The following is an 85,795-nucleotide window of genomic DNA, read 5'->3' as shown; positions in this document are numbered from 1 at the left end:
CGTGGTATAGGTTTATATTTAGCTGCATGGTTGTCCTCCTGGTAGTGGTTTTGGTTTTCTGAAAATTTGAATGTTTAGTGCTCTTAATATTTTAACTACCAGGTGGGCAGCCTTTTTCCTTTGGTGTGGGTGGGGAGTATGTGTATACCTATGCAGGTTCTTGATGAATCTTTCCTTTACAGAAGGAAATTTTTTTAGTAAACTTTCCTTGCTATGAGGAAAGAACTGCTCAAAGAGATAATAATTTCTTTTCAAAGAAAGGAGCTTCCCGATATTATTCAAAGGGATTTACAGATTCCCATTAATACCGGAAAGATAGTGACTCTTATAGGTGTAAGAAGAAGCGGCAAAACTTACTTTCTCTATCAGACCATAAAAGAACTAAGAAAAACGGTAGAAATGGAAAATATAGTTTACATCAATTTTGATGATGAAAGGCTGGAGATAAAAGGAAAAGATCTGGGTATAATTGTAGAAAGTTACAGAGAACTCTATCCCGATAAAAACTTATCAGACGTTTACTTTTTCTTTGATGAAATCCAGAACGTTGAAGGCTGGGAAAAGTTTATCAAAAGACTCTACGAAACAGAAACAAAGAATATATTTATTACAGGTTCAAGTTCAAAATTACTTTCAAAAGAGATAGCTACCGCTCTCAGAGGAAGAACAATCAGTTATGAAATTTACCCCCTCAGTTTTAAAGAGTTTTTGAAGTTTAGAAAGCTAAAAATTTCCCCCGTTGACATTTACGATACAAATTTGAAAGCCAAAGTTAAAAAACTGTTTGAGGAATATCTGCAATGGGGAGGATTTCCAGAAATATCTTTTATAGAAAATGAAGAAATAAAGCTTAAAGTCCTTCAAGAATACTTTGATGTTATGTTATATAGAGATTTAGTTGAAAGGTATAATTTCACTAATATTCCGGTAGTAAAATATCTGCTAAAAAGAGCAATAGAAAACGTATCTTCTCCATTTTCAGTAAACAATATCTATAACGAACTAAAATCTGCAGGTTACAAAGTATCTAAAGACACACTGTATAACATACTTGATGCTGCGGAAAATATTTATCTGGTGAGACTGCTTGAAAAATATTCCCGCTCTGTTCTGAAAAGGAGTTTGAGTTTAAAAAAACTTTACATAATAGATAACGGTTTGATAACAGCAAATTCTTTTTTTAAAGATACGGGAAAACTTCTGGAAAACATTACATTTAAAGAGTTACTTTTAAGATATAAGCAAATCTTTTACTTTAAAATGAAAAAGGAGTGTGACTTTATTGGATTTTCTGATGAAACCCCGGATATTTACCAGGTTAGTTATACAGTAAAGAATGCGAAAACTTTTGAAAGAGAAACGGAATCAATACTGGAAGCCTGTAAATTTTTCAGAAAAAAAGAAGCTTTTATTCTCACATTTGATGATGAACTGGAAATAGAAAAAGAGAAAGTAAAAATTCACATAATCCCGTGCTGGAAGTTTTTTATTTTCCATTGAAATCCATTTCCTGTTACTTCTTCTGAATCTCTGGCACAAATCAGTTTTTAACTAATCCCCTGTCTCCCTTTGCCTTCAACTCAGGGGTGAAATAAAGGGACAAGTAGGGTGAAATAAAGGGACAGGTGGGGTGAAATAAAGGGACAGGTTAAAATCAAGGGGTGAAATAAAGGGACAGGTGAAGTGATTCAGGAAATTGAATAGCAAAGTCTCCAGAAAGCCCTTTAAAATATGTCTTTATATATAAAAAATATGTCTGTAAAAAATAAGTAATATATATGGCGTCTTTTTTTTTATTAAGGCTGAAAAATCAAAAGAATAATAAATTTTTTATAAAGAAATTCTAAAAGGTAGGCTTAAAGAAAAAAATAAAAAAACGAAAAAAAGGAAAAGAAAGGGAGCGGCCAGCTGCAAAATTTGCCCGAAATTCCGCCTGAAATCGCCTCTGCGGTGATTTTTCCCAGCCATGTGATTTAGTGTCTATTCACACCACTCAGTGATTATATAGAAGAAAAGAGAAGCCAAAAATGGGAAATTTTGAGAGCGGTTGCCTGTAAAACCTTGCACTATTCGGATCAAAACATATTTTTGTAAAAGATACTTTACAAATAAGAAGCTTTACCTCACAATGTAAAGTATAATTAACATGATATAGAAGTAAAGAGGAAGGAAATGATAAAAGTTTATGCTAACAGACAATTAAGCGGTACACTTCATTTTACAGAAGAACAGTACAGGTATATTTTTAACTACCTTGAAAATAATCCTATTTCCATAACAATGCCTTTTTCGTATGAAAGTTATGTTTCCACTTTCTATCTTCATCCAATTTTTGATATGAACATGCCGGAAGGATACCTCTTTGAGATGCTAACCAATTTACTAAGAAAAGAGTTCGGCCGGGTAAATGACTTTATCATTTTTAAAACACTATCTCCTTCCCTTGAAGGCTGGTTAACTTATGAATCCGAAGATAACTACATCCGTGAAAGACTACATATAGAGTTTTCCCTTGAAGAGGTAATAGAAGACAACAATCCGGACCTTTTTAAGAAACTTATAGATGCTTTCCTGTTTAAATCCGCAATTTCCGGAGTACAACCAAAAGTTCTTGCAACATTACGCGATAAAACTTCTTTTACAGAAAAAGATTTCATAGTTAAAACTTTTGGAGCAGAGTTTCCAGATCTTGCTGAAAATGAGTATTTCTGCATGAAAGCTGTTAGATATGCAGGAATTCCAACTCCAAAGTTCTGGCTCTCCAAAAACAGAAGATTTTTTATTACCGAAAGGTTTGACTTTGATAAAGCTACCGGAGATTTTAAAGGGTTTGAAGAGTTTTGTGTGCTTTTTAAGAAACATAGAATCTCAAAATATGACGGCTCTTATGAAAAGATAGCAAAAGCCATTGCCAAAATATCATCAAAGGTAGAAGAAGACTTAAAAATCTATTTCAAGATGATAGTAATGAATTTTTTACTTAAGAACGGTGATGCTCATTTAAAAAATTTTGGAATCTTGTATAAAGATTTCCGAAACATAACACTTGCCCCTGCCTATGACGTTATAAATACAGCTATCTATCTCCCAAAAGATAAGCCCGCTCTCTCCATAGAAGGAAGAAAGGTATGGTATTCAAAAAAAGAACTTATAAGGTTCGGGCAGGAATACTGTCTTTTAACAAACAGAGAGGCCAATGAACTTTTTGAAGAGTGTGAAAATGCCATTTTAAAAACCATCAAAAAGATAAAAGAATATATACAAGAGGCTCCTTCCTTTGCAGAGATTGGTTCTAAAATGGTAGCTGTTTTACAGTTTTCTCTTGATAAAAATCTTAAAGAAACATACAAGGAAATTCCAAAAGAGGTGTTCACATGGAATACTGGAAAATAGGAAAAAAGATAAAAGAAATCAGAAAAAGAAAAGGACTCACTCAGGAAGAAGTGGCTCGCAGAGCCGGGATTTCAAGACAGACACTTTCAGCTTTAGAGAACGGTTATATAGGAAAAACATCTATTGCAAGTTTAGTGAGAATACTAAATCAGCTGGATTGTGAACTTGAAATCAAGGAAAAAGAAAAAATTCCTTTTTTTGATCCATCCACAATAGAGTGAACTACTCCGCCCTTACGGACGGAGCTTCTGGTAGGAAAACAACCCTCTGCCGAGAGTTGCTCCACCCAGAAGACCCGCAAGGGGATTCCTGCTTCAGCGAGGGATAGCTAATCTCCCCTTTTGAGGAGACCCCGCCAGTGCCCTCTCCACAGGCGTAAGTTCGGGTCGCTCCGACCCTACCACCCGTAAGGTGGGTGAGCCCTTCTTTCTCTATTCCTCTCTTGTCTATTACTATGCTTGCGTTATAGTCTCTATCAAGCTCTATTCCGATCTCGGACATTTGTGCATCCTATCTGCTAATGTTTTGGGAACTTTTAGTCCACAGTAAGAACATTCTTGAGTTGTATATGCCGCATCTACTTTTACCACCTTTACCCCTGCCATTACGGCTTTATAGGTGGTAAAGGTAATGAGTGTTCCCCATCCTGCATCAAGTATTAGTTTTGCTAATGGGTTGTTTTCTACAAGACCGGGTATGTCAAGGTCTTCAAAGCTTATCAGATGGTATCTTCCTACTAACTTCCTTGATAGTTTATGGAGAAAGTCTCTTCTTGCGTTTTTTATTTTTTCGTGTATCTTTGCTACTTTCTTTTTTTGCTTTTCAAAGTTTCTGCTCCCTTTTTCTTTCCTTGATAGTTTCTTCTGTTCTCTCTTTAGTCTTTTCTCAAGTTTTTGTATAAATTTCGGATGCTTTATGTAGTCTTTTTTACTGGTCACTGCAAGATGTTTCACTCCTAAGTCTATTCCTACCGTTTTTATCTTTCTTTCTACCCTTTCTTCTGCCTCTTTGAGTATCTGGTCAAGGTCAACTTCTACGCTTATGCATACATACCAGTTTCCGCTTGGTTCTCTCTTTACTGTTACTGTCTTTGCTCTTGTCCAGTCAATTTCTCTATGCAGTCTTATCTTGAGTTTACCTATCTTGGGTAGGTGAAGGTATGCAAATCGGTTATTCTTCTTTTCCAGTTTGATTATCGGAACTAATTTCCCTTTCTGTTTCATCCAGACTTGCGAAAAAGTAAGAGACTTGTATTTCGCTATCGGTTTCTTTTTTGGGTAACCAACCTTTACCTTTTCTCCTTTCTTCTTCCTCTCTAAATCTTGGAAAAACTTTTGGAATGCTTTATCTACTCTCCTGAGTGTATCTTGGAGAACTTGGGAGTGAACAAGTTTTAGTATCGGTTCTTTCTTCTTGAGCTTAGGTAGGTTGTTTTGTTGTTCTGAATATTTTACAGTTCTCCTCTCTTCCTTCCAGACTCTTTTCCTTTCTTCAAGTGCATGGTTGTAGAGCCAGCATAGAGCAAAAAGCCAGTTTTCCAACTTGTATTCCTGCAGAGCAGAAGGATAAGCTCTGAATTTATAGGTAAGCAAAAATTTACTTTCTTCCTTGGCTCTGGACATATCTTTTTATGTCCTCCAGTTTCACCTGTCCAGTCGTTGCTATGAAGTAGGATGGAGACCAGAACTTTCCACCCCAAAGCTCCTTTCTCATAACTTCTGGGAACTCTCTCCTCAGTTTTCTTGATGTTACTGACTTGAGTGAATTCACAAACCTTGAAAGCATAACCGTAGGTCGTGAGGAAAACAGGATGTGAATGTGGTCTTTATCCGTTTCCTGCTCTATTATCTCAATACCAAAGTGCTCTGCTACTTCCACAACTATCTCCTTTAGTCTTTCTGCAAGCTTCCCTATCAGAACCTTTTTCCTATACTTTACCACTAATACAAGGTGGAACTGAAGGGAATATACAGAATGACACCCTTTATCCAGCTTGTACTCCATACCCTTATTCTATGTTCAGAACTGACGCTTGTCAATACAACGCCTTACGGCGTCGCTCTGTATCCCCTCCCTTACGGAAGAGGACTTAGAGCGTATTTTTAGTTAAAGTGAATGTTAGTAGAAGTCAAATTAGCTCCAAAATAAGGTTTACAAATAAAATATACCGAGATTTGCTTACTAAGTCAAACTTGGATACTTCAATCACGCAACTTGGATACTTCAATCACGCAATTTAGATACACCAATCACGCTCACCTATCATAACTTCTTGATTTCTAATTTCTTCCCGTTCCCCACCAAATAGACCACCAAATACGCACACCAAATATATATACCAGCAGGACGGCAACGAGAGAGAAAAGAACCAGAACAGCTCACGCGGATTGTATTTTTAAAATGAAATGAAAGTTGAATGAAAAAAATCGCTTTCTCTTAAAAATTTGATTTTTCAGGAAAAGTTTCAGCTTGCACGAAAAAATACCTCGTCAGACCGCGAGATTTCGCTTCTATGCGATTTTTTCCCTAAAAAGGTGTCAATAACTTGAGAAGAGAAAAAATGCGAAAATTGGGCAAATAAGACGGTATTTTGAAAATTGAAAGGAAATTTTCTTTCCTATCAGCCAACCTCTCATAGATTCAATCATGCACGAAGCGAACGGAGTCAAGGGGGGGACCAGCCGAGCATAGCGAGGCTGGGCGGAGACCTTGACGAAGTGAGCAAGGGCATATTTTTTTACTTTGAGGTTGGCTGGTGAGTCCACTCGGCTATGCGGAGACGAAAAAATCTTCTCGTCCCCTATCCTGTTTCCACAAATTGTGTAAAAAATACAATTCCACAAATACATTCTAAAAATGAAGGCTGTTGACAACTTCAACCGTTGCGTTTAAAATTCTTAAGTGTAAGCAACCCGCAAGCAACCAGACTGTAAGTCTGGTTGCTAATGCGGGCAGAAAAGAAGCAGAAGCAGAAGCGGACGGGACAGGTGAGGTTTTCAGAAGTGGAGACTTCATCTGTCCTGTCTATAAAAAAACTAAAAGCATAGTTATTTTCTTTGTCCCCCTGCCCCCCGGGGGGCAAAAAAAACTAATTGACTAAAAAAAACACAATCGTTTAATTTGTAACTTGGGTAGATAGAGGTTCTACCCAAGTCAATGAAAAGAAGGGGGGATAAGGGTCTGTCTTTAGAGATTAGACCCTTTAAAACTATTTCAAAATTTCCAGTCTCAAACTGGAAATTTTGACTTTACAGACCGAACTCTTCGGTCTGTATTATGAAGTCTCAGAGGAAGTTTTGAGACTTCATAAATCTTTTTAAGAATAACAAGTTTAAGGAGGTGAAAATTTCCTTTAACTTTAAACAAGTTTAAGTAGGTGAGAGATGAAAGAAGATGACACGGTAGGAGAAGGAAAACTTCTACTGTGAGGATTTAAAACCCGTTGCGGGTGAGGTCGTTAAACCCGTTGCGTAGGCTTGAACAACTGCAAGGGGGGTAGTATGCCCAAAATCGTCAGTTCTGACGGTTCTATTCGCATTTCTGGAAGCATTATTCATCAAGTTAAGGAGCTTTTGAATCTTGCTACAAATAACGGTCAGTTTGGGATAAAGGTTTCTCATATATACGCTGAAGGCTATACCAAGCAGGATAATCCGTATTGCAGGAGTTTTAAGACTGCTAAAGAGTATGTTGGGGTCTGGTATCAGCTGGCGGAATATGTGAGGGAAGAGTTTGGGATTAACAAGGTTACTGATATTCAGGCTCATCACATAGAAAGTTTCATTGAGCAGAAGGCGGATTTATCGGAAAAGTCTTTGAAAAACATATCGTCAGCTATTGGAAAGTTGGAAAATGTTATTGAGCAGAAACTTGGGATAGATGTTAATTTTGGAAGCAGGGAAGACGGTAGCGGTCGCTGGCTTGCTAATACTCTGGCACAGGACAGGGCGGATTCTCCCGAGAGGGGAGCATACGAAAGTCCGAAAGAGCTGATAGATAATCTTTCTTCACAATCTCATCAGCTTGTCGCACAGCTTCAGCACGAGGCAGGTTTACGCATTCACGAGGTAGCAGGTATAAGGCAGGACAGTTTAAAGTTCTGGACTGATTTAGCTGGCGTTCAGCATTACGGGATAGAAGTTCAGGGGAAGGGCGGATATGAGAGGACTGTTGAAGTTTCCAGAGAGCTGTATGAAGCCGTCAAGGAAGCTGTCACTTCTGATGGCAGAATAGAGTTCAAGTATGAGGACTATCTCAAGGATTTGAAAGAGGCTTCAGCTTTGACTTCTCAGCAGTATCAGGGCTCTCACGGTTTGAGGTATAACTTTGCTCAAGAGAGGTATGATTCTTTGATTTCTGAAGGAATTGGGCATCACGAGGCTTTAAAGACTGTAAGTGAAGAGATGGGACACCACAGGGAAGAGATTACATTGCACTATTTGGGACGGTGAGAAATGGATATTACTGAAGAGATTTCCATTGCTTTGAAGAACAAGCAGAAGCTACTCTCTGCTTTTAATAAATACCTTCCTTACGAGAAAGGTTTTGTTCTACGCAAGACGGCGGAATTATTACCTGAGATTCAGGAGATCCCAGACTTTCCGAAACAGCTGTCAAAAACTTTGAATTGTTCTTTACAACAGGCGATTTTGGTTATCTGGTATTTTGCTTTTCTTGTTGCTATAAGGCGTTATGAAATAGAGCTTAAAAAAGCTGAATATGACGGAGACTCCAGGCTTGCACAGTTGAAAGATGAGAGGTTTCTCAGGCTTGCAAGAGGTTTTTTGAACGAGGTTAAGAGTAGAGCTGGCAGAAAGCCGAAAAAGAGAGAAAAACTTGAAAAATTAAAAGCTGAAATTCTGACTTTACGGAAAGAGGGAGCTGGCTGTGTAGCAATATCTGAGTTTCTGAGGAAACACCACAAGTTAAAAGTTTCTAAAAGCTATATTCATAGGCTTTTAAAAGAGTGGGAGTAGAGAAATACTATCTTGCTTTTTCAATGCTTCGTTTAAATCCTTGCTTTCAAACTTGAGGTAAAGGGTTTTACTGTTTATTTTCTCAAACTTTCTGCGGGCAGAAAGTCCAGCTTTATCGTTGTCTAATCCGAGAATTACGGTGTCGTATTTTTCAATAACAGCAAGGGCTTTCTCTACATTGACAACGGAATTTAAAATCAAAATATCTGTTTGCTTAAACTTCAGCTGTTCCCAGCTGAGGGCGTCAAACAATCCCTCAAATATTGCTATATATCTGCTTCCCTTTTCTATCAGGCTGTAAGAGTGCTTCTGCTCTGCTTTCTCTTTCAAGTTCCACTTTCCAAACTTGTTTCTTACCGTATAACTCCCGGTCTCGGTTTTTATTCCTGCTCCAAAGTATTTCCTTCCATTTATTTCCCAGTGTATTTCTTTTAACCAGTTTGGAATTTTGGTAATTTTTCTTTCTCTCAAGTATTTCAAAAGTGCAGGACTTGAAACTTTCTTTACTTCAATGATTTTTACCGTAGAAACCCGGCAGGATTTAGGTGTAAAGTCAGGTTTAAGGTCAGGAAAATCATTTTTCTCTAAATATTTTTCTCTTAAAAGTCTTACAGCTGTAATGTAATCGCAGTTGTATAAGACCATCACAAGGTCAATCCAGCTTCCCCCTTTGCCAGTTCCAAAGTCGTGCCAGAGCCACTCGCCAAATTCGTTTTTCTGTATTGAGACAGAAGGAGTTTTTTCGTTTCTCCATACAGCTGTCGCTTCTATGTATGAGTTCCTGAAAGTGAAAGGAATTTTGAAATCTTCAAGGATTATTTCAGGTGGAATTGATTTTATACGGTGTAGTTCCTGCTGTCTGTTCATAGCTACGCTGAAACAGGCAATAGTTTACCTACGAAAGGCAGTTCAATTTTTTTTCTCTCACTCCAGCCAAAAATCTCAAGTCCAACAACTTCATCATTTTCATCGTAATCAATAACTATTCCCTGTTCTGCCAAATGTTCGCTCTCGTAAACTGGTTTATCGCTTAACTTAATGACCAGAATATCAACATCTGGAGAGTATCTTATCTGCATAGTCCTTTCCTCCTTAAAGTTCTGTCAAACATTAGCGTTATAGCAACAATTTCCTTTCCCATATCTTCAACTATAACCTTAAAGCAACGTCCTGCAACTTTCTTGATTCTCCATTCTCTTTTGGAATACTTTGGGTCTTGCATAACAAGGTCAGGATTCTTGATTGTGTCTTCAATAAGCTCTATTGTTAACGGAACGGGAGAGTTCCGTTTTCTCTCTTCAAGCTGTTCACAAAAATGCCTGGTGTAAATAATTCGCAAGCTCACCTCTAAAACGGAGTTATTCGTTTTTCCCTTTAAAGGAAATTTCTTTTAAAAATATCTCTTTTAATTCGTTCTGGAATTTTTTGCTTATAGCTGTATTTAAAAAGTCAGCGTAGTCCTTATCTTTGCATATAAAAATTATTTCTTTATTATTTTCAAGTGCTGTTAAGATTTCACTTTTTTCAAAGTATGTGTCATACAGGAAAGGTTTTTCTGAAAATTTCTTTTTTCCCCATTCCTTCAGTTTCTCTATAAGTCTTGGTTTCTCAATAAAATCTGTTTCTTTATCCGCCTTAACTTCAGAATTGAAGTATTTTTCTGCTTTTTTTAGCCAGATTTTAAGCTGTCTTGAACTCATAGAGCGTAAAAATCCCCAAATGTTATTGATTTTTTTCTTTTCTTTTACTGTTTCAATGTAAGCAACAAGCATTGCTTTTTCTTCATCGGGTAGCTTGTCAAATGGAATTTCAAGAGCCTGTGTTCCAGCTGGGCAAACTTCTTTTACAAATATGCAGTAATTTCCTTCTTCTGTTTCCTGAAGTTCCATCTGAAGATTTGTTTTTTCGTTGATTTCCTCTATTGCCCGGTTAATCCTTTTCAGGATTATTGAAGGTCTTAAATGTTTAGGGTCAGCAAGGGAATTGAGAGCATTACGATACCAGTATTTTAGGTCGCTATCTATATAGATTTTCCAATTTTTAGTTTTCTCATCAGGCTTATACTCTAAAGCAAGCAGGTAAAGGCTTTTAGCTGTTTCTTTCCGCAATTTTTTGATTTCTATCCACGATGGACGGCGATACCAAGTTGTATTTTTGCAGATTTCAATGAAATCATCATCAAAAGTAATTATTAAAGTGGCAGTTTTTCCTCTTCCACGCTTTTCTATTTTAAAGTTTTGAATTACTCCAAGCATAACTGTATCAATAATTTTTCCTTGCCAGAAAAAGCAATTTTTGAAATAAAACTTGTGGTTAGCCCATACAACTAAAAATCTTTCAATCTTTTCGTTCCAGATTTTCCCAGATTGTTTAATACCAAAAATTTCTTTAGCCAAAGCGTTAAGGCTTGTAATTTTAATTTTTTTTGGCCAATTATTCGTTTCTGCGACATGAAGGATATAAAGAAGAAAATCTACAGCTTTGGCATTTGGAAATTCCGCACCGTTGCAGATGTAAACTACTCCATTCCCTATTTTCTTTGGAAAAACATAAAGTCCTTTTAGTTGTCCCTTTTTCTCTCTTGTCAGCTTGTTTAATACAGTATCAGCATCGGTAACCAAAAGTCCTGCAACGTTTATGTTGTGGTCAATTTTAGGTTTTATTTTTTCCATATTTCTATTTCCTGTAATAATTTTCACGCTTCTACAAGTTTCTTCCGTGAACTACTCCGCCCTTACGGACGGAGCTTCTGGTAGGAAAACAACCCTCTGCCGAGAGTTGCTCCACCCAGAAGACCCGCAAGGGGATTCCTGCTTCAGCGAGGGATAGCTAATCTCCCCTTTTGAGGAGACCCCGCCAGTGCCCTCTCCACAGGCGTAAGTTCGGGTCGCTCCGACCCTACCACCCGTAAGGTGGGTGAGCCCTTCTTTCTCTATTCCTCTCTTGTCTATTACTATGCTTGCGTTATAGTCTCTATCAAGCTCTATTCCGCATCTCGGACATTTGTGCATCCTATCTGCTAATGTTTTGGGAACTTTTAGTCCACAGTAAGAACATTCTTGAGTTGTATATGCCGCATCTACTTTTACCACCTTTACCCCTGCCATTACGGCTTTATAGGTGGTAAAGGTAATGAGTGTTCCCCATCCTGCATCAAGTATTAGTTTTGCTAATGGGTTGTTTTCTACAAGACCGGGTATGTCAAGGTCTTCAAAGCTTATCAGATGGTATCTTCCTACTAACTTCCTTGATAGTTTATGGAGAAAGTCTCTTCTTGCGTTTTTTATTTTTTCGTGTATCTTTGCTACTTTCTTTTTTTGCTTTTCAAAGTTTCTGCTCCCTTTTTCTTTCCTTGATAGTTTCTTCTGTTCTCTCTTTAGTCTTTTCTCAAGTTTTTGTATAAATTTCGGATGCTTTATGTAGTCTTTTTTACTGGTCACTGCAAGATGTTTCACTCCTAAGTCTATTCCTACCGTTTTTATCTTTCTTTCTACCCTTTCTTCTGCCTCTTTGAGTATCTGGTCAAGGTCAACTTCTACGCTTATGCATACATACCAGTTTCCGCTTGGTTCTCTCTTTACTGTTACTGTCTTTGCTCTTGTCCAGTCAATTTCTCTATGCAGTCTTATCTTGAGTTTACCTATCTTGGGTAGGTGAAGGTATGCAAATCGGTTATTCTTCTTTTCCAGTTTGATTATCGGAACTAATTTCCCTTTCTGTTTCATCCAGACTTGCGAAAAAGTAAGAGACTTGTATTTCGCTATCGGTTTCTTTTTTGGGTAACCAACCTTTACCTTTTCTCCTTTCTTCTTCCTCTCTAAATCTTGGAAAAACTTTTGGAATGCTTTATCTACTCTCCTGAGTGTATCTTGGAGAACTTGGGAGTGAACAAGTTTTAGTATCGGTTCTTTCTTCTTGAGCTTAGGTAGGTTGTTTTGTTGTTCTGAATATTTTACAGTTCTCCTCTCTTCCTTCCAGACTCTTTTCCTTTCTTCAAGTGCATGGTTGTAGAGCCAGCATAGAGCAAAAAGCCAGTTTTCCAACTTGTATTCCTGCAGAGCAGAAGGATAAGCTCTGAATTTATAGGTAAGCAAAAATTTACTTTCTTCCTTGGCTCTGGACATATCTTTTTATGTCCTCCAGTTTCACCTGTCCAGTCGTTGCTATGAAGTAGGATGGAGACCAGAACTTTCCACCCCAAAGCTCCTTTCTCATAACTTCTGGGAACTCTCTCCTCAGTTTTCTTGATGTTACTGACTTGAGTGAATTCACAAACCTTGAAAGCATAACCGTAGGTCGTGAGGAAAACAGGATGTGAATGTGGTCTTTATCCGTTTCCTGCTCTATTATCTCAATACCAAAGTGCTCTGCTACTTCCACAACTATCTCCTTTAGTCTTTCTGCAAGCTTCCCTATCAGAACCTTTTTCCTATACTTTACCACTAATACAAGGTGGAACTGAAGGGAATATACAGAATGACACCCTTTATCCAGCTTGTACTCCATACCCTTATTCTATGTTCAGAACTGACGCTTGTCAATACAACGCCTTACGGCGTCGCTCTGTATCCCCTCCCTTACGGAAGAGGACTTAGAGCGTATTTTTAGTTAAATTACATTCACGAATCTTCTTCCGACCATTGATTTATTATTTTCACATCAATCTTCTCCCTCAAAAAATTGAAAGTTTGACCTGTTTTCATACTTGTGAAAACAGTGAACAGTCTTGCAGTTGCCAGTACATCTTCAGCACAATATTGAGCTATCTTTTTAAATTTTTTGTTTCTATAAAGTTCTTCCACTTCACTTCCATGAGCTTCTGTTTTAACCGGGATACCAAAAAGGGAACAAAGTACCTTAAGTGATGTTCTAACATTAAAAACTTCCATAAGATCTATATGGTATCTGGTGTATCTTGAATTATAGTTCGGCCGCTCCTTTTCCCATTTATCGGAGTCTTCAAGATAATACTTCAATGCTTTTTTAACTATCTCATCATCTTTAATCTTCATGCCCCTTAAAAGCATTACGGGAAAATCAAAATTTTTGCCATTGAAAGTTACAAATACCGGTCCGGGCTCTTTACAGGTAAAAGCTTTATTAACCTTTTCCCAGAAAATTTTAACAATGTATCTTTCTTCACCTACATAAGATTTGAATCCCAGGAGTTTTCTTTCTGAAAAAGCCATAAAAGAAAAGGCAATCGGAATGTGAAAAACAGCATTAACAAACTCCCCGTTATCTGCTTTTTCTTTATCTTTTTCACTCCCTGCTTTTTCCAGCAAATCATAATCCTTAATGGTTTCTATATCAAATAAAAAATATATCATGCTTCCCTCCCCGAACTATAACTGAATTTTCAAAAATCCTGTGATTCCCCAGATTGTCTGTGATCCTGGAAGATCGGGAAAAATATCAAAAAAGCCTTTTTCAAATTCAAACCCCACAAAGAGCGGCCTGTAGAATGTTCCTATGTTCCACTCTATACCCGCTCTAACACCTGCATCAAATTTTGAGAAATTCGTATCGGTATATGTTGAAGTATCCCTGATTTCTTCTATAGTTTCTTCTGCAGTTGCATCAAAAATCCAGCTGACATATCCACCTGCAAAAATGTTGCCCGCTCCCGTAGAAACTGTCACATACACAGGAACATTGAAAGAAGCAACATTCAAAGATTCAAGCTTCGTCACCTCTGTTGAATACAGAACGTTTCCCTGAAGATCGTAGAGAAGAGGATAGTCTATGGGATAACTATTTTCAGCTGATAGAAATCTGAAAGTGAGGCCATAAGATAGAAGATAGTTTTCTTTTTTCTTCTGTCTAACAAATCCCGTTTCAAACTTCCATCCCTGGCCGTATCCTGAGTTTGTTATTCCAGAAAATCCGGTAGCGATAATTCCGGAATATTCTCCGTATTCCTTGAAAGAAAAAGCGACCGCTCTCCCTGAAAAACAGAGAACGAAAACAAGGAGGAGCGGCAAGAAAACTTTTCTCAAAATTACTCCACGTAATCAAGGTTAATCATGGTTACATTTTCCACATCATATCCGGAAGCAGTACCCGGCTGATAGAAGAGATAGTTACCAAAATACGTTTTCTTGCTGTTGCCCTCAATACTGGTGAGATTATTGGCAATTACTTCTTTTCCGTTTACATATACATAGCCATCAGGATTTACAACATCGGAATATATATATTTATCAAACTCAGTAGTCAGATTAAGATTGGCATCATAAACATTTCCGTTTGAAAGCTTAATGAAATAGTATCCGGGAATATCAACAGTTACTCCGGGCAGATAATTAGCGTAATTCAGGTTTGAATCCAGAATGTAAACTCCGTCATCAGCCTGGATAAACACACCTGTTTCTGTCTTATTTCTGTTTGTTACAAGGTAAAACTTCTGAATTCCAGAAATAGTTGTGTTGTTTTTCTCTTCTACCCCTGAACCTGTATTCACAAAATGGTAAAGGGTTCCTGTACCTGTAACATTCATCAACAGAGTATAGATATCCTTTCCAGCTACTCCCACCCAGGTAATACTACCCGGCCGCTCATCAAATAAAGTTTCCCACCTGCCATCCGGAAACTGAAAACTTGCAGAGCTGACTGTAACACCGGTAGCATTTTCCCATGAACCGTGAGACCGAACTTTAACTTCACCTTCATAATAGTCATAGTCTTCTAATCTTTTCTGATTACAGTTTTCATCCGTTACGGCAATAAACTGGGCAATTTCCAGGATAAAATCGATACAGTATGCTTCGTTCCCGGTAATATTTTTAATCTCTTTCATGTCCCTGCCGATCTTTACCTTATCGGTTTCTCCGTTTCTAATATCATCAACATAATCTTTCATAAGTTGATATATGTTATCAGTCATTCCCCAGGTGTATGTGGTAAGAGGAATCACTATGTTTCCAAAAGCGTTCCTTAATCTCCAGTATGCCTCTTTTTTTACAGTATTAATATCCGAAAAGTAGCCGCTCTTATAAAGTGTCTCATATGCGTATGTGGTGAGCGGTGAAACCACAAGGTTATTATTTTTTATATCCGTTCCTGTCACAATTGCATATATTGTTCCGTAGTTAGGTGCAGAATCTCCATAAAATCCGTCGTCATTTGTATCAAGATCTGTTCCCCCTGATACAGTAATCAGATATACTTCGTTGTCTTCAAGGGCAACGGTATCGGGAATTTTAAATACCCCGTTTTTTGTTTCTCCTTCCCACAACGTTTCCCTGGTTGTAAGATTTTTCACATTTACAGATGCACCATCAAGATCACCCAGCTGTGCCCTGACAGTATATCCCCCTCCGGTTAATATACTGTCTGCATAATCTATACCGCTCACGGATGTTGATGTTGATAAAATATCTTCTGTTGATGTTCCTCCGCCACAGCCTGTCAATCCTGCCGCTACAAAAAGAGTAGCCAACATTAGCTTTTTCATCCCTTCCCTCATCAATTACTGTTTTCAAAAAGCTTCTCGTATTCGGGTTTAATCGGTTTTACTTTGTTAAGCCGATCAATCAACTTTTCTGGATTTTCCTCAGGATGTAATTTCAAAGCTGTCTGAGCAGCCTTTGTACTAACTGACATAGCTATTTCCTGTAAAAGCGTCTTATAATCTTTTGCAACTTCCATGTTTTCTTCTCTTAAGACTTTCCCGCTCTCAGAATCTATATATCTTAACTTTCCTCTCAACATACCCCCTATTGTTATTCTGTTAAACAGATTGGGAGAATAACCGTTTTCTAAAAACTGAACAACAAGTGTTTTCCCTTTACATGTGCAATTATCCGTATCACATACAGTGATGTTGTCAAGCTTAGCTGCTTTCAAATACTCTCTAACTATATACTTAAAATTATCAATGAAAGCATCCCTTAACTCTTTTGCTTTACCGGCTTCCGCAGGAATTATGAGAGTTTGCACTTTTACGCAATCATAGTCTTTAAAGATAGGTGGCGCATTTTTCAAAGACTTAACCATTTTGTAGGAGTGATACCCCTTATTGAGAGCACTTGCACTGTCATACAGAGCAACGGCTTCTTGAACCGCTCCAACACATGATGAAAACATTACAGCTGAAACAGCCGTCAGGACTACCAATTTCCTCATTTTCACCTCCCTACCACATTTCATCTATTTCTTTTTCAATTTCCGGAGCTGATTTTTTAAATTCTTCTCCGGAATTTCTATCAATTTTATTTAAATTTTCATTAAAATTGCAATTAAACAAGTTTATTAACCGCTCTCTTACAGCTTTTCTGTCAAAATCCTTAAAAACTTTCTCTTTTATCTCTTCTGGAGAGTGTCTGTTAAAAAATTCCTCCAGAACAACTTCTATAAAAAGAGAACGAAAATAAGGAGGAGCGGCAGAGATCAGTTTTTGATGAATTTCTTTATCCAGACTTATCATCAGTTTTTTCTTCACCTGTATCCTCCAGACAACAGTTTTCACACAAAAAAAGCAATTTTCCGTTTTTATGTAAGAGTTTCCAGCTGTCAGGCCGTATGTCAAAAGGGTGAGCGGCTATGACTTTTGTCCCGGATACTTTCACAACTTCACGCTCCCCACACCTGTCACACACTACATGAATTTCTATCATTTTTCTTCCCCGAGAGTTTTCCCAAATACGAAATATCCCCTTGCCTGCGAAAATTCCGGTTTTTCGGGAATGAAAGCATCAGGCCTTCCTATCATCTCTCCCTTTATAAATCTTGCTCCTCCTCCTGCTATAACTATCGTTTCAACGTTGGCTATAAAATCTCCAACTTCTGTCTTTAATCTTCCTATCACCATTTCAGCATACGCATTAACAGCCCTTTCTCTCTGTTTGGAAAAATCCACCGTCTCGTTAAGTATTCTTCCTTTACCGTTTATAAAAATTTCGTTTAATCTTGTAAGTGAGAGATTTTTTATATAGCTGTCTTCCAGATTGTTCCTGAACTCAAGAACCGCTCTGTTTATTCCAAAGTTGTCTATTGTGTTTGATTTTCTTTTTCTGAAGCCTATTTGCTTTCTTTCGTCTTTTACAAGCATAATGTAATCAAGTGTGTTGTAGCCTATATCTATTATCAGTATATCTTCGCTTTGTGAAACCTGTCCTTTCACGTCAAAGAATATTCCCATCCCTTGTGGTATGACTTTGCCGGCCGCTTCCGTATCTTCTATTATCTTCTCCACTTTTTCCGCATAGTTTCTATATTTCGGTGGAAGGCCTGTAATTATAATTTCCGGAGTTTCTGAAAGATTCTGTGAAACATACTTGAGAAAGAGCGGCAGATATTTCAGATAGTCTTTTATATCCGATATCTCTATAAGACTGCTCTCATATTTTGCATCCTCTCCCACTACGTATTCTTCACCGAAAAGGGAAACAGTTTCCACTTCTTCGTCAGCTGATGGGGTGTGTCTTGCTACCCAGGACGGAAATGAAAAGCATTTTTCTTCCGTACATACTTTTGTTCTTCCGAATCCTACATCAAGTCCGATTATCATCTTACCTCCTACGCAGCTTATATTCTATTTTGTCTTCTATCAGTATAATCTGTATAGTCAATACTGTCAATATTGTATAGATATTTGTATTATATAGATTGTATATCCTGTCAATACAATATAGATGTTTGTATTGTATATACAGTATAGATTGGCAATACTGTATAGATGTCTGTATTGTATAGATGTCTGTATTGTATAGATTGTATATGATGTATATACCGTATAGACACATATCCTGCATGCAAAAACACAAAAATTGAGGGGGAGCGGCTGAAAACAGAGAGAAAAAAGAGATATTTCCAGAGGGAGCGGCTTATAGTCTCGGCTGATATTCTGTACTGGATATACAGTCAATACTGTCAATACAGTATAGATGTTTGTATTGTATATACAGTATAGATTGGCAATACTGTATAGATGTCTGTATTGTATAGATTGTATATGATGTATATACCGTATAGACACATATCCTGCATGCAAAAACACAAAAATTGAGGGGGAGCGGCTGAAAACAGAGAGAAGAGTAGAAAGTTTATACGATGCCATCGTATAGAATTATTGATTTTTATACGACCATATCATATATTTATTTACAAACTTACAGTGAAAGGTAGAGAAAATGGAAGAGATTTTTTATAGATTCAATCCGTGGTGGGAAGAAGAGTATAAAATAAACTTTATTGATAGGCCTAAATATACAGTACCTTTGGTGTCATCTATTGATAATCCCTCCATTGAGATTATTACAGGACTTCGCCGTATTGGTAAAACTTCAATAATCAAACTGATTATTGATAAACTGATACACGAGAAAAACATTCAACCGAATCGTATATTTTTTATATCTCTGGATTTTTATAAGCTGGAAAATCTGAGTATTCTTGATATTGTGGAAGAATACTTAAAATTACAGAAGTTGTCTTTTTCGGAAAAAATCTATCTGTTTTTAGATGAAGTTACATATAAAAAGGATTTTGCACTTCAACTAAAAAACTTATATGACCTTTACAATGCCAAACTATTTGTTTCTTCATCTTCAGCTTCGGTTTTGAAAGATAAAAAAGCCTTTTTAACTGGAAGAGAAAAGATTACAGAAGTTTTACCCCTTGATTTTGATGAGTTTTTGAACTTTAAAGGAATAAAAATTAAAAAAGCAGATAAACATCTATTAGAAGGTTATTTTGAAGATTACATGAAAATCGGAGGAATTCCGGAATATGTTTTAACGGAAGACCTGGAGTACATAAAACATCTTATTGATGATATTCTTTATAAAGACATAATAGCCATGCACAACATAAAAGAGAAAACGGCTGTAAAAGAGTTTTTTCTTCTGCTTATGGAAAGAGCTGGAAAGCAGCTGAGCTTGAATAAAATATCAAAAGTATTAGGGATAAGTCCCGATACAGCGAAGAGATTTTTTGAGTATTTTCTGGATACGTATATTATTTATGCAATAGAAAGATGCGGAAAACTCAATGAAAGGCTGAAATCTCCTAAAAAGATATATGCTGGTGATGTTGGTATAAGAAATGTTATTACAGGATTCAGGGATCTGGGAGCGGTATTTGAAAACCTGGTTTTTTTAAAGATAAAAAATAGAAAGCCATGTTATGTTTTACGGGACGGTATAGAAATTGACTTTTTTACTGAAGATAAAACGCTCATTGAGGTTAAGTATAAAGTGGATTTAAATAAAAAACAACTTGAGCTGTTTAACGAATTTCCGGCAAATAAAAAATTGTTAATTGATGGTTTTGAAAAATATCAAAGTTTGTCGTTCCTTTTGTGACCTTCTTCTACAATTTCACATTAACCGTCAATATTGTATAGATATATATACTGGCAATACAATATAGATGTTTGTATTGTATATACAGTATAGATTGGCAATACTGTATAGATTGTATATACATTTTCACGCACGAAAATTGAGGGGAGCGGGAAATATAGTTTTCTTGTTTCTACCGCACATTTCCGCCGCTCGGAAAAATAGAGAAAAGGAAGGGAAACTGCTGAAGTTTTGTGCAGACATGTTGAAGTTTTGTTTGGAAGTGCGGCGGAAATGTGCCCGGGGGAGGAGCGGAAAAAAAGTTCCATTCTTATTGTTAAAGTTTTTTCAATTGACGTTTTAATTTTTCCATTTTAATTTGTTTTATTTATTTCCTAAATAGTTATAAAAAGTTCCTTCAAAAGGATATTTAAGTAATTACTTATAGAATGCCTAAAAGTAGTACTTAAGTATAAGGGGAATCCAAAAAATTCCCTTTCCATTGTTGTAGTTTTTTCCAGTATGGAATATACTATACGCAATAACCTGGACAGTGGAGATAGATGTGCGTAGAAAGGTAATGGCGTATAACGATGACAAGAAAAAACTCTTTTATGACTTCTTTCAGACCTTCAAGGAAAACTATTTTCCATGTTTCCCTGAACCATTCAAATCTAAAATACCCGTATCGGCAAGATACACACTTATGTGTTTATATAGTTATATGAATCATCAAGGAGAAGCTTTCCCTTCAATGAGGACTCTTTCAAAAATTACCGGATATACCCTTAAAACAGTTCATGCTTCTATAGATATTCTTGAACAAAAAGGAATTATTTCCATAAAAAAACACCACCGATATAACTGCTACCTTATAAAAGATTTTTCTCCATCTCTGCTGGCATTTATATGGATTCCTAAAGATATTTTTGATTATTACATTTCTCCTCTTGCAAAGATTACTTTATGTTCATTGGTATGGTTAAAACCCGCAGGAGATGAAATCATAATTAAAACAACTAAAGAGCTCGCAGAATTCATGAATTTATCTTCAAAAACAGTAAGAAAGGCTCTTGAAGAGCTTTACTATAAAGATTATATATCTTTTTATAGTGCAGGAAGAATTAAATTCCCGAAGCTTCTTTGGAAGTTTTGAAATCAGGATTCTCCTTTCGGGAGTATAGAAATAACTTTTGCAAGATTCTTAATATCTGATTCTTTAACAACAATCGGTTCATAATCTGTGTTGTAATTTTCAAGAATTACAATATCTCCTTTTTCACGGAACTTTTTCACCATCAATTCACCGTTAGTTAGTTCTACAACCGCAAGATCTCCCGAATAGACAGAAGAGTCAAGATCTGCCAGAACCCAATCTCCATCTTTTAATCTTGGATTCATAGAATCTCCTTCAACTTTGAAAAAAAACATCCGATGTTCTGCTCTTTTTGTTGGTACATAAAACATCTCCACTTCTTCCGGATTATTTATCTCTGGGTAAAGTCCTCTTCCCGCTCTCACTCCGGATATAACTGGAACAGGAACAAGAACAAAATCCGATTCAACATTACCAAGAAACTTTAGATTGGATTCAGGTTTCTTTTTCAAAAACATCTTTCCCTTACCGTGACGAAGCCATTCTGGGTTAACGGAAAAGACTGTTTCTATAAATTTTAAAATATTTTCTGGAGGAATTACTCTTCCACTTTCCCATTCTTGAACTGAACGATGTGAACGTCCAATTTTTTCTGCAAATTCTTTTTGAGTCATCTTTAAAGTTTCTCTTAGCCTCTTTATTCTAAAAGAAAAATCGTTTTGCTTATTACACATAAAAAACATCTCCCTACAATATTGTGCATGAATTAGCTTGACTTACACAATTTTGAATATAAATTAATATTAGTCCTTAAGTTAAAATACTCAACTGAAATGATAGCATACGAGGAGGAAAGCATGAAAAAAGAACCATTGCACTGGCTACACGAACAACTTGAAAGACTTTGCGATTCAATTTCATCAACAGAGTTTTCAGAATCCGAAAAGGAAAAAATGATAGAATGGATGCTGGAAATTATAGCTTATTTTGAAACCCTATCAGAGGATGAAAATGGGAATAGGTGATTTCTTCAAAAATCTATCCGAAAAAGAAGAAATAGGCAAGTTTACTGGACTACCTAAGCATCTTGTGGAAAAGCAGGAGGAAAACTTTTTAAAAAGAAAATTCAGTAAATATCCCGCAAGAAATAAAGATAAACTTGTATTAATAGACGGTACTGCTGGAGGTTGGCCTTCAAGTTTTACACTACCCCCTGAATTCTTTTCGGAAATGGGAAAAGCGATAAATAAAAACAGAGGGGAACAGAAAATAAAATATAAGATTAAACCTTGTATCATTGTTAAATTTCCAAAGAGTTTCTTTCTTCTTAAATTTCGGCTCCGTGCAAAAGCAAGATTCAAATCGTTAAGGTAAGCTATCCGTAAGTAAGCAATAAATTTTCACTCTAACTTCCAGTTGGGATTCAAATTTTTAACTCTTAAAGATTCAGCTTTTTCATCATTAAACTCAAGTACTGAATAACCAGTATCTTTACTATATGTTAAATAAGTTCCGGGGGTAAGTTTCGCAACCTTTAGTCCACCTTCGGTTTCAACCACCTCTCCGGACTTCATGCTTTTCATGAAATTTTCATCAATATTTTGCACTTTCTTATCCGGAGATTCCTGCATTTTCTCAAGGACAGTATGTATCATCTTGTTGTCTATGGCTTTTCTTGCAGCCGGAAAAATTCTTCTTGCATCGTTATTCCAGGCCTCTACATATATCTTGTCTTTATCGTAGGTAAGTCCCCTTCTGGCAAAAGAATTTCTCAACAGATTTTGAACCATTTCTATATTTTCTTTACCTGTTACATGCCCTTTCCAAACCTGCGGGTCAACCGCATTATGGAGCACCGAAACTCCGGTTGAAGCATTATTTCCCGGATTGCCTGAATATTTCCCATTAACACTGGTTCCCCCGCTGTTTATGCCACCTAAAACCTCATCCTTCAAGCTTTGACCTTTTCCCATCTGTTTCTTGACACTAAAATCTTCCGGCTTTTTAATATCAACCTTCATCCTTGAAATATCTTCAAGGGTTTTATAATCCCCTCCAGAAATGCGATTCAAATACTGAACACCTTTTTGTGGGTCGGTGGCAAACAGTTTATTCATTTTATCTACTATTTCTGCAGTTTTTCTGTATCTTGCATTTTTATCGGTTATCCCTTTACTATCAAGATATTCGTTTATCGCCTCCGGAAGAACGTTAATGCCTGCAGAAAGAGATTTTTCATTCATTTTTGAAGCTTCTTCTTTATATTCATGAGCTTTAGCAAGATATTTTGAAGCTTCTTCCCCATAAGATACAGCACTTGATAATCTTTCTTTGAATTCTTCATCTTTAGAACCTCTTTCGGCCTCTTTAAGAACCTTTCTACCGCTTTGAGAAGATATGTAGTTCTTAACAAAAGCTTCCTTAAATTTCTGAGCTGTTTTACCTGTCAGGGCAATTTCATAACGGTTATCTTTGGAGCGGAGAATAACACCATTAGCCCCGATACCTACTAAGTTAGCCCCTGCTTTTAACATTCCTTGAACTTCATTTTTCTTAATCTCCCCTGACTTCACCAGATCCTCAAGAGCATGTTCAACGGCTGAAGATTCCTCTCTCTTTGCCATCTGCTTTACTTCTTCGGAGTAGTCACTTCCGTTCTCCACCGTTTTACCGGCCCTTGTAATATCAGAAAAACTTCTGTCAATTCCGAACTTTTCAGTATATTTGTTAAGAAGTTGCTGGCCTTTTTTCCACATATCCGAGGCACGCTCTGAAAGCTGCTCTTTTGCCGTTAAAGCACTTTTAATGGCAGCTGATGAAAGAGACACTCCGGTTATGGTTCCATTGACACCTTCAAATCCACCACCGGCTTTCTTCCATGAAACAGCATCACCTATACGTTCGGTTACAGAACCATCCTCCCCGAAAATCTTCTCTTTTATGGGAACTCCATGGTCATATTGTAATTCTTTGTTTCCTGTTTTCATTACTCCTGTAAATTGGCCATTTTTGTTAATAAGGCCATCAATATTCCATCCACCTGCGGTTTTCCCGTGTATGGTCACTCCTTTATCACCAAAAACAGCTTCTCCATCTATAAACTTATCTTTACCTGAAACACCAGGAAGGCCAAATGCAGAAACGGACTGATTGGCTATTTGCTCTTTATATACCCCTCCTGAGTTCATTCTGTTTGCGAAAGAGGTACTGATAGATCTTCTACCGTTCATGGAATAATTTAGCAGATCCATTCTTGTCTCGGTTCCCATATTCTCTCTGTGTAACCAGTCAATATTGTTTGAGGAAACGTTTCCATAAGCGAGGTTTCCAAAACTTGCAGAACCTTTAGCAGCTTCTGCAGCTCCTGCAGCTGCAGCACCTGAAGCGGCTCCCATAATTCCGGAAGCAACAGAAGAAAAAGCATAAGCAGCACCTGAAGCAAGCCCGAAACTTATAGTCGGTATTAACCAGTAGAAAGATGAGAAGGCAATAATCTTATCCTGAGAAGCTGCAGCAACATTTGCGGCACTCATTAGAGTGGGACCGCCAGCAGCTATTGCCGAAAGCTGGCTCTGGGCAGAGTTTAGCAGAAAGGCGTTTAGAATCACTTCCCCAACATGCCACAGTAAAAACCACACATATACTGTTAGAACAACCTTAAATGCCCTCGGACCTGAAAAGAGAGAAATAACAATCATAAAAGGAAGCATCGCCACAAAAAAGGCAGTTCCCACCCCTTTTGCCATCGGCAGGTATTTTGCTCCTGTAATTGCCTTCGCAAGAGATGTCTGTTTCAGCTGCTGCGTGGCCGTAGAAAGAGAGTAAGAAATAGCATCAGGATTTACTCCGGCAGCTATCGCCCACTCTCTATATCCCGACTTCATCTGATTTATTGCTATACCCTGCAAAATGGCATCTTGAGCACTTGCTGAGTAAGACATAAAATAATCGTTAGCAAGCCCGAGAGAACTTGCAATAATTGAAGAAGAAACAAAGCCAAGACTGTTTGACAGAACATTAAGACCATCACCGGCTGCATAAATTCTCACTCGACCGTCAAGCACTCCGTAAGCGGATGGACAATCATAAACCGTACCATCGGGATCTGTAGAATCATAGACAACAGTAAACCGTGCAGGATTTGTATCTCCGAGGTCCGTCCAGAGAGTATGTGAAGATTGAAGGGTAATAAGACTTTTAGAACCATCAAGTATATCGGGAATCACACAATCTTTTACATAGTTATTGATACTCTTGTATAGATAGGGATCAACAGGTGTGGTAGCTTCTACTTCCCCGGCAACCATCGAAAGGGGTGTAATTGGACCAAGTTGATTATATCCTATGTAAGAAGTTGTAGGAAAAAACGCCTGTTCAACAACTTCTCCCATCCTTTTTTCAATCTGTGAAAAAAAGGCAAGAGGTTTCCCTATTAACCAGGGCACATTGTTTACTACCTGACTGAACCCTGAAACGTCTTCCACAGCCACAGGAATTTTTACAGTAAAAAGAAGGGTAAAAACCATTGAACCGAAAATCCACATTTTAAAAACTGAAAAATAATCAACTCTTCTACCTATAGAAAATATTAGACTGATAACAGAAGAGAATAAAGAAAGGGCAAGAAAAATTTTAAATATGGTTTCAAAGCTGCCGGAACCTACAACATCGGCCACACCGTGAAGAGCCTTTGCCAGAATATCGCCATATCCCCATGTATATATGGTGTCAGCAGGTGTTGCTGCGTAAAGAACAGAAGGAAAAAGCAATATGCAAAGAAAAATAAAAATCTTCTTTTTCAAAATCCCCTCTCCAAATTAAAGTTTATTCAGCCCTAAAGAAGCAAGATAAGCCCCAGCAATCGGAGAATGGCTCATTGAAGCCATAACCTGTTTCTGTAGATCCTCATACACTTTTTGCTGCTGAACAGTCCTGTAAAAATCCTGTTGAACCTCTGCATACTGCCTGTTCATCTCTTTCATTATTTTTGCCATATTGTTCCGTAACATTTCTATATTTCTTTCAAGAGCTCCTCCATATTTAGTTTCCCTCAGGTCAGGATCCATCGCATATTTCACAAAAGTCAACTTTTGCCCGATACCTGAAAAGGTATGCTGAAGAATCTCATAGGCGTATTCATATGCAAAATACCTGACAAGCTTTGATTTTATTGCTTCTCTGACACTTGCAGGAGCAAGAGAGAGAGTATTTAAAAGAGAATACACCGGAACGTTAAACTTTCTTATAAAGTTTGTTGTGGTTGCTGAAGGAGTGTATCTGTAATCTATTGCATTAAATATGTCAGTAATAGCATCCTCTGCCTCTTTACACGCAGGGACATAATTTGCCACATTTACAGTATTCCCGTTTTTATCAACCCCTTCCTCAGTGACACTGCTTTTGCACTCTCCGTCTTCATAACCTGTAAGTATTGCCACAAGTTCTTTTGCACCATTAACAGAATCTCTTTCAGCAGTAGCATTTTCAACAGGGAATACCTGCCTTTTCTTTTTAGAAACTATTTTGAAATCTCCTATGTAAGCCCTTAAAAGATTAACAAGATCAGGATCATACATATCCGTGTCTTTTAAAAGGTCTTCAAGGAAGCTGTCTGTATCTGTTATTTTATTTGCCACTTCACAGGCGAAACCGGCACAATCAACATTGGTGTTAAAATCACTTATGAGATCTGTCATATCATCAAGAAAGGTTTCAGCACCTGAAAGCCAGGTAGATGTTTTGCCATTCAAGTTACTTGCTATCTTTGTACCTGCAAGCCTTTCTTTTAAATTACCACTTATCGCCGTCGCTATTTTACAACTGTCAAAACTCATTGAGTTAATCTGATTGGCAAGACTTGTTAATTTTTTCAGTGTTGAAGAACACTTTTCACAAAGGGCTCCCATTGCAATGTCATAAGCCACTGCAGCTATTGTTGAAGGATTGAAAATAGACTTCGCAAATTCTTCCCAGAATTTATCATCAGCAAGATAGGAAAAAGACCCGAAAGCGATATCTATACCGTTACAGCCAGTATTTATAGACGGAGGTTCGACATAAAAGGGATTAACAACCATCTTCGGAGATTTCAAGGTAAATCGTCCACCTACGTAATACCTTCTTTGCTGACTTTCATAAACACCGGCAGTATCTGCAGGTACTTCCACAACAAATTTGTCAAGATAATCCTTAATGCCTGCTTTTGCAGAACACGTAAAGAGCAGAATAGACAAGGAAGCAGAAATTAACCTTTTCATTTTTCTTCCTCCAGAAGTATTACTTATATTCTATTGTGTCCTTGTGATATTTTCAATAGGCTTTATATTCTTTTATGAACAACTATCGGGAGAAAACTTATGACCAGGAAAAAATATCCACCCGGAATAACTACCAAAGTAGCAAAATCCATAGAACTTCTTGCAATGGTAGAAGCACCCGGAAGCTGGCTCTCAAGAGACCAGTATAAATTTTTGATGACAGGTGGCCTTGACTGGTATAAAGAACACAAACCGCATCTTGCAGAGAAAATTGAAGAAATGCTTAAAAGGAAAGGCCCCTTCCCGTTTGACTTCTATGAACTCGCAGATTATATAAATAAAAGAATAAAAAAAGAGAAACTCAACGTTAATGAAGTCCTTCCGGTGGAAACTGAAGCTGTAATAAGATTTAAAAGAGATCCTTTTCTTTCAAGTTCTCCAAAAGTTTACCTGATAGCTGATTCCATATACAAATACTGTAAAGAGCAGCTAAAAAAAGGAAATAAAGCTTATGAAATTCCTGAAAAAATAATGGGTAAATATCTTGAATGGATGAATCTTAACATAGAAAGAACGAAAGGAGATGTAAATCCGCTCGACGAGTTGAGGAACAAAAAATGAAAGCCAAAGAAGTTGTTGAGGTTTTTGAAGAATTTGACCTGAGAAGAAAAAAAATATTCCTCTTCACCGGTGAAGACGGAAGAAAGTTCAGAAGAATTTTACTTGAAAAAGACAATCTAAATAGCAACGATGTAGCATATCTCAGAGAGCTAATAAGCAGTTTACGGAAACACGGTTTTGATATTCCTGCAGATTATCTTGAAAAATGGCTGGAGAAACAACTATGCGACCATTCTGCGAACAGTTAACAATAAAGAACTTGAAAAACAAAACTTTACATAAAACTCAGGATCCTGTGGTGGCAACACCGTGCGGGTTCAAGTCCCGCCCCGGGCACCAATATTTCTTGAAAGTCATAATTTAAAAATTTGGAAGTTAATCTACTTTTAGAGGGGAAATGGTGGGGGTTCTGGAAATTGAAAGCTTTTTGTTCTCTGGTGATGGGGCAGAGTTTTTCAAATATTATATTGAGCTTCTCAGGAAAGGGGAATTCTGGTCTGCTGTAAGGTGCTGGGATATGGGAACTATACTTGATAAGATACCTTTTTCAAATATTGCAGTTGTTGCTGCGTTAATTGTTCTTGCTTTTAGTTTTTCTTTTCGTGGAATAGTTGCTACATTTGTTTTAGAAAAGGTTTTAGGTAGTTTTAAAACACTTTTGATTTTTGCTGTTTTTGTATTTTTTACAGCTTTTATTTTAAGGTTTGTTTTTGCATTTATTGCGGGGCGTTTTCTTGTAACCTTTGATGCTTCTACTCTTTCTAACAACGTTAGGGTTGTGGAAGAAAAAGTTTATGATGATAAAGTGGTAGTAAGATATCTGATAAATAATGCTTCTATGTTTGAGGCGGTTTTAAAGAGGAAAGGGGATAGTTTTAAAATAATGAAAACCGGCAAATTTGTTGGCAGGGTTAAGAATGGAGAATTTAAAGATTTTAAAGGAGAAGTTAATTCAGAGTAATAGAGTTGTATTCTTTACAGGGGCGGGGATAAGTGCTGAAAGTGGAATACCAACTTTCAGGGGAAAAGATGGATTGTGGAACAGGTATTCTCCGACAGAGCTTGCAACACTGGATGCCTTTATTGAAAATCCTGTAAGGGTGTGGCAGTGGTATCTTTTTAGAATGAGGCTTATAGCTAAGGCAGAGCCAAACAGTGGACATTTGGCTATTTCTGAGTTTGAAAGACTGTTGAGGGATGTGTGGGTTATTACTCAAAATGTTGATGGACTTCATTTTAGAGCTGGATCAAAAAGGGTTATAGAGCTTCATGGAAACATTTTCAGAGGGAAATGCAGGTTTTGTGGTAAAGAGTATTCAGAAAAGGAGTTTTCATCTATTTTTCCTTTTTCAGGGAGAGAAGTGTTAAAAGGAATGTCTGACGATGAGTTTAATGAAACTGTTTTAAAAAACTTTACTAAAGATGTCCTTCCTGTGTGTAAAGTTTGTGGTGAAATAGTTGGTCCTGGAGTGGTATGGTTTGGAGAAATTTTACCGGAAGAGGCGGTTGAAAAGGCGTTTGAAATTTCCAGCGCTTGTGAGTTTTTCTTTTCAATCGGCACATCTGCTGTTGTTCAACCGGCGGCTTTACTGCCGATTTATGCAAAGCGAGGCGGGGCGTTTCTTGTTGAGATCAATCTGGAAGAGACATCTTTGAGTAGTATTTGTGATGCTGTTTTTAGAGATTCCGCCGGTAAAGTGCTTTCTCTTATTTTAAACGAGGTTAAGAAAGGATGAGGAATGGTAAGTGTTCCTGCAGGAAAGGGAAAACTTTAAGTGCTATTACCTGTCGTGAACTGGAAGAGCTTTTTTCTTTTCTTGATTCCCGCCCGGAATTGAAAAGTTATGTTTTTGAACTTATAAATCTGTTCAGACCTACAGATCCGCAGAGAGTTATAGCAGAGAGGATCTTTCATACTGTCAGAGAATGTTATGATATAGGGGTTATCTCTTTTTCGGAGGCTGAAGAACTTTTGCAAATTTTGAAGAAATTCTTTTTAAGAAGCACGGATACAAGGAGGGGAGATTTTCTTGAAATTCTACTTTCAAAGAGAGGTCCTTTAAAAATTAAAGGAAGATACCGAAGAATAAATCAATGTAGACTTTATAAGGGGAGAAAAGAGATTTCACCTAAAGAGATAGATGTTGCTTTTTCAGGTCCTGATGGCCTTGAACTGCATGAGTGTAAAGCCAATATGGTACGTCAGTGGAGAGATCCCCTTTATAAAAGGACAAAGAAGGGAAGAAAACTTATATTTCTTAACTCTATTACGGAAGTGTGTGGGAGTGGAAAGGTTTTTGTTTTCTGTACGGGGCTTGATGGTAGATTTGCCACCATGTATGTCAAAAAGCTTTTCAAAAGGTATGGTTATAAAAATATAGATGTTGCTGGGAGAGAGGAGTTGTTATGAAGAAAAAAGTTCTGTTTGTATGCACTCATAACTCGGCACGTTCTCAGATGGCTGAGGGAATTTTAAGAGCCGTTTATGGGGATAGGTATGATGTTTATAGTGCCGGGACAAAGTCTACCGGTGTTAACAAGTATGCGGTAAAGGTTATGAGAGAGATAGGAATAGATATCTCATCTCACACTTCCAAAAAGGTGGAAGAGCTTAAAGGGATAGAGTTTGATGTTGTCGTTACGGTCTGTGATTCTGCAAAGGAATCCTGTCCCTATATTCCAGGTGCGAAAAGGTATGTTCATAAAAGTTTTAAAGATCCTTCGTCTGCAACAGGAGATGAGGAGGAGATTCTGGAAACCTTTAGAAAAGTTAGAGATGAGATAAAAAGCTGGATAGTTGAAGAGTTTTCTAACTAAATCAGACCTTCTTTTTTCATGCTGAAAAAGATGTTGTTTCCAAGGATTATGTGGTCAACAATTTCTATATCAAGGAGATTACCTGCTTTTATAAGTTCATGGGTGATTTTTATGTCTTCACTTGAAGGTTCTGGAGAACCTGAAGGGTGGTTGTGAAAGAGAATTATCGTGTTTGATAAATCCTTCACGGCCGGGTGAAATACTTCTTTGGGTGTGATGTGAGTAAAGTTAAGTCCCCCTTTTGTAATCTGGTGGATATTTATAACTTCTCCTTTTGTGTTTAATGTTATTATGCCAAAGATTTCTACTTTGTTAAAAGAGAAGTTTCTTAAAATGTTGTAAGCTTGTTCAGGGGATGAGATTTTTGGTTTCCTGGCAACTATCCCTGCTCTTTTTCCTGTTTCAATGGCTGCTTTTAGTGTTATCGCTTTAGTTTTTCCAAGTCCTTTAAACTTTGAAAGTTCGGCTATGGAAGCTTCAGAAAGGCCGTTTATACCGCTAAAGTGTTTCAGCAGTTCTCTTGCAAGGTCTAAAACATTCTTTCCTTTTGTTCCGGTTCTAAGAAGTATTGCTATAAGTTCTGTATCTGTGAGGTTTTCAGCACCTAACTTTAAAAGCTTCTCTCTTGGTCTGTCAGATTCAGGTAGCTCCTTTATCGTGTAAAAACTCACACTTTCTCCGTTATAGGGTTAAAAGGGGGGAATGTTACTCCCCCAGTTTTTTCAGAACCTCTTTACATCTTGGACATACATCCGGGTATTCTGAATCTTTACCTACGTCTTCAGAGAACATCCAGCACCTTTCGCACTTTTTACCCGGTGCTTTTTCAACTAAAACTTTAAGTTTTTCTATCTCTTCATCTGAAACAGCCTCAGCAGGAGCTTCTTTAAGTGCTAAAACTTCCGCTTTAGAAGTTATAAAGATGTATGGAAGCTGGCTTTCATACTTTTTAAGCAGGTCAAAAATTTCTCCGTCTGCGTAAACTTTTACTGCTGCTTCAAGGGAATGACCTATAAGTTTTTCTGTTCTTGCAGTTTCACATGCTTTATTTACAGCTTTTTTAACATCTATAAGTTTTTTCCACACAGGAAGGAGTTCTTTTTCTTCTGGTATTTCACTCTCAAAGTTTTCAAGGAATACAGATTCCTCCTTATCTCCTGGTATGTGAGAGTAAACTTCCTCCATGGTGAAGGAAAGTATGGGGGCAAGGAGTTTGGTTAGCTCTCTTAATATCGTATATATTGCTGTCTGGGCACTTCTTCTTTTCTTTGAATCTGGAAGTTCGCAGTATAGGGTATCTTTCAAAATATCAAGGTATGTTGCACTGAGTTCTGTGGCGCAGTAGTTGTAAATAACTCTATAAATTCTGTTGTATTTAAACTCTTCATAGAATTTTAAAATTTCCTTTTTGATCTGTGAGAGTCTTGTAAGAGCCCATCTGTCTATCTCTTCCATCTCTTTAAATGGAACAGTGTCTGTTTCAGGATTGAAGTCGTTAAGGTTTCCAAGGATAAACCTTATGGTGTTTCGTATTTTTCTGTAAACGTCAGCTATCTGCTTGAGTATATCTTTTGAAATTCTTACGTCTTCTGAGAAGTTTTCACTTGATACCCACAGCCTTAAAATATCAGCGCCGAACTGCTTTATTATATCCTGAGGTGAGATAACGTTTCCGAGAGACTTGCTCATTTTTCTTCCCTGCTGGTCAAGGGTGAAACCGTGTGTTAAGACCGATCTATACGGAGCTTTCCCTCTTGTTCCGCATGATTCAAGAAGACTTGCCTGGAACCATCCTCTGTGCTGATCTGAACCTTCAAGATACATGTCAGCAGGCCACTTTAGTTCTTTTCTCCTTTCAAGAACAGCGGCATGAGAGCTTCCAGAATCAAACCACACGTCAAGGATATCCATCTCTTTTTTAAATTCTGTTCCACCACATTCGGGACACTTAAATCCATCTGGCAGAAGCTCATTTGCAGGTTTTTCGTACCATGAATCTGCACTTTCTTTTTCAAATATATCCGCCACATGTTCAGCGATCTCTTGAGACGCTATAAGCTTTCCACATTTTTCGCAGTAGAAAGCAACAATAGGCACGCCCCAGATACGCTGTCTTGAAATACACCAGTCAGGCCTTTGTTCCACCATATTGCTGATTCTTATCTCTCCCCATTCCGGGATCCATTTTACCTTTTTGATTTCAGATAGAGCTATCTCTCTTAGTGTTGGATTTCCTTTGTCAAGTGCGATAAACCACTGGGGAGTAGCCCTGAATATTACCGGTTTTTTACATCTCCAGCAGTGTGGGTAGGAATGAGTTATCTCTTCTGTGTGAAGAAGGTATCCGGTTTCTTTCAACCTTTTAACTATAATTTCATTTGCCTGCCATATCTTTATTCCCTGAAGCCACTCTGGAGCTTCATTTGTAAATCTGCCGTAATCGTCCACAGGGGCAAGAACAGGGAGATTGTATTTTCTGCTTACTATGTAGTCCTCTTCACCGTGTCCGGGAGCTGAGTGAACAATTCCGGTTCCTGTATCATCTGAAACAAAGTCTGCCAGAATACTTACACCCTCTCTGTCTATGAAAGGATGGCTGTATCTTATACCTTCAAGTTCACTTCCTTTGAAAGTTTTAATGGATTTTAATTCTTTTCCAATTTTTTCTTTGAAGCTATCTACAAGGTTCGTTGTTATTAAATAGTTTTCAGTGCCGTCTGTTAGAAGCTGGTATTCAAGGTCAGGATGAAGAACAACTGCAACGTTTGCAGGCAGAGTCCATGGTGTTGTTGTCCATATTACAAAGTAACTGTTTTCAGGAAATTTTTCATCTTCTATTTTGAACTTTACATAGATGGATGTAGAAGTTTTATCTTTATACTCTATCTCAGCTTCTGCAAGGGCAGTGGTGCAGTTTGGACACCAGTAAACCGGCTTTTTCGCCCTGTAAACAAGGTCTTTACCATAAAATTTGGCAAGTTCTCTTAATATGTCCGCCTGATACTGTGGTGTCATTGTTATGTAAGGATTCTCCCAATCACCTAAAACTCCAAGCCTTATAAATTCCTCTCTCTGGGTATTTATCCACTGCTTAGCATACTCTCTACACCTTTTTCTTATCTCTACCGGGTCAACTTCCTCTTTTCTTTTTTTGATTTTCTGGAAAACAGCTCTTTCTATTGGAAGACCGTGACAATCCCATCCGGGGACGTAAGGTGTGTAGTAACCTGCCATTGCTCTTGATTTAACAATGAGGTCTTTGAGAATTTTGTTAAGGGCGTGACCGATGTGGATGTGTCCGTTTGCGTATGGAGGACCATCATGCAGTACATACTTTTCGTTGCCCTCTCTTTTTTTTAGCACTTTCTCGTAAATCCCTATATCTTTCCAAAATTTCAAAATTTCTGTTTCTTTTTTAGGGAGATTTCCCCTCATAGGAAACGATGTTTTCGGAAGATTTAAAGTTTCCTTGTAATCTTTCTTTTCATCAGGCATCTCTGTCCTCCAGTTCCGGGTGCTTTTGATAGCCTTTAATTATACTACTTTGTTTAGAAAAATTTTAAAGTTTTGCTTTTAGAGTTTATGGTAGCTAAGAGAAAAAGATTTTCTGTTGCTATTAATTTTAAACATTCTAAAAGTATAAATTAACAAATTAGTTTTTTTACGTTGACAATATCTATAAAATTGGATAAATTAATAATTAGAATAGGATAAACAATGACCTTTGGAGGTGATAGATGAGTTTATGCTCTGGATTTATATGAGTTCAGAAAATTTTTTTCTATCTTTTAACCTGTAAACGGGAGGGTTAGATGTTGAAACAAAAAAAAGCGTATTTATGTTTTGGGGGTCTTGTGGTAGGTTTGATTATCTCCCTTGCGGTAGCTCAGGGAGTTAAGTATTCATCTACAGAGCAGTTTTGTGCTTCCTGCCACGAGATGAAATTTGCCTACGATGCGTGGGAGGAAAATGCTCACGGTCCTTTAAGTAGTGATGCGGGAGCTTGTAAAGCTACGTGTGTTGACTGTCACCTTCCACACGATGCAAACGTTGTTACCTACCTTCTTGTGAAAACAAAGGCAGCTGTTAAAGATGTGGTGGGACATTTTACCGGTCCAGAAAATTTTGATTGGGTTGGTAATCTTGAAGAGAGGAATCGTTACACCTATGAGTCTTCATGTAAAGGTTGTCATAAGGTTCTGTCTGACAACGTGATGCATGAGAAGTATAAAAAAGGGGAAATAAAGGAAACATGTATAGATTGTCATCATGGTGTGGGACACGGTTATTATTTCAGGGAAACGGTTGAAAGACTTTTTGGCAAAAAGGAAGTAGCTAAAAAGTAACTGTTAGGGGGAGGTTAAAATGAGAAAGCTGCTTAAAACAGCAACCCTTTTCGGTGCTGGAATGGTTTTTATTATTTCTGGTTCATCCTTTGCTAAAACTGAAGATGTAAACGGTATGTTTTACACTTCAACTAAAGAAAATTTCTCTAAAGAGAGCCAAGCCTGTATAGAATGTCATATTAAAAAGACTCAGTTTGTTGTAAATGACTGGAAGCGTTCAGCTCATTACAAGTTTAAAGTTGGATGTTATGAGTGTCATAAATCTGATAAAAGCAATCCTGCAGCTTACGAACATCACGGTTTTATAATTTCTACAATTGTTACACCTAAAAGTTGCTCAAAGTGTCATCCTAAAATTGTGAAGGAATATACAGAGTCTATTCACGCTCATTCAGGTTTAATTGCACAGAAGGCTGAAGCAAAGTCAGGTGGAAACTTTGCTGTTATTGTTTTAAAAGCTCTTGGCTGGAAGGCAGACAGACCTATTCCTCACAAAAATACATACGGTGAATCAACATGGAAAGATATTGTAAATGACCCTGTATGGGAGTATGCTGGTGTTCCAAAAGAGCTTCAATCTCCTGCACCTCCTGCGGGAGCTGTTGTAAAAATTTTTGCTAACTGGGGATGTTACTCATGTCATGGAACAAAAATAAAGATAGTTAAGAAGACAAAAGACAGGGTTGTTTTTGATTTCAGAACATGGCCTATGGTTGGTGCAGGAGCAATAAATCCTGATGGTAGTATCGGTAATTGTGCGGCATGTCATCCATTCCACAGCTTCAGGCTTAAGATTGTAAGGGCTGGAATAGGAGCCTGTGGAAGGTGTCACGAGTCTGAAGACCATCCAAACTATGAGATGTTTGGAAAGTCTATGCATGGTGCTATGTTCCTTTCACAGTTTAATGAATGGAATCTTGATAAGCCTGTCCTAAAAGCTGGAGTTGACTATTTTGCTCCAACATGTGATAGCTGTCATATGGGAGCGGTATTTAAAGGTGATAAAATGATATATGCACCGACCCATAATCCTGCATCTATCTGTAAATGGAAACTTGGTATGTGGAAACTGGTTTTTGTAAGAAAGCCCGGCAAACCTCATCCTGCCCTTCCGTCTGTTAAATATCCTACAGATGGTCTTGAGAACAGAAAGCGTGCATTTGCTGTATGTACTCAGTGTCACAGTAAACAGTGGGCGGCAAACTGTTTTGTAGGTGGTGATTTATCAATAGGATTTCTTGATAGCTTGAGAAGGATAGCGTTTGATGTTGAAAAAGAACTTGAAAAACAAGGAGTTGCTACACCTCTTGATAGGAAGATTGTAAGAAATATTGGAGCGATGGCTGTTAGACCTACGGAGATTGCCATGTTCCACTATGCTCCTGGATATATCTGGTGGGATGGTGCGTTTAGAGCTGCGACAGAGCTTGTTGAATGGCTTGAGGGTAGTGTTGCTCCAAGGCTTGGTGCTGATTATGTAAGTAAGTATGTGCCTTGGATAAAAACTTATGAAGAGAAACTAAAAGCTTACAAAGAAACTCACCATATTGAATAATTTTCATTTGGGGGCTTTGCCCCCAACTTATTATGTGGAGGTATAGAGTGAAAAAATTTTTGCTGTTCTTCTTTGCTTTTTCTTCTTTTGCTTATGGAAGTAGTAACCATGCCAAAACATGTGTTGCAACTACCGAAGTTGATAACCTCTGTGTTAGTATAAAAGAGCTTAAAAGTTATTACAGAAACTATAAAATGGAAAAACTTGCAGAAGTTGGTAAAGGAAACTGGTATTTTACCCTTGCTGATCTGATTGATGCTACAAGGAGTTTAACGTTTGAGAAAATTTTGACGCATGAAGCTTTAAAAAGCGGTGTAGAAAAAGAGCCTGTTTTCAAAGAGTATGAGAAAGATATAGAAAATGAATATAAAGAGATAGACAAATATGTTGATAAGCTTGTTTCTTCTAAGAAAATAGAGAAAAAAGAGGCAGAAAAATTAAGGAAAAAGTTAAAAAGAAAAGTTTATCTGTCCTTTTTGAAAAAAGCTTATGTTGAAAAGATGCTTTCAGATTATTTAAAGGTAACAACTGAAGATATTCAGAACTTTATGAATGCTCATAAAGGAGAATATGGATTTAAGAAAGACCCTAAACATCCTGATATGAAGGTTATATCAAAGAAAGAGCTTGTTGAGGCTATAAGGGAAGAGAAAAAAACACGGGCAGCACAAGAGTTTGCTGATTGGTTGTGGGAGAAGTATAAAGTTAAAATAGATGAGCAACTTTTAAGAAAGCTTGATAAGCAACTTAACAAAGGAGAGTAGATGAGGAAGTTAATAGTGGCTTTTTTATGTTTTTTGTTTTCGTCTGTTTCTTTAGCAGCAAATTTTGACATCAACTCAAAAAATCCGCAGGACAGGATTCTTGCTATAGTTTATCTTTCAAGAATAAAAGATCCTTCCAATGTAAATAAGTTTTGTGAGATTTTGATTAAAGATAAGAACGAAAAGGTAAGAAAAACGGCTGCTGAGGCGCTTGGTTACTATCCTTTCAGTTTTAGAGCTAAAAGCTGCCTTTTAAAGGCATTTGAAAAGGATAAATCCAATACTGTTAAGGAAGCTGTTCTTTCTGCCCTGGAATCTTTTAATGAGGATGATTTAGGGAAGCTTTACTGTGAAGTTTTAAAAGGTAAGTTTTCTGATAATCTTAAAAAAGAGGCTTTAAGGGGACTTTCAAAATATACAGAGTGTAAAAAAGAGATAGATAAAATTTTAAGATCTGGGGATAAAAAGTTGTTAAAAAGTGCTCTTTTTACAGTTTCATTCAGACAAGAAGATTTCCCAGAGGTTGAAAAATATTTGCAAAGTGGAGATTCAAACATAAGAAACCTCGCTGTTAAATATTATCTTACACACAGACCATCAAAAAAGATTTTAAAGAATCTTGAAAGCAGATTACTTATTGAAACAGATCCTTCAATTAAAGCAGCTGTTCTTGAGGTTTTGATAACAAATGGTGTGCTTCTTGAGAAAGATATTGTTCTTTCTGTTCTTTCAAATGAGGAGGTGAAGAAGGCGTTTGCTTTGAGGTTGCCTTTTATAAGAAATAAGGAAATTTCAAAAGATATTATTGATAGTTTTCTTCAAAGTGATGATCCTGTTGTTGTTTCTGCTGCTTTAACTTACATGGGAAGAAGTGGAGACAAAGAATATTGTCCTATTTTAAAGAAGTTTTTGTTTAAAAAGGATGAATCTTTGAAAAAAGCCGCTATCTGGTCTATGGCGAACATAGGTTGTGAAGATGGTATTGACTATGTTCTGTCAATTATTTCGGATTTGAATAATGATGATAACTTAAGGCTTTCTGCGGCAAAAAACCTTTTAATTTTTAAACCTTCCGAACTTTCAAAGAAAAAAGATATGATAAAGGCTGTTTATAAGAACGAAGTTCTTGATGATATTAGAGATGTTCTTCGACTTGTTCTTCAAAAAGCTTCAAACAAATAAAAAAGAGGGGAAATCTTCCCCTCTTTTGCCAGTTTCCTTTTACTCGGCTGAGATACAATCTGTAGGGCAAACTTCCACGCATGCTCCACAGTCAATGCACTCTTCAGCTACAATTGTGTACTTTCCGTCATCTGTAGGATGAATAGCGTTTGTTGGGCATACAGAAGCACATGCTCCGCACCCGATGCATCCTTCCAAATCAATCACATGAGCCATCTTCTTACCTCCTTACTTAAACTGTGAGAATTTCCTCCTCTTTTTTCTTGAGGAGTTCGTCAATCTGTTTTATATATTTATCTGTAATTTTCTGAAGCTCTTCTTTAAGCCTTTTTATCTCGTCTTCAGATACACCACCTTCTTTTTTCATTTTATCAAGTTCTTTCATAATTTCGTGTCTTATGTTTCTTATAGCTATTCTTGCCTGTTCAGCCATTTTTCCCGCTTTTTTAACAAGGTCTCTTCTTCTCTCTTCTGTAAGTGGTGGCAGGTTTATCCTTATAACATTTCCATCTGTTTGAGGCTGAACTCCAAGGTCTGAGTTTCTGATGGCCTTTTCTATGTTTGGAACAACAGAGATATCCCACGGCTGGATTGCTATCTGGGTGGCTTCAGGAACTGAAATTTGCGCAAGCTGTTTTATTGGCGTCATTGTTCCGTAATAGTCCACCTTGATATCTTCCACTAAAATTGTAGAAGCTCTTCCAGTCCTTAACCCGGAAAATTCTGTTTTCAAAACATCTACACTTTTCTTCATTCTTTTATCTGCATCTTTAAGCAGGTCGTTCATAATGCCTCCCCTTCAACAAGTGAACCTACATTTTCGCCTTTTACAACCTTTTCAAGATTACCCGGCTTCCTTACATCAAACACCACTATAGGTATTCCGTTTTCCATACAGAGGGACACGGCAGCAGAATCCATAACCTTTATACCTTTAACTATAACATCTTTATACGATATTTTGTCAAGTTTTACAGCATTTTTATCTTTCATAGGGTCTGCTGTATAAACACCATCAACTTTTGTTGCTTTAAGGAGTATATCTGCGTTTATTTCAGCAGCTCTCAGCGCGGCTGCAGTATCTGTTGTGAAAAATGGATTTCCTGTTCCTGCGGCGAATATAACCACCCTTCCCTTTTCAAGATGCCTTATAGCCCTTCTTCTTATGTAAGGTTCTGCGATTTCCCTCATTTCAATAGCCGAGAGAACTCTTGTTTTAAGACCTCTTTTTTCCAAAGCATCTTGAAGGGCAAGAGCGTTCATAACCGTCGCAAGCATTCCCATATAGTCGGCAGTTGCCCTGTCCATTCCCTGTGTGGCGCCTTTCATTCCGCGGAAAATGTTACCACCGCCTATGACTATGGCCAATTCTACTCCAAGCTTTACAACTTTTTCAATCTCATCTGCAAGATTTCCCAAGAACTCTGGGTCTATTCCGTAGTTTTTCTCTCCCTGAAGAGCTTCTCCACTGAGTTTAAGTAGGATTCTCCGATATTTAAGATTTTCCATTCCCTTTTCCCTCATTTTTGGTTCAAAAAAGAGTTGGGGCTTATTCCCCAACTCCGAATCTGCAAAATCTTTTAACTTTGATGTTCTCACCTAACTTTGTAATGTATTCCTTCACAAGGTCACCAATTGTTTTGCTGTCATCTTTGATCCACGGCTGTTCAAGGAGGCAGTTTTCAGAATAGAACTTGTTTAATCTTCCTTCAACTATCTTTTCTACTATGTGTTCAGGCTTTCCTTCAGCAAGAGCCTGCTCTTTGAGAATCTCTTTTTCTTTTTCAATAATTTCGGCAGGAACTTCTTCTCTACTTACATATTTAGGATTCATTGCAGCAACCTGCATTGCTATTTCATGGCCGAGTGCTTTAAAGTCATCTGTTCTTGCAACAAAGTCTGTTTCACAGTTGATTTCTACAAGGGCACCAACTTTTCCACCTGCGTGGATGTAGGATACTACGATTCCTTCAGCAGTTGCTCTGTCAGCTTTTTTGGCAGCCTTTGCTGCTCCTTTCTTTCTTAAAATTTCAAGAGCTTTTTCTATGTCTCCGTCAGCTTCCTGGAGAGCCTTTTTACAGTCAACAATACCGGCTCCTGTTTTTGCTCTTAGTTCTTTAATTTTTTCTGTTGTAATTTCGGCCATTATTATTCCTCCTCTGGAACAAATTCAGCTTCTTCTTCAACAAACTCTTCGCCTTCAGCAAGTTTAATTGCGTCTCTTCTCATTTTTCCTTCAAGAACAGCATCGGCTATTCTTGATGTTAATAACCTTATTGCCCTGATAGCATCATCGTTTGCAGGAATTGGGTAATCTATAAGATCTGGATCAGCGTTTGTGTCAACAAGGGCAACAATTGGAACTCCAGCTTTTCTTGCTTCAGTTACCGCGTTCTCTTCTCTCACAACATCAACGATAAAGAGAGCGTCTGGAATTTTCTTCATATTTTCAATTCCACCGATATACTTTTCAAGCTTCTCTTTTTTTCTTCTCAGTTTCATAGCTTCTTTCTTTGGAAGCTTTTCAAAGATTCCCTCTTCTTCCATCTTCTTAAGCATTTTTAATTTGAAAATGCTTTTCTTTATTGTTTCAAAGTTTGTAATTATTCCACCAAGCCATCTCTTGTTGATGTAATACATTCCACATCTTTCAGCTTCTTCTTTAACAATGTCCTGTCCCTGCTTCTTTGTGCACACGAAAAGAATTGTTCCGCCGTTTGCTATAAGGTCGGCAACAAAATCGTAAGCTTCATCAAAGTATTTGAGTGTTTTTTGAAGGTCAATAATGTGGATTCCGTTTCTCTCTGTGAAGATAAATCTCTTCATTTTGGGGTTCCATCTCTCTTTCTGGTGGCCGAAATGAACCCCTGCTTCAAGAAGTTCCTTCATCGTGATTCTTGAGCCTTTCGGTCTTGGTTTGAATGTTTCTTCCTGCTTTTCAGCTTCTACTGTTTCAACCTCTTTTACTTCAGTTTCTTTCTGTTCTTCTGTCTGCTGTGTGTTTTTAATCTCTTCAGACATCTAATTTCCTCCTTTTTGTGGTTTAGCCTCCCATCCCGTCATCTTCAGAGAGAACCCTTTAAAGGGCACCCCTCTCTGAATCGGGGAAGGTGAGTTGTCGTTGGTAATATATTTGAAATCTGAATAGCCGTCAATAGAAATTTTAGAATGCCCCTATTTTTCTGAATTTCTGATATCTGTCCTCTTTAAGCTCTTGTGGTGACATCTTTAAAAGGTCATTTAGGTGTTTTGATACATATTCTTCAAATTTCTGGAATGTGAATTTGTAGTCTTTATGTGCCCCTTCAAGGGGTTCAGGAATAATATCATCTACTATTCCAAGTTCTTTAAGCTGTGTTGACGTTAATTTTAGGGCTTCTGCTGCTTCTTTTACTTTGTCTTGCGACTGCCAGAGAATAGCTGCACACCCTTCAGGGGAGATTACAGAATAGATGGCGTTTTCAAACATGAGAAGTCTGTTTGCAACGCTTATTGCAAGGGCTCCTCCGCTTCCCCCTTCACCTATAACAACGCTTACAACAGGGACTGTAAGCTTTGCCATTTCAAGAAGATTTCTTGCTATCGCTTCAGATTGTCCGTGTTCTTCTGCTTCTATACCGGGAAAAGCTCCGGGGGTGTCAACAAGGGTTATTATCGGTTTTCGGAATTTCTCTGCAAGCTTCATAACTCTTAACGCTTTTCTGTAATCTTCAGGAGTCGGCATTCCAAAATTCCGTCTGATTTTATCTTTTGTATCCCTGCCCTTTTCCTGTCCTATTACGCATACAGGAATACCTTTAAACTGTGCAAATCCTGCAACTATAGCTTTTCCGTCACCGCAGTGTCTGTCCCCGTGAAGTTCTATAAAGTCTTTGAAAACATTGTTTATGAAGTCTATTGCGTGAGGGCGGTCTGGATGTCTTGCAAGGAGCACTCTGTCCCACGGAGTTAGGTTGGAGTAAAACTCCTCTATTTTTCTTTTGAACTTTTCCTCTATCTCTCTTATCACAGCAGGGTCGTGTTTTCCTTTCTCTTTCAATTCTTCTATTTTCCTTCTCAATCTTTCTACTTTCTTTTCAAATTCTAACAAAACAGCCATTTAAAGCTCCTTTTAAACGATTTTTATCTGTTTTTCTCCTATTAACTTTTTTAAACCTCTAATTGTTGCTGCATCTATAGGAACAGAAAAATCCGGGTGTGTTTGAAGTTGTATTATATAGCCGTTGTTTTTAAGTTCTATAATTACCGGTTTTCCATCTGGTGAGCTGTTTTCAAGGAGAAAACTCTTTAATCTTTCAAGCAACTGATCGTCCAGTTTCCCACCGTCTATTTTCAGTACAATCCTGTTTACGACTTCTGCTATCTTTTTCTCAAATCTTCCTATCTCTTTTGCAATGATGGATACAGTTCCCTCTTCCTTTCTAACAGTTCCCTTTATTATTACCACATTACCTTCGGTCAGGATTTCAGATATTTCTTTATAAACATTTGGAAATACTAATACGTTAAGCACACCTTCAAGGTCTGTAATTTCCACGTTTGCCCACATCTCTCCCCGCTGGGTTCTTCTTGTTTTAACTCCTGTTATGGCACCTGCTATCGTTACTTCCTGCTCATCTTTCCACTCATCTTTATGAGAGGATGTGTCAAATTTAAACGGGACTATAGACAGGTATTCAAGAAGTGGATGTCCCGATAGGTAAAAGCCTATGGCAGACCTTTCATATTCAAGTTTTACCCTTTCTGGCCACTCTTCTGTTTCGTTGTACTCTTTCTGAATAACAGGGGTTTCATCTCCGAAAAGACTCATTAAGCCTTTGCTTTTTGTTTTCTGGATGCTCTGAGCTGCAGCCATAGCTCTATCAAGAGTGTTTAAAAGTGTGGCCCTGTTGTATCCTGTTGAGTCAAATGCTCCGGCTTTTATAAGGGCTTCAAGCACTTTTCTGTTCACCTGTCTCATATCAACTTTTTCGCAAAAGTCGTAGAGGTCTTTAAATTCTCCTTCTTTTTCCCTTGCCTGAACAATTGCTTCAGCTGCTTTTTCTCCCACTCCTTTTATTCCTGCAAGCCCGAATCTTATTTTTCCATTTTCTATTGTGAATTTTGCTGCGCTTTTGTTTATGTCAGGCGGTAGTATCTCTATACCGTTTTCTTTACAGTCTTTTGTAAGTTTAACTATTTCATCTGCGTTGTCATAATCAATGGACATCATTGTTGCAAGAAGTTCTTGAGGGAAGTGAGCTTTCAGATAAGCTGTTATATATGCAAGGTAACCATAAGCTGCTGAGTGGGATTTGTTAAAACCGTATTCTGCAAATTTTGCAATATCATCAAAAAGCTTTTCCACTTTATCTTTTGGATAGCCTCTTTCAACAGCTCTTTTAACAAAGATTTCTCGCTGTTGTTCCATTATCTCTTTTTTCTTTTTACCCATGGCACGGCGTAAAAGGTCCGCTTCCCCGAGGGAGTAACCGGCAAGGACGTTTGCTATCTGCATAATCTGTTCCTGGTAGATAAATAATCCGTAGGTTTCTTTAAGATACGGTTCAAGTTCAGGGAATATGTAGTCAACAGGCTCTTCTCCGTGTTTTCTTTTTATGTAACTTTCTGCCATACCTGAGTTTAAAGGTCCAGGTCTATAGAGAGCAACAAGGGCAACGATGTCTTCTATGGATTCAGGTTTTAATCTTTTCATTAAATTTCTCATTCCGGGAGATTCAAGCTGGAACACACCTACGGTGTTTCCTTCCTGAAGAAGTTGATATGTCTTCTCATCGTTAAGGGGAAGTTTTTTCAGATCTATTTTTATCCCTCTTGTTTTTTCTACAAGCTTAACTGTTTTATCTATTATGGTGAGTGTTTTTAACCCTAAAAAGTCCATTTTTAGAAGGCCGAGACTTTCAACCTGTCCCATCTCATACTGTGTGGTTATGTCACCTTCTTTACTTCTTGCAAGGGGAATAAAGTTTGTTAGTGTTTCCGGGGTGATAACGACACCTGCTGCGTGAACACCAGTTTGTCTTGTAAGTCCCTGAAGTTTTGATGCTATTTTTACCATTTTCTGGTAGAGTTCCTCTTTTTCAACAAGCTCTTTAAGTTCCGGGGCTTTTTCAAGCGCATCTTCTATCGTTTTTGCGTCGTTTGGTATCAGTTTTGCTATCCTGTCAACTTCACCGTAAGGAATATCAAGAACTCTTCCAACATCTCTTACTACACCTTTTGGTTTCAATGTTCCAAACGTTATTATCTGGCATACTTTATCATTTCCATACTTTTCTCTTACATATTGGATGACCCGGTCTCTTCCATCCTGACAGATATCAACATCGATGTCCGGCATTGTTACCCTTTCAGGATTCAGAAATCGTTCAAAGAGAAGATTAAATCTGATAGGGTCAATATCTGTTATTCCTATTGCATAGGCTACAAGAGAACCGGCGGCTGAACCCCTTCCGGGTCCGACAGGAATACCGTTTTTCTTTGCCCAGTTGATAAAGTCCCATACAATAAGGAAATATCCCGGAAAGCCCATATCGTTTATAATTTTTAACTCATGATAAAGCCTTTCTTTGTATTTTCTTTTTGTTTCGCCATCTTTTATGCCAAGTTCTTCAAATCTTTTTTCAAGTCCCTTTTCGGCAAGTTCTTTAAGGTATGTTTCGTAGGTATATCCTTCTGGAATCTGATATTCTGGAAGGTGATATTCTGAGTTTCCAAGGTTTATGTCAATTTTCTCTGCTACTTTGAGAGTGTTTAAAATTGCTTCAGGGACTTCTTTAAAAATTCTGAGCATCTCTTCGCCGTTTTTAAAGTAAAACTCTTTTGTGGGAAATCGCATTCGCTTTTCATCTTTTAGCTTTTTTCCTGTCTGGATGCAGAGGAGAATGTCATGGGCTTCCCAGTCTTCTTTGTTGAGATAGTGAGCGTCATTTGTGGCTACAAGGTCTATATCAAGTTTTCTTGCTATCTCTATAACTCCTTTATTGGCTATTTTCTGTTCTCTCATTCCGTGGTCTTGGATCTCAAGATAAAAGTCTTCTCCAAAAAGTTCCTTATACCACTTTGCAGCTTTTTCAGCTTCTTCTTTTTTTCCCTGCAGGTAAAGGAGAGGGATTTCACCCTGAATACATGCTGAGAGAGCTATTAATCCTTCGCTGTGCTTTTCAAGAACCTCCTTGTCTATTCTTGGTTTGTAGTAGAAGCCGTCAATAAATGCTATTGAACTTAATTTCATTAAGTTTTTAAGGCCTTTTTCATTTTTTGCAAGAAGGACGAGGTGGTAGCTTCCCTTTTCTCCTGCTTCCTTTCTGTCAAAACGGGAGCCTTTAGCTATATAAAACTCTTGGCCTATGATAGGTTTTATTTCATATTTTTTGCATGTATTGTAAAGTTCAAGGGATCCGAACATATTTCCGTGGTCTGTGACTGCAACAGCTGGCATTCCCAGCTCTTTTGTTTTTTTAGCCATCTCTTCTATTTTTATTGCACCGTCTAATATTGAGTATTGTGAGTGAAGATGTAAGTGAACAAAATCTCCTTTACCTATCTTCATGCTGTTTTCTCTCCCTAACTTATGCTTGTGATTAAAATTATAGCTTCTTGTGGTTGTGTGAAGGAAACGGTATGTTTTCTTAACAAAATTTCCATAGAATTTAGAAATACAAGTTGGTATACTAAAAAGTGTTAATTGTTAAGGATATTCGGAAAATTCGCAGTTTAGAGAGGAGTTATGGAAGGAAAGAATAGGATTTACATGGGAGATCTCATCTTTAAATATCTGGCGCTTGCTTCAACTTTAATCGTTGTTGTTTCTCTTTTTGCTATAGGATTTGCCCTTTATAAGGAAGCAGCACCTGCTATTCATAAGTTCGGCTTTTTTAATTTTATAATGTCAAAAGAGTGGAATCCTCCCCTTGAGGAGTTCGGGGGATTGCCGGCGATATATGGTACTATTGTAAGTACCATTATTTCCATTGTTTTGTCCGTTCCTGTTGCGATAGGAATTGCTATTTTTCTTACGGAGATTTCTCCAAACAGTTTGAGGACTCCTATTGGAACAGCGATAGAACTTCTTGCAGCTATTCCAAGTATTATTTACGGTATGTGGGGTCTTTTCTATTTTGCTCCTATAGTTAGAGACTATGTTCAGCCATTTCTCCATGCAACAGTTGCAAAGATCCCTGTGATAGGGGAACTGTTTGCAGGATTTACTCCGGGGATAGGCCTTTTTACAGCATCCCTTGTTCTTGCTGTTATGATTCTTCCTTTCACTGCTGCTATTTCAAGAGATTCTTTTAATATGGTTCCGCCTATACTTAAAGAGTCTGCTTATGCCCTTGGTGCAACAAGGTGGGATGTTATGAAGGATGTTGTTATTCCTTACGCAAAACTTGGAGTGATAGGTGGAATTATCCTTTCCCTCGGAAGAGCTATGGGAGAAACGATGGCTGTTACGTTTGTGATGGGTAATAATCCTGTGATACCCCGCTCAATTCTTGAACCTGCAACATCAATTACTGTTACTCTTGCAAATGAGTTTGCCGAGGCAGATACTAAAATTTACCTTTCAAGTTTATTTCTTCTTGCCCTTATTCTTTTCATAATGAGCTTTATTATTATTGCCATCGGGAAATTTGTGTTTCTTAAAAAAGTTGAGAGGGGTAGATAGTGGACGCTTTTGAAAGAAGGAAGCTTGTAAATAATATAATAATGGTTCTTTCTACTCTGGCAGCTCTTTTTGGTATCCTGTGGCTTATATGGATACTTGGTACCTTGCTTTATAAAGGTGCTTCTTCTCTTTCCTGGGAAGCTATAGTTGGACCACCTCCTTCACCAAGCGATAATACAGGTGGTTTAAGACATGCAATTATCGGACAAATTCTTATTGTTTCCGTTGCTGTGGTTATAGGAGTTCCTATAGGAATTCTTGCTGGAACCTTTCTTGCAGAATACGGTAAAGGGACAAAGCTTGCAAATATGGCAAGGGATATTTCAGATATTCTTATGAGTGTGCCTTCTATTGTTATAGGTACTTTTGTTTATGCTATCATGGTTGAACCTCTTGGACATTTTATGGGAATTTCAGGTTCTGTTGCTCTTGCCATTATGATGTTGCCAATTATAGTTAGAACAACAGATGACATGCTCAACATGGTTCCGAAAGAGCTGAGAGAAGCTGCGTATGCTCTTGGTGCTACAAAATCAAAAGTTATAACCTCTGTTGTTTTTAAAAGTGCAATGACAGGAATCGTTACGGGAGTGATTCTTGCAGTTGCAAGGATTGGCGGTGAAACAGCTCCGCTTCTTTTCACATCCTTTAATAATAACTTTCTAACTTTTGATATGACACAGCCGATGGCTTCTTTAACAGTTACAATGTACGATTATGCAATGAGTCCCTATGATTACTGGCAGAAGCTTGCCTGGGCGGCTGCTATTCTTTTAACAGCCGGAGTTTTATCCTTAAATCTTCTTGGAAGGGCTTTTGCTAAGTGGAAGTTTAAGAAATAAAAGAATGTGGAGGATACCTTGAGTTACGTTGTTGAAATATCAGAACCGGCGAAATTGCAGGTTAAAAATCTTAATTTTTACTACGGAGATCATAAAGCTCTTAAAAATATTACGTTTGATGTGCCAGAGCTCAAAGTAACCGCGCTTATAGGACCTTCCGGATGTGGGAAAACCACACTTTTAAGGTGTTTCAATCGTATGCATGATCTTTATCCAGGTAATAGGTATGAAGGAGAAATACTTTTTGAGGGAAAAAATATTCTTGATAAGGATGTTGATTTGATAAAGCTCAGAAGCCGTATAGGTATGGTTTTCCAGAAACCAACAGCTTTCCCTATGAGTATTTTTGATAATGTTGCTTACGGATTGAGACTTAAGGGAATAAAGAATAGGACAGAACTTGCTGATAGGGTAGAAAAAGCTTTAAAAGATGCTGCTTTATGGGATGAAGTAAAAGATAGGTTAAATCAGCCGGCTTCTGGATTATCCGGTGGACAGCAACAGAGACTCTGTATTGCAAGAGCCATAGCTGTAGAACCTGAAGTGCTCCTTTTTGATGAACCAACGTCAGCTCTTGACCCAATTTCAACCATGAAGATAGAGGAGCTTATAGCAGATCTTAGAGGGAAGCTTACGATAATTATAGTTACCCATAATATGCAGCAGGCGGCAAGGGTTTCTGATTATACTGCGTTTATGTATGTTGGTGAACTTATAGAGTTCAATAAAACAGACCAGCTGTTTGTTAAACCTCATGAGAAGCTTACTGAAGAGTATATTACAGGAAGGTTTGGTTAGAGTTTTTATGTGAATATACACTATGTAAGCCGGGAAAAGTCCCGGCTTTTTTTATATCAGATAGCTTGCGAGTTTATAAAACAATAAATAAATTCAACAAAAATATATTTAACTACTGGAGGCTCTTATGAGGGCTGAAAAGTTTTTCTACATTCTTCACATTTTAACGGCAGTTCTTATTCCTTTCTTTGTTGTTTCTCATCTTTTTGTAATGCATACTCCGTTTGTTTTTGTTTATGAGATTTATCCCTCTTCTCCTGTAGCAGCCTGCATTTTTGTTTCTTCAATGGTTTATCACGGACTTTACGGAATAAGAAGTTGGATTGTTGAAAAATTGGGATATGTAAGGAAAGTTGATGCCGGATTTCTTGTTGCAGGAATACTGCTTATGGTTTTGCTTAACGGTTCAATACTTGGTTACTGGTAGGGTTAAATTTTTGGAATTTTGATATTGTATTTTTTTATTCTGTAGTTTATCTGGCGTGGAGTCATACCAAGTAATCTTGCAGCTTTTGCCTGGCAGAATCCGGTTTTTCTGAGAGCATCTTCTATTAAACGTTTTTCCTCTTCCGGGGACGGTTTTTCAAAAGGTTTTCTTTTCTGAATTAAAACAGCGGATTCAACTTCTCTTCCTGTTTCTGTTTTTCTGCTTCCAAATGGAATAATAGATGATAGAGGACAGGGTTTTCCTTCATAACATGGAAAGTTTTCAGGTTTAAGTGTGTTTGAGTCTGAAAATATTACAGCTCTTTCAAGGCAGTTTTCAAGCTGTCTAACATTTCCGGGCCAGTCGCATTTCATAAGGAGAGAGAAGGTTTCAGGAGCAATGGAAAATTTCCTCTTATGTCTTTCTGAAAGTTTCTGAAGTATAAACTCTGTAAGTGCCGGTATATCATCTTTCCTGTCTCTCAGAGGCGGAATATATATGGAAACTACAGAAAGTCTGTAGTATAAGTCTTCTCTGAATTTTCCTTCAGAGACCATTTTTTCAAGATTCCTGTTTGTTGCAGCTATTATTCTGACATCAACTTTAATCGGTTTATTGCCGCCAAGACGGGTGATTTCTTTTTCCTGAAGAACCCTTAAAAGTTTTGCCTGAAGTTCAAAAGGCATATCTCCTATCTCATCAAGGAAGATTGTTCCTCCGTTTGCAAGTTCAAATTTTCCTTTTTTAAGAGATGATGCACCTGTGAAAGCTCCCTTTTCATATCCGAAAAGTTCAGCTTCTATGAGAGATTCAGGAAGAGCGGCACAGTTTATTGCTATGAAAGGTTTATTTTTCCTTCTGCTGTTAAAGTGGATTGCTTTTGCAAGAACCTCTTTCCCCGTTCCGCTTTCCCCTCTTAAAAGGACAGTTACGTCGGTCTGGGCAATTTTCTTTACATCTTTTAAAATTTTCTGCATCTGTTTATTTACTGCCACCACATTGTCTATCTGGTAGTTTGTTTCAAGTTCGGCTTTCAATCTTATGTTTTCCGTTTTAAGAAGTTCATTTTCCGCTTTTAGTTTTCCATATTTGTTAACCGCCGCTCCTATTATGTCGGAAACCATCTTCATCAGGGTGGTCAGTTCGTTTATTGTGAGTGGAATGTTCTCTTTTTTAAATTCAACACCTATAATTCCAACAATTTTTTTTCTGTGTTTAACAGGGATACAGATAAAAGATAATCCTTTGTCCTCTTCTTTTATTCCGCCTCTTAATTTTCTTAAAAATTCCGGCTCGGTTGATATGTCAGGAATGAAAGATGGTAATCCTGTTCTAAACGTTTTGCCTATTATTCCTTCACCTATGGAGTATGAGAGGCGGGAGAGCTCTTTATCTGATATGTTGAATCCGTAACGGCCTGTCAGGACATTGCTTATAGGGTCCTTTATTAGAAGGTAAATTCTTTCACAGTTTATTTCCGCTCCGAGTCTGAAAGTAATAGTTTTTAAAGCTTTATCTGTATTTTCATATCCATTTATCATTTTGGCAGTGTTGTAGATAAGGTTCATTATTAAATTTAGCCGTTCCTCTTTTTTCATTTTTAAACCTGCCCTGATTTTTTTGTTTTAATATAAAGCTTTTTAATTCATCTATTGTAAAGCTTTTTCCCGTTTCAAAGAGAAGTTCGTGCAGTTTCTCAATTTCATCTACCGTTAAATCTATGCCTGTTTTTTTTACAAGTTTCTCCAGCGTTTTTATTCCTGAGTAATATCCTATATAAAATCTATTTTCTCTGCCAATAACTTCAGGGTTAATATATACGTAATTTCCGCTTTTTTTTAAAATACCGTCTATATGGATTCCCGATTTATGGGTAAAAACATTTTTTCCAACAATCGGTTTATCTTCCGGAATGGATTTTCCTGTAAACACAGAAACGGTTGAAGAAAGTCTCTTTAGCATCTTGAGATTTATCCCTGTATTCTTTTTAAGGAGTAAGTGAAGGATGGCTACAACCTCTTCAAATGGAGCATTTCCCGCTCTCTCACCTATTCCGTTTATTGTAACACTTACCGCTTCAGCACCCGCTTCAATACCTGCTATTGCATTGGCTGTTGCAAGTCCAAAGTCGTTGTGTGTATGAACTTCAACAGGCAAAAGGGTATATACCTTTACCCTTTCTATAAGTTGCTTAAAAGAGGAAGGATGGGAACATCCTGTTGTGTCTGCTATCCTTATTCTGTCAGCTCCTTCTGATTGGGCTGTTTTAATAAACTCTGTTAGAAACAGAATATCCGCCCGTGTTGCATCTTCACATCCGATTGAGACAAACAGATTGTGTTTTTTCGCAAAACCGATACATCTTTTAAGATTGTTAACAATCCATTTTCTGTTTTTATTAAGTTTTCCTTCAATCATTATGTCAGATACAGGAAAAGAGATGTTAACCGCGGTGGTTCCACAGTCAATGGAATGTTTTATATCTTCTATTTTTCCTCTGTTCCACGTTAAAACAGTGAAGTTTTCGTCCTGCAGTGTTTCAACAAGCTCTTTAAGATATTCTCTTTCCTCTTTTCCGGCTGCCGGAATACCAGCTTCTATCTCTGTTGTTCCTGCAAGTTTAAGGAGTTTTGCTATCTCAATACGTTGTTTAAATGAGAGATATATTCCGGGAGCCTGTAATCCGTCCCTTAAAGTGGTGTCAATAATTTTTATTTTTCCTGTCATGGTTTCTCTCCACAGATGACAAAAAGAATTACAACCTGTAGTTTTTTATACATATTGTCAGTCCTTCTTGAAGATTGTGAACGATTCTGTTTTAGGTTCTATCAGAATATAAACCTTATCTCCTTTTTTAAGTCCCATTCTTTCAACTACTTTGTTTGATACCATTCCAGAAAAGAGAAGTTCCTTTCCTCGCTTTTTCATTTTTACGAGTATAGAGGAGTTGAAATGTCCTTTGTCAACCTCTAAAACGATTCCCGGGAAAAGGTGTTTTTTAATTTTTTCAAAAGTTTCAGGTTCCCAGCCGTATTTTGATACATCTTTTACCAGAACACTCATCGTTTTTGCCCTCCATTTAAAGTTTTCTAATAGAAGAAAAAAGCAAAAAGTGTGCCAGATGAAGAAGGGGATATTTCGGTTTTACCAAGGTTTAAATTGTTTCAATTTGTCATCTGTATTACAGTTTGTAATAAAAACAACAGATTCTGCGTCTGTTTTTAAGGGGATTCCTGGATTTTTCTAATGGCACGGTTATTGCTCTCACATGATTTAACTGGTGATTTTAGAGAAGGAGGACTGTTATGAAACATCCATGTTTTAGTAAATCTCACGAATCAGGGCGTATCCATCTTCCCGTTGCTAAGGAGTGTAATCTTGGTTGTAATTTCTGTAATAGAAAGTATGACTGCTTAAATGAGTCAAGGCCCGGGGTTACAAGCAGACTTCTTACTCCTAAAGAGGCTCTTTTAAGGTTTGCTTTTTACAGAGAGATTTTGGGGAATATATCTGTGGCGGGGATTGCCGGTCCTGGAGAGCCACTTGCAAATCAGAAAGAGACAAGAGCCACTTTTACGCTTATAAAACAGGTTTATCCTGATGTTAATCTGTGTCTCAGCACAAACGGGATAAATCTTTTAGAGAGTGTTAAGTGGCTTTCATCTGTTGGTGTTGGTTTTGTGACCGTTACCATAAATGGTATTTCTGAAGATATAGTTGAGAAAGTTTACTCTTTTGTGGTCAAGGATGGGAAGGTTTATAAAGGTGGAGAGATGGCAAAAGTTATTATTAAGTCGCAGATGGATGGTCTTAAAGCGCTGCTGACTTATGGTTTTAATGTTAAAGTGAATATCGTTCTTATTCCCGGGATTAATGATTTTCATATATGTGAAATGCTGGAAGAGCTTAAAAAGCTGGGTGTTTCTTATGTGAATATTATTCCTCTGATACCGGTTAAAGGAACGGTTTTCTGGGAAAGGGGAGTAAGAAAACCTCCGTTAAAGAGGCAGCTTTTAAAGGTAAGGGAAAGAGCTAAAGAGATAGGTCTTAAGATTATGACACACTGTAAAAGTTGCAGGGCGGATGCTGTTGGAGTGCCTGGAAAGGAGCATGAGTTTAAGGGAAGATTCATTGCTGTAACCTCTTCAGATGGGGTAACTGTTGATTCCCATTTTGGTTCTTTTAAAAAAGTTTTTCTTTTTGATAGTTTGACCGGGAAGTTTTGCGGTGTTAGGGAGGTTAATGGTACTTATAATCAGCTTTTTCTAAATGATTTCGGTGTTATAACAGATGTTTTCAGAGTTTTTAAAAATTGTGGGGTGGTTATAACAAAAAGAGTAGGGAAATTTCCAGAAACTCTTTTAAAAGAATGTGGAATATCTGTTGTTCAAACGGAAGGGAGTGTTAGAGAAGCTGTTATGGAGGAGGTTTTAAAGAGAAATTACTTTTCCAGATTTACAGGATTGAAATTTTCCTGGGAGGTGTGCAGAGATGTTTAAAATAGTTTTTAGAATGTTTTTCCCTTTTTTAATCGTGCTACTTTGTCTTAAAGGGGCTTTCGCTTCTGAAATAGTTGTTTCTGCCGCAGCAAGCACACAGCAGCTTGTTAATGAGATATCCCTTCTGTTTGAGCGAAAGACCGGAGTAAAAGTAGTGAAAAACTTTACTTCTTCTGGAAAACTTGCACAGCAGATAGCTGCCGGAGCTCCTGTTGATGTTTATATATCCGCTTCTTCTAAATGGATAAAGTTTCTTAACAGTAAGAATCTTTTAAAAGATGTTAAGGTGTTTGCTTCAAATGAGCTTGTTGTTATAACACCACTTGATAGCTCTCTTTTTTCTTTTAAAAATTTGAAAAAAGCGAAAGCAATTGCTATAGCGGATTACAGGTTTGCCCCCTGCGGAAGGTATGCAAAGGAGGCTCTTGAAAATCTTGGTTTGTGGAGGGATTTGAAAGATAAGTTGATTCTCGGGAAAGATGTAAATCAAGTTATTTTTTGGGTTATGACGGGAAATGCTGATGCCGGGATTGTTTACCGCACCGATTATATGAGAGCGAAAAATAAGGTTAGAAAAATTTATACTTTCCCCGAAAACTCTCATAAACCGATAGCTTACTTTATTGCAGTTGTTTCAGGTGCAGAGCATCCTTTTAAAGCTGAAAAGTTTTTCTCTTTTTTCTTGAAACAGAAAAGTATTCTGCGCAAGTATGGGTTTAAACCTGTGGAGGAGTGATGGTTCTTGATCAAGAAGCCCTTTTTTCCATAAAGCTTTCTCTTCAGGTGGCTTTCGTTTCAACAATTTTTGTTTTTATTTTAGGTTTACCGCTGGCGTATCTATTTTCCTTAAAAAATTTTGCAGGTAAAACATTTTTAGACTCTGTTGTGATGCTTCCGGTTGTTTTTCCTCCTACAGTTACAGGATATATTCTGCTTCTTATTTTCGGAAGAAACGCTTTTTTAGGTAGTGTTTTAGAGAAAGTTTTTAATCTTTCATTTATTTTTAACTGGAAAGGTGCAGTTCTTGCTTCTTTTGTTGCCTCCTTCCCCCTTTTTTTTAAAAGTGCGAAGGCAGCTTTTGACGCTGTTGATAGAACTTTTATAAAAGCTTCCTACATTTTTGGCAAGGGGCGAATTGAAACGTTTTTTAAGGTTGTTCTTCCTCTTTCAAAAAGAGGAATTTTTTCAGGTTTAATTCTTGCTTTTGCAAGGGCTATGGGAGAGTTTGGTGCAACTCTTATGATAGCAGGTAATATTCCCTTTAAAACAAATACTATTCCTCTTGAGATATATACGGCGGTCTCTTCTGCTGAGTTTAGAAAGGCCAATTTTTTAACAGTTGTGACAGCTGTAATTTCAATTTCAGTCATTTTCCTTGTTAACAGAATTTCGGAGAAGGGGAAGTGAATTTTATATCCGTTAAAAAGGAGCTGGAAGATTTTTCACTAGATGTTTCTTTTGAGCTTTCTGATGGTATAACAGCGATTTTTGCTCCTTCCGGTTCTGGAAAAAGTTTGACTTTAAGCATTATTGCAGGTCTTTTAACTCCGGATGAAGGGCAGATTGTCGTAAACGATAAAGTGTTTTTTGATTCTGAAACAGGGATTAATCTCTCTCCCCAGAAAAGAAAGGTAGGTTATCTGTTCCAGAATTATGCACTCTTTCCCCATCTTACTGTTTATGAGAATGTAGCTTTTCCGCTGCGTAACAGGGACAGGAGAAAAGTTGAGAAACTTATAAAGCTTTTTCACCTTGATGGTCTTGAAGATAGGAAACCGGATACTCTTTCAGGTGGTCAGAAACAGAGAGTTGCTCTTGCGCGGGCGCTTGTTTATGAACCTGAAATTCTGCTTCTTGATGAGCCTTTTTCAGCCCTTGATAGAAATCTTAAAGAGGCTCTCTATGAGGAGATTTTAAAGGTAAAAGAGATTTTTTCAATTCCCATTGTTCTTGTTTCCCATGATATTGATGAGGTTTTAGCACTTTCCGACCGTATAATTGTTTATCAAAATGGGAAAGTTTTACAAAAAGGACCAGTTCATAGTGTTCTGAAATTGCCGATTTCTAAGGAAGTAGCCTCTATTTTGGGAATCAAGAATATTTTTAAGGCAAAGATTATTAAAAGTTCCGATGGCAAGGCAGTTTTGGAGTTAAAAGATATAAGAATTGGTCTTGATAAACCGATATTTACCGAGGAGATTGAGATTGCCATACCGTCTTATGCTTTTTGTCCTGGAAGAATGTGTGAAGGGAATACTTTTGAGGCTTTTATAAAAAGAGTGATTGTTAAGGGGGTAAGTGTTGATTGTCTTATTGAAACGCCTGGAGGGGTTATTTTTAATGCTACATTTTCAAGAAGGGCATTTGAGAGAAATGCTTTCAAGGTGGGAGGGAAGTATAGGTTTGGCGTAATTACTAAGGAGATAATTTTTTTCACGCAAGGGAATAACGGTTTTGCATAAAAATTTCCTGAAATGTTTTTAAAGTCAATTTCTCATTTTGGAAAACCTTTAAAAAACCTGCTGATATAAAAGTTTTTTAACAGTTAGATACTGTTTCCAAAAACTTGAAATTATCTGGACTCTGCTTGTTCTGATTTTCTAAACTATGGGGAACTTTCAATTTATTGTGAAGTCAACTTTGTCTTCTGTTGCGGATATTACAGAGTTTCTTTCAAATTGTAAGAAATGTTACAAAATTTTGTCTTTTGTTAGACAAAACTTTTAATTTCCTTTGATTTTCAATCCTTCCAGATTTGGCATCCTGTTTGCTACTTAGAAAAACAGGAAAACAAATTTGAGGAGGTAAAAAAATGCCAACAAAACTTGAGAGGATGAGACAGTGTGCTACATACGGTAAGGGTGGTATTGGAAAGTCAACAACAACTCAAAATACTGTTGCAGCTCTTGGAGAGATGGGCTACCACTGTATGATAGTTGGTTGTGACCCTAAAGCCGATTCAACCCGTCTAATACTTCATGCAAAAGCTCAGGCTACAGTTATGGATCTTGCAAGGGAAGCGGGTTCTGTTGAAGACCTTGAACTTGAAGATGTGCTTCTTACAGGGGTTTTTGGGATTAAGTGTGTTGAGTCAGGTGGTCCAGAACCTGGAGTTGGTTGTGCCGGGAGGGGCGTTATTACAGCCATAAACTTCCTTGAAGAGGAAGGTGCTTATACAGAAGACCTTGATTTTGTTTTCTATGACGTTCTTGGTGATGTTGTGTGTGGTGGTTTTGCCATGCCTATCAGGGAAGGTAAAGCAGAAGAGATATACATTGTTACTTCCGGTGAGATGATGGCGATGTATGCGGCTAATAACATTTCCAAAGGTATTTTGAAATACGCCAGAACAGGTGGAGTTAGACTTGGCGGTCTTATCTGCAATTCAAGAAAGGTTGATAGAGAAGACGAGCTTATCTCTGCCCTTGCTGAAAAGCTTGGTACACAGATGATTCACTTTCTCCCAAGGGATAACATCGTTCAGCACGCAGAACTAAGAAGGATGACAGTAATTGAATATGCTCCAGATTCAAAGCAGGCCGATGAATACAGAACTCTTGCCAGGAAAATAGTTGAAAATGAAAAGCTTGTTATTCCAACGCCTTTAACTGTTGATGAGCTTGAAGAGCTTCTTATTGAGTACGGAATTATGGAAGCTGATGTTGAAGGAGCAGCCGAGCCGACAGATCCAAAACTTAAACAGTAAGCAGGGAGTAGCCCTTGGGCTACCCCCCTTGATAAAGATGAGGAGGTAAATGATGGAGAAGAGGCAGGTTCTTGACCCTACCTTTGCCGCAAAGCTTATTGAAGATACTTTAAGTGCATATCCAGAAAAAGCACGAAAAGAAAGAGCAAAGCACTTAGCTGTTAACGACCCGTCAGGTAAGAATAAAGTTATATCAAATGTAAAGTGCCGTCCAGGTGTTATCTCTTCAAGAGGATGTACTTACGCAGGTTGTAAGGGTGTTCTTGTAGGTCAGATTAAAGGGATGATACCTATTTCTCACGGACCTGTTGGATGCGGTCACTACTCCTGGTCAACCAGAAGGAACTACGCTACAGGGAAAAGAGGACTTAATAACTTTGTAACGTTTCATTTCACAACATTCTATCAGGAGAGGGATGTTGTTTACGGCGGGGATAAAAAACTTGATAAAGCTCTTGATGAGCTTTTTGAGATGTTTCCTCTTGCTCAGGGAGCAAGTGTTCTTTCAGAATGTCCTGTAGGTCTTATCGGTGATGATATAGGAAGTGTTGCAAGGAAAAAAGAGAAAGAGACCGGGAAGTGGATAGTTCCTTATAACTGTGAAGGATTCAGAGGAGTATCTCAGTCTCTCGGTCACCATATAGCAAACGATATGTGGAGGGACTGGATAGTTGAAAGATATGAACCAAAAGATTTAGACCCTGACTGGGAGCCGGGTCCTTACGATGTTGTCTATATAGGTGATTACAACATCGGTGGTGATGGCTGGGAGGTTTTAAAGATATTTAAGGCTATAGGACTCAGGGTCGTTGCCCGTTTTCCTACCGATCCAAATGTTTGGGATTGGCCTAAGGCAAAGTATGCCAAGTTGACTATTGTTCACTGTGCAAGGTCAACCCAGTATTTTGCAAAAAGTATGGAGAAGAAGTACGGAATACCCTATTACGAATCAAACTTTATAGGAGCGACAGATACTTTTGAGAGTTTAAGAGATATAGCAAATTTCTTTGATGACAAAATTAAGGAGAATGTTGAAAAGTTTATAGAAAAATGGACTCCGTTTGTTGAAAAGGTTAAAGCAGAGTATAGACCGCGTCTTGAAGGAAAAAAAGTGATGCTTTATGTGGGAGGGCTTCGTCCAAGGCACGTTGCCGAAGCTCTTGAAAAAGACCTTGGTATGGTTGTTATCGGAACAGGTTATGAGTTTGCTCACGATGATGATTATGAGAAAACCTATCCGAAACTTGGAGAGGGTGCTCTTATCTATGATGATGTGACCCAATATGAGCTTGATAGATTTGTTGAGGCTTTAAAACCTGACCTTATCGGTTCTGGTGTAAAAGAAAAGTATGTGTTCCAGAAGATGGGGATTCCGTTCCGTCAGATGCACTCTTGGGATTACTCGGGACCTTACCACGGAATTCTTGGATTTTTAAGGCTTGCGAGGGATATGGATATGGCTGTTAACGGTGCTCCCTGGAAGTATGTGAAAGCACCATGGAAGAAAGAGATGGAGGTGTAGAGATGGCTGAAAAAAAGAGAAATGGTATTGATTCATACAGTGTCCCTGAGGAGATTTCCATATACGATATGTGGTCGTATAACACTACTATGGAAGAGCTTGGAGATAAGCCGTGGTGGGAACTGCCTGAAAGATTTAGTTCACTTGAAGAGGTGTGGGAATACACAAAAAGTAAAGAGTATAAGGAGAAAAACCTTTCAAGGGAAGCGATAAAAATAGACCCTGAAATGGCGTGCCAGCCTCTTGGTGCCCTTCTTGCTGCTCTTGGTATAGAAGGAACACTTCCTTACTGTCACGGTTCGCAAGGGTGCGCTTCCTACTTCCGTTTTGAGTTTACAAGGCATTTCAGAGAACCTGTTATGGAAGCTGCTTCCTCTATGACCGAGGATGCGGCGGTATTTGGCGGGCTTTCAAACATAGTTGAGGGATTGCAGAACGCTTACACTCTTTATAAACCAAAGCATATAGCCGTTTTTACAAGCTGTATGGCGGAGGTTATCGGAGATGATCTTAAGGCTTTTATAAACAGAGCAAAACAGAAAGGTTCCATTCCTGAAGATTTTCCCATCACTTATGCAAACACTCCATCTTTTGTTGGTTCCCATGTTGAAGGTTACGACAGTATGGTAAGGGCTATCCTTGAGCAGCTTGCCGAACCGAAAGAGGAAAAAACCGAAAAGATAAATGTGATTCCAGGATTTGACCCTTACACTGCCAATATAAAGGAAGTTAAAAAGCTCCTTAACACAATGGGGGTTGATTATACGTTTGTTCCGGACTGGTCAAGGACGTTTGATTATCCCCTCGGTAAGTTTGAGATGTATCCTGGTGGAACTCCTCTTGAAGAGGTAAAAAACGCTGTTAACAATAAGGGTTCAGTGATTATCGGGAAATTTTCCCTTAAGAAAACCGCAAAGCTTATAAAGAACAAGTGGAAGCAACCTTTACAGGCTATGGAGATGCCTATAGGAGTTGAGTTTACAGATAAGTTTATTATGACTGTTTCTGAGATGACAGGGAAGGAGATTCCGCCAGAAATAGAAGAGATGAGAGGAATAGCTCTTGATGCTATGACAGATGCTTATCAGAGATTTCACGGAGTTAAAGCTGCTGTGGTTGGAGACCCTGATATAGTTTACGGTGTTTCAAAGTTCTTGCTTGAGATGGGTGCTAAACCTTACTATGTGGTTTCCACAAACGGAACCAAAAAGTGGCAGAAAGAGATGCAGGCGCTTCTTGATTCCTCCGAATTTGGAAAAGGATGTAAGGCTTATGCAGGAATGGATTTGTGGCAACTTCGTTCTCTCATGTATGAGGAGAAGCCGGATATTCTCATAGGGCCGTGTGATCTTAAGTATTATGCACGGGAGTTTGACCTTCCCCTTGTAAGAATAGGGCTTCCTATAATGGACAGATTCAATCTTCACCGCTATCCGATAATGGGGTATGAGGGGGTCATCAATCTTGTGACTTTCATAGGCAATGCCCTTCTTGACCATTTTGACAGAATCTGTCCTGAAGTGAATTTTGACAAACTTAGATAATTCGGGGGCTTTTGCCCCTTATCTCTTTAATGCTTAAGTGGGGATAAAGATGAGAGAAAAGGTAGGAATGAAAGTTCTTTCAAAAAAACCTGTTCCTGGAAAGGCCGCTGGTGGGTGTGCTTTTGACGGAGCGAAGATAACGCTTGTTCCAATAACAGATGCGGCTCACCTTTTCCATGGAGCTATAGGGTGTGCGGTAAACGGTTTTGAGGGAAGAAAATCAAAAAGTTCAGGCAGTGACCTTTATATAAATGCTTTTTCAACTGATCTTACAAATGAAGAGATAGTTTTTGGTAGCCTTGAAAAGCTTGAAAGGGGGATTGAATACATTTTTAAAAACTATAAACCGAAAGGTATTTTTGTTTATAACACCTGTATTCCCGCAATGACAGGGGAGAACATTTTTGATTTATGTAATAGAAAATCAAAAGAACTTGGAATACCGGTTATTCCCGTTGATTCTCCAGGCTTTATAGGTGCAAAAAATTTAGGCACAAGAATTGCAGCAAAAGTTCTTTTTGATTATGTGATAGGAAAGAAGGAGCCAGACTATACAACTCCCTTTGATATTAACCTGATAGGAGAATTTAACGTAGCCGGTGACCTTTTTAATATTCTTCCGCTGTTTAAAAAGTGCGGGATAAGGGTGCTTTCAACCATTACAGGTGATGGGAGAATGGATGAGATTGCAACCGCTCACAGGGCAAAATTGAATGTTGTTTTCTGTTCTCAGGCGATGATTAACCTTGCAGAATATATGGAAGAAAGATACGGAATTCCCTTCGTTCAGGTTTCATTTTACGGAAAAACACCTATAGAAAACTCACTAAGAAAAATAGCAAAAGCTTTTAAAAGTGAAAAATTATCGGAAAAGGTTGAAAAAGTTATTGAAGAGGAAAACGAAAGGATAAAACCGGAGTTTGAAAGATTAAAGACTGTTTTAAAAGGAAAAAGAGCTGTTCTTTATACAGGGGGACACAAAAGCTGGTCAGGAATAGAGCTTTTAAGGGATTTTGGTATTGAGGTTGTTTTAAGCAGCGGGAGAAAAAGCACTGCAGAAGAGAGGGAAAAGATAAAAAAGCTTATAGGAAAGGAAAGACTTGTTGGCCAGATAGGTGCGAGAAAACTGCATGAATTGTGCTTTGAGTTTGGAGCGGATGTTCTTATAGCAGGCGGTAGAAATATGTACCCCTCACTTAAATCAAAAATCCCCTACCTCCATATAAACCAGGAGCGGTTTTACGCTTACGCCGGTTATGATGGACTTATAGAGTTTGGAAGGCAGCTTGAGATAACAATAACGTCTCCTGTGTGGAGGTATCTAAAAGAGAAACCTTTCTATTTAAACGGAGGTGAAAGATGAAGGTGGCAGTTCCTTCAAAATGGGAAACCCTTAAGTCGCAGTTTTTTGATAAGTTTGGGCTTGCACCGTGTTATCTGATTTTTGATACACAGGAGAAAAGAAAAGTTACAGTCATATTTTACTCTCCCTGTGAAGTTGAAAAAGTAAAAGGAAGGGAAAGGATAGAACATCTTGCAAAAGAGGGGGTTAATGCTGTTCTTGTTGATCATGTTGCCACTGCAGGATTTAACTATATGAAGTCCCTTGGAATTACTCCTTATGAGGTTAAAGGAGTTCAAACAGTAGGGGAAGCCCTTGAAAAGTTTATGAACGGAGAACTGAAAGAGGCAGAACCGCACGATTGCGGAACTTCTGAGTGTATATCTGTCTGGGGAGAGAAGTGATGGCAGAGGTGGTTTTTAGTGATAAACCTGTTAGTGTCAATTCTCTTAAAAAGAGCCCTTCCATAGGTGCTGCTATCTGCTGTTACGGACTTAAAGGCGTTATGGTTGTTGTTCACGGAGCGCAAGGGTGCTCTGCGTATCCTAAAACCATACTGATAGAGCACTTTAAAGAGCCTGTTCCCATAACAAATACAGCCCTTCAGGAAACTGAAGTTGTGTTTGGAACAGATACTGTGAAAGCTTCTATCAAGAATCTTTTGAATAGTAATCCCGTTCCTGAAATAATTGCTGTTTTAACTTCCGGAATGGTTGAGTGCCGCGGCGATGATGTAGAAGCTTCATTAAAAGAGTTTAAACTTGAAAATCCAGAGTTTGCATCTTTCCCTGTTTTTTTCATTTCAACTCCAGATTTTGAAGGAGGCCTTCAGTTTGGATTTGAGAAAGCTCTTTACGCCATAATAGATAACTTTGTTAAACCCGTTGAAAGGAAAGATCCAAATCTTATAACACTGCTTTGTGGTGCTTCCTTAACACCGGGAGATATTGATGAGATAAAGAGATTTATCTCATCTTTTGGTTTTGATGTTATTGTGATACCGGATTTAGCAGATTCCTTGATAGGAAAGATGTATCAGGGCATTTACTATCCCTATACTATCGGTGGAGTTTCTCTAAAAGAGCTTGAAAGGGCTGGTAGTGCTTTTCTTACAATAGCTGTTGGAACTTCCACAATCACTTCAGCAAAACTTTTAAAAGAAAAATGTGGGATTCCTTTTGAGCATTTTCCCTCCCTTTCAAATTTCAGAGAGGTGGATAGACTTGCAGAGCTTCTTTATCTCATAAAAGGATTTATTCCTGAAACTATAAAACGGGACAGGGAGATTATGCAGGATGCTCTTGCAGATACCCATTTTTATCTTAACTGTAAAAGGTTCGGCGTTGCAGGTATTCCAGAAGTTGTTTATCAGATTTCCGATTTCTTACACTCTGTGGGAGGTAAAGTTGTAGCTGCAGTTTCTTCAGAGTATGGAGATGAGCTTTCAGAAGTGCCGGCTGATAAGGTCGTTGTTGGAGATATGGAAGATTTTGAAAATCTATGTATGGAGGAAAATCCTCACATAATTTTTGGTTCCAGCCATCTTCATCTTGTTGAGGAGAAGTCAGGAATTCCTCTTATAAGGGTTGATTTTCCTGTTTACGACAGAGTTGGGTATTCGCAAAAAAGAAAAGTTTGTTATCGGGGTATTACCGATTTTCTTTTTGAAATTTCAAACGAAATGCTTTCTCGCTACATAGAAAAACCTTTTGTTGTTAAAGGGGGGAGGCCATGAGGATAGCTCTTTGCACCAAAACGATGGAGTTTGTTGATGGAAATTTTAATAAATCAAAGTATTTCATGATTTACGATATAACCCTTAAAGGAGTGAAATTTGTTGAGGTTAGGGAGCCTGAACAGGTGAAAGTTGTGCTTGATTCTGACGAGATAGATGTAAGGATAGATGCGATTTCAGATTGCAAGATGGTTTTCTGTTCTCACATTCCAAGAACCTCAAAAGCGAGGCTTTTAAACAGAGGTATTTTTACCGTCTGGATGAGGCATGAAAGGGAGATAGGGGAGATGCTTGAGGAACTGATTGAACATCTCAGGACAAATCCCCCGCCGATGATAAAGAAAATTCTTGAGGAAGAAGAGCTTAACACACTTTGACAAATAAAGATGAGGAGGTAAAGAGGATGAAGATGGTGAAGGCTATTATCAGAAGGGAGAAAGAGAATGACGTAATGTTTGCCCTTGAGGCGGCAGGTTTTGCAGCAGCAACAAAGATTCCTGTTCATGGAAGGGGAAAGCAGAAAGGACTTGTGGCAGAAGGTATGGTTTACGATGAACTTCCAAAGCTTCTGATTATGATTGTTGTAAGGGATGAAGATGTGGAGAAGGTGTGTGACATCATAATGGAAAAGGCAAGAACAGGGAAGCCGGGAGATGGAAAGATTTTCATAGCACCTGTTGATACCGTTTACACTGTTAGTTCTGGTAAGAAAGAGCTTTAAGGAGGAAGGAAATGAAAGAGGTTATAGCTGTTATTCGTCCCGGTTATGCTGCTGAAACTAAAAGGGCGCTTGAAGAGGCGGGGTATCCTGCCATGACAATAATTCCCGTTGAAGGAAGAGGGAAGCAGGGCGGTTTAACCTGTGACATGATAGATGTTGACCCATACCTTGCAGACGAAAAGGATAAGATAGCAGCTACTTACTGTACTGCGGCAAAGCATCTTGTTCCGACAGACCCGAAATACGCCCTTGAATCTGATAGTACTATTACAAGGCCTGTTCCCTGGCTCCCAAAAAAGCTTATCTCTGTTGTTGTTCCAACGTATGCTGATGCTGAAAAGGTTGCAGCTGTAATTATAAAAGTAAATCACACAGGTAAAATGGGTGACGGGAAAATTTTCATCTGTCCAATAGAGGAAGCTATTCAGATAAGAACCGGAAAAAGAGGCGAAGAGGCTGTTTAAAAAGGGGGGAATATCCCCCTTCAGTTTATGAAAAAGGAGGTTTTAGATATGAGTGTTGCTGTTACAAAGTCTGGTGGAGAATGGGTGCAGAGATTTATTGTTGACCTTGATCAGGATGAGTGTATGGGTTGTGCCAGGTGCTATAAGGCATGTCCTGCTGATGTGTTTGAGCCCTACTTTATTGATGATAATGAGGATGACGACCCGAGGACTGTTATGTCTATAGCAAATGATGGAGATTGTAGAGGTTGTGAGGCGTGTGAAAAGGTGTGTCCGAGAAATTGTATAACCCTTGAAGAGGTGTAAAATGGAATTTGAAACGGTAAACGAGAAGGAAATAAAGGAGCTTTTAAAATCTGAAAAAGAGCCGGAAATTTTCGTTTTTGCAGGTAGATTTTATTCCTATAAGGGGGAGCTTGAAAAGGCGGAAGATTATCTTGAAAAGGCTTTGAACCTTTTTTTAAAGAGGTGGGGAAAGCCTTCAATTTCTGACGTTTCGTTTCTTTCCTTTAGCTATGAGGAAACCAAATTTTTTCAGGCTGTTAGAGAACTCGCTATTGTAAAAATGAAACTTGGAAAGTTTCTGGAAAGTTTAGTTTATATGAATAAGATTCTTGAGTTTGATCCTGACGATAGGGTTATAAAGAGGTTAAAAAATAGGCTTGAAAGTTTGACAGGTGTTTCGTTTTAGAGGGGGTTATCATGGAAAAAGATCCTTACGACATACTTTCTGTCCTTGTTGGATTTTCTCCGGGGGATGCAGTTAAGTTTTTGAAAGATATTAAAAATGATGGAACATATCCGTGGATGAGAAGGGGAGATATTATTGCCAGAAAGGGGGACACAGGCTACATAGTAAGATTTCTGGGATATGCTCCTGCGTTTGGCGATGATCTGTTTGAGGTAATTGTTGAAGAAAGTGGTTGTATAGTTGTTTGCCGTTCCTGTGAGCTTGGAAAGGTAGATGTGAAATAAGCCTGTTTCAGGTATAATTTATTTTTAATGGAACCTGAAACAGGAGATAAGCAGGTGAAAGATTCAATTTTAAGGGCGGCTGAGAAGATCTTTTCCCGATACGGTTATCATGAGGCAAAGGTTGCGATGATAGCGTTTGAGGCGGGAGTGGCTGTCGGGACAATTTACAAGTTTTTCAAAAGTAAAGAGGAACTTTATCGTGAAGTTGTAAGGTTAAAGCTGTTTGAGATGGAGAAAAGGATCTTTTCAGCTATTTCAAATAAATCTCCAATTGAAGCTCTTAAATCATATATTCACGAGGCGTTTTCGTTTTTTGAAGAGAATAAAGACTTTTTTAAGTTTTTCCTTCAAGATATTGGCAGTCTTTCTGTTGCTGATCTTGAGAAGTTTGGGCTTTCTTCATGGTATGACAACTTTGTTTCGGAGCTTGCGAAGATACTTGATAGAGGCAAAGAAGAGGGTGTTTTTAAAAATTTTGATAGTAAGATCGTTATGCTGATAGTTTCGGGGGCTATAAGGAATCTTGTATATTCTGAAGCAAAGGGTAGTATTGATCACGATGTCAGCTGTGTAGAGGATATTATTTTCAAGGTGATTACCGAAGGCATCGTCATCTCTTCCCCTGAAAGGGTATAATTTCAAAAACTTTCTTCAGGCGGAAGATATGATAAGTTCTTCAAATTTAAAAGTAAAAGTTCAAAAATTTTTTACTCCGTTAGCTGAAGCTTTTGATACTATCGGCATAACACCGGATATCCTTACAATTTTAGGTTTTTTTCTTTCTCTGATAACCGGTGTATTGATTTACAAAGAGATGTTTTTTGTTGCAGGTATCATTTTCCTTTTTGCCGGTGCCTGTGATATGCTTGATGGTATTCTTGCAAGGGTTAAGGGAAGGGTTACCGCTGCAGGTGCCTTTATGGATTCATTCTTTGACAGATATGCAGATTTTTTTCCCCTTGCCGGGTTTGTGCTTTTTGCGTTTGAAAAGATGGACATTGTGATGGCATTTCTTTCTCTCTTTTCAATTGTGGGTTCTTTTGCTACAAGTTATGCAAAGGCCAGGGCTGAATCTTTAGGTGTTGAGTGTAAAGTTGGTTTACTGGAGAGACCAGAAAGATTTTTTATAATCCTTTTTGCTCTATTTTTTGGATTTGTAGACTACATGCTTGTTGTTCTTGCAGTTCTTTCCAATTTTACAGCTTTCCAGAGATTCTTCTATGTTGTAAGTGTTTTGAGAAAAAGAGGTTAAAACTTGAAAAAACTTACTGTTTCTATTCTTTTTGTTTTTCTTGCATTTTTAATTGTTGATTTAAGCTCTTTTTACAAAAAAAGGAACATCAATCTTGAATTTGAAGTAAAAGAGGGAGAAACTGTTGGTTTTGTTATTAAAAAACTTAAGGAGGAAGGGGGATTTTCAGGTTCTATTTTTACCGATATAGTTGTAAGGTTTGAAGATATTAAATTTAAAGCCGGGAAATACAGAATAAATGGGGCATATTCGGATAAAGATGTTATTGATATTTTGAGAAAAGGTCAATTAACACTTGTGAAAATTACAATTCCCGAAGGATATAGCGTTTTTGATATTGCAAATGTGGTGGAGGAGAAAGGATTTTGTAGTGAAGATAGATTTTTAAAACTTGCGTTTAATAAAACTTTCGTAGAAACTTTTGGCATAAAATCGGAAAGTTTGGAGGGGTTTCTTTTTCCAGACACCTATTACTTTGCCGAAAGAGAGTCCTGTGAGGCAGTGATAAAAGTGATGTATAGGAATTTTGAAAAGAGAGTAATTCCTTTATTTAAAAACTATTCGCCGCCGAAAATTGTGAAAAAAGCGTTAGGGAACGTTACAATTGAGAAAATAGTGAATGTTGCATCTATTGTTGAGAGAGAAACCGCCTTGAAAGAGGAAAGACCAAAAATAGCAGGAATTATATACAGACGCCTTATAAAAGGTATGCCACTTCAGTGTGATCCAACTGTCATATACGGTTATAGAATGGAAGGGAAGAAACTTGATACTTTAAAAGGTAGTGATATTAGAAAAAGCAGGTCTGTTTATAATACCTATATTTATAAAGGCTTACCACCGACACCTATCTGCAATCCCGGTATTGATTCAATTGTAGCAGCTATGTTTCCAGAAAAGACAGATTATCTGTATTTTTTTGCTGTTAACGGTCGGCATATTTTTTCAAAAACTTATAGAGAACATTTAAATAAAATGAAAAAATATTACAATAAAGCTGGGAGATGAATTTGGAGGGTGTGTGAAGAAAAAAAGAAAGTATGTTATTGATGAAGCAGGGGAAAAATATCCTTTTTCAAGGGGCGTACTTGTTAAGTCTTTGATGAAAGTAGGTCTTTGTATAGATGATGCGTATCAAATTGCAGATAAAATAGCCAAAAGCTTTAAGGATGAAATAACCTTATCAGAACTTTCAGATAGAGTTTATAAAGAGCTTAAAAAAAGGTTTGGGAAGGAGATAGGGCGGAAGTATAAAAACTATATAAAGAATAAGGAGATTCTGGTTGAGGAAGATGATGGAAGAACTTCAGTTCCTTTTTCCAAAGGGATACTTGCCAACTCCATTCGTAGTGCCGGGCTTGAACCTTCAGAAGCTTTTCAGATAGCAAGAAGTGTTGAAAAAGCTTTAAGACTTGCAGGAAAACAGACTGTTAAAAGAAGTGATATAAGAAAGTTTGTTGAACGGATACTTACAGAGCGTTACGGAAAGGAGATGGCTGCCCGTTATATAGTGTGGCGGAAGATAAAAAACTTTAAAAAACCAATAATTATTTTGATATCAGGAGCTACAGGAGTTGGCAAATCAAAACTTGCTGCTGAGCTTGCAACAATCTTTGACATAAACAGAATGGTTTCAACAGATGCTGTCAGGGAAGTTATGAGAAAGATGATTTCAAGGGAGCTTGTTCCTTCCATTCACGTTTCAAGTTATGAGGCTGGAAAGGTTATTTATAAGTTTGGAAGTATGCCGAAAAAGGAGAAGATAATTTATGGCTTTCTTGACCAGTCTGAAAAAGTGCTTACAGGTGTTCAGGCAGTTGTTGGTAGAGCTATAAAAGAAAATGTTAGCCTTATAGTTGAGGGTATTCATCTTATTCCCGGAGCTTTAACCGATGGTTCAGAGGCAAAGAAAGCTCATCTTATCCCTATTCTTATTACCACTCTTGATGAGGAGATTCATAAAAGCAGGTTTAAAACCAGAGAGAAGATTTCTCAGAGAACCAGTAAGAAATATCTGAAGAATTTTAAGTCAATCCGCTTAATTCAGGATTATCTTTATTCTGTTGCTAAAGAGAACAATATACCTATAATAGACAACATAGACTTTGACCAGGCAAGGCAGAGAGCTATAGAAGTTATAACAGATAAACTGCTTGAAGAGGTTGAAATAAAATGATTCTTTTTTATATCGGAGCTGGCGGATTTATAGGTGCTATCTGTCGTTTTCTTATTGCAGGTGCTGTGCAGCGGGCGGCTGGCGGAATGTTTCCGGTTGGAACTCTTACTGTAAATGTTCTGGGTAGTTTTATTATAGGGATTTTGGCCATGCTGTTCCAGGATTTAATAGCACCTGAATGGAAGGGATTTTTTATTACCGGTTTTCTGGGGGCTTTAACAACCTTTTCTTCATTTAGTTATGAAACTGTTTCACTTTTTCAGGAAGGATTGGTTGTTCAGGCTGTTTTAAATATTCTTTTAAACGTTTTTCTCTGTCTTTGTGCTACGGTTTTTGGAATGTTTTTATATACCAGAGTGGTGAAAGTTCTATGAAAAAGGAAAGGCTTGATAAACTTCTTGTTGATAGGGGAATTGTAAAAAGTAGGGAAAGGGCAAAAGCTCTTATAATGGCTGGAAAAGTTAAGGTTGACGGTGAGATTGTGGACAAATGCGGTGTTAAGGTAAATTGTGAAGCCAGTATAGAGCTAAAAGGGGGAGATATTCCTTATGTTTCAAGGGGAGGATTAAAGCTTGAAACGGCACTTAACACATTTGATATAAACCCTGAAGGTTTTGTGTGTCTTGATGTTGGGGCTTCAACAGGCGGATTTACCGATTGCCTTCTTAAAAAGGGCGCAAAAAAGGTTTACGCTGTTGATGTTGGCAGGGGGCAGCTTGACTGGAAGTTAAGAAATGATGATAGAGTTGTGTTAATGGAGCAGTTTAATGCGAGATATTTAACAGAAAAAGAGATACCTGAAAAGGTTGACCTTGTTGTGATTGATGTTTCCTTTATTTCACTTACGAAGATTTTACCTGTTGTTAAACAATTTTTAAAAGATAATGGATTGATAATTGCCCTTATAAAGCCTCAGTTTGAGCTTTCAAAAAAGGAGGTGGATAGGGGAAAGGGTGTTATAAAAGATCCCCAACTTCATAGAAAGGCGATAAAGAAGATAGTTGATTTTTCAAAAGAGATAGGGCTTTATCCCGCTGACCTTGTTCTTTCGTCTCCAAGAGGGCCCAAGGGAAATAAAGAGTTTCTTATACTTCTTGCAACGGTTCCGTGTGAGAAGAAGATTGATGATGAAAAAATAGAGAAAGAGGTTTTGAAACCGGATTGAGGAGGAAACTACATGGAAATTAGAGAAGATATGATATTTGAAGCTTTACATAAACTTAATAAACCTCTTAAAGCGAGGGAGATTGCCAAGTTTTTAGGTATTCCCCCTGAAAGTAGAGAGCTTTTAAGAGAAAAGCTTAAGGAGATGGCTAAAGAAGGGAAAGTTGTAAAGCTGAAAGGTGCAAAGTATGCCCTTCCTGAAAAGCTCAACCTTATGGTAGGAAAGCTTTGTGTGTATAGAAATGGTTTTGGATTTGTTGATCCTTTAAACGGCGGAAAGGGAATTTTTGTTCCCGGCAGAAATATGGCCGGAGCTATGAACGGTGATATTGTTGCTGTTCAGATTGTTAAGGAAACAAAGGATGGGAAAAAAGAGGGAAAAATAGTTTCGGTAGTTGAAAGGGCTGTTAGAAAAGTGGTTGGTAGGGTTGAGAAGTTTAAAAAACATGCCTTTGTCGTTCCTGAGGATAAAAGGGTTAGGTATGATGTTGTTCTTACATCTGAAGATTTTGATAAAGTTGAGGATGGGGATTATGTTGTTGCGGAGATAGTTTCCTACCCTTCAGAAACGCGGTCTCCTGTTGGTAAAGTGGTTGAGAATTTAGGTAAGGAAGGCCCCAAGCTTGATATAGAGCTGATAATAAGAAAGTATGATCTTCCGGTAGAATTTCCACCTGAAGTTCTGGAGGAAGCGGATAGAATACCTATAGAAGTTAAAGAGGAAGACTTAAAAGGAAGGGTTGACTTAAGAGAACAGTTAACATTTACTATAGATGGTGAAACGGCAAGAGATTTTGATGATGCTGTGGCTATAGAGAAGCTTCCAGATGGAAATTATAAGCTTTTTGTTCATATAGCGGATGTTACCCACTATGTAAAACCAGGTTCTGCTCTTGACAGAGAAGCTTACAGCCGCGGAACAAGTGTTTATTTTCCAGATAGATGTATTCCGATGCTTCCAGAAAGGCTTTCAAACGGTATATGTTCTTTAAATCCTGCTGTGGACAGACTCACATTTACCTGTGAGATGATTATAAATAAGCACGGGAATGTTGTTGATTATAAGATTTATGAAAGTGTTATTCACAGCAAAGCGAGACTTACCTACATCATTGCTCAAAGGATAATTGATGGAGATGAAGAAGCCAGGAAAAAGTTCCCTCACGTTGTGGAATCTTTAAGCAGTATGTATGAACTTGCTCAAATACTTTATAAAAAGAGACATAAAAGGGGAAGTATAGATTTTGACCTTCCTGAACCGGTTGTTGTTCTTAATATGGAAGGAGAGCCTGTAGATATATATAAAGCTGACAGGTTGTGGTCCCACAGGCTTATAGAGGAGTTTATGATTGTTGCCAATGAAACGGTTGCTGAGTTTATGTTCTGGGCTGATTATCCGTCTGTGTACAGAGTTCATGAATCTCCGGACAGGGAGAAATTGTCTGAGTTTTTAAACTTTGTAAGGTCTTTAGGAGTCAGGACTCCTAACATAAAAAACGACATTCAGCCGAAAATTCTCCAGAAAATTCTTGAGCAGGTGGAAGGGAAACCTGAAGAGAAACTTGTTAATTATCTTATGCTTAGGACAATGGCAAGAGCAAAGTATTCGCCTGATAACATTGGACATTTCGGTCTTGCATCTACCTGCTACACTCACTTTACTTCTCCTATTAGAAGGTATGCAGATCTTCAGCTTCACAGACTTTTAAAGATGGCCCTTAAGGGTGAGTTTAATGCTGACAATATCCCTTTGTGGGAAGAGAAACTTGAAAAGGTTTGTAAACATATAACAGAGCGGTCTATAAACGCTGATGAAGCAGAAAGGGATGTGGTTCAGTTGAAACAGTTGCAATATGCTGCAAAGCATATAGGAGAAGTTTTTGAAGGTATAATAACAGGTGTTAATGAGCAGGGGCTTTTTGTGGAGACAGTTGAGTCTTTAATACCTGGTTTTGTTCATGTTTCCGCTTTAAAAAATGACTATTATCTGTGTATTCCAAAACAGTACTGTTTGATAGGAGAGCGAACAAGAACGATTTTCAGGATAGGAGATAGAGTTCTTGTAAAGCTTGTGGCTGTTGATATTGAAGGGAGGAAGGCGGAGTTTGAAATTGTAAAAAAACTTTAAAAGGAATATAGTGAGGTTGAAAAGTAGGTCTTTTTGCTATAAACTTTGACACTGCAACTTAAACCTTAATTGTGAGGAGGTGGTTTTAATGCCAAATATTAAGTCAGCCAAGAAACGTCTTCGTCAGAATGTGAAGAGAAGGCAAAGAAATAGATACTATATTAGAAGACTTAAAACAGAGTCAAAGAAAGTTTTAGCAGCTGTTGAAGAGAAAAACCTTGAGCTTGCAAAAGAGCAGTTGAAAGTGGCTATGAAATATATTGAAAGGGCTGCAGCAAGGGGTGTTATTCATAAAAACGAGGCTGCAAGAAGAATGTCAAGAATTGCCAAAGCTGTTGCACAGCTTGAAAAAGAGCTTTCCACGCAGGGCTAAAAGCCTTGCGTTTTCAACTTTTACCATCTTGCGTTTAGATTAACTCCTGCAGTTGTTGTTTTTGAAGAATCTTCATACTTAACATATCCGTTTGTTACAAAATAGTCACTGATCTGCCAGTAGATACTTCCTCTGTAGTTGGTGTTTCCGTTTGAAGAGCTAATCCCAAAGTTATATTTGATATCTCCACCTCTTGGAACAATGGAGATATTAGCACTTGTACTTGAAGTGTTTTCCCCATTTGTTATCAAAACAAAACCTTGAGAAACTGTAAGTCTTAGTATATCTGAGGGTGTCCATGTGGATGATAGAGATATAATATCTGTTGTTTCAGTTGCAACGTTATGTTGCACCGATGCAGATGCACTTAATGTGGGATAGAGTTTTGCATTGGCACTTACTCTTAGGCTATATGCTGTGTCTGAAGTTCCTGTTATCTCATTTGTTGCATGTGTAGCTGTTCCTGAAATTTCTGTGTTGAGGCCTGTGAAAAGCCTTGCATTTACACCGGAAGTTAAAGTTATAGCCGATGTTGTTTTTTCAGAACCGATAAAGTTTTCTGTATAACTTGCTCCAGCTCTCCATGAAAGTGTGTGAAGGGGAGTGGCTTTAAGATTTAAATTTACCGATTGAGAGGTTCTTTTTTCCTGGTCTTTCATAAAGCTGTCTGTTCTGCTGATTCCAGCGTTTATAAGATAATATCTGTATTTCCAGTTTCTTGAAAGATTGTTTGTTATTTTTGATGTAAACTCTTCTCCTTCTCTTGATGTCCTTTCGTAGTTTAAGAAGTAGGCAAGTTTATAAGGTAGCTGCAGTCTAATATTGGCTCTTGTTGTGTCTCCATAAGTGGAGCTTTCCACAGTATCAGTGTTTATAGCTGTTGTTTTTTTGTATGCCTCAATTTCTGTTACATATCCTGTGTTTGCAGCAGCAGTTATTTTCAATACAAGCTTTATATAGTTTGTGGTTATTGTTGTTGGAAGTAAAAATTGAATGATTTTTGTCTGGTTGTCATAAGTGAAAGGAGCGTTTGTTGATATGAGTGTCCATACGTTCCCGTCATTACTTGTATAAATATCCCAAACAAATGTGGAGATATCTGTATCTGTGAGATTTCCTCCAATATAGACAAGAATCATATCTACAGGGTTGTAATTTGTTTCTATTGCGATATTTTCATACGGGGTTTGGAGATTAACTCCAGCTGATGTGTTGTAATCACCGTCTGTAAGAAGGGCATTGGGGGTTAAGGAACTTGTTATAGGAGTTGAATCTACACCGCTTAAACCTGATACGTCTATTATTTTTGAGTAGTAGTTTCCTTCAACAATTTTAACTGAATAACGGTTGTTTGAAAAATAAAGGTTTTCAGATACAGAAACAAATACTTTACCGTTTAGAAAAGAGCGTTTTCCAAATATACCGATGTTGTGATTTGTGTTTTCATTAAAAGTGTCCCTTATGTAGTCGGTGTTCTTAGAATGGGAGAATGAGTAGGTGATTCCTATTCTGTTTTTGTATGTGTATCCTGTAGAAACTCTTTGACTGTTACTTTCAGAGTCTGTGGTGTTGGATAGGCTTTTGTTCTTGCTTAAATTTATTGATAAATAGGGATATTTAGGATTCCATCCTGATGAAAAGTTTACATTGTAGTTTGTTGCTTTATCGTTTCGTCCCTCTGAACTTTCGGTTTTGGTCAGTCCGACGGAAGAGGAAAGAGTAAATATATCGTTACTCAGTCTTGTGCTTAAATATGGTCTTACTGTTGACTGCCATGTGTTATCATCGGGATAAAATTTAGAGTAAGTAAGAGAAAAGGAATATTTTATTCCATCTGTTATCTCGCCTGGTAAAGATAGAGAGTAGCCTTCGTTTATAAAAGAAGAGGAGGTTCCGTCCTTTATGTTTGTTCCGTAATTCCAGTATGCAGAAAAAAGTATATTTCTGTCTATTTGTGGAAATATAGGTTTGAATTTTATTTCTCCGGTTTTAAAGGGCTCTTTTTTGGGGATAACTATTTTTACTTTTTTTTCTTTTTTAGTTAATATTTCTGTTTTCTTCTTTTCCTTTTCTTTGCGTTTAAGCTTCTGAGATTCTTCTATTATCATTTTGAGTTTCTTTTTCAGGACTTTTTCTTCCTCTTTCTGCTTTTTAATGAAAGAAATTTCTTCAGATTTTATTTCTTTTTCACTTAAAGGTTTTAGCTTCAGTGTTTTTTTTCTTCTTTCTTCAGGTGTTGCTACCATTGTAGGGAATGCTTTTATTACAACTTCTGCGGTTTTATTGCTTTTCTTTTTAATTACTACTATTTGCTTTGTTTCTTCTTTTGGAGTGGTTTTCTCTTTATACTGTTTTTGTGCTGGAGGTTTTTTTCTTACTTTTATAGGGGATGTTGGAACTATTGTGCCTTTATATCTTTTAATGAGATTTGCAAACAGCTTTATTTTTTTCTTTACTTCTTTAGGTGTTTCGCTTAAAAAGATTCTTACAGTGTAAAAGCCACTATCGGTTTTATATATGGAAGCCTGTTTTCTTAATACTTCAGGTAAACTGTTTAAAAATTTCTCTGCTCTCTTTTTATCGCTGGTAGTTATTAATTGGTATGAATAAAGAAAAATATCTGGGGTTTTAACTTCTTTGTAGTTTAATCTAAACTTTTCAAGAAGTTTCCGCTTTGCATTCAGGGCTTTCTTACTTTTAAAGAGGAAGCATCTTACTTCAAATTCTCCGCTGGTGTTTTCAAATATAAAGCAGCTCTTTCTTACTTCAAAGGGCAGCTTTTTTATAAAGTTAAAAGCATCTTCTGTTTTTTTAAAACTTTTTAATCTAAAAGAAAACAAATATCCTTTTATTTTTAATTCTTCTTTCAATAAAGTTGTCTCAGCATAACTATTAATAGCAATACTACCAATCATACTGATTGTGGTTATACTTAAAACTGCAATACTCCTTTGAAAAAATCTCATTTTAAATGTTTACCCCTATTCCATTTTGGCTTTTCTGTTGCTATTTTATCTTTTAGATAACCTTACTGTCAATTTATTGGATGATGTATAATTTCTCTTAATTTATATGTTCGTTTATAGGAGGTTATGTGAGGCGAAAGTTTTTGGTTATTTTGGTTGTTTTACTTTCTACGTTTAATGTATCTGCAACTACACTCACAGATGTTATTAAAGCTATAAAGCAGGGGGAGATAGATAAAGCTTATTACATGGAAAAAAATCTCTCTCAGGAAGATAAAAAAGTTGTTGAGATTTTGCTGCTTCTTTATCAGGATAAATTAAGTGATGCACGTGTTCTTGCAGGACAACAGATATTGGACAATGTTGTATATCTTCCAGAAAAATTTAGTGCTGTTGTTGTGGACAAAGTAAAAGAGAAGCTCTATGTGGTTGTTGAAAAAAACGGTATCCCTGTGGTGTTGAAAACATTTAACTGTATAACAGGTAAAAGATTCGGGGATAAGTTAAAAGAGGGAGACCAGAGAACGCCGGAAGGGATATATATTCCACTTTACTGGAAGAGTAATTTGCCTCCATTTTATGGGATAGGAGCTTATGTTTTAAACTATCCAAACTTGATAGATAGAAAAATATTGAAGCGGAACGGTCATGGGATATGGATTCACGGAATGGAAGGAGATTATCGCCCTTCTCACAGCACAAATGGATGTATAGTTTTGAAGAACTCAGATTTAAGAGAATTAAAGAGATTCATTGTACCTGGTCAAACACCTGTAGTTATAGTGGATAGGTTAAGTAAGGCTTCTATCGATTCCTTTATAAAAGAGAGAAACTCTCTGGTAGATTTTGTTTATAAATGGAAAACAGCGTGGGAAAATTCCCCGAAAGATATAGATTCTTATTTTAGCTTTTACTCCAAAAATTTCGTTTCTCAAAAGTATAGCAATATTAATTCGTGGAAAGAGTATAAAAAGCGTATTACAGAAAAGAAAAAGTGGATAAAAATTAAGATTTCAAAACTTTCTATAGCAAAAGATGGTAGATTGTTAAAATTTGGCAGGCTATATTTAATTACGTTTGATATGGATTACAGGTCAAATAATTACAACTGGAAGGGGAGAAAACTCTTATATATAACAAAAGAGGGGAAAGAATGGAAAATATTAGGAGAAGAGAGTTTATAAAATCAGCACTTAAAAGTATTGCAGTTTCCTCTCTTCTTCCTTTTTCAGGGAACGTAATTGCAGCGGGAAGAAAGAACAGAATTCACTATGTATTTCCGAAAAAGCCTATGGAGATATTTCATAAATTGGGAAATGAGAAGGGAGGAAGAATACTTGTTATAGGTGGTATTCACGGTAATGAGCCGGGAGCCTATAAAGCTGTGGATGTTCTTTCAGAAGTTTCTGTTTTAAAAGGAGAGCTTTTTCTCGTTCCAAGAAGCAATTTTGTTTCTATTTTGGCTTTTAAAAGAGGATACAACGGAGATATGAATAGGAAGTTTTCATACATATCTCCTAAAGATCCCGATTTTCCTTACGTTAATAAAATAAAGGAACTTGTAAAGGAGATTAAACCGGATGTTGTTTTGTCTTTGCATGATGGGTACGGTTTTCATATTCTTAACAAAAACGCCTGGGGTCAGTGTATAGTAATTGATGAAAAAGTTTATAAAACTTTCAACCTTTATGATGTTGCATATAAAGTTACCTCTTATGTTAATAAATTTGTCAAACGTAAAGACTGGAAGTTTCCCGTGTTTTCCACAAGAACTTTTCAAAAAGATACAAAACATAAGGAGCAAAGAAGATCACTTACCTATTACTGTTTGTCGCGGTGTAATGTTCCTGCTTTCTGTCTTGAAGTTTCCAAACAACTTCCTTCTCTTAAAGAGAAGGTTAAATTTCATCTTTTGATGCTGGAGAAATTTTTTGAGCTATTTTCAGTTAAAATAGCTCCTTCATTTAAGGTTATTTATGATGATTTTTTGCAGGAAGTGGAGAAAAAACCGAATGTTCAGGTTTTAATAGATATAAACGGAAGGAACATTCTTGTTTCAAATAGAAAAAAAATAACTGTTCCAGTAGGTTCTGAAGTGAAGTTTATAAGTTTTAAAGGTAGAAGAGGGACTTTTGGTGTGGCTGAAGGGGTAAATCTTAACTGGCAATCTTTTTATATGGGTGCACCTATGAGAGTGAAAATTAAAGATGATTATCAATCTCTTTTTTCTATAGATTTTCAGCCAGTTTAAGGGCCTTTTGTCTGTATTCCTGTGCTTTTTTTGTGTAATTTTCAGCGGCTTCTGGTCTTGCATTTTTTTTCAGTATTTCAGCCAATTTTTCACAGGCATTTGCTGCTTCATCGTATATGCCAAGCTGTCCGAGAACTTCAATGTATATTTTCCACACCAGTATATCATCGGGATTTTTAAGGAGGTAAGAAGGAGTTTCTTTTAGTATAAAATTAAAATCCTGCTCTTGAAGTTTTAAAAGTATTAAAGACCGGAAATCTCCTGATTTCCGGTAGTGATATTCAACTATTTTATGGGATGTTTTAAGCGGTAAACGTTTTAAGAAAGAGTAGTAACTATCTCTTAATTTATGAAAAATAATACTTGGAGTATTTTCCTTTGGTTTTTTGTTATCTTCGGGTAGCTCTTTTTCCTTTTTTGTCAATTTTTTTCTAATTAGAAACAGAATGAGTCCAAGTATAAGTCCTATTACTAAAAGTCCTGCTGTCTTGAAAAGTTCTTTTTTAATTCTTATTTCAATATAGTTGCTTTCCCTGTGATTTTTTTGAAGAGTTGTATTGTTTATAGAGATGGTGTTCTGTTTTGCTGGTGTTTTTATTTTAACAGGGGGTACTTCTTTTTTGGTCTTATTTTCTGTGTTTATCTTTGCTGCTTCTTTTGCTATATCTTTTTTCTTTGAATAGCCTTTTAAGATTGTTCTTTTTGGGTTGTAATAGTTAAGGGTTATGTAAGCAGTGGGAGATATTTTCTTGATTTCCGGGTGATTTTTTAAAAATTCCTGAGCCTCTTTTCTTGTTTTAAAAAGTCCTACTCTTACTTTGTATCTTGTCTTTACTTTATCAATTCGTGAATCTTTTAGATGTTTTACTTTTTCAAATATTGATTTTGCTTCATTAAAGCTTTTGGTGTTTGCAAGCTGAATAGTGTAGTATGGAGTTTCTTTAGCTGTGGCTAAAGAAGGTCTAATAATGGTAAGTAGTATGTAAAAGGTTATTATAAAGAATGCAAAACCTTTTCCTCTAATATTCAATTCTTTCCTCGTTTAATTTTCAAAGCTATGATTACATTACATAAAATTATACAAGAATTTCTTTTATAAGTTCTCTATTTTCTATATGCCAGTTTACTGTTTTCTTTATACCTTCCTCAAGTGGGATTTTTGGTTCCCATTTCAGCAGTTTTTTTGCCTTTTCAATATCTGCCCACGTTGCTCTCATGTCTGCTTTATGAAAGTCTTTGTGGATTATTTTAGCCTTTTTTCCAAGATACTGTTCTATCAATTCTATCACCCGTTTTAGTTTGTAAGGTTTGTTGCCTCCAAGATTTATGATTTCATATCCTGTTTCTGTTTCAAGTGCTTTTGTGGTTCCTTTCGCAATGTCGTCAACATATGTAAAATCCCTTTCCTGTGTACCATCTCCATAAATCACAACAGGTTTCTCTTCATCTATCCACTTGATGAATCTAAAGATACTCATATCTGGTCTTCCTGCTGGACCGTAAACTGTAAAGTATCTTAAGACTGAAATGTCAATGTTGTATAGATAGTGGTATGTATATGCTACGGCTTCCGCGCCTTTTTTACTCGCAGCATACGGGGATATTGGGGTATTAACAGGTAAGTTCTCTTTGAAAGGCATTTTTTGCCCGGCATAAAGGGATGATGTTGATGCAAGTACAAATTTTCTAATACCGTATTTTTTTGAAAGCTCGAGAAGGTTAGTTGTCCCTAATATGTTTGTTGTAATGTAAATAAAAGGATTTTCAATACTGTATCTTACTCCGGCTCTTGCAGCAAGATTTATAACACCGTCAAAAGGATATTCCTTAAAAAGAATTTCAAGAGCTTCAAGGTTTTCTATATCAACTTTGAAAAATTTGAAATTTTGGTACTTTGTAAGCTCTTTTAGTCTGTACTCTTTGAGTTTTACATCATAATAGTTATTCATATTGTCTATACCGATAACATCATACCCCTTTTCAAGAAGTAGCTGTGTAGTTCTGAATCCGATAAACCCTGCACTGCCTGTAATAAGTATTGTTTTCATAATAAACTCCTAATAGTAGAAATTGGTTTAAATTTCTTGTAAAATTTATGTAAATTATGGAAAGGAGGGTATACTATGAGCGAAGAAAAGCTTGATAGCCTATTGCATCTTGGCACTATTATTAAGCCTCCAGAAGAGTTTGTAAGAAATGCAAATGTAAAAAACTATGAAGAAGAGTATAAGAAATTTCTTGACAATCCTGAAGAGTTCTGGGCTAAAGTAGCAGATGAGCTTTTCTGGTATGAGAAGTGGGACAAGGTTCTTGAGTGGAATCTTCCTTATGCAAAATGGTTTGTTAACGGAAAAACAAACATAACAGTAAACGCCCTTGATAGACACGTTAAAAATGGAAGAAAGAATAAAGTTGCTTTTTTCTGGGAAGATGAGTTCGGTAATGAGAAGGTTGTAACCTACGGTAGCCTTTATACACTGGTAAATAAACTTGCAAATGCTCTTAAGAATGCTGGTATAAAAAAAGGAGACAGAGTGGTTATCTATATGCCCCTCGTTGTTGAGCAGGTGGCTGCTATGCTTGCCTGTGCAAGGATTGGTGCTGTTCATTCTGTTGTGTATGCTGGATTCAGTGTTCCCGCTTTAAGACACAGAATAGAGGATGCTCAGGCGAAGATGGTGATAACTGCTGATATGACCATAAGAAGGGGAAGGGCTATCCCTTTAAAGCAGATAGTTGATGAAGCTGTAAGAGGACTTGATAATGTTGAGAAAGTGGTAGTTTTAAGAAGACTTAAGCCAAAAGTTGATCTTATAGGCGAGAAGGAAATTGATTTTTATGAATTTATTAAAGATGCTGATACCTATTGTGAGCCTGAAGTTATGGATTCTGAAGATCCACTTTTTATGCTTTACACTTCAGGTTCTACCGGAAAGCCTAAGGGGGTTATCCACACTACTGGTGGTTATATGGTTGGGACTTACTACTCAATGAAGACCGTTTTTGACCTTAAAGAGGATGATATCTATTGGTGTACTGCTGATCCGGGATGGATTACAGGTCACAGCTATATAGTTTATGGTCCTCTTGTAGCAGGTGCTACTCAGGTTCTTGCTGAAGGAGCACCAAACTATCCTGATTTTGGTAGATGGTGGAGTTTGATAGAAAAGTATGGCGTAACAATTTTTTATACAGCACCGACAGCCATAAGAATGTTTATGAGGGCTGGCGAGCACTGGCCGGAAAAGTATGACCTTTCTTCCTTAAGACTTCTTGGTTCTGTTGGTGAACCTATAAATCCTGAAGCATGGATGTGGTATTTCAGAGTTATCGGCAAGGAGAGATGTCCGATAGTTGATACATGGTGGCAGACAGAAACAGGTGCTGTGATGATAACAACCATAGACGGTCTTCCTATGAAACCGGGAAGGGCTGGAAAGCCTGTTCCAGGTGTTGTAGCAGATGTTGTTGATAAGGAAGGAAATCCTGTAGAACCAAACAAGGGAGGATTTCTTGTTGTTAGAAATCCATGGCCTTCAATGATGAGAACCATTCATAAAAATAAAGAGAAGTATGAAAGTTACTGGAATACTATTCCCGGTTGCTACTTTGCAGGAGATGTGGCTACAAAGGATGAAGATGGTTATATCATGATTCTTGGAAGGGCTGATGATGTTATAAATGTTTCCGGTCACAGAATTGGAACTATGGAAGTTGAGTCAGCCCTTGTTTCCCACCCATCAGTTGCTGAAGCTGCTGTAATAGGAAAACCTGACCCTGTAAAAGGGGAAAGGATTAAAGCTTTCGTTATTTTAAAGGAGGGAGAATCACCATCGGAAGAGCTTGTTAACTCTCTTAAAAAGCATGTTAGAACAGAACTTGGAGCTCTTGCTGTTCCGTCTGAAATAGAGTTTGTTGATAAACTTCCAAAAACACGCAGTGGAAAGATAATGCGTCGGGTTCTTAAAGCTAAAGAGCTTGGAATGGATCCGGGTGACCTGTCAACTCTTGAAGATTAAATTTTGGAGGAGGGAAACTCCCTCCTCTGCTATAATTATCGGGACAGGTAAAACCCGGAGGAAAAATGCACATAAAATCTCTTACTCTTAAAGGGTTTAAATCCTTTGCTGATGAAACGGAAATCAGATTTTCAAAGGGTATTAACTGTATAGTAGGTCCCAACGGCTGCGGAAAGAGTAATGTTGTTGATGCCCTTAAATGGGTTACCGGAGACACCTCATCCAGAGGGATGAGGGCAAGTAATATGAAAGATATGGTTTTTAAGGGGGCAGTTGGCCGCAGGGCTGCACGAACTGCCGAAGTTTCAATAACACTTTCAAGAGACGAACTCCTTCCCATAAAAGAGAATGAAGTTGTAATAACAAGAAAAATAAAAGCAAATGGAGATTCGGAATTTCTGATAAATAACAGGAAAGTGCGCCTTAAAGATATTCAGGAACTTTTCCTTTCCATTGGGCTTGGCCATAAGGATTACGTGTTTTTTGAGCAGGGACAGATAGACAGGGTTCTAAAATTAAAGCCTGAGGAGAGGAGAGTTCTTATAGATGATGCTGCCGGAGTTGCTCCTTTTAAAGAAAAGAAAGAGGAAACATTAAAGAAATTAGCTGAGGCTGAAACCAATCTTGAGAATGTCAGGAAGGTTATAGATGAGGTTTCTAAAAATCTTAAAACTTTGAAAAATCAGGCTGAAAAGGCAAAAAAGTTTCAATCTTTGAAAGAGAAAGAGCTTGAGCTTGAGAAGAAACTTTACGGTTGTGAGATAAGAAACTTAAAACTTACAAAAGAGCTTAAAGAGAGAGAACTTGAGATTTTAAGGGAAGATAGAAATTCTCTTGAAAAAGAAGCTTCTTCAATTCAGGTAAGTGTAGAAGAGTTAAGAGATGAGTCGGAAAAGTTAGCAAAAGAGATAAAGGAATTAACCGCTGAACTTTATGAGCTTGAAAAAACAAAGAAGGAAGCTTCTGTCAAAAGAGATTTTTACCTTAAAGAGAAAGAGCGGATTAAAGAGGAGCTTAAAGAGATAGATGGAGAAGAGCTTAAAAAGATAGAGAGGATAAAAAATGTAGAGCAGGAAATACAGTTTCTTATAGAGGAGAAAGAGAAGTTAGTTGAATCTATATTAGGTCTAGAAAAGGAGATAGAGAGGCTTAACACTCAGTTCAATTCATTAAAAAAAGAGAAAGAGGATGTTGAAACTTCCCTTTCAGATATAAAGAGACAGATTTCTGATGCTGTTGGCAGATATAGAAAAATAGAGGTTGAAAAGATAAGAGAAGAGGAGAAAGTTGTTTCCTACAAAAGGCAGATTGAGAAGTTTCCTGCAGAGATAGACTCTTTAAAAAGGGAACTTTCCTACTATGAGGAGCAGAAAAAGATTTTACAGACAAAGCTTGAGGAGATTCTTTCTTCCATTGAGAAGACGGAAGAAGAGAGGAAGGCCATTTCTGTTGTCAGGGAAAATCGTGAGGAAAAGGTTGAAGAACTTAAAAGAAAGATTCAGGAGAAGGAGAAGGAGATAGTTTCTATAAGTTCAAAAATAGAGAGTATGGAAAAACTGCTTCAAAATATTGACTTTGGAAAGCTTGAAAACAGCATAGTTGAGAGCGGTAAAAAGGGGAAAGTGAAAGGATATATAGGTCTTCTCTCAAATCTTATAAAGGTTGATGAGGGTTGGGAAAAGATTGTTGAAGCGTTTCTTTCCCTTTTTGGCGCCGGGATTGTGCTTAAGACTTTTGATGATATAAACTGGGTCAGGGAAAGGATTAAGGGAAACGGCAGGGTTATGCTCCTTTCGGCAGAAGTGGTGCCTTTAAAGGGAAGATACATAGAGGAAGCCACTCCTTTAATCTCCCATGTAAAGCCGGTAGATGTAAGGGTTAAAGAGTTAGTATCTGTTATATTTTCAAACGTTTTTTATACCTCTTCTGATGCTTCCAGACTTGCAAAGATGTATCCTGATGCTGTTTTTATAGATAAAGATTTGAATATTTACAGTGGAAAAGGTTCTTATATAGGTAAGTTTAAAGGGAAAGGGATATTTGAAATAGAGAAAGAGATAGAAACTTTAAAGCTTCGTAGGGAAACTCTTGAGAAGGAGCTTGAATCTTTAAAACTTTCTCTTAAACCTCTTATAGATGCCCTCTCTGAGGTTGACGATGAACTTTTCTCTTTACAGGAAAAAGCAAATGGTTTAAAAGGGGAAAGGATAGAGGTTGAAGGGAAAATCAGGGAAGCAGAGAGAAGGATAAAGGAAATTACCAAAAATGTAGAATCTTTAACAGAGAAGCTACAGCTTGCAAGAGAATTTGTGGAAGGATTTTCAAAAAGAGATAACCTTTACAGTGAGAAACTGAAAGAACTTGTGGAGCGGAAAAAGGACCTTGAAGATAAACTGAGAGATAAAGAAAAGCGGTTTTCCGAAATTTTAACCGAAGTAGATAAAGTGCGCGGCTTGATTTCTGAGAAAAAGTCATCTATTTCTGTTTTAAAAGAGAAACTTAGCCATGTCAGCGAGAAGCTTGGAATAAAGGAAAAAACGGTCTCTGCTATAAAGCGGGAGCTTTCTCATCTTAATGATAAAAGAGAAAAGCTAAAAAGAAAGTATGAAGAAGCTGAAAATGGTATACACTCTGCAGAAGATATTCTTTCAGGAATAGACGAAGCTATAGAAGATGCAAAGGTTGAACTTGAAACTCTTGAAAGAAGAAGAGCTGAAATTGTTTCTCTTATAAAGGAAAGGGAAGAAGGACTAAAACAGAAGGAGAAAGAGCTTAAAGAGATACAGAAAAAGATAAAAGAGATAGAGATAGAGCTTGCAAGGATTAATGTCAAAGAGGAAGAGATAGTTGAGAAAATACTTGCAATAGATTCCACTGTTGAGGAAGCGGTAAATGCTGCCGCTACTGTGGAAAGTGAAGATGAGATAAAAAAGGAACTTATTGCTGTTAAAGAAAAGATATCAAAAATTGGAGCTGTAAATCTTCTTGCTATAAAAGAGTATGATAAGGTAAAGGACAGATATGAGTTTATAGTGGAGCAGGAGAAGGATCTTATTAAATCCATAAAAGACCTTAAGGAAGCGATAGAAAAGATAGATGAGGAGATAAAGAAACGATTTTTTGCCACGTTTAAGTCTGTTAATAAGGTATTCAGAAATACCTTTAAAAAAGTTTTCGGTGGCGGAAGTGCAAGGCTTGTATTAACATCGGAAGACCCTGCTGAAGCAGGTATAGAAATAGAAGCAAAACCGCCGGGAAAAAAGCACAGCAATATAAATCTTTTATCCGGGGGAGAAAGAACACTTGTTGTTATTTCTCTTTTATATGCACTTTACTCTATTCATCCTGCACCGTTTCTTGTTCTTGATGAGATAGATGCTGCTCTTGATGAGATAAACATTTTGAGATTTACAGAACTTTTAAAAAGTATATCTGAAAAAACTCAGGTTATAGTGATAACCCATAAAAAGGTTACGATGGAAGTTGCTGATGTTCTTTACGGTGTAACGATGGAAGTTCCGGGAATATCCAAGGTGGTAGGAGTTTCCTTTGCACTATCGGAAATTTAAATAAAAAAAAGCCCGTAAAGGGCCGTTTCTACCTTTACGGGCTTTAATCTATAAGATTTTTATTTATGCTTTTTCAACATTTATAGCTTTAAGACCTTTATCGCTTTCTGTGATGTCAAAAATAACTCTTTCGCCTTCTTCTATGCTTTTGAAACCTTCACCGCTGATTCCTGTGTAGTGAACGAATACATCGTGTCCATCATCTGTTGTGATGAAACCGTATCCTTTACTTGAATCAAACCACTTTACTGTTCCTGTAAATCTTTCCATACTGTAAAACCTCTCTAAAAATTTATTTGGCGGAAACGAAAAAAGCCCCGAAGGTAGAAACGGCACTCCTTCGGGGCTCTGCTTCTCACTTC

86 protein-coding genes are annotated in these 85,795 nt (G+C 37.5%); 51 read left to right on the top strand and 35 right to left on the bottom strand.

Going from position 1 to position 85,795, the window contains the following annotated elements; translation table 11 throughout:
• The first annotated feature begins 213 nt into the window (after positions 1-213).
• The 3 genes from CHB58_RS04385 (at position 214) to CHB58_RS04375 (ending at position 3,614) form a co-directional block, all read left to right on the top strand.
• Positions 214-1,500, top strand: coding sequence for an ATP-binding protein (locus CHB58_RS04385; protein WP_089322893.1), 1,287 nt, complete (start codon positions 214-216; stop codon positions 1,498-1,500).
• Between the two features lie 672 nt (positions 1,501-2,172).
• Positions 2,173-3,393: a type II toxin-antitoxin system HipA family toxin gene (locus CHB58_RS04380; RefSeq protein WP_089322892.1), complete on the top strand. Its 1,221-nt coding sequence runs from the start codon at positions 2,173-2,175 to the stop codon at positions 3,391-3,393.
• A complete protein-coding gene (locus tag CHB58_RS04375; protein WP_089322891.1) occupies positions 3,375-3,614 on the top strand; it encodes a helix-turn-helix domain-containing protein in 240 nt (79 codons plus the stop codon). The genes CHB58_RS04380 and CHB58_RS04375 overlap by 19 nt, the downstream gene beginning before the upstream one ends.
• Position 3,615: 1 nt before the next feature.
• Here CHB58_RS04375 and CHB58_RS09095 read toward each other — a convergent pair whose 3' ends face one another.
• From CHB58_RS09095 to tnpA (CHB58_RS04365), 3 genes are read right to left on the bottom strand one after another with little or no spacing between them, the layout of a single operon-like run.
• Positions 3,616-3,894, bottom strand: a complete 279-nt coding sequence (locus CHB58_RS09095; protein ID WP_219350074.1) for a hypothetical protein — start codon at positions 3,892-3,894, stop codon at positions 3,616-3,618.
• The gene (locus CHB58_RS04370; RefSeq protein WP_219350073.1) at positions 3,876-5,015 is read right to left on the bottom strand and encodes an RNA-guided endonuclease InsQ/TnpB family protein; all 1,140 of its coding nucleotides are present in this window, start codon (positions 5,013-5,015) and stop codon (positions 3,876-3,878) included. The genes CHB58_RS09095 and CHB58_RS04370 overlap by 19 nt, the downstream gene beginning before the upstream one ends.
• On the bottom strand, positions 4,990-5,397 hold the full coding sequence (tnpA, locus tag CHB58_RS04365) for an IS200/IS605 family transposase (protein WP_089322882.1): 408 nt from the start codon (positions 5,395-5,397) through the stop codon (positions 4,990-4,992). The genes CHB58_RS04370 and tnpA (CHB58_RS04365) overlap by 26 nt, the downstream gene beginning before the upstream one ends.
• 1,496 nt (positions 5,398-6,893) lie before the next feature.
• On the opposite strand from tnpA (CHB58_RS04365), the gene CHB58_RS04355 reads away from it, so the two are divergent.
• Together CHB58_RS04355 and CHB58_RS04350 are read left to right on the top strand one after the other, a co-directional pair.
• Positions 6,894-7,844 (top strand): tyrosine-type recombinase/integrase, encoded by a 951-nt coding sequence (locus tag CHB58_RS04355; protein ID WP_089322889.1) that lies wholly within the window; start codon positions 6,894-6,896, stop codon positions 7,842-7,844.
• Between the two features lie 3 nt (positions 7,845-7,847).
• Positions 7,848-8,369 (top strand): hypothetical protein, encoded by a 522-nt coding sequence (locus tag CHB58_RS04350; protein WP_089322888.1) that lies wholly within the window; start codon positions 7,848-7,850, stop codon positions 8,367-8,369.
• Here CHB58_RS04350 and CHB58_RS04345 read toward each other — a convergent pair.
• From CHB58_RS04345 to CHB58_RS04285, 13 genes are all read right to left on the bottom strand, one after another.
• Positions 8,352-9,236 (bottom strand): toprim domain-containing protein, encoded by an 885-nt coding sequence (locus CHB58_RS04345; RefSeq protein WP_089322887.1) that lies wholly within the window; start codon positions 9,234-9,236, stop codon positions 8,352-8,354. The two genes, CHB58_RS04350 and CHB58_RS04345, sit on opposite strands and share 18 nt — an antisense overlap.
• A gap of 2 nt (positions 9,237-9,238) precedes the next feature.
• Complete coding sequence (locus CHB58_RS04340; RefSeq protein ID WP_089322886.1) at positions 9,239-9,448, bottom strand: DUF2283 domain-containing protein; 210 nt, start codon at positions 9,446-9,448, stop codon at positions 9,239-9,241.
• The gene (locus CHB58_RS04335) at positions 9,439-9,708 is read right to left on the bottom strand and encodes a DUF4258 domain-containing protein (RefSeq protein WP_089322885.1); all 270 of its coding nucleotides are present in this window, start codon (positions 9,706-9,708) and stop codon (positions 9,439-9,441) included. The genes CHB58_RS04340 and CHB58_RS04335 overlap by 10 nt, the downstream gene beginning before the upstream one ends.
• A gap of 19 nt (positions 9,709-9,727) precedes the next feature.
• Positions 9,728-11,041: a replication initiation protein gene (locus tag CHB58_RS04330; protein ID WP_089322884.1), complete on the bottom strand. Its 1,314-nt coding sequence runs from the start codon at positions 11,039-11,041 to the stop codon at positions 9,728-9,730.
• A 51-nt stretch (positions 11,042-11,092) separates the two neighbouring features.
• Positions 11,093-12,493: an RNA-guided endonuclease InsQ/TnpB family protein gene (locus CHB58_RS04325; RefSeq protein ID WP_089322883.1), complete on the bottom strand. Its 1,401-nt coding sequence runs from the start codon at positions 12,491-12,493 to the stop codon at positions 11,093-11,095.
• Entirely contained in the window at positions 12,468-12,875 is a 408-nt protein-coding gene (gene tnpA, locus CHB58_RS04320; RefSeq protein ID WP_089322882.1) for an IS200/IS605 family transposase, read from the bottom strand. Before tnpA (CHB58_RS04320) ends, CHB58_RS04325 begins: the two co-directional genes overlap by 26 nt.
• A 113-nt stretch (positions 12,876-12,988) precedes the next feature.
• Entirely contained in the window at positions 12,989-13,699 is a 711-nt protein-coding gene (locus CHB58_RS04315; protein ID WP_089322881.1) for a ribonuclease H-like domain-containing protein, read from the bottom strand.
• A 15-nt stretch (positions 13,700-13,714) separates the two neighbouring features.
• Positions 13,715-14,368, bottom strand: a complete 654-nt coding sequence (locus CHB58_RS04310; RefSeq protein WP_180706432.1) for an outer membrane beta-barrel protein — start codon at positions 14,366-14,368, stop codon at positions 13,715-13,717.
• A gap of 2 nt (positions 14,369-14,370) precedes the next feature.
• The gene (locus tag CHB58_RS04305; protein WP_089322879.1) at positions 14,371-15,825 is read right to left on the bottom strand and encodes a hypothetical protein; all 1,455 of its coding nucleotides are present in this window, start codon (positions 15,823-15,825) and stop codon (positions 14,371-14,373) included.
• A gap of 11 nt (positions 15,826-15,836) precedes the next feature.
• Positions 15,837-16,496 (bottom strand): hypothetical protein, encoded by a 660-nt coding sequence (locus CHB58_RS04300; protein WP_089322878.1) that lies wholly within the window; start codon positions 16,494-16,496, stop codon positions 15,837-15,839.
• A 10-nt stretch (positions 16,497-16,506) separates the two neighbouring features.
• Positions 16,507-16,812, bottom strand: a complete 306-nt coding sequence (locus CHB58_RS04295; protein WP_089322877.1) for a hypothetical protein — start codon at positions 16,810-16,812, stop codon at positions 16,507-16,509.
• The gene (locus tag CHB58_RS04290; RefSeq protein ID WP_089322876.1) at positions 16,781-16,987 is read right to left on the bottom strand and encodes a hypothetical protein; all 207 of its coding nucleotides are present in this window, start codon (positions 16,985-16,987) and stop codon (positions 16,781-16,783) included. Before CHB58_RS04290 ends, CHB58_RS04295 begins: the two co-directional genes overlap by 32 nt.
• Positions 16,984-17,880 (bottom strand): ParM/StbA family protein, encoded by an 897-nt coding sequence (locus tag CHB58_RS04285; RefSeq protein WP_089322875.1) that lies wholly within the window; start codon positions 17,878-17,880, stop codon positions 16,984-16,986. The genes CHB58_RS04290 and CHB58_RS04285 overlap by 4 nt, the downstream gene beginning before the upstream one ends.
• 622 nt (positions 17,881-18,502) lie before the next feature.
• Here CHB58_RS04285 and CHB58_RS04280 point away from each other — a divergent pair.
• Together CHB58_RS04280 and CHB58_RS04275 are read left to right on the top strand one after the other, a co-directional pair.
• On the top strand, positions 18,503-19,675 hold the full coding sequence (locus CHB58_RS04280) for an ATP-binding protein (RefSeq protein WP_089322874.1): 1,173 nt from the start codon (positions 18,503-18,505) through the stop codon (positions 19,673-19,675).
• Positions 19,676-20,219: 544 nt separating this feature from the next.
• Positions 20,220-20,810, top strand: a complete 591-nt coding sequence (locus CHB58_RS04275) for a helix-turn-helix domain-containing protein (RefSeq protein WP_089322873.1) — start codon at positions 20,220-20,222, stop codon at positions 20,808-20,810.
• Between the two features lie 2 nt (positions 20,811-20,812).
• Here the strand turns inward: CHB58_RS04275 and CHB58_RS04270 are convergent, their stop codons facing one another.
• Positions 20,813-21,484: an XRE family transcriptional regulator gene (locus tag CHB58_RS04270; protein WP_180706431.1), complete on the bottom strand. Its 672-nt coding sequence runs from the start codon at positions 21,482-21,484 to the stop codon at positions 20,813-20,815.
• Between the two features lie 123 nt (positions 21,485-21,607).
• Here CHB58_RS04270 and CHB58_RS09045 point away from each other — a divergent pair, with 123 nt between their 5' ends.
• Together CHB58_RS09045 and CHB58_RS04265 are read left to right on the top strand one after the other, a co-directional pair.
• The gene (locus CHB58_RS09045) at positions 21,608-21,775 is read left to right on the top strand and encodes a hypothetical protein (RefSeq protein WP_180706430.1); all 168 of its coding nucleotides are present in this window, start codon (positions 21,608-21,610) and stop codon (positions 21,773-21,775) included.
• Entirely contained in the window at positions 21,762-22,124 is a 363-nt protein-coding gene (locus CHB58_RS04265) for a hypothetical protein (protein WP_089322871.1), read from the top strand. Before CHB58_RS09045 ends, CHB58_RS04265 begins: the two co-directional genes overlap by 14 nt.
• 26 nt (positions 22,125-22,150) lie before the next feature.
• On the opposite strand, the gene CHB58_RS04260 is transcribed toward CHB58_RS04265, so the two are convergent.
• Positions 22,151-25,552, bottom strand: a complete 3,402-nt coding sequence (locus CHB58_RS04260) for a conjugal transfer protein TraG N-terminal domain-containing protein (RefSeq protein WP_180706429.1) — start codon at positions 25,550-25,552, stop codon at positions 22,151-22,153.
• Between the two features lie 15 nt (positions 25,553-25,567).
• On the bottom strand, positions 25,568-27,007 hold the full coding sequence (locus tag CHB58_RS04255) for a conjugal transfer protein TraH (protein WP_089322869.1): 1,440 nt from the start codon (positions 27,005-27,007) through the stop codon (positions 25,568-25,570).
• A 99-nt stretch (positions 27,008-27,106) separates the two neighbouring features.
• Here CHB58_RS04255 and CHB58_RS04250 point away from each other — a divergent pair, with 99 nt between their 5' ends.
• The 6 genes from CHB58_RS04250 to CHB58_RS04225 all read left to right on the top strand — a co-directional run bounded on the left by CHB58_RS04250 (position 27,107) and on the right by CHB58_RS04225 (position 30,445).
• Positions 27,107-27,628: a hypothetical protein gene (locus tag CHB58_RS04250; RefSeq protein WP_089322868.1), complete on the top strand. Its 522-nt coding sequence runs from the start codon at positions 27,107-27,109 to the stop codon at positions 27,626-27,628.
• Positions 27,625-27,876 (top strand): type 1 periplasmic-binding domain-containing protein, encoded by a 252-nt coding sequence (locus CHB58_RS04245; protein WP_089322867.1) that lies wholly within the window; start codon positions 27,625-27,627, stop codon positions 27,874-27,876. The genes CHB58_RS04250 and CHB58_RS04245 overlap by 4 nt, the downstream gene beginning before the upstream one ends.
• Positions 27,877-28,025: 149 nt before the next feature.
• Entirely contained in the window at positions 28,026-28,589 is a 564-nt protein-coding gene (locus CHB58_RS04240) for a hypothetical protein (protein WP_089322866.1), read from the top strand.
• Positions 28,546-29,364: an SIR2 family NAD-dependent protein deacylase gene (locus CHB58_RS04235; RefSeq protein WP_089322865.1), complete on the top strand. Its 819-nt coding sequence runs from the start codon at positions 28,546-28,548 to the stop codon at positions 29,362-29,364. The genes CHB58_RS04240 and CHB58_RS04235 overlap by 44 nt, the downstream gene beginning before the upstream one ends.
• Entirely contained in the window at positions 29,361-30,038 is a 678-nt protein-coding gene (locus tag CHB58_RS04230; RefSeq protein ID WP_089322864.1) for a hypothetical protein, read from the top strand. The genes CHB58_RS04235 and CHB58_RS04230 overlap by 4 nt, the downstream gene beginning before the upstream one ends.
• Complete coding sequence (locus CHB58_RS04225; protein ID WP_089322863.1) at positions 30,035-30,445, top strand: arsenate reductase ArsC; 411 nt, start codon at positions 30,035-30,037, stop codon at positions 30,443-30,445. Before CHB58_RS04230 ends, CHB58_RS04225 begins: the two co-directional genes overlap by 4 nt.
• Here CHB58_RS04225 and radC read toward each other — a convergent pair.
• Together radC and ileS are read right to left on the bottom strand one after the other, a co-directional pair.
• Positions 30,442-31,116, bottom strand: a complete 675-nt coding sequence (gene radC / locus CHB58_RS04220; RefSeq protein WP_089322862.1) for a RadC family protein — start codon at positions 31,114-31,116, stop codon at positions 30,442-30,444. The genes CHB58_RS04225 and radC overlap by 4 nt on opposite strands.
• 34 nt (positions 31,117-31,150) lie before the next feature.
• Positions 31,151-33,940 (bottom strand): isoleucine--tRNA ligase, encoded by a 2,790-nt coding sequence (gene ileS, locus CHB58_RS04215; RefSeq protein WP_089322861.1) that lies wholly within the window; start codon positions 33,938-33,940, stop codon positions 31,151-31,153.
• A 317-nt stretch (positions 33,941-34,257) separates the two neighbouring features.
• On the opposite strand from ileS, the gene CHB58_RS04210 reads away from it, so the two are divergent.
• Genes CHB58_RS04210 through CHB58_RS04195 form a run of 4 tightly spaced genes read left to right on the top strand, consistent with a single transcriptional unit; the run spans position 34,258 to position 38,292 of the window.
• Positions 34,258-34,791 (top strand): cytochrome c3 family protein, encoded by a 534-nt coding sequence (locus CHB58_RS04210; protein WP_089322860.1) that lies wholly within the window; start codon positions 34,258-34,260, stop codon positions 34,789-34,791.
• A gap of 19 nt (positions 34,792-34,810) precedes the next feature.
• Positions 34,811-36,346: a multiheme c-type cytochrome gene (locus tag CHB58_RS04205; protein ID WP_089322859.1), complete on the top strand. Its 1,536-nt coding sequence runs from the start codon at positions 34,811-34,813 to the stop codon at positions 36,344-36,346.
• 47 nt (positions 36,347-36,393) lie between these two features.
• Complete coding sequence (locus CHB58_RS04200) at positions 36,394-37,110, top strand: hypothetical protein (protein WP_089322858.1); 717 nt, start codon at positions 36,394-36,396, stop codon at positions 37,108-37,110.
• Entirely contained in the window at positions 37,111-38,292 is a 1,182-nt protein-coding gene (locus CHB58_RS04195; protein ID WP_089322857.1) for a HEAT repeat domain-containing protein, read from the top strand. It abuts the gene before it with no gap.
• Positions 38,293-38,331: 39 nt separating this feature from the next.
• Here CHB58_RS04195 and CHB58_RS04190 read toward each other — a convergent pair whose 3' ends face one another.
• The 7 genes from CHB58_RS04190 to dnaE form a co-directional block, all read right to left on the bottom strand.
• Positions 38,332-38,508, bottom strand: a complete 177-nt coding sequence (locus CHB58_RS04190; RefSeq protein WP_089322856.1) for a 4Fe-4S binding protein — start codon at positions 38,506-38,508, stop codon at positions 38,332-38,334.
• Between the two features lie 16 nt (positions 38,509-38,524).
• Complete coding sequence (gene frr / locus CHB58_RS04185; protein ID WP_089322855.1) at positions 38,525-39,082, bottom strand: ribosome recycling factor; 558 nt, start codon at positions 39,080-39,082, stop codon at positions 38,525-38,527.
• On the bottom strand, positions 39,076-39,801 hold the full coding sequence (pyrH, locus tag CHB58_RS04180; protein WP_089322899.1) for a UMP kinase: 726 nt from the start codon (positions 39,799-39,801) through the stop codon (positions 39,076-39,078). The genes frr and pyrH overlap by 7 nt, the downstream gene beginning before the upstream one ends.
• Positions 39,802-39,841: 40 nt before the next feature.
• On the bottom strand, positions 39,842-40,438 hold the full coding sequence (gene tsf, locus CHB58_RS04175; protein ID WP_089322854.1) for a translation elongation factor Ts: 597 nt from the start codon (positions 40,436-40,438) through the stop codon (positions 39,842-39,844).
• Between the two features lie 2 nt (positions 40,439-40,440).
• Entirely contained in the window at positions 40,441-41,181 is a 741-nt protein-coding gene (gene rpsB / locus CHB58_RS04170; RefSeq protein ID WP_245807335.1) for a 30S ribosomal protein S2, read from the bottom strand.
• Between the two features lie 274 nt (positions 41,182-41,455).
• Positions 41,456-42,391 carry an acetyl-CoA carboxylase carboxyltransferase subunit alpha gene (locus tag CHB58_RS04165; RefSeq protein ID WP_089322852.1) on the bottom strand — a complete coding sequence of 312 codons (936 nt, stop codon included), beginning with the start codon at positions 42,389-42,391 and terminating at the stop codon, positions 41,456-41,458.
• 12 nt (positions 42,392-42,403) lie between these two features.
• Positions 42,404-45,844 (bottom strand): DNA polymerase III subunit alpha, encoded by a 3,441-nt coding sequence (gene dnaE, locus CHB58_RS04160; RefSeq protein ID WP_089322851.1) that lies wholly within the window; start codon positions 45,842-45,844, stop codon positions 42,404-42,406.
• Positions 45,845-46,021: 177 nt separating this feature from the next.
• Here dnaE and pstC point away from each other — a divergent pair, with 177 nt between their 5' ends.
• The 4 genes from pstC to CHB58_RS04140 all read left to right on the top strand — a co-directional run bounded on the left by pstC (position 46,022) and on the right by CHB58_RS04140 (position 49,027).
• Positions 46,022-46,960, top strand: coding sequence for a phosphate ABC transporter permease subunit PstC (gene pstC / locus CHB58_RS04155; protein ID WP_089322850.1), 939 nt, complete (start codon positions 46,022-46,024; stop codon positions 46,958-46,960).
• Entirely contained in the window at positions 46,960-47,802 is an 843-nt protein-coding gene (gene pstA / locus CHB58_RS04150; protein ID WP_089322849.1) for a phosphate ABC transporter permease PstA, read from the top strand. Before pstC ends, pstA begins: the two co-directional genes overlap by 1 nt.
• An 18-nt stretch (positions 47,803-47,820) precedes the next feature.
• Complete coding sequence (gene pstB / locus CHB58_RS04145; RefSeq protein WP_245807333.1) at positions 47,821-48,600, top strand: phosphate ABC transporter ATP-binding protein PstB; 780 nt, start codon at positions 47,821-47,823, stop codon at positions 48,598-48,600.
• 127 nt (positions 48,601-48,727) lie between these two features.
• The gene (locus CHB58_RS04140) at positions 48,728-49,027 is read left to right on the top strand and encodes a hypothetical protein (RefSeq protein WP_089322848.1); all 300 of its coding nucleotides are present in this window, start codon (positions 48,728-48,730) and stop codon (positions 49,025-49,027) included.
• Positions 49,028-49,029: 2 nt separating this feature from the next.
• On the opposite strand, the gene CHB58_RS04135 is transcribed toward CHB58_RS04140, so the two are convergent.
• From CHB58_RS04135 to CHB58_RS04125, 3 genes are read right to left on the bottom strand one after another with little or no spacing between them, the layout of a single operon-like run.
• The gene (locus CHB58_RS04135; RefSeq protein WP_089322847.1) at positions 49,030-50,625 is read right to left on the bottom strand and encodes a sigma-54 interaction domain-containing protein; all 1,596 of its coding nucleotides are present in this window, start codon (positions 50,623-50,625) and stop codon (positions 49,030-49,032) included.
• Positions 50,552-51,754, bottom strand: coding sequence for a homocitrate synthase/isopropylmalate synthase family protein (locus CHB58_RS04130; protein ID WP_089322846.1), 1,203 nt, complete (start codon positions 51,752-51,754; stop codon positions 50,552-50,554). The genes CHB58_RS04135 and CHB58_RS04130 overlap by 74 nt, the downstream gene beginning before the upstream one ends.
• A gap of 57 nt (positions 51,755-51,811) precedes the next feature.
• Complete coding sequence (locus tag CHB58_RS04125) at positions 51,812-52,090, bottom strand: hypothetical protein (protein ID WP_089322845.1); 279 nt, start codon at positions 52,088-52,090, stop codon at positions 51,812-51,814.
• 242 nt (positions 52,091-52,332) lie between these two features.
• Between CHB58_RS04125 and CHB58_RS04120 the strand changes: the two genes are divergently transcribed.
• The 24 genes from CHB58_RS04120 to rpsT all read left to right on the top strand — a co-directional run bounded on the left by CHB58_RS04120 (position 52,333) and on the right by rpsT (position 72,628).
• Positions 52,333-53,526, top strand: a complete 1,194-nt coding sequence (locus CHB58_RS04120; protein WP_089322844.1) for a radical SAM protein — start codon at positions 52,333-52,335, stop codon at positions 53,524-53,526.
• A complete protein-coding gene (modA, locus tag CHB58_RS04115) occupies positions 53,519-54,262 on the top strand; it encodes a molybdate ABC transporter substrate-binding protein (protein WP_089322843.1) in 744 nt (247 codons plus the stop codon). Before CHB58_RS04120 ends, modA begins: the two co-directional genes overlap by 8 nt.
• Positions 54,262-54,933 (top strand): molybdate ABC transporter permease subunit, encoded by a 672-nt coding sequence (gene modB / locus CHB58_RS04110; RefSeq protein ID WP_089322842.1) that lies wholly within the window; start codon positions 54,262-54,264, stop codon positions 54,931-54,933. Before modA ends, modB begins: the two co-directional genes overlap by 1 nt.
• On the top strand, positions 54,930-55,988 hold the full coding sequence (locus CHB58_RS04105) for a sulfate/molybdate ABC transporter ATP-binding protein (RefSeq protein ID WP_089322841.1): 1,059 nt from the start codon (positions 54,930-54,932) through the stop codon (positions 55,986-55,988). Before modB ends, CHB58_RS04105 begins: the two co-directional genes overlap by 4 nt.
• 371 nt (positions 55,989-56,359) lie before the next feature.
• The gene (gene nifH / locus CHB58_RS04100) at positions 56,360-57,232 is read left to right on the top strand and encodes a nitrogenase iron protein (RefSeq protein WP_089322897.1); all 873 of its coding nucleotides are present in this window, start codon (positions 56,360-56,362) and stop codon (positions 57,230-57,232) included.
• Between the two features lie 52 nt (positions 57,233-57,284).
• Positions 57,285-58,754, top strand: a complete 1,470-nt coding sequence (gene nifD / locus CHB58_RS04095; RefSeq protein WP_089322840.1) for a nitrogenase molybdenum-iron protein alpha chain — start codon at positions 57,285-57,287, stop codon at positions 58,752-58,754.
• Positions 58,755-58,756: 2 nt separating this feature from the next.
• Entirely contained in the window at positions 58,757-60,298 is a 1,542-nt protein-coding gene (nifK, locus tag CHB58_RS04090) for a nitrogenase molybdenum-iron protein subunit beta (protein ID WP_219350071.1), read from the top strand.
• Between the two features lie 49 nt (positions 60,299-60,347).
• On the top strand, positions 60,348-61,661 hold the full coding sequence (nifE, locus tag CHB58_RS04085) for a nitrogenase iron-molybdenum cofactor biosynthesis protein NifE (RefSeq protein ID WP_089322839.1): 1,314 nt from the start codon (positions 60,348-60,350) through the stop codon (positions 61,659-61,661).
• Positions 61,658-62,044, top strand: coding sequence for a NifB/NifX family molybdenum-iron cluster-binding protein (locus tag CHB58_RS04080; RefSeq protein WP_089322838.1), 387 nt, complete (start codon positions 61,658-61,660; stop codon positions 62,042-62,044). The genes nifE and CHB58_RS04080 overlap by 4 nt, the downstream gene beginning before the upstream one ends.
• Complete coding sequence (nifN, locus tag CHB58_RS04075) at positions 62,044-63,375, top strand: nitrogenase iron-molybdenum cofactor biosynthesis protein NifN (protein ID WP_089322837.1); 1,332 nt, start codon at positions 62,044-62,046, stop codon at positions 63,373-63,375. Before CHB58_RS04080 ends, nifN begins: the two co-directional genes overlap by 1 nt.
• The gene (locus CHB58_RS04070) at positions 63,372-63,752 is read left to right on the top strand and encodes a NifB/NifX family molybdenum-iron cluster-binding protein (RefSeq protein ID WP_089322836.1); all 381 of its coding nucleotides are present in this window, start codon (positions 63,372-63,374) and stop codon (positions 63,750-63,752) included. Before nifN ends, CHB58_RS04070 begins: the two co-directional genes overlap by 4 nt.
• A 26-nt stretch (positions 63,753-63,778) precedes the next feature.
• On the top strand, positions 63,779-64,096 hold the full coding sequence (locus CHB58_RS04065) for a P-II family nitrogen regulator (RefSeq protein ID WP_180706428.1): 318 nt from the start codon (positions 63,779-63,781) through the stop codon (positions 64,094-64,096).
• Positions 64,097-64,107: 11 nt separating this feature from the next.
• Positions 64,108-64,560: a P-II family nitrogen regulator gene (locus CHB58_RS04060; protein ID WP_089322834.1), complete on the top strand. Its 453-nt coding sequence runs from the start codon at positions 64,108-64,110 to the stop codon at positions 64,558-64,560.
• A 48-nt stretch (positions 64,561-64,608) separates the two neighbouring features.
• Positions 64,609-64,866, top strand: a complete 258-nt coding sequence (gene fdxB, locus CHB58_RS04055) for a ferredoxin III, nif-specific (protein ID WP_089322833.1) — start codon at positions 64,609-64,611, stop codon at positions 64,864-64,866.
• Between the two features lies 1 nt (position 64,867).
• Positions 64,868-65,251 carry a tetratricopeptide repeat protein gene (locus CHB58_RS04050; protein ID WP_089322832.1) on the top strand — a complete coding sequence of 128 codons (384 nt, stop codon included), beginning with the start codon at positions 64,868-64,870 and terminating at the stop codon, positions 65,249-65,251.
• Positions 65,252-65,262: 11 nt separating this feature from the next.
• Complete coding sequence (locus CHB58_RS04045; protein WP_089322831.1) at positions 65,263-65,535, top strand: nitrogen fixation protein NifZ; 273 nt, start codon at positions 65,263-65,265, stop codon at positions 65,533-65,535.
• Positions 65,536-65,589: 54 nt separating this feature from the next.
• Complete coding sequence (locus CHB58_RS04040; RefSeq protein WP_219350070.1) at positions 65,590-66,171, top strand: TetR/AcrR family transcriptional regulator; 582 nt, start codon at positions 65,590-65,592, stop codon at positions 66,169-66,171.
• A 28-nt stretch (positions 66,172-66,199) separates the two neighbouring features.
• The gene (locus CHB58_RS04035) at positions 66,200-66,787 is read left to right on the top strand and encodes a CDP-alcohol phosphatidyltransferase family protein (RefSeq protein ID WP_089322829.1); all 588 of its coding nucleotides are present in this window, start codon (positions 66,200-66,202) and stop codon (positions 66,785-66,787) included.
• Positions 66,788-66,790: 3 nt separating this feature from the next.
• Positions 66,791-67,795: an endolytic transglycosylase MltG gene (gene mltG / locus CHB58_RS04030; RefSeq protein ID WP_089322828.1), complete on the top strand. Its 1,005-nt coding sequence runs from the start codon at positions 66,791-66,793 to the stop codon at positions 67,793-67,795.
• A gap of 13 nt (positions 67,796-67,808) precedes the next feature.
• Complete coding sequence (locus CHB58_RS04025) at positions 67,809-68,963, top strand: ATP cone domain-containing protein (RefSeq protein WP_245807332.1); 1,155 nt, start codon at positions 67,809-67,811, stop codon at positions 68,961-68,963.
• Positions 68,960-69,337, top strand: coding sequence for a fluoride efflux transporter CrcB (gene crcB / locus CHB58_RS04020; RefSeq protein ID WP_089322827.1), 378 nt, complete (start codon positions 68,960-68,962; stop codon positions 69,335-69,337). Before CHB58_RS04025 ends, crcB begins: the two co-directional genes overlap by 4 nt.
• On the top strand, positions 69,334-70,128 hold the full coding sequence (locus CHB58_RS04015) for a TlyA family RNA methyltransferase (protein ID WP_089322826.1): 795 nt from the start codon (positions 69,334-69,336) through the stop codon (positions 70,126-70,128). The genes crcB and CHB58_RS04015 overlap by 4 nt, the downstream gene beginning before the upstream one ends.
• Positions 70,129-70,140: 12 nt before the next feature.
• Entirely contained in the window at positions 70,141-72,255 is a 2,115-nt protein-coding gene (rnr, locus tag CHB58_RS04010) for a ribonuclease R (RefSeq protein WP_089322825.1), read from the top strand.
• Positions 72,256-72,343: 88 nt separating this feature from the next.
• On the top strand, positions 72,344-72,628 hold the full coding sequence (gene rpsT / locus CHB58_RS04005) for a 30S ribosomal protein S20 (RefSeq protein ID WP_089322824.1): 285 nt from the start codon (positions 72,344-72,346) through the stop codon (positions 72,626-72,628).
• A gap of 20 nt (positions 72,629-72,648) precedes the next feature.
• On the opposite strand, the gene CHB58_RS08995 is transcribed toward rpsT, so the two are convergent.
• Entirely contained in the window at positions 72,649-75,594 is a 2,946-nt protein-coding gene (locus tag CHB58_RS08995; RefSeq protein ID WP_219350069.1) for a discoidin domain-containing protein, read from the bottom strand.
• Between the two features lie 128 nt (positions 75,595-75,722).
• Here CHB58_RS08995 and CHB58_RS03995 point away from each other — a divergent pair, with 128 nt between their 5' ends.
• Both CHB58_RS03995 and CHB58_RS03990 read left to right on the top strand, forming a co-directional pair.
• Complete coding sequence (locus CHB58_RS03995) at positions 75,723-76,778, top strand: L,D-transpeptidase family protein (protein ID WP_089322823.1); 1,056 nt, start codon at positions 75,723-75,725, stop codon at positions 76,776-76,778.
• Entirely contained in the window at positions 76,748-77,845 is a 1,098-nt protein-coding gene (locus CHB58_RS03990; protein ID WP_089322822.1) for a M14/M99 family metallopeptidase, read from the top strand. Before CHB58_RS03995 ends, CHB58_RS03990 begins: the two co-directional genes overlap by 31 nt.
• On the opposite strand, the gene CHB58_RS03985 is transcribed toward CHB58_RS03990, so the two are convergent.
• Both CHB58_RS03985 and CHB58_RS03980 read right to left on the bottom strand, forming a co-directional pair.
• The gene (locus CHB58_RS03985) at positions 77,823-78,875 is read right to left on the bottom strand and encodes an SPOR domain-containing protein (RefSeq protein ID WP_089322821.1); all 1,053 of its coding nucleotides are present in this window, start codon (positions 78,873-78,875) and stop codon (positions 77,823-77,825) included. The genes CHB58_RS03990 and CHB58_RS03985 overlap by 23 nt on opposite strands.
• Before the next feature lie 46 nt (positions 78,876-78,921).
• A complete protein-coding gene (locus tag CHB58_RS03980; protein ID WP_089322820.1) occupies positions 78,922-79,893 on the bottom strand; it encodes a GDP-mannose 4,6-dehydratase in 972 nt (323 codons plus the stop codon).
• A 75-nt stretch (positions 79,894-79,968) separates the two neighbouring features.
• Between CHB58_RS03980 and acs the strand changes: the two genes are divergently transcribed.
• Positions 79,969-81,864, top strand: a complete 1,896-nt coding sequence (gene acs, locus CHB58_RS03975; RefSeq protein ID WP_089322819.1) for an acetate--CoA ligase — start codon at positions 79,969-79,971, stop codon at positions 81,862-81,864.
• A gap of 65 nt (positions 81,865-81,929) precedes the next feature.
• Positions 81,930-85,433: a chromosome segregation protein SMC gene (gene smc, locus CHB58_RS03970; protein ID WP_089322818.1), complete on the top strand. Its 3,504-nt coding sequence runs from the start codon at positions 81,930-81,932 to the stop codon at positions 85,431-85,433.
• A 63-nt stretch (positions 85,434-85,496) separates the two neighbouring features.
• On the opposite strand, the gene CHB58_RS03965 is transcribed toward smc, so the two are convergent.
• Entirely contained in the window at positions 85,497-85,703 is a 207-nt protein-coding gene (locus CHB58_RS03965; RefSeq protein ID WP_089322817.1) for a cold-shock protein, read from the bottom strand.
• Between the last annotated feature and the right edge of the window lie 92 nt (positions 85,704-85,795).

Origin of the sequence: Desulfurobacterium atlanticum (assembly GCF_900188395.1) — a bacterium.
Taxonomy (GTDB): Bacteria; Aquificota; Aquificia; order Desulfurobacteriales; family Desulfurobacteriaceae; genus Desulfurobacterium_A; species Desulfurobacterium_A atlanticum.
The sequence above is the reverse complement of the archived record's forward strand: the minus strand, read 5'-3'. Positions and strand labels throughout refer to the sequence as shown.

What these genes read in the sequence shown, in the direction of transcription:
- CHB58_RS04225 (WP_089322863.1), top strand. Translation starts at nt 30,035, where the DNA reads ATGAAGAAAAAAGTTCTGTTTGTATGCACTCATAACTCGGCACGTTCT.
- pstC (WP_089322850.1), top strand. Translation starts at nt 46,022, where the DNA reads ATGGAAGGAAAGAATAGGATTTACATGGGAGATCTCATCTTTAAATAT.
- modA (WP_089322843.1), top strand. Translation starts at nt 53,519, where the DNA reads ATGTTTAAAATAGTTTTTAGAATGTTTTTCCCTTTTTTAATCGTGCTA.
- CHB58_RS04355 (WP_089322889.1), top strand. Translation starts at nt 6,894, where the DNA reads ATGCCCAAAATCGTCAGTTCTGACGGTTCTATTCGCATTTCTGGAAGC.
- CHB58_RS04245 (WP_089322867.1), top strand. Translation starts at nt 27,625, where the DNA reads ATGAAAGCCAAAGAAGTTGTTGAGGTTTTTGAAGAATTTGACCTGAGA.
- CHB58_RS04140 (WP_089322848.1), top strand. Translation starts at nt 48,728, where the DNA reads ATGAGGGCTGAAAAGTTTTTCTACATTCTTCACATTTTAACGGCAGTT.
- CHB58_RS04350 (WP_089322888.1), top strand. Translation starts at nt 7,848, where the DNA reads ATGGATATTACTGAAGAGATTTCCATTGCTTTGAAGAACAAGCAGAAG.
- CHB58_RS04120 (WP_089322844.1), top strand. Translation starts at nt 52,333, where the DNA reads ATGAAACATCCATGTTTTAGTAAATCTCACGAATCAGGGCGTATCCAT.
- CHB58_RS03980 (WP_089322820.1), bottom strand. Translation starts at nt 79,893, where the DNA reads ATGAAAACAATACTTATTACAGGCAGTGCAGGGTTTATCGGATTCAGA.
- CHB58_RS09095 (WP_219350074.1), bottom strand. Translation starts at nt 3,894, where the DNA reads ATGTCCGAGATCGGAATAGAGCTTGATAGAGACTATAACGCAAGCATA.
- CHB58_RS04060 (WP_089322834.1), top strand. Translation starts at nt 64,108, where the DNA reads ATGAAAGAGGTTATAGCTGTTATTCGTCCCGGTTATGCTGCTGAAACT.
- CHB58_RS04340 (WP_089322886.1), bottom strand. Translation starts at nt 9,448, where the DNA reads ATGCAGATAAGATACTCTCCAGATGTTGATATTCTGGTCATTAAGTTA.
- tnpA (WP_089322882.1), bottom strand. Translation starts at nt 5,397, where the DNA reads ATGGAGTACAAGCTGGATAAAGGGTGTCATTCTGTATATTCCCTTCAG.
- CHB58_RS04270 (WP_180706431.1), bottom strand. Translation starts at nt 21,484, where the DNA reads ATGTGTAATAAGCAAAACGATTTTTCTTTTAGAATAAAGAGGCTAAGA.
- ileS (WP_089322861.1), bottom strand. Translation starts at nt 33,940, where the DNA reads ATGCCTGATGAAAAGAAAGATTACAAGGAAACTTTAAATCTTCCGAAA.
- rnr (WP_089322825.1), top strand. Translation starts at nt 70,141, where the DNA reads ATGGAAATTAGAGAAGATATGATATTTGAAGCTTTACATAAACTTAAT.
- fdxB (WP_089322833.1), top strand. Translation starts at nt 64,609, where the DNA reads ATGAGTGTTGCTGTTACAAAGTCTGGTGGAGAATGGGTGCAGAGATTT.
- CHB58_RS04345 (WP_089322887.1), bottom strand. Translation starts at nt 9,236, where the DNA reads ATGAACAGACAGCAGGAACTACACCGTATAAAATCAATTCCACCTGAA.
- CHB58_RS04050 (WP_089322832.1), top strand. Translation starts at nt 64,868, where the DNA reads ATGGAATTTGAAACGGTAAACGAGAAGGAAATAAAGGAGCTTTTAAAA.
- CHB58_RS04070 (WP_089322836.1), top strand. Translation starts at nt 63,372, where the DNA reads ATGAGGATAGCTCTTTGCACCAAAACGATGGAGTTTGTTGATGGAAAT.
- nifK (WP_219350071.1), top strand. Translation starts at nt 58,757, where the DNA reads ATGGCTGAAAAAAAGAGAAATGGTATTGATTCATACAGTGTCCCTGAG.
- CHB58_RS04375 (WP_089322891.1), top strand. Translation starts at nt 3,375, where the DNA reads ATGGAATACTGGAAAATAGGAAAAAAGATAAAAGAAATCAGAAAAAGA.
- CHB58_RS04195 (WP_089322857.1), top strand. Translation starts at nt 37,111, where the DNA reads ATGAGGAAGTTAATAGTGGCTTTTTTATGTTTTTTGTTTTCGTCTGTT.
- tnpA (WP_089322882.1), bottom strand. Translation starts at nt 12,875, where the DNA reads ATGGAGTACAAGCTGGATAAAGGGTGTCATTCTGTATATTCCCTTCAG.
- CHB58_RS04285 (WP_089322875.1), bottom strand. Translation starts at nt 17,880, where the DNA reads ATGATAATCGGACTTGATGTAGGATTCGGAAGAACAAAAGTATGTACG.
- CHB58_RS04205 (WP_089322859.1), top strand. Translation starts at nt 34,811, where the DNA reads ATGAGAAAGCTGCTTAAAACAGCAACCCTTTTCGGTGCTGGAATGGTT.
- CHB58_RS04250 (WP_089322868.1), top strand. Translation starts at nt 27,107, where the DNA reads ATGACCAGGAAAAAATATCCACCCGGAATAACTACCAAAGTAGCAAAA.
- CHB58_RS04125 (WP_089322845.1), bottom strand. Translation starts at nt 52,090, where the DNA reads ATGAGTGTTCTGGTAAAAGATGTATCAAAATACGGCTGGGAACCTGAA.
- CHB58_RS04065 (WP_180706428.1), top strand. Translation starts at nt 63,779, where the DNA reads ATGAAGATGGTGAAGGCTATTATCAGAAGGGAGAAAGAGAATGACGTA.
- CHB58_RS04280 (WP_089322874.1), top strand. Translation starts at nt 18,503, where the DNA reads ATGGAAGAGATTTTTTATAGATTCAATCCGTGGTGGGAAGAAGAGTAT.
- pyrH (WP_089322899.1), bottom strand. Translation starts at nt 39,801, where the DNA reads ATGGAAAATCTTAAATATCGGAGAATCCTACTTAAACTCAGTGGAGAA.
- CHB58_RS09045 (WP_180706430.1), top strand. Translation starts at nt 21,608, where the DNA reads ATGAAAAAAGAACCATTGCACTGGCTACACGAACAACTTGAAAGACTT.
- crcB (WP_089322827.1), top strand. Translation starts at nt 68,960, where the DNA reads ATGATTCTTTTTTATATCGGAGCTGGCGGATTTATAGGTGCTATCTGT.
- CHB58_RS04265 (WP_089322871.1), top strand. Translation starts at nt 21,762, where the DNA reads ATGGGAATAGGTGATTTCTTCAAAAATCTATCCGAAAAAGAAGAAATA.
- nifE (WP_089322839.1), top strand. Translation starts at nt 60,348, where the DNA reads ATGAGAGAAAAGGTAGGAATGAAAGTTCTTTCAAAAAAACCTGTTCCT.
- CHB58_RS04045 (WP_089322831.1), top strand. Translation starts at nt 65,263, where the DNA reads ATGGAAAAAGATCCTTACGACATACTTTCTGTCCTTGTTGGATTTTCT.
- CHB58_RS04230 (WP_089322864.1), top strand. Translation starts at nt 29,361, where the DNA reads ATGAGGAATGGTAAGTGTTCCTGCAGGAAAGGGAAAACTTTAAGTGCT.
- CHB58_RS04035 (WP_089322829.1), top strand. Translation starts at nt 66,200, where the DNA reads ATGATAAGTTCTTCAAATTTAAAAGTAAAAGTTCAAAAATTTTTTACT.
- CHB58_RS04240 (WP_089322866.1), top strand. Translation starts at nt 28,026, where the DNA reads ATGGTGGGGGTTCTGGAAATTGAAAGCTTTTTGTTCTCTGGTGATGGG.
- nifH (WP_089322897.1), top strand. Translation starts at nt 56,360, where the DNA reads ATGAGACAGTGTGCTACATACGGTAAGGGTGGTATTGGAAAGTCAACA.
- rpsB (WP_245807335.1), bottom strand. Translation starts at nt 41,181, where the DNA reads ATGAAGGAACTTCTTGAAGCAGGGGTTCATTTCGGCCACCAGAAAGAG.
- CHB58_RS04210 (WP_089322860.1), top strand. Translation starts at nt 34,258, where the DNA reads ATGTTGAAACAAAAAAAAGCGTATTTATGTTTTGGGGGTCTTGTGGTA.
- CHB58_RS04300 (WP_089322878.1), bottom strand. Translation starts at nt 16,496, where the DNA reads ATGAGGAAATTGGTAGTCCTGACGGCTGTTTCAGCTGTAATGTTTTCA.
- CHB58_RS04080 (WP_089322838.1), top strand. Translation starts at nt 61,658, where the DNA reads ATGAAGGTGGCAGTTCCTTCAAAATGGGAAACCCTTAAGTCGCAGTTT.
- dnaE (WP_089322851.1), bottom strand. Translation starts at nt 45,844, where the DNA reads ATGAAGATAGGTAAAGGAGATTTTGTTCACTTACATCTTCACTCACAA.
- CHB58_RS04330 (WP_089322884.1), bottom strand. Translation starts at nt 11,041, where the DNA reads ATGGAAAAAATAAAACCTAAAATTGACCACAACATAAACGTTGCAGGA.
- CHB58_RS04255 (WP_089322869.1), bottom strand. Translation starts at nt 27,007, where the DNA reads ATGAAAAGGTTAATTTCTGCTTCCTTGTCTATTCTGCTCTTTACGTGT.
- CHB58_RS04370 (WP_219350073.1), bottom strand. Translation starts at nt 5,015, where the DNA reads ATGTCCAGAGCCAAGGAAGAAAGTAAATTTTTGCTTACCTATAAATTC.
- acs (WP_089322819.1), top strand. Translation starts at nt 79,969, where the DNA reads ATGAGCGAAGAAAAGCTTGATAGCCTATTGCATCTTGGCACTATTATT.
- tsf (WP_089322854.1), bottom strand. Translation starts at nt 40,438, where the DNA reads ATGGCCGAAATTACAACAGAAAAAATTAAAGAACTAAGAGCAAAAACA.
- CHB58_RS04325 (WP_089322883.1), bottom strand. Translation starts at nt 12,493, where the DNA reads ATGTCCAGAGCCAAGGAAGAAAGTAAATTTTTGCTTACCTATAAATTC.
- CHB58_RS04315 (WP_089322881.1), bottom strand. Translation starts at nt 13,699, where the DNA reads ATGATATATTTTTTATTTGATATAGAAACCATTAAGGATTATGATTTG.
- CHB58_RS04190 (WP_089322856.1), bottom strand. Translation starts at nt 38,508, where the DNA reads ATGGCTCATGTGATTGATTTGGAAGGATGCATCGGGTGCGGAGCATGT.
- CHB58_RS04290 (WP_089322876.1), bottom strand. Translation starts at nt 16,987, where the DNA reads ATGATAGAAATTCATGTAGTGTGTGACAGGTGTGGGGAGCGTGAAGTT.
- smc (WP_089322818.1), top strand. Translation starts at nt 81,930, where the DNA reads ATGCACATAAAATCTCTTACTCTTAAAGGGTTTAAATCCTTTGCTGAT.
- CHB58_RS04385 (WP_089322893.1), top strand. Translation starts at nt 214, where the DNA reads ATGAGGAAAGAACTGCTCAAAGAGATAATAATTTCTTTTCAAAGAAAG.
- CHB58_RS04380 (WP_089322892.1), top strand. Translation starts at nt 2,173, where the DNA reads ATGATAAAAGTTTATGCTAACAGACAATTAAGCGGTACACTTCATTTT.
- nifD (WP_089322840.1), top strand. Translation starts at nt 57,285, where the DNA reads ATGGAGAAGAGGCAGGTTCTTGACCCTACCTTTGCCGCAAAGCTTATT.
- CHB58_RS08995 (WP_219350069.1), bottom strand. Translation starts at nt 75,594, where the DNA reads ATGAGATTTTTTCAAAGGAGTATTGCAGTTTTAAGTATAACCACAATC.
- CHB58_RS03990 (WP_089322822.1), top strand. Translation starts at nt 76,748, where the DNA reads ATGGAAAATATTAGGAGAAGAGAGTTTATAAAATCAGCACTTAAAAGT.
- CHB58_RS04130 (WP_089322846.1), bottom strand. Translation starts at nt 51,754, where the DNA reads ATGACAGGAAAAATAAAAATTATTGACACCACTTTAAGGGACGGATTA.
- CHB58_RS04015 (WP_089322826.1), top strand. Translation starts at nt 69,334, where the DNA reads ATGAAAAAGGAAAGGCTTGATAAACTTCTTGTTGATAGGGGAATTGTA.
- CHB58_RS04305 (WP_089322879.1), bottom strand. Translation starts at nt 15,825, where the DNA reads ATGAAAAAGCTAATGTTGGCTACTCTTTTTGTAGCGGCAGGATTGACA.
- nifN (WP_089322837.1), top strand. Translation starts at nt 62,044, where the DNA reads ATGGCAGAGGTGGTTTTTAGTGATAAACCTGTTAGTGTCAATTCTCTT.
- modB (WP_089322842.1), top strand. Translation starts at nt 54,262, where the DNA reads ATGGTTCTTGATCAAGAAGCCCTTTTTTCCATAAAGCTTTCTCTTCAG.
- CHB58_RS03965 (WP_089322817.1), bottom strand. Translation starts at nt 85,703, where the DNA reads ATGGAAAGATTTACAGGAACAGTAAAGTGGTTTGATTCAAGTAAAGGA.
- CHB58_RS04235 (WP_089322865.1), top strand. Translation starts at nt 28,546, where the DNA reads ATGGAGAATTTAAAGATTTTAAAGGAGAAGTTAATTCAGAGTAATAGA.
- CHB58_RS04135 (WP_089322847.1), bottom strand. Translation starts at nt 50,625, where the DNA reads ATGAAAAAAGAGGAACGGCTAAATTTAATAATGAACCTTATCTACAAC.
- rpsT (WP_089322824.1), top strand. Translation starts at nt 72,344, where the DNA reads ATGCCAAATATTAAGTCAGCCAAGAAACGTCTTCGTCAGAATGTGAAG.
- CHB58_RS04165 (WP_089322852.1), bottom strand. Translation starts at nt 42,391, where the DNA reads ATGGCTGTTTTGTTAGAATTTGAAAAGAAAGTAGAAAGATTGAGAAGG.